Genomic DNA, 111,463 nt, shown 5'->3' with positions numbered 1-111,463 from the left:
CTTTCGCCGTCGCGCAATTCAACGGTGGTTGCGGCTTCGCGACGTGTGAAGGCCGCGATGTTAAGGCCGCCAGCCACGATGCCGTTTGCTGTATCCAGAGCAGAGACAGCTGTTGCCAGTTCCAGATTGATCAGATCGCCGTCGACCACACGTGGTATAAAGTTCAACTCGATGCCAAACGGCTTGAATTCGACGCTGACTTCGCCGTCTTCACCGGGGCTGGGAACGGGATATTCGCCGCCCGCAAGGAAGCTGGCCTCTTGTCCTGAGAGTGCTGACAGGTTGGGCTCTGCCAACATGCGTGTCAGACCTTTGCGCTCCAGGGCCTGAATCAATACGCCCACTTCGAATGCACCGATGTCCAGATTAAATAGGCCAGCGCCGGTGGAGCCAGTCGAAACTTGGACGCCTCCTCCTTCTGCAGGAGGCAACAGGAATTGACCGGTTTCGATAATGTCACCTGAGCCGGAGATCTGAAGGCTGGTGCCCAAAGCCTTGGACACACTGCGCTGCATCTCGGCAAACCGCACTTTCAGCAAGACCTGCTGTACGCCACCAACAACCAAAAGGTTTGAAACACGCTCTGGCGCATAACGCTCTGCCAGATCCAGGGCACGCTGAAGGCGTTGCGTAGAGCTGACTGTGCCCGACAGGACGATGCCATCATTGGCGGAGCGCACTTCGATTTTCTCATCTGGGAGAATTTGGGTCAGGCGTTCTTTAAATTCGCTAAGGTCAGGGGATACCTGAACCTCGACATTGGTGATCAGCCTGCCGGTTGCATCAAGCAGGGTGAGCGTTGTGATCCCCGGAGATTTGCCGAGCACATAGATCGTGCGGTCCGACAGAGAAGAGATATCTGCAATGGCCGGGTTGGCAATTGAGAGCTCTGCAAAGGGAACGTCGCTTTCCACCACAACGGCGCGGTTCATCGGTACGCCAAGTGAAGAGTTTGTGCCGCTGCGCACCACCCGAAGGCTTTCCGCAGCAGTGGAGGTCGCCATAAGCGGCATAACCCCAACGGCAACGCCCAGAAGAGTCGCGCCAATAAGTCGTCTCATAATCATTGTGACCTGCCTCTCGATCACGCCTCAGTTCGCGGGTCTTTTGCCCACAATTGGCAGCACTCTGCGCCAGTTTGGTAAATATTGCAAGAATCAATGACTTTGGCGGGCTTGTTGATGTGTGGGGCTGTGTGCAGGCAGACACATTCCATCCGTAAGACGTGTGTCGCCTAGGGCCACACAAGAAAAAGGCGCCCGCGATCCGGGGCGCCTTTGAATTGGGCTGGAACCGCTGGCCAGCCTGATTTTTCTGGTTCAGTTCGTGCAGGGGATCGGGATGGTGGACACATTCCCGCCCTTGCGCGTTTTGATGGAGCACACGCGTTCCGGCTCCACCTGAACTACCTCGCGCACTTCCGGTTCGGGTGCATCTTCGATGCCCAGCAGGCGTTTCTGGTCGACTTCGATCACTTCGGCGACCGTGTCATCCCCGGCGCCCACAAGCGAGAGCGACAGACGGCCGGAGCTTTGCGCGAAGTTCAGGGCAGGCACTTGATCGCTGGCAACGGCCACGGTCACGGTGCGGGCGATGCCGCCGCCTTCCATTTCTTCGTTCACGGACTGATCCACGGCGATCAGTTTGACATTAGGCTTGATGAGTTTGGTGAAGTCGCCACGGCGAGAGATGTCGTTTTCGACGCCGCCGGTCCAGTAAACATCCACGCGGTCGCCTGGGCGCAGCAGCCCGGACACGCCGCTGGTGACGTCGACCTTGATGGTGAAGGCGCGCTCGCCCTCTTTCAGACGGGAGCGAATGCCGGCTTCCTGACCCGGTTCGGTCAGCTTGGCCGCGATCAGGACCTCGCCTTTCTCCATGGTGCGCAGGACAACACGTTGTTTGTTGTCGCCGTCAGGGAAGATCTCATCGGCGTTTGTGAACATGCCCTCTGGCATGGCGGCTTTGGGCCATTTGGTGCGGCGCACGTCTTTGAGGGCAAGCTTCTCACCAAACTTCATTTGGCGCGCGACAATAAAGCCATCCACCAGCTCGACGGTTGGCGGCGCGTTTTTGCGGGCCAGCTCGGCCTGCTTGTCGATTTCCTTGATGTAGTTTTGTGCCATGTAGACCGCGAATCCCGCGATCCCCAGACCGAAAAGCAGCACGGCTGCAAAGATACCACGCATGGGTCCCACCTCGTGTTTGTGTCGTTGTGCAAAGAAGGCGCACAGACTGGTTCACGAATGACATTGCTTGGCAAATGTGGCGAATTCAGGGAGCCAAAGGACAGGTTTCGTGACGTCTCTAGATGAAGTGCGCAAGATGCTGACTGGCAAAAACAAACAGGCGACCAAATTGGACGCCTGCTCAGCCATAAAAGCGTGCCAGATGCGCGGTGTTACTGTGTTGGTACTGCCGCGCTGGTCGCGTCTGCGGCATTCAGGGTCACCGCTGCAGCTGTTACCGGCGCGCGCGCCGCAGACTCAATGGCTGCAAAAACAACGATCGCAAGTCCAATAATACCTGCTGTCAGAACGACCCAGTCAACTGTGACCGCGCCCGCTTCATCGTTTTTAAAAGACTTCATAGAACGGATCATTTAATTCCTCGCCGACTGTTGAGATGTCATCAAATTGATAGGCCGGGCGCCCCGCTTATCGCAGTGCGCCCGGCCTATGAGCGCTCTTCAAGAATTAGTTAGAGCTGCTGGTTGTTGCGATGGTGCTGGTTGTTGCGTCAGCAGAGGTAAGTGCCGCGGCTGCTTCGGTGGTCAGGCCGGAAGTGGTGGTTTCGATTGCAGTGAATGCCGCAACTGCGAGGCCAACAACGGCAGCGGTCAGAACAACCCAGTCTACGGTGACAGCGCCAGCTTCGTCTTTGCGGAAGTTTTTGATGAACTTGATCATGGGATTTCTCCAGTAAAGGGGGGCAATAGAGCAGGGCGAGGCCTTTTAGGCTGTCCTGCTCCTATGAGAAGCTCTCAGGTATTAGTTGGAGCTGCTGGTTGTTGCGATGGTGCTGGTTGTTGCGTCAGCAGAGGTCAGTGCCGCGGCTGCTTCAGTGGTCAGGCCGGAAGTTGTGGTTTCGATTGCAGTGAATGCTGCAACTGCGAGGCCAACAACGGCTGCGGTCAGAACAACCCAGTCTACGGTGACTGCGCCAGCTTCGTCTTTGCGGAAGTTTTTGATGAACTTGATCATGGGATTTCTCCAGTAAAGGGGGGGGCAATAGAGCAGGGCGAGGCCTTTTAGACTGTCCTGCTCCTATGAGAAGCTCTCAGGGATTAGTTGGAGCTGCTGGTTGTTGCGATGGCGCTGGTTGTTGCGTCAGCAGAGGTCAGTGCCGCGGCTGCTTCGGTGGTCAGACCGGAAGTGGTGGTTTCGATTGCAGTGAATGCTGCAACTGCGAGGCCAACAACGGCTGCGGTCAGAACAACCCAGTCTACGGTGACTGCGCCAGCTTCGTCTTTGCGGAAGTTCTTGATGAACTTGATCATGGTGTGTCCCTCCAAAGGATCTAAGAATTTGTGCCACCTTGTCGGGGATGGTGGCAGCTCTCTCCTGTGCCGTCCCGACTTGGTATGGATGCAATATCCGCGTCGAATGGGGCGGGAATTGGGCGCAAGTGGCTCGATTTTGGATCATCTGGAAAATGTTGAATTTTCAGAATTAAGTTTATGTTTTCAAACGTTAAAAAAATTAACCAGCAGCTTGGATAAATCTTTGGTTCGCTGGTTGATGGCGCGAATCCGCGTCGGTTTGGGCGGAATCGGCTGTCTAAAACTGGTCCGCAGCTGAGAAATTTGCGAGACTGAAGAAAAATACGCCGAGCAGGATTGATAAATGGTTGATTTTAGGTGGGTAAGGCGCTGCGCGCTGATGTGTTGTGTGGGATTTGCAACCGGTCTGGCGGCGGAGGCCCCCAAGCCCTTTCCTGATTTCTCTGCCAAAAGGGTGAAGCCGCCAGCTCCGGGGCAGAGCAAGCGCATTACCGTTCAAATCACGCCTGCAGAACCGGCGCTTGCGGCTCAGAAGGCTGAGGGAGACGCGCCGATCGCAGCACCGGCGGCACAGACTATGGCGTGGTTTTGGCAGGATATTTCACCGGCTGTGACCGCCAGTGGTCCCGGGCGGTTGGAGCCTGCGTTGCAGCGGCTTTCCAATCCGCCGGAAGGTGGGCGGTTGGCGACGCCGCGGTTGGCGACGCTGCAAGCAATTACGGCAAATCACGGCACCGATATTTTGCTCGCCTCAATCGGCACCACTGTTTCACCCGCATTGGTGTTGGCGGTGATTGCGGTGGAGAGCGCGGGGCAGGCGGATGCGGTCAGCAAGGCCGGGGCGCAAGGATTGATGCAGCTGATGCCGGACACCGCTGCGCGCTTTGAGGTGGCGGACGCCTTTGACGGGGCGGACAATATCGGCGGCGGCATTCGGTATCTGGATTTTCTGATGGAGAAATTCTCAGGCGATCCGATTTTGGTGCTGGCGGGCTATAACGCGGGGGAAAACTCCATCGCGACCCACGGCGGGGTGCCGCCATTTCCCGAGACGCGCGCCTATGTGCCCAAAGTGCTCGCGGCCTTTGAGGTGGCGCGGGCGTTGTGCATCACGCCGCCTGAGTTGATTTCGGATGGGTGTGTTTTTGTAAAACCTTAGCGGCGCCACTCTGAGGCGCCGCCGGTAAGCTGATGTTTAGTCTGTCAACAACGGGCCGTTTGGTGCTGCGTCAGCAGTTTGGCACGTTGACGGCCAGACCACCCAGAGAGGTCTCTTTGTACTTTCTCGTGCATGTCGGCACCGGTCTGGCGCATGGTTTCGATGACGGAATCCAGCGGCACAAAGTGCTTGCCGTCTCCGCGCAGGGCGAGGGAGGCGGCAGATACAGCTTTGATCGCGCCAAGGCCGTTGCGTTCGATGCAGGGCACCTGCACCAGGCCTTTGACCGGGTCGCAGGTCATGCCGAGGTGGTGCTCTAGCGCGATCTCGGCGGCGTTTTCCACCTGTTCCGGCGTGCCGCCCATCACGGCGCACAGTCCCGCGGCGGCCATGGCGGATGCGGAGCCGACTTCGGCCTGACAGCCTGCCTCGGCACCCGAAATGGACGCGTTGAACTTCACCAGCCCACCGATGGCGGCGGCGGTCAGCAGAAATTCGTCGACCCGGCTGGCGCTTGCGCCGGGCACATGGTCGAGCCAGTAGCGGATCACCGCAGGCATGACACCAGCCGCGCCATTGGTGGGGGCGGTCACGACCTGACCGCCAGCGGCGTTTTCTTCGTTCACCGCCATGGCATAGGCGCTCATCCAGTCGTTGATGGTGTGGGGTGCGTTGAGGTTCATGCCGCGTTCGGCCAGCAGCGCGTCATGGATGCCTTTGGCGCGGCGGCGCACGTTGAGCCCGCCGGGCAGGGTGCCATCGGTGGTCAGGCCGCGCTCAATACAGTCGTTCATGACCTGCCAGATCCGGGCGCAGCCCTTGGCGAGGCTTTCGGTGCAGCCGCGTGCGATTTCATTGGAGCGCTTCATCTCGGCAATGGATTTGCCGGAGTGTTCGGCCATCTCCAGCATTTCGGCTGCGGATTTGAACGGGTAGGGGATTGGTGCGCCTTCGTCGGTGGCTTTGCCGCTTTCGGCCAGTTCCGCCTCTGTCAGCACAAAGCCGCCGCCAATGGAGTAGTAGGTTTCCTGCAGGATCACGTCGCCCTGCGCATCGGTGGCCATGAGGATCATGCCGTTGGCGTGGCCCGGCAGATTGGGGCCGAAGTCAAATTTGAGGTCTTCGCGCGGCTCAAAGGCGAGCGGGTGCAGGCCTTCGGGATGGACCTGGCCGGTGGTGCGGATCTGTTCCAGCGTGGCTTCTGCTTTTTCGTGGTCATAGCTGTCTGGCAGAAAGCCTGCGAGGCCCAGAATGGTGGCGCGGTCGGTGGCGTGGCCGACGCCGGTGAAGGCCAGAGAGCCGTGCAGGCTTGCACGCAGGCCGTGGGCGTCAAAGGGGGAGGCGCGCAGCACATCAAGAAAGCGCGCGGCCGCAACCATGGGGCCCATGGTGTGGGAGGAGGAGGGGCCAACGCCCACTTTGAACATATCAAAGACAGAGAGAAACATTAGGTGGCAGATCCTTCTGGCGGTGCAGCTAGAGCGGGGTTGGTAAAGGGTGTCGGGCCCAGACCTTCGGCGATCTGAGCGGCATGGGTGCTGGCCCGCGCTTCGGCGCGGCTGCAAATACGCAGGAGCGTGGGGTAGCGGTTGATGTCAAACCAGCGGTGGTCGGGCAGATTCGGCGTAAAGTTTGGTCCAGCGCAGCAAGCAGGGCACATAGATATCGAGCAATAGTGGGCGTCTCTGTGCCTGCCAGATCGGGAGTCTGGGCGAGGCCGTTTTCCAGAATCTGCCAGATCCTGCTCAGATTTGCGCTGGCGAAAAATTCTACGCAGCTGCGCCTGATGATCAGGATCGTCGCCGATGAATTTCTCAGGATAGAAGAAATGCCGCAGATCAATCTGGAAGGTGTTGGAGCACCAGAACATCCATTTGAGAAACGGCGCGCGCAACGGGGTGCCGGGTGGTGGTGCCAAGGCTTTCCGGTGCTCTCCGATAGCCACATCAGATATGGCTGCGGTTTCAAAGAGAACGCCGTCAGGGGTTTCCAGAACCGGAATGGTGCCATTGGGGTTCAAGGCCAGATAATCGGGAGAGAATTGCGCCTTGTTGCGCCGGTCCACAAGCAGGGTCTCATACGACAGCACCAAGCTCCTCCAGCGCCAGCCGAATGATCAGCGAGGCGTTGTCTGGGGCATAGTGAAGGCGCAAGGTCTCTGTCATATCTCTGTTTTATCCGTGCGGACGGGGGATGGTGCGGCGCAAAAGCGACGTTTCCGATGGGAAACACGCAGCAGGCGCCAAGGTCAATGTGGCTGGCAGCTGTGACATGCTGAGCGGATTTTGGGCGCTGAAATCGCCAAAAGCACCGTATTGCACGGAATTTAGAGCAATCGGCTCTCGCCCCCGGCGGTCATCTTTTCTATAAAGCTGCAAAGTATGCAGGGAGTTGCCGCAATGACCGGAGAATTGTCGCCCATCGACAAGGCCAAATTTGTCGCCGCCAAACGCGCCACGGACTATGTCGAAGATGGCATGCGCGTGGGGCTGGGCACCGGATCAACCGCGGCGTGGCTGGTGCGCTGCCTGGGCGAAATGGTGCGCGATCAGGGTTTGCGGATCAAAGGCGTGCCGACCTCCACCCGCACTGCCGAGCTGGCGCGGGAAGTGGGCATCGAGGTGATCAGCCTTGATGAAGCCAAGTGGCTGGATGTGACCATTGACGGCGCGGATGAGTTTGATGCGGATCTCAATCTGATCAAAGGTGGCGGCGGCGCGCTGTTGCAGGAAAAGATCGTAGCCACCGCCTCCGATCAAATGGTTGTGATTGCTGATGTGGGCAAAGAGGTCGAAACGCTCGGTACGTTCCCGTTGCCGCTGGAGGTCGTGCCCTTTGGTTGGCAGACCACACAGGCGTTGATTGAAGAGACCCTCGTGAGCATGGATGTGCTTGGCCGGACAAGCACATTGCGGATGAATGGCGCTGCGCCTTTTGTGACCGATGAGGGCAATCACATCCTCGATTTGCACCTCAACCGGATCGGCGATGCACGCCAGCTTGCTCTGGCAATCAACCAGATGCCGGGCGTGGTTGAAAACGGACTCTTCATCGATATCTGTGATGCTGTTGTGGTCGGCTATGGCGACGGTCGCGTGGAAGTGCGTGACATCAATGCCGGCACAATCGAAGAAGCGATGCTGGATTTCGCAGAAACAGACAACCTGTTCACGGATCTTGTGGACTAACAAAAAGGCCAATCATGTCATTTGATTACGATCTCTTTGTCATCGGCGGTGGCTCCGGTGGTGTACGGGCTGCGCGTGTGGCGGCAGCCGAAGGTGTGAAGGTCGCCCTGGCCGAAGAGGACCGCTACGGGGGCACCTGTGTGATCCGGGGCTGTGTGCCCAAAAAGCTCATGGTGTTTGCCTCCGAGTATTCCGGAATGGTGGGGGATGCGCAGGCCTATGGCTGGGACATCCAGCCCGGTGATTTCAGCTGGGATGCGTTCAAGGTGAAGCTGCATGCGGAGCTGGACCGTCTGGAAGGCATCTACCGCAATCTGCTGAAAAACAGCGGCGTGGAAAGCTTTGACCAGCGCGCAAAGATGGTGGATGCCCACACTGTTGAGCTGGCCGATGGCACCCGCAAAACTGCAAAACATGTGCTGCTCGCCATGGGTGGCCGTCCGGTGTGGCCGGACCTGCCGGGGGCGGAGCTGGGCATCAGCTCCAACGAGATTTTCCATCTGGAGAAGCTGCCCGAAAGCATCCTGATTGTGGGCGGCGGTTATATCGCTTCCGAATTTGCCGGGATCATGAACGGTCTTGGTGTGAAAACCACCCAGTTCTATCGCGGCCCGCAGATCCTGCGTGGGTTTGATGATGAAGCGCGCACCATGGTCTCTGAGGAGATGGTGCAGCGTGGCATTGACGTGCAGCTCAACACCAATGTGGCTGAGATGCGCAAAGAAGGTGAACAGATCGCTGTCATCGACACCCACGGCAAGACCCATCTGTTTGATCAGGTGATGTTTGCCACCGGACGTGCGCCCAACACCGAGAACATGGGGCTGGAAGAGATCGGCGTGAAGCTTGGCCGCAAAGGCGAAGTGGAAGTGGACAGCTACAGCCAGACCGGTGTGCCGTCGGTCTATGCGGTGGGCGATGTGACCGACCGCGTGAACCTGACCCCTGTGGCGATCCGCGAAGGTATGGCCTTTGTGGAAACCGTGTTCAAAGGCAACCCCACCGAGGTGGATCACGAGCTGATCCCGACCGCCATCTTCACACAGCCGGAAATGGGCACCGTGGGGCTGAGCGAGGAAGAAGCGGCAGCGCAGGAGCCGATTGAGGTCTATACTGCGAGCTTCAAGCCGATGCAGCAGGCCTTTGCCGGGCGCGCGGAGCGAGTGCTGATGAAGCTGATTGTCAGTAAGGCCAACCGCAAGGTGCTTGGCTGTCACATCGTGGCGCCGGGGGCAGGTGAGATGATCCAGCTTGCCGGCATCGCCGTAAAAATGGGCGCAACCAAAGAGGACTTTGACCGGACGGTGGCTGTGCACCCGACCATGTCAGAGGAACTTGTGACGATGAAGGTGCCCAGCCGCAGCACCTAAGCGGCGGATGGGTTGATTTTTTCGGCGCAGCCCTCAGGTTTAGAGGGTGCGCCAATGACGATACGTAGAGAGGGAAGATCCCGTATGGCAGGTAACAATGGCGGCCCCTGGGGAGGGGGCGGCAATAACCAAGGCGGCGGCGGAAATCGCGGCAACAACAATGGAAACGGCCAACGTCCGCCGCAGGGTGACGGGCCGCAGATCCCGGACATCGATGACCTGATGAAAAAGGGTCAGGATCAGCTGCGCGTTCTGATGGGCGGCCGTGGCGGTGGCGGAGGCCAACGCAATGGCGGTGGTGCCGGTGGCCAAGGCGGCCCCGGTCTGACCAAAGGCACCGTTGCGATTGGTGCGCTGGTCGCTGCCGGTCTCTGGGCGATGGCGAGCTTTTACACCGTAAAGCCCGAAGAAAAGTCCGTTGAACTGTTTCTTGGTGAGTATTCCGCAACCGGAAATCCGGGTCTAAACTTTGCCCCCTGGCCGCTGGTCACTGCCGAGGTTCTGCCGGTCACCAACGAACAGACCGAAGACATCCCGACCCGTGGCAGCCGCACGGATGGGCTGATGCTGACCGGGGACGAGAACATCGTCGACATTGATTTCCAGGTGGTCTGGAACATCTCTGATCCGGCGCAGTATCTGTTCAACCTGCGTGACCCGCAGGAAACCATCCGCGCCGTGTCTGAATCTGCGATGCGTGAAATCATAGCGCAGTCTGAGCTGGCGCCGGTGCTGAACCGTGACCGTGGTATCATCACGGACCGTCTGCTGGAGAGCATTCAAACCACGCTGGACACCTATAACTCCGGTGTGAACATCGTGCGGGTGAACTTTGACGGTGCCGATCCGCCCGAAGAAGTGAAAGACGCCTTCCGCGAAGTGCAATCCGCCAGTCAGGAGCGCGACCGTCTGGAGAAACAGGCAGACGCTTACTCCAACCGTGTGACCGCCGGGGCGCGTGGTGAAGCCGCGCAGATTCTGGAAGAGGCCGAAGCCTACCGTGCGCAGGTTGTGAACCAGGCACAGGGTGAGGCGAGCCGCTTCTCCGCTGTTCTGGAAGAATACGCCAAAGCGCCTGATGTGACCCGCAAGCGTCTTTATCTGGAGACCATGGAAGAGGTTCTAGGTGGCATCGATAAAGTGATCATCGATGAAAACACCGGGGATCAGGGCGTGGTGCCTTACCTGCCGCTGAACGAACTGCGCAAGGGGAACAACTGATATGAAAAAGACAACATATCTTCTGCCTGTTCTGGTGATCATCATTGCCGGCATTCTGTCCTCCCTGTTCATCGTGGATGAACGTCAAAAGGCGCTGGTGCTGCAGTTTGGCCGTGTGGTCTCTGTGAAAGAGGATCCGGGTCTGGCGTTTAAAATCCCTCTGATTCAAGAGGTTGTGCGCTATGATGACCGTATCCTGAGTCGTGAAGTTGGCCCGCTGGAAGTCACCCCGCTGGATGATCGTCGTCTGATCGTGGATGCGTTTGCGCGTTTCCGGATCGCGGATGTCACTCAGTTCCGTCTCGCCGTTGGTGCCGGTGGTGAAGCGCTGGCGGAGCAGCGTCTGGACAACATCCTGCGGGCGCAGACCCGTGAGGTGCTTGGTTCCGTGCGGTCTGATCAGGTGCTGTCCACCGAGCGTGAAAGCCTGATGAACCGCATTCGCGACAATGCGATCTCTGAGGCGCGTTCGCTGGGGCTGGAAGTGATTGACGTGCGCCTGAAGCGCACCGACCTGCCGCCAGCCAACCTTGAAGCGACCTTTGCACGGATGCGTGCAGAACGTGAACGGGAAGCGGCGGACGAGATCGCCCGCGGTGAAGAGGCTGCACAGCGTAAGCGCGCGCAGGCGGATCGTACTGTGGTGGAGCTCGTGTCTGATGCGCAGCGTCAGTCTGAGATCACACGCGGTGAAGCGGATGCGGAGCGGAACGCGATCTTCGCACAGTCCTTTGGTGAAGATCCGGAATTCTTTGAATTCTACCGCTCGCTCAATGCCTACCGTGCGGCGCTGCAGTCCAACAACTCCACCATGGTGTTGTCGCCTGAGAGTGAATTCTTCAACTACTTCAAGGACGCGCAAGGCCGCTGATGCTGGGCGTTGCGCTTCTGGCCTTCGGGCTTGTGTTGATTGTGGAGGGGCTGGTGTACGCACTGGCCCCTTCGATTGTCGAAGACCTGCTTGCGATGCTGCGCGCGATCCCCGAGACGCAGCGCCGCTATATGGGGCTTGCGGCGATGGCCCTTGGGCTGTTGCTGGTCTGGCTGGCCAAAGCGCTGGGCGCTTGAGCCGGTAAAGTGAAACGCAAAAGGCCGCGAGAATGTCTCGCGGCCTTTGTGATTTCTGGAGAGATGTCTCAGGGGCGTTCGATGGCGATTGCCGTGCCTTCGCCGCCGCCGATGCAGATCGCCGCGACACCGCGCTTCAGGCCGCGTTTTTCCATGGCATTCAAGAGCGTCACCATAATGCGCGCACCGCTGGCCCCGATCGGGTGACCAAGCGCACAGGCCCCGCCGTTTACATTCACGATATCGCGGCTCAGCCCCATCTCCTGCATGAAGGCCATCGGCACCACGGCAAAGGCTTCGTTGACCTCCCAGAGCTCAACGTCTTCTTTCTGCCAGCCGATTTTCTTCAAAAGCTTCTGTGCTGCAGGCACAGGGGCTGTAGTGAACAGGCCGGGTGCCTGAGCATGGCTGGCGTGCCCCACGATATGCGCGCGCACCTTGAGGCCCTGCGCTTCTGCGGCTTCCTCTGAGGCAATCACAAGTGCGGCGGCGCCATCGGAAATCGAAGAGCTGTTGGCGGGCGTGACCGTGCCGTCTTTGCGGAAGGCCGGTTTTAGCTGCGGGATTTTGTCGGGACGCGCGTTGCCGGGTTGTTCATCTTCGCTGATTTCCACGGTGCCTTTGCGCGTGCTCAGGGTGACCGGGGCGATCTCGCCGTCAAAAGCGCCTGACTTTTGCGCCTCCAATGCGTTTGAAAGCGATTGCAGCGCGTATTCATCCTGCGCTTCGCGGGTGAACTGAAAGCTTTCGGCGCAATCTTCGGCAAAGGTGCCCATCAGGCGGCCCTTGTCATAGGCATCCTCAAGACCGTCGAGGAACATGTGATCCACCACCTGCTGGTGGCCAATGCGTGCGCCACCCCGCATTTTGGGCAGCACATAAGGCGCGTTGGTCATGCTCTCCATACCGCCGGCGATCATGATGTCGCGATCTCCCAGTGCAACGGTGTCAAACGCCATCATCGCGGCTTTCATGCCCGAGCCGCACATCTTGTTCAGCGTTGTGGCGGGCACCTCTTCGCCCAGCCCGGCCTTAAAGCCCGCCTGACGCGCTGGAGCCTGGCCTTGGCCTGCAGGCAAAACGCAGCCCATGAGCACCTCTTCGGCGGTCTCTGTCCCGGCGTCTTTCAGGGCCGCTTTGATCGCGGTGCCGCCCAGTTCGGCTGCCTCCACACCGTCAAAAGTCCCTTGAAACCCTCCCATTGGCGTGCGCGCGGCGCCTGCAATCACTACTCTCCGCATCCCTTCGCTCCTCCTCCGCGATGTCTTTCACTATGTGCTTGGCTTTGACGGGTAATCTTTGCAAGGATGTTTCAGGATGATGAGTCAGAAAAGGCACGTCGATAAACAATTTGGACCGGCGCCCGCTCATAACTTGGTAACGAATTCCGAATAGTGTTTCCTGAGGACGAATGTTGAAGGAGACGTCTTATGAATCTGTCGAGTAAGGCAGAGGGCGGAGCACTTGTGGTGTCAGTTCACGAAGCGCGCATTGATGCGTCCGTAGCGATTCAGTTCAAGGATCGTATGCGGGAAGAAACCGAGAATGCTGAAGGGCGCGTGGTGCTAAATTTGTCCGAAGTAGACTTCATCGATTCGAGCGGTCTGGGCGCGATTGTCGCGGCCATGAAACAATTGGGCGGTGAAAACCCGCTGGAGCTCGCCGGGCTCAATGAGAATGTTGATAAGGTATTTCGTCTGACCCGCATGGATACGGTGTTCCGGATCCACGCGACGCTGGAAGAAGCCATCACCGAATAAGAAATCTTTGCAAAGTAGGGCACTCACACGCGTGACCAATTCGCAATCAGACATCCACATCGAGCTCGCAGGCACCCCGCAAGAGGTGCGCAATGCGCTCGAGACGCTGCGGCAGAAGCTGACAGCTGAGGAGTTTGCAGCCTGCAATGCGGGCGTGTTGGAATTGGTGCTGGCTGAAGTGCTGAACAATGTGGTCGAACATGCGCTGGCCGGGCGCGAAGATGGCCAGATCGTGATCACTTGCAACTATGTCGAACAGTGCTGGAACGTCGAAGTGCGCGACAATGGCGCGGCGATGCCGGATGGGCAGCTGCCAGCGGGCGTGATGCCCGATGTGGACGGTGCCATGGAAGAGCTGCCGGAAGGTGGCTTTGGCTGGGGGCTGGTGCGCACGCTCGCCGAAGACATTGATTACAAACGCCGGGCGTCCGGGCACAACGCTTTGCGCTTCCGCGTGCCTGACTAAGCGCGCAGCTTTCACGCACATCCCTATCTTTGATCAAAATCGCACGCCACTTTTTGGTGAGGCGGTTGCAAAGCGCGTCACGCTCCCTAACATCCGTTAACAAGTGAGGGAGAGTTCATGAGAGATTTTCATTTTCCGGGTCGTTCTGCTGTCATGGCGACCAACGGCATGTGTGCCACGTCCACGCCTCTGGCGGCAGAGGTGGCGGTCGACATCCTGCGCAAAGGCGGCAACGCGATGGATGCGGCCATCGCCGGGTCTGTGCTGCTGGGGATTTGTGAGCCTGCGTCAACGGGGATTGGAGGCGATTGTTTTGCGCTGGTCTCACCGGCGGGCAGCAACGAGGTTTTGGCCTTTAACGGATCTGGTCGTGCGCCTGCCGGGGCCAATGCCGCCGATCTGCGTGCGCGGGGGATTGAGGCGGTGCCGCTCTTTGGGGTGGAGGCTGTGACCATCCCCGGCGCGATTGACGGGTTTTGCACCTTGTCTGAGCGCTACGGCAAACTTGGAATTGCAGACAGCCTCGCGCCAGTGATCCACTACGCCGAAGAGGGCATTCCGGTGGGGCCACGGTCGGCCTCTGACTGGCAGCAAACCCAGAGCAATCTGCAAGGGCACGGGCGGCGGCATTACCTGAAAGATGGCAAGCCGCTGGTGAAAGGCGAAATCTTCCGCGCCCCGGGGCAGGCAGAGGTGCTGCGCCGCGTGGCCGCACAGGGGCGGGATGCATTTTACACCGGGGAAATCGCCGAGGATATGGTGGCCACCCTGCAGGCGATGGGCGGTACTCACACGCTTGAGGATTTTGCGGCCACCGCCGGAAATGACACAACCCCGATTGGCGGCACCTACGAGGGGGCTGAGCTGCTGGAGCATCCGCCAAACGGGCAGGGCGCAACGGCGATCTTGATGCTCAATATCCTCAATCATTTTGATATCGCGTCGATGGATCCCTTTGGCGTGGAGCGCACGCACATTGAGGCTGAGGCGGCCAAACTGGCTTATGATGCGCGCGACCGTCTGATTGCCGATCCGGACACCACCGCGCGCACCGAGCATATGCTGTCGCTGAAGACCGCAGAAAAGCTGGCCGCGTTGATTGACCCCAAACGGGCGATGGCCGCTGCTGCGCCGCTGACAGAGGCGGTGCATAAGGACACGGTGTATCTGACGGTTGTGGATAAAGACGGCATGGCGGTGTCGATGATCTATTCGATTTTCCACGCCTTTGGGTCGGGCATTGCCTCTGACAAATTCGGGATCCTGATGCAGAACAGGGGCGGGGGCTTTACCCTGAAAGAAGGTCACCCGAACGAAATGCTGGGCGGCAAACGTCCGATGCATACGATCATTCCGGGCATGGTGCGGCGTGACGGCCGTGTGGAAATGCCCTTTGGCGTGATGGGTGGCCATTATCAGCCCAACGGGCATGCGCGCGTGCTGTCTAACATCGAAGACTTCGGCATGGACCCGCAGGCCGCGCTGGATGCGCCACGGTCCTTCATTGAAGATGGCGAGCTGAAACTGGAGCGCGGCTACAGTGATGCGGTGAAGCAGGGGCTCGCGGATCTGGGGCACAATGTGGTGGTGCCGACGATGCCAATTGGGGGCGCGCAGGCCATTCGCATTCATGCCTCAGGCGTTCTGGAAGGGGCGTCTGATCCGCGCAAAGACGGCGCAGCAATCGGGTATTAATCATGGCCATCACACCAATCAAAACACTTGTGGAGAACGCGAAAGCGGACATTCGGACGCTGTCGCAGGAAGAGGCCGCCGAAATGGTGGCCGCAGGCGAGGCGCTGTTTGTCGACATCAGAGATCCGCGTGAGCTGGCGCGCGATGGGCGCATTGAAGGCGCCTTTCATGCGCCGCGCGGCATGCTGGAATTCTGGATTGCGCCAGACAGCCCTTACCACAAAGAGGAGCTGGCAACCGACAAGACGCTGATCCTCTATTGCGCCAGCGCCTGGCGCTCTGCGCTTTCGGTGAAGGCGCTGCAGGACATGGGTGTCGAGAACATCGCAGAAATGGAAGGCGGCTATGGCGCATGGAAAAAACGCGGCGCGCCGATTGTCACCGAGTAAACAATAACGCCGGGTCAGGTGGCCCGGCGTTGCTTCATGTGTGTTTGGCAGATCTCAGTTCAGTGCGAAATGCAGCGGGTAGGAGCCGTCTTCAAACGGGCCGAACATCTCATCCAGATCTGGATGGGTCACAGGCTCGCCGGAGTAGTCCGCAATCAGGTTCTGCTCTGACACATAGGCCACATAGTAGCTTTGTTCGTTTTCAGCCAGCAGGTGATAGAAAGGTTGCTCTTTCGCAGGGCGGCTGTCCTCGGGAATGGCTTCGTACCACTCTTCGGTGTTGGCAAATTCGGGATCAACATCAAACACCACACCCCGGAAAGGATGCTTGCGGTGACGGACCACTTGGCCAAGGTAATATTTCGCGCGTGTTTTTAACATGTGTTGCAGGCCCTACTCCTCAAAGTTAGACCCTGCAAGGGGGCTTTGTCCAACTTTAGCCGAATTTTAGCGGGAAACAGTCTGTGAACCTAATCTTAACAGTGTTGGAAATTGTCGCGCCGGTGTTCCTGGTTGCGGGGGTTGGATTTGCCTGGGTCAAGGCGGGTTTTGAGTATCGAATTCAATTCGTTACGCGCCTTGGCGTGAATTTGGCGGTGCCCTGTCTGATCTTTACGGCGCTGATGAAAACGGAGGCGGATCTTGGCGATTTGGCGCGGCTGACGGCCGCTGGATTTGCTGGATATTTTGCGACCGGCGCGCTCGGTTGGCTGCTCCTGAAGCTGGCCGGTTTGGACCTGCGCACCTATCTTGCGCCGTTCATTTTTGGCAATACCGGCAACCTTGGCGTGCCGCTTGCGCTGTTTGCGTTCGGGCAGGCCGGGCTTGAAGCCTCAGTTGTGCTTTTGGCGGTCACAGCGCTCTTGTCCTTCACCTGGGGCATCTGGATCGTGGCGGGCGAGGGGGCATTGGGCAAAATGGTGCAGGAGCCGATGATCTGGGCCACTTTGCTGGGCGCGCTGTTTCTCTACATGGGCTGGGAGACGCCCGACTTTATGACCAACACGCTTGATTTGATCGGGCAGATGGCCATCCCGCTTATGTTGCTGACGCTTGGGGTTGCCGTGGCGCGGCTGACACCCGGGCGGGTGATGATTGCGGTCTGCCTGTCGGTTGTGAAGTTTCTGGCCTGTGCTGCGATCGGTTGGGGAATCGCCTCGTTGTTTGGGCTGTCAGGTCTTTTGCTGGGCGTTCTGGTGCTGCAGATGGCGATGCCTGTGGGGGTCAGCAGCTATCTTCTGGCGGAGAAATATGAGGCGGATGCGGATGCGGTTGCGGGCTTTGTGGTGGTGTCCACTGTGGCGTCGGTTATTGGGCTGCCGCTCCTGTTAACCTTGTTGTTATAACGTCCAATTGTGATTTACCGCCGCAGCAAAAATCCGGTAGACTGCCAAAAAAGACAATACGATATAGCGAGAGGCAGATGAGCAGACTTCTCTTCGCGCTGGTGCTTTTGGGCTTTGTGGCTGCGTGTAGCAGCACCGATACCCGCGCGCCCAGCAATTTGGAAAACGCTTGTGCGATTCTGAAAGAACGGCCGCACTTCAAGCGCGCGTTCAGCGCCACCCAGCGTAAGTGGGGGGTTCCGGTGCATGTGCAGATGGCTGTGCTGTATCAGGAGAGCAAATTCATTGGCAACGCGCGGACACCGCATAAATATGCCTTGGGTGTGCTGCCGATGGGCCGTCAGAGCAGCGCTTATGGCTATGCGCAGGCGCTGGATGGCACGTGGGATGAATATAAGCGCGAGACCCGCAGCCGGGGTGCGCGGCGCGATGACATTCGCGATGCTACTGATTTTATGGGCTGGTACATGAATGAATCGCGTGACCGCAACGGTGTGTCCCTGCATGACGCGCGTGCGCAGTACCTGAACTATCACGAAGGTCATACCGGCTACGCGCGCGGCAACTATCGCAATAAGCCTTGGCTGACGCGGATTGCCGATGATGTGGCCAGCCGCTCGGCGCGCTACCAGCAGCAGCTGAAGAGCTGTTCGCGGATCTGGTAAGCGCAGCGCCAGACTTTCAAGCAAGACACACGTTTCACAGCGCCTTTCGGGGCGCTGTTTTGCTTGGTCGGCAGAGTTTGATTTTGAAGCGTTGACAATTCCGACTAAAATAGTCAGAAAGGAGTCAGCCACCCGATGGGAAGCCGAACACCGCAATTGATGGAGCGTCCCATGACCATGCAAACTCAGACCACCGACTACACAAATGCGATGCCAGTGCACGATGCGCGTATCCTGACCGGGGAAAACGGTCTGGCGCACATTCGCCTGAATGACCAGCTGTATACGCTGCGCATCACCCGCGCAGGAAAATTGATTCTGACCAAATGAGCGGCGCGATGACACGCGGAGCGCAGCGCGTCGGATTGCTCGAGGATCTCAATGATGTAGAGCGATTGGCCGTGCGGTGGTTGCGCCATTGGGAGCGTGATCCCGAGGGGCAGGCCGCTTTGCAGAACAGTTTGGGTATGGCTCTGGGGCCGGAGCGCGCCCGCAATGTGAGCGGTGTGTTTGCCGATTTGATGCAGGTTGGTTACCAGTTTGGCCGCCGCCCTTTGTGCCGTCACGGGCTCTATTGCAACTGTCTGGGGGCCGATGAGGCTGTGTTTGCGCATCTGATCGAGGCGGCGTCAAACGGAGAAAACGAAGATGCCGCGCTGCTTGCGTCGTTGATCGTGCGCCCGGATATGGCCCTTTGTTTTTCGGGACTTGCCGCAGAATTTGGCATTGCGCTGGCGGCGTTCACACGGGCCGTGCCCAAGCCAAAGCGACGCCCTGTGCCCAAACGGCCTTCGCTGAAGGCAGAGACGCAAGCCGCTGCCTCTCTCACTTTGCACTGATGTCGAAGGGCTCAGCCCTTCGCCCTTCCTAAAATATCACGCCGGTTCACGGGCAATTGTGCCAACGCGGCGGTCAGGTGGTTGAATCCTGCCCCCGAAGAGCACATGCTTTGTACAGACGACAGGCTTGGCCTGTCTGGTTATGAAACACCAAAGGAGAACCGACCGTGTTTTCTGACACACTCACGGACACACGTCCGACTCACGCCTTTTGGCGTATGACTTGGTTGATGCTTCTGGCGGCCGCGCTCTATGTGGCGCAATCTCTCACCGCGCTGGCCCAGAACGACCGTCCCGTCAGCTTTGCAGAGCTTGCCGAACAGATCAGCCCTTCTGTGGTGAACATCACCACCTCCACTGTGGTGGCTGGGCGCACAGGCCCGCAGGGCATCGTGCCTGAGGGCTCCCCGTTTGAAGACTTCTTCCGCGAGTTTCAGGATCGCCAGCAGGGGCAGGGCGACCGTCCGCGCCGCAGCTCTGCATTGGGCTCGGGGTTTGTGATCTCTGAAGACGGCTTTGTGGTGACAAACAACCACGTGATCGAAGGCGCAGATGAAATCCTTGTTGAGTTCTACTCCGGCGAGGAGCTGCCAGCCAAAGTGATCGGTACCGACCGCAATACCGATATCGCGCTGCTGAAGGTCGACTCTGACGAGCCGCTGGAATTTGTGGAATTTGGCAACAGTGACGCGGCCCGCATTGGCGATTGGGTTATGGCCATGGGCAACCCGCTGGGGCAGGGCTTCTCTGTGTCGGCTGGCATCGTATCGCAGCGTGGCCGTGCATTGTCCGGCGCTTATGACGACTACATTCAGACCGACGCAGCAATTAACCGCGGCAACTCCGGTGGTCCGCTGTTCAACATGGACGGCGAAGTGATCGGCGTGAATACCGCGATTTTGTCCCCCAATGGCGGCTCGATCGGTATCGGCTTTTCCATGGCGTCCAACGTTGTGACCCGTGTGGTGGATCAGCTGCAGGAATTCGGCGAAACCCGCCGCGGCTGGCTTGGCGTACGCATTCAGGATGTGACCGAAGACATGGTTGACGCGGTTGAAGGCCTAAAAAACGCAGCCGGTGCGATGGTCACCGATGTGCCGGAAGGTCCCGCTCTGGAAGCCGGTATGCAGTCCGGCGACGTGATCCTGAGCTTTGATGGCGATGAGGTGGCCGATGTGCGCGGTCTGGTGCGCAGCGTTGGCAACACCAGTGTTGGCAAAACCGTAGACGTAGTGGTGCTGCGCGATGGCTCTGAGGTGACGCTTGCGGTCACTCTGGGGCGTCGTGAAGAAGCCGAAGGCGCGGTGCCAGCGAGCCAGCCAGCCCCGTCTGAGGAGCCGAAGGAAAAAGAAATCCTTGGCCTCACCGTGACCACGCTGACCGATGAGATGCGCACCGAGATGGAGCTGTCTGACAGCACCGAGGGCTTGGTTGTGACCAATGTGGATGAGACCTCCAAGGCCTTTGAAAAGGGGCTGCGGTCTGGCGATGTGCTGACCGAGGCTGGCCAGCAGAAGCTGCGCTCCATTGATGATCTGGAAGATCGCATCCAAGAGGCAAAAGACGCCGGGCGCAAATCTCTGCTGCTGTTGGTGCGTCGCGCTGGTGAGCCACGTTTCGTTGCGCTCAACATTCAGGACTGACGCAACTCACAAAGATCTTAAGGGCGCCCGCTGTGGCGCCCTTTTTTTGTTGCTATGAAGCTTCAAGCGTCTCGCGCGGTACCGCGATCAGGCCAAGCCGCCGTGCGCTCTCAATGGAGAGGATGGCGCTGTCCAGACCCCCGGCCTTTTGGTAGCGCTGGATTGCGGCGCGGGTGCGCCCGTCAGGGATCCCGCTGATGCCGCCAAAATAGAGCCCGCGCACTTTCAGTGCCCGCTGAACAGAGGCGGTGAACTCTTCGGTCCAGACCTCGGGGCAGGGCGTTTCAAACCAAAGCTCGCGTCGTTCGCGCACGATACGCTGCTGGGTTTCGGTGCGGAAAATACCGGGGGCCAAGACGGTGCCATCGGCAAGCACCTCGGGCGGTTGCACCATGATCTGATTGCTGACCGTTTCCACGACCGCCGGGGTGACATCACGCCCCCAGCAACTTCCGGCCCGTGCGCTGGGCGGTGTGCCGCTTTCTCCGGCGCGAATGATCTCCGGCGCGCTGCGGGCTGCGAGGTAAGGCGAATCCACAGCACTCGGATCGCAGCCGCCGTGAAACATCAGCGCGCTGAGGGCTGTCGCCAGGGCGACAGGTCTGAGAGTTGTGAAAACGGGCATGCTCGGGCCTCTTTGTTTGACCCCTTTGTAACCTGTTTTGCGGCTTAGCGAAACTCTGTCCTGCGGCGCATAGGCGCGGACCTGTGGCATTTCGCGCGCAAACAGATGGGCAAAATGCATGATATGCCTCAAAGGCACGCATTTTATGGCGCGAAAGGGGCTGGAAGCAGCGCCCGCCGTTGACTAACTAGGGATGCGAACAGTTTTTGAGAGGAGCCGCCAGACATGGCAAAAATTACCTATGTCGAGCATAATGGAACCGAACACGTGGTTGAGGTCGCCAATGGCCTTACCGTGATGGAAGGCGCACGCGACAACAATATCCCGGGCATTGAGGCAGACTGTGGTGGTGCCTGTGCCTGTTCGACCTGCCATGTCTATATTGACGACGCCTGGGTTGAGAAGCTCCCCGCGAAAGACGATATGGAGGAAGACATGCTGGATTTCGCCTTTGAGCCAAACCCAACCACCTCCCGTCTGACCTGCCAGATCAAAGTGACTGACGCGCTGGATGGCCTTGTGGTCAAAATGCCGGAAAAACAGATCTGATGACTGCTGTGATGTCTGTTGTGGCGCAGAGGGGGCAAAGGCCCTCTTGGCGCGCGCTGTGCGGCTCTCTGAGCTTGGTGGCAACACTGATCGGCGCGGGCAGCGCCACGGCGGACATCACCTCGGCACGCTACACAGATGAGACCACGCGCTATGCGCATGGTGTTCTGGGGGACGCCATTGAATATGGCGCTCTTGAGATGGTCACGGATGCGCAGAAAACCCTGCGCATCACATTGCCTGAACATCTCGTTTTTGAAGACATTGCACCGCGATTGGTGGATGTGGACGGCGACGGCAGCCGCGATGTCATCGTGGTGGAAAGCAGCCAGACCAAAGGCGCGCGGCTGGCGATCTATGACGCGGCGGGGCTCCGTGCCGCCACCCCGCATATTGGCACTCGCAACCGCTGGCTGGCCCCGATTGGCGCTGCCGATCTTGATGGGGACGGGCATGTGGAAATCGCCTATATCGATCGCCCGCATCTGGCCAAAACGCTGCGCGTGTGGCGGTTTGAAGACAATCAATTGACCGAAGTTGCCACGCTGACCGAGCTGACCAACCACCGCATCGGAGAGGACTTTATCTCCGGTGGTGTCAGGGACTGCGGCGAAGGAGTTGAGTTAATCACCGCCGACGCCACCTGGGGCAATGTTATGGCGACACGGCTCAGCGACGCGCGCCTTCAGACCCGCGCCATCGGTGCTTTCAAAGGCCCTAAGTCCTTTGAGGCGGCACTCGCCTGCGCACCTCTCTGAGCCACTTGCAGCAGGCAGGAGGCCTTAGCGTGCGCCAAGACCCATCTGCATAAGCGTCTTACGGACCGGCCCCATCGCATAGAGCGCGTTCAGGCCCATGGCGCGGGCATTGCGCAGAGGCTGAGCTTCGGCCATGGAGGCGCGGTTCAAAAGGTCGATGCCCTGCACCCGCAGCTTGATCTCCGTGTGCCGCTTGCGGTGATAGCTTGCCAGCATCGCGGCGCTGCCGAGGTTCGCAGGATCGGATTTGGCCAGATCAAGCAAGACACGCATGTCCCCAAGGCTCATGTTCAGCCCCTGAGCGCCGATGGGCGGCACCACATGTGCGGCCTCTGCCACAAGTGCGAGACGTTCGCCGTCCAGACGTTCTGCGGATTGGGAGATGATCGGCCAGAGGGTGCGGTTTGACGCCAGCGTAAGCGGGCCAAAGAGGCCACAGCTGCGCTCGGTCATCTCCGCCTCAAAGGCCTCTTTCTCCATGGTCAGCAGAGCGTCCGCGCGCGGGCCGCGTTCCATCCATACAAGGGCGGAGGAGGGCATGCCGTTGTAGTCCGGCAGCGGCACCAGGGTGAACGGTCCGCCGGAGCGGTGGATTTCCGTTGAGACATTTGCGTGCGGGATCGGATGTGTCACCGCCAGAGCCAGCGCTTTCTGGCCGTAGCGGATGGTTTTCACATCAATGCCCGCGGCCTTGCGCATGGGCGAATTGCGCCCGTCTGCAGCGATCACCAGTTTGGCACGGGTCTGGCTGCCATCGGTCAGGCCGACGCGCGCTTCATTGGTGCGGGTGAAGAGGCTCTGGGTGCCACAGCCAAGACGCAGATCGACATTTTCGAGGTCTTGCAGGCGGGCAAGCATTTCGCGGCGCAGCAGCCAGTTTGGCAGGTTCCAGCCAAAGGGCAGATCAGACAGGTCTGAAGCGTCAAAATCTTTGACGATGCGAGGCTCGGCAAACTCGCCGCCTGCATCCACGATTCGCATGACCTGAAGCGGGGCGGCGTGGTCTTCCAGCCGCGCCCAAAGGCCGGCTTCATCCAGAAGGCTGCGCGCCGGTTGCAAAAAGGCGGTGCTGCGCATGTCGGCACCAGCCGCGTCCCGTTCTGTGATCGGGGGCGTCGGGTCCACACATTGCACGGAGAACCCGGCGCTGCCAAAGGCGGCGGCTGCGGTCAGCCCGGCGATGCCGCCACCGGAAATAAGAATGTCCACTTGGGTGTTGTTGGTCATGGCTGCGCCTCCTGGCGCGCAACATACGCCCGCGCGGAGCGGGTTCCAAGTGGGCGGGTTGTCACCCTCTGGAGATCAGAACCAGCGCCAGAAAAATCACTGGAACCGCACCCACGGCCGGGATGAAGAGGCCCGGAATGCCGAACAGGGCGATGGAGGTGCCCCAAAGCACAACCAGCAGCGCAACAATGGCATAGACCCAGCCCGCACCGGTGATTTCAGCACCGTGGTCATCGGCATGGGAGTGGGTGGTCAGATCGGAGGCATCTGCAAGGCTCATGGAAGTGTCCTGTTCACGACTGCCGCAGGCGGCAGATAAATTGGAGGAGGTGCGCCGCAAAAACGGCCGCGATTGCTGCGCAACAGCAGGCATCTTTCCAGAGTTTGGAAATCTATCCGGGAATCTGTCCTGTCGCGCCGTCTGACATAGGCATCCCGGGATCGGGCGAAAGCGGTCAGAGTGTCGCAGGTAAAGCGCTCAGAGCAGCTTTGCAAGGAAGGCGGTGAGGTCGTCCGTGTGGAAGTGAATATGAGATTCTTCCAAAGAATCAGGGGCTACGTGCACGGTGCGCATGCCCATGTCATGAGGCGCCCGCAGGTTTCGCGGGTCGTCTTCAAACATCGCAGCGTCATGTGTTGTGAGGCCATCTTTGCTGAAAATTGTCTCAAACGCCGCGCGTTCGGGCTTGGGCAGAAAGTCGGCGTGCTCCACCCCGTAGATGGCGTCAAAGAGCCCCTCAAGGCCACGGGCGGCAAGCACGCGCTCGGCATAAGGCGCGGTGCCATTGGTGTAGACGATGCAACGGCCCGGCAGTGCCTTGATATGGGAGGCAAGCGCCGCGTCCGGCTCCAGATGGTCCAGAGAGATGTCGTGAACATCCACAAGATAAGGCGCAGGGTCCACGTCATGTTCGCGCATCAGGCCTGTGAGCGTTGTGCCATAGCGCGCCCAATACTCTTTGCGCATCCGGTCAGCGGTGTCGCGATCCACCCCAAGCGTCGTCATGACATAGTCGGTCATGCGCACTTCGATCTGATCAAACAAGCGGGCCTGAGGCGGATAGAGGGTGTTGTCGAGATCAAACACCCAGGTGGTGACATGGGAAAAAGCATCTTTAGGCATAGAGGCGTGATACGCGCGGGGCGTCCTCTGCGCAATGGGGGAGCGTTTGTCGCCTTTGGCGGGGTTGCATCACCTTGGGGGCTGCGCGATGCTGGCCCGCACAACGAAGCAAAGGAAGCTGCCCGATATGTCCCAAAGCGCTCGCCCGAATAAGGACGCCTACACGCTTATTCTGGAGGCCATTGATGTGGGGGTCTACAAACCGGGGGACCGGCTGGTGGAAAGCGATCTGGCCGAGAAGTTTGGCATGTCGCGCACCCCGATCCGTGAGGCGTTGCAACGGCTGGAAACTCAGTCGCTATTGGCGCGAGACGGGCGCAGCCTGATTGTGAACTCACTGGACCACAACCAGATGGCGGAGCTCTATGTGGTGCGCAGCGAGCTTGAGGGGCTGGCGGCCCGTCTGGCAGCGCGTCACGCCACCCAAGAAGAGGTGCGCGTGCTGCGTGACATGGTGGAGGCCGATCAGGCGCGGGTGGACGACCCCTCTGCCTTGGCGCGGTCAAACCGGCGGTTTCATAAGCAGATCCATCTGGCCAGCCACAACCGGTATCTGGTGCAGCAGCTCGACCTCGTGCATCGCTCCATGGCTTTGATGGCGACCACCTCCATTGCTGTGGAAGGGCGGGGTGAGGACACGATTGTGGAGCATCAGGCCATTGTGGATGCGATCACAGCCGGTGACGGAGATGCGGCCGATGAAGCGCTGCGTGCCCATATCTCAACGGCCTTTGTCACGCGCCTGAAACAGGAAAACGAGAGCTGATTTAGATCTCCGCTGTGTCTGTGCTCTGGACCGGAGTCTCGACACCGTGGGAGATGCCTTCCGCGGTGCGGCCATGGCGGGTTTTGTCCCAATAGAACGGCGCCACGGCGATTTCGATCATGCCTTTGAACGCCGCCAGCGTGGCGAGCGGGAAATAGATCAGCATCGCGAATATCCATTTGTAGAGCCGTGGCCGTTTGGTTTTGGCAACAGCAGCAATCCAGATGGCACCATTGGTTGCGGCGGCGGTCAGCAAAAGCGCCGTGATGGCAGTTTGCATGTTGGGGGTCAGATGGCCGATCAGCGGCGCGGGCAGGCCAAAGGCCGCCCCCCAGAGCAGCCAGAGCAGGGGGGCCAGCAAGAATTGGCTGAGGCTGCAAAGGAAGATCAGCTGGAACCCCATAAATCCTCGCAGCCCCAAGGATTGCAAAAGCTGCCGGGGCTGGCGCATGTGGACAATGTAGGTGGCCGCATAGCCTTTGAGCCAGCGGGACCGCTGGCGAATCCAGGCGATGGGCGCGCAATTGGCTTCTTCCTGGGTGACGCTGTCCAGCAGCTCGGTGCGGTAGCCGTGACGGGCAAGGCGGATGCCGAGGTCTGCGTCTTCGGTCACGTTGTGGCTGTCCCAGCCACCGAGGTCATCCAGAATGGCGCGGCGGAAAAACAGCGTGGTGCCGCCCAGAGGGATCGCAAACCCCAACTTTGAAAGGCCGGGCAACACCAGCCGGAACCACGCAGCATATTCGATGGTGAAGCAGCGTGAGAGCCAGTTGGTGTAGGGGTTGTAGTAGTCCAGCGTGCCTTGCAGGCAGGCCACATCCGGTGCCGCGCGCGCGAAGTGGGCCGCCACTTTTTCCAGTTGATCACTGGCCGGGGCGTCCTCGGCGTCCCAGACACCAATGATGTCGCCGCGACAAAACGGGAGCGCGTAGTTCAGCGCGCGGGGTTTGGTGGTGATGCCGGAACCTGCCGGGACTTCGACAACGCGCATCCAACGAGGCAATCGCGTTTTGGCAATGGCCGCGCGGGTTTGGGTGTCTTTCTCCTCCAGTACCAGCACGATTTCCAGCAGCGCGCGCGGGTAGGTGAGATGGGTGAGCCTCTGGATCAAGGCGGATGCGATTTCCGGCTCGTCAAACAGCGGCACCAGAACGGAAATGCGGGGGAGAGGTAGCGGGATCGCGGTTGGCGGGGCAGTTTCGGGGAGCGTATTTGCGGCGGTCGGGTCGCGCGCAGAAACGGCCGCTTGATAGAGGGCTGCAAAGCGTAAAAAAATTGCGCCCATCAGGGTGAGCAATGTCCAAAAGAGCAGCGTGTCGCGCAGGAGTGTCGGGAAAGCCGCCGCGAGACCGGCAATCAATGTCAGGATCGCCAGCAAGATCGCTGTTTTGCCTTTGCGTGCATGCCCGAGCGTGCGGCAGCTGTCTGCCTCCGCCACACTTGTTTCTGCGCGGTGAGTCAGGGATTTGCGATGAAAGAGCGCGATGTGATGCTCGATGTCTTGGCGGCTCGCAACAGCAAAGAGCGCGGATTTCAGAGGATCGGGCAGGGCGGCGCGCAGTGTTTCCAGCGCTTGCGGACGGCCTGTCAGAAGGATCACCGTTTCGCCAAGCCGCGCCCAAGGCAACACGCTGTGCTGCAGACAAAATTCCGGGGGCAGGAGCGTGGCCAGCTCCGCAGCGGGCGGCGTTCGGCTGAGATCGACCTGCCGCAGATCATGGCGTTCGGCCAACAGGGCGCGCATGTCCGGCTCTGAAATCCAGCCGCGCGCGGTTAATATCTCGGGGAGGGAAGCGTCCCACTGGGCTTCGTGTTGCAGCGCGTAAAACACCTGCCACGGTGTCACTGTATTGCGCTCGATCAGAGCACGCGCCAGGGGAAGGCGCGCGCTCTGTCGCGTGAGCGGTGGTGCCGAAAGTTTTTGCAGTCGTGCGGCTGCCATGTCGCCCACCTGCTTTGTTTCGCAGTTTCAGGCTGCGCCTTTATGGTTAACAGGTGGTTAACGAGATCGTCTTGGGCGGGCAAAAAGTTAAAAAACCCGACCTGCGGTGCAGATCGGGTTTGAGTGTTTTTAGTGCTTTGCGGCGAGGTTAGGCGCGGGCCGCCATGGCTGCTGCAAAGTTCTCAAACAGGTAGAAGCTGTCCTGCGGGCCGGGGCTGGCTTCTGGGTGGTGCTGCACCGAGAAGACCGGACGGTCGGCCATGCGGATGCCACAGTTTGAGCCGTCAAACAGGGACACGTGGGACTCCACCACACCTTCGGGCAGGGTTTGGCCGTCGACGGCAAAGCCGTGGTTCATGGAGGTGATTTCCACTTTGCCGGTGTCATGATCCTTCACCGGGTGGTTCGCGCCGTGGTGGCCGTGGTTCATTTTCACGGTCTTGGCGCCAAGCGCGAGGGCGAGCATCTGGTGGCCGAGGCAAATGCCAAAGACCGGGATGTCCGCTTTCAGAACGTCCTGGATCATCGGAACTGCATATTCCCCTGTGGCGGCCGGGTCACCCGGACCGTTGGACAGGAACACACCGTCCGGGCCATGGGCGAGCACTTCTTCGGCGGTCGCGGTGGCGGGCAGGACGGTGACGTCACAGCCCACAGAGGCGAGGCAGCGCAGGATGTTGCGTTTGGCGCCAAAGTCCACGGCAACCACTTTGTGCTTGGGCGCGGTTTGGGTCGGGTAGCCGTCTGGCCATGCCCACCGCATTTCGTCCCAGCGGTAGCTTTGTGCGCAGGTCACTTCTTTGGCGAGGTCGAGCCCTTCAAGGCCGGAGAAGGCGCGTGCCTTGGCGATCAGCGCTTCGGTGTCAAAGTTGCCATCCGGGTCGTGGGCGAGTGCCACGTGTGGCGCGCCTTGTTGGCGGATTGCGCGGGTCAGGCGGCGGGTGTCGATCCCGCCAATGGCGATGCGGCCGCGTGCGGCGAGCCAGTCGGAGAGCGTTTCAACAGAGCGCCAGTTGGAAGGCGCGGTCGGGTCCCATTTCACCACCATGCCTTCGGCCACCGGATCCCCGGTTTCATCATCTTCCGGGTTCACACCGGTGTTGCCGATGTGGGGGAAGGTGAAGGTGACAACCTGGCCTGCATAAGACGGGTCGGTCATGATTTCCTGATAGCCGGTCATCGCGGTGTTAAAGCAGAGCTCCGCGACAGTTTCGCCGGTGGCCCCAAAGCCACGTCCGTAAAACAGAGTGCCATCAGCAAGCGCGAGGCAGGCGGTCGGGTGATCGGGGGTCGATGCGGTCATGGGCGAGTCTCCGGCTGGCAAATTGGCCGATGCATATGTCGCCGCACGGCGGGCGTCAAGCAATTCTATGGCGAAGCGAAGCCCTTGTTTTAAGGGGTTTGGACAAAAAATTCCCGCTGTTGCGAGTCAGTTTACGTTTCTGTAAGGTCGCAGGCTTGTGTTTGACAGCAATTGGCAAGATGAATGGCACTCAGAGACGACATCAATAGCGCATTGAAACAAGCGATGCGTGACCGAGCCGCTGACCGGCTTTCGACATTGCGCCTGATCATGGCTGCGATCAAAGATCGTGACATTGCAGCGCGGGGCGAGGGTGACGACAGCGCCGGTGTGGGCGATGGGGAAATCCTGTCGATCCTGGCCAAAATGGTCAAACAGCGTCAGGAAAGCGCGCGCACCTATGAGGAAGGCGGGCGTCTGGATCTGGCAGAGCGGGAACTGGGCGAAATCCCGGTGATCGAAGAGTTCCTTCCCAAACAGCTCAGCGATGACGAGATCACTGCGGCGATCACGGCGGCAATGTCCGAAGTGGGCGCTGAGTCGATCCGTGACATGGGCAAGGTCATGGGCGCGCTGAAGGCCAAATACACCGGCCAGATGGATTTTGGCAAAGTGGGCCCAAGAGTGAAGGACCAGCTGAGCAACAGCTGATCCCTGTAAACTGTTTCGCTAAGTCAGGTTGGCTTAGCTGCGAGGCCAGAGCATCGGGAACCAGTCTTCCCGAAGTTTCTGGCCTTCTTGCATTTCATGGCCCGGGAACGGCGGTGAGGTGCGGCCCGGACGCTCGACATAGCGCGCATCATCCCCCAGCAGACGGAGCGAAAAGGCGCGGCGGCGGGAGGTGGCGGTGTTGCCACGCGCGCCATGCAGGATGTGGTAGTTGAACGCCACCGCATCGCCCGGCTCCATTTCCCATTCCAGCACGCGCATGCCTTCGGCATCCGGATCGGGGATCGGCATGTAGTCGTCTTCATTGGGGAAGAAGCTTTCCTCGGAGACCCAGCGGGTGGGCAGGACCGGCTTTTCCCATTTGTGGCTGCCTGCCACCATGCGCAGGGTGGCGTCTTTCACCGGATCCAGCGGCGACCAGAAGCTGATGGTCTGGCTGCCCTCGACAAAGTAGTAAGGCCCGTCGGTGTGCCATGGGGTTGCCATGGAGGTGCCGGGTTCTTTCACAAGCACGTGGTCGTGAAACATCTGCACGCTCTGTGATTGCATCAACTGTGCGGCGATCTCGGAGGCTTGGGAGGTTTCGATGACCTCCTGAAATTCCGGAATGCGCTGCCAGTTGCAATAGTCATCAAAGAAACGACCGGTTTCTCCGGCTTTCTCATTGTTGGAAGCAAAGGGGCCGGGCGCGTCCATATTGCGGGCCACGCCTGCGCGCAATGCCTCTACATGATCGGCAAACAGCCCTCTGATCAGCACGACACCGTCGGTCTGAAAAGTGTCGATGTCGGATTGGGTGATCTGCGCCATGTTGGCCTCCTGGTAGTCTTGCGCCCGCACGGTGGTGCAGGCGCTCAGAAGGGTCAAGCGGATTTCAGATCTGTGTGGCGTGCAAGCGCAGGGACTGCGCAATTTCCATCAGACGCGGGGCCAGATCTTTCTCCATCCGCTCTCGTGTCAGGAAGGGCGCGGGGCCACCCAAGTTGAGGGCCAGATCCGGAGAGGCATCGCTTTGCACCGGGAAGGGCACGGCAATGGAATGCACGCCCTCGTGCCAGTCGCCATAGTTTCCGTAAAACCCTTTCTCGGCAATCTGGCGTTCCGCGTCTTTGATGCCCTCAAGGATCGATGGCCAGCGTTCGGGGCCATGGTGGATGGCCAGTGTTTCCAGGATTTCGGCGCGTTCTTCAGGCTGGCATCCCGCAATATAGGCGCGGCCCATGGCGGAGCGGGCGAGAGAGATGCGCGAGCCGACACCGAGTTGCAGGGACATCATCCCTTTTTCCGCGCGCGCGCAGGCCAGATAAGTCACCGTGTGCTCGTCGCGCGCACCCAGTGCTACCTGCACCCCGTCCCCAGCGTAGTCGGCGAGCCGCTGCATATGTTCCTTGGCGGCATCGCGGATGGGCATGCTGCCAAGGCAGGCAAATCCAAGGCTGAGCGCAGGCACCCCGATGCGGTAGCGCCCGGTCTGCTCATCATAGAGCAGATAGCCGGTTTGCAGCAGCGTGTAGGTCAGGCGGGAGACGGTGGAGTTGGGCAGGCCGGTGCGCTCGGCCAGCTCTCGGTTGGACAGCCCCATGCGGTCGCGTGGACGGAAGCAGCGCAGCACCTCCAACCCTCTGGAGAGGGCGGTGACAAACTGGCGGTCGGCCTCGGGCGCTTGGCTGGTGTCGCTGGTCGCTAAGGAACGTTTTCTCATGCAAAGGGGCCTATTTCCGCATTGTGGAATTTTCTATGCGTCATGTCAGGTCTTTCCACAAGACCTTGCCTGCGCCTGATTTGGGCAAAGCGTCCACAAACTCCACGATTGAGGGGCATTTGTAGGCGCTCATCTGGGTTTTGCACCATGCGATCACGCTTTCCTCGGTCAGCGTGCCGCGTGCTTCTGGCTGGGTGACCACCACGGCTTTCACGCATTCGCCACGCCGCTCGTCTTTGGCACCGATCACGCAGGCCTCGGCGATATCCGGGTGGTGCAGCATCAGCATTTCAATCTCGGCGGGCCAGACTTTGAAACCGGCGGCATTGACCATGCGTTTGACCCGGTCGACCATAAAGAAATAGCCATCGGCGTCGCGGTATCCAATGTCGCCTGAGCGGAAGAAAGGCACGCCGTCAATCTCGACAAAGGCCTCTTCGGTTTCATCGGGGCGTTGCCAATAGCCGATGAAGTTTTGCGGGGCATGCATGACAATCTCGCCAACCTCGCCATGGGGCAGTTCAGTGTCGCCGCCAATCTCAAGCACGCGGCTGTCCACCTCAAAAATCGGCTGGCCCAGACATTGGCGTTTGGGGGCGTCAATCGGGTTCACATGGGTGGCGGCCATGGTTTCAGACAGGCCATACCCTTCGACATAATCCAGCCCGGTCATGTCATAGAGCTTTTTGGCGATGGCTTCGGGCATGGCCGCGCCCCCGCCGCCAATCATCTCAAGGCTTGAAAGGTCATAGCTGTCAAATTTCGGGTCGTTCACCAGATCAATGGCCATGGTGGAGATCGAGCGCCAGCGGGTGATGCGATAGCGCTCAATCAGCCCCGCAGCCAGGGCGGAGGACCAGCGTGGCAGGATGACATTGCGCCCGCCTGTGAGGATCGGCCCGTGCATGCCGTTCATCATGCCAGTGACATGAAAGAAGGGCAGGGCGCCCAGATGGACGGTGTTTTCATGGATCGGGTTCCAGATCACCCCGGCGACCAGTGAGGCCATGACTGTGCGATGGGTGTGCACACAGCCCTTGGGCTGGCCGGTGGTGCCGGAGCTGTAGGGGATGACAGCGAGGTCATCGCTTGTGGTGTCGCGCGGACGCGGGGTGTGCGCTTGGTCCAGCGCCTTTTGAAAACCGACAATCCCCAGCGCTTCGGCCTCGGTCTCTGACATGGCAGCAGCGAGGTTTTGCGGCACTAGGTCGAAGCCCTCTTGCCCCATATCAGTCATTCGAGCGCCGATCAGCGTGGTCAGCACGCCCCGTTTGAGGGCGGGCAGAATGTGATCTGACAGCTCAAGGGCGCAAACGGCGATTTTGGCGCCGGTATCACTGACGAGGTAGTCGATCTCGGCCTGTTTGTTCATCGGGTTCACAGGCACCACCGCGCCGCCCGCGCGCAGGATGCCGTAAAAGGCAATGATGTATTGCGGGCAGTTCTGCGTATAAAGCAGCACCCTGTCGCCCTTTTGCAGACCTGCTTCATGTTGCAGATACCCTGCGAAAGCTGTCACACGCGCCGCGATGTCAGCATAGGTGTAGTCTGCGCCATTGTAGGTCACCGCAATACGGTTCCCCCATTTCTCTACGCTGGCCTCAAGGTTTGCATCCAGAGGGTGGTCCGGGCGGTCAAACGTCCAGCGTTTTCCGGCTGGCCAAAAGTCAGGAATGCGGGCGTTGGGATGTGGCATTGGCGTGTCCGGTCAGCTCGTGTTGGGCGTTATTGGTGCGGGTTAGCCTAGCGGCAACTTGGTCTGCGTCATGAGGATTTTGCCCAAAGTCACGTCGCGTCGCAAATCACGCGCTTTGAGCGAAACCGATTTTCAGGAGCGGTTGCGCGGCCCTAGACTGTTGCCAATGAGGAGGAGGCCGCGATGTTTGATTTGACGGGGAAAGTGGCGCTGATCACCGGCTCTAGCCGGGGCATCGGCCGCGCGATTGCCGAGATGTTTGCCAAAGCCGGCGCGCGTGTTGTGGTCTCAAGCCGCACGGCGGAAGCTTGCGAAGAGGTGGCTGAAGCGATCCGCGCGCAGGGCGGCGAAGCTCTTGTTGTGCCGTGCAACGTCAGCCACCGCGAAGAGGTTGAGGCGCTGGTGGCCAAGACCAACGAGGTCTGGGGGCAGATTGATGTCTTGGTGGCCAATGCGGCCATCAATCCGGTTTATGGGCCGATGTCGGCGTTGGATGATGCGGCGTTTCATAAAATCATGGCGGCAAATGTGCTGTCGCCCCTGCAGCTTTGCAATCTGGTATTGCCGGATATGGCCAAGCGCGGCGGCGGCAATGTGATCATCCTGAGCTCGATTGCGGGCATTCGCGGCAACCCTGTGATTGGCGCCTATGGCGTCTCCAAGGCGGCAGACGCAGCACTTGCGCGCAATCTGGCGGTTGAGTGGGGGCCGAAAGGAATCCGTGTGAACGCCATCGCGCCGGGGCTTGTGAAAACCGATTTTGCTCGCGCGCTTTGGGAAAACCCGGAGGTGCTTGCCAAGGTCGAAGGACAAAACCCGCTGCGCCGGATTGGCCAGCCGGAAGACATTGCCGGTACGGCGCTGTTTCTGGCGACAGACGCCAGCGCATACATCACCGGACAGACGATTGTGGCCGATGGCGGTGAAACCATTTGCTGAGAGGTGCCGCCCCGTGCGGGCGGCGTTGAGGATTGAGGGAGGCTCCTGATGAGCGATAAAAAAGTCAGCGTAGAATTTGTGGATGATGTGGCCTTGATTTGCATCGACAACCCGCCGGTGAATGCCAGCGGGGTTGCGGTGCGCCAAGGTCTTGTGGATGCGCTGGAAGAGATCCGCGCGGCGGGAAGTGCCAAGGCGATTGGGCTTTATTGCGCCGGGCGCACCTTTGTTGCGGGGGCCGACATCACCGAGTTTGGCAAGCCGCCGATGGCACCGGGCCTGCCTGAGGTCTGCGATATTCTGGAAGCCAATGAGACGCCAATAGTGGCCGCCATCCACGGCACCGCGCTGGGCGGCGGGCTTGAGAGCGCGATGGGCTGTCACGCACGGGTGGCCGTGCCAAGCGCGAAAGTGGGCCTGCCGGAGGTGCTGCTTGGCCTTCTGCCCGGCGCGGGCGGCACGCAGCGCGCGCCCCGTCTGGCGGGCATCCCCAATGCGCTCGATCTGATCCTCTCTGGCCGTCATGTGCCCGCGGCGGAAGCTCACAAGATGGGGTTGATTGACCGCATTGATGACGGTGAGCCGCGTGATGTGGCATTGGCGGCAGCGCGTGATGTGGTGAGCGGTGCCTTGGCGACGCGGCGGACTTGTGATCTGTCCACAACGCCGGATGAGGCCGCAATTGAGACCACTGCGGCGATGGTTGCAAAGAAACATCCGCATCTGATGTCCCCGCAGAAATGCGTGGAAGCTGTTGCTGCCTCTATGGGTGATTTCAAGGAAGGTCTGGCGCTCGAGCGCGCGGCCTTCATGACCTGTTTGGCCTCGCCGCAATCCAAAGGGCTGATCCACGCCTTCTTTGGTGAGCGCGCAGTTGCGAATATCCCCGAGAAAAAAGCGCAGGCCCGCGATGTGGCCTCACTCGGCGTGATTGGTGGCGGCACGATGGGCTCGGGCATTTCCACCTCTGCGCTGATGGCAGGGCTGCCCGTGACCTTGGTCGAGGTCACGCAGGAGGCCCTCGACAAAGGCGTGGCAACCATCACAGGTAATCTCGATGGCGCGGTGAAACGCGGCAAGATGAGTGCCGAGAAACGTGATGCGGCGCTGGCGATGCTGACCGCCTCAACCGCGCTTGAGAGCCTTGGTGAGGTGGATCTGGTGATCGAGGCCGTGTTTGAAAACACGGACGTCAAGAAAGAGATCTTTGGCAAGCTCGATGGTATCTGCAAAGAAGGGGCGATCCTCGCCTCCAACACCTCTTATCTGGATATCAATGAGATTGCGGCGCAGACCAGCCGACCAAGTGACGTGCTGGGGCTGCATTTCTTCTCGCCTGCGCACATCATGAAGCTGCTTGAGGTGGTGGTTGGCGAGAAAACCGCGCCTGAGGTGGTCGCGACAGGGTTCGCGCTGGCCAAGAAGATGCGCAAAGTGGGCGTGCGCGCGGGCGTTTGTGACGGTTTTATCGGCAACCGGATTTTGGGGCATTACCTGAAAGCGGCGAGCTATCTGGTCTTGGATGGCGCGCATCCCGATCAGGTGGACAAGGCACTGGAAGGCTTTGGCTTTGCCATGGGACCGCACCGCGTTGGCGATCTGGCGGGGCTGGACATCGGTTATATGACCCGCAAGCGGCTGGCGGCGACGCGGCCTGCAGAGGAGCGCTACGGCGGGGCCATTGCGGACCGGCTGAGCGAAAATGGCTGGAACGGGCGCAAGACCGGCAAGGGCTATTTTGTCTATGAGGGCCGCGAGACGCTGGAAAATCCGGATCTCAACGGCATCATCGAGGAAGAACGCGCCAAGGCCGGAATAACGCCGCGCAGCTTTGGCGATGAGGAGATCGTGGAGCGCTATATGACCGCGATGATCTCCGAAGCGGTGCGGGTGATCGAAGACGGGATCGCGCTGCGACCGGTGGATGTCGATGTTGTGTTCCTGATGGGCTACGGCTTCCCGCGGTTCCGCGGCGGGCCGCTGCATTATGCGGACACCATCGGTGCGGCAGAGCTGGTGAAACGCATTGAAACCTATGCCGCCGAGGATGCGTATTACTGGCAGGTGCCAGCGCTGCTGAAGAAGATGGCAGATGACGGCTCCACATTTGCTGATCTGAACAAAGGGAAGTGACGCCATGGATCTGAGTTATTCCAAAGACGACCTCGCGTTTCGCGATGAGGTGCGCAGCTTTCTGGCCGACAACCTGCCGAAAGAGATTTCGGATGCGGTGCGCGCAGGCGGTGAGCTGACCAAAGCGATGATGGAGGAATGGCATGCCATTCTGAACACGCGCGGCTGGCTGGCGACGATCTGGCCCAAGGAGTTTGGTGGCCCCGGTTGGAGCCCGGTGCAGAAACATATCTTTGATGAGGAATGCTGTCGCGCCTATGCGCCGCGCATTGTGCCCTTCGGGCTGAATATGCTGGGGCCGGTGCTGCAGAAGTTTGGCTCCAAAGAACAGCAGGACCACTATCTGCCGCGCATTCTGGATGGCACCGATTGGTGGTGTCAGGGCTACTCGGAACCGGGCGCGGGCTCTGACCTTGCGAGCCTCAAGACCCGCGCGGAGCGGGACGGGGACGAGTGGGTCATCAACGGGCAGAAAACCTGGACCACTCTGGGCCAGCACGCCGACTGGATCTTCTGCCTGTGCCGGACCGATCCGGATGCCAAACAGCAGCAAGGCATCAGCTTTATTCTTGTGGATATGGCCACGCCGGGCATCGAGGTACGCCCGATCAAGCTGATCGAAGGTGGCTATGAGGTGAATGAGGTGTTCTTCACCGACGTGCGGGTGCCGATTGGCAACCTTGTGGGCGAAGAAAACAAAGGCTGGACCATTGCGAAATTCCTGCTGACCCACGAGCGCACGGGGATTGCCGGGGTTGGTTCCTCGATGCAGGCGCTGGAAGAGGTGAAATCCATCGCGCGCAAGACCATGCGCGGGGGGCGTCCGTTGATCGAAGATCCGCTGTTTGCGGCCCGGATTGCGCAGGCGGAGATTGATCTTGAGGCGATGAAAATCACCAATCTGCGGATGTTGTTCAAAGCTCAGGAACAAGGGGCGCCGGGGCCGGAAACCTCTTTGCTCAAAATCAAAGGCACGGTGATCAATCAGGAGCTCAAAGACCTCGCGCGCCGCGCGCTTGGCCCCGCGGCCGCGCCATTCCCCGGTCATGTGACCGAAGGCAACCTGATGTTTGGCCCTGCAGATACCGAACACAATGCGGCGCGGTATTTTAACAACCGCAAAACCTCGATCTTTGGCGGATCCAATGAGATCCAGCGCAATATCGTCACCAAAACCATGCTGGAGCTCTGAGAGATGGACTTTAATCTGACCGAAGATCGCCAGATGCTGGCCGATACGCTGGGCCGTTTTCTGGCGGATCAATACCCTGTCGAGCACCGCATCAAGGTGGCTTATGAAGCGCCTTATCATGATCCCGCCCTTTGGGAGCAGATGGTGGCGCTGGGCGCGCTCTATGCGCTGGCACCTGAAAGCGCTGGAGGCATGGGCGGCACTGGCTTTGACATCTCCGTCGTGTTTGAGGCGCTGGGCAAAGCGCTCTGCCCGGAGCCGCTGCTCGGGGCTTTGATGGCGTCTCGTCTGTTGGCCGCAGCAGGTGCGGATCAGGAGGCTTTGCTGACTGGTGCCACCACATATGCGGTGGGCATCACGGAAATCGACGCGCCTTATGAGCTTGATCAAATTGCCACTCAGGCCAAAGAGGCAGAGGCTGGGTTTACGCTCTCAGGCCGCAAATCAACGGTTTACGGCGGGCAGGTGGCGGATGTAATCTTGGTGGCTGCGCGCCACGGTGCAGGTCTGGGCGTGTTTGCTGTGCAGGCTGAGGACGCCAACGTCACCGGCTATGGCATGATGGACGGCGGCGGCGCTGCCGAGGTGCTGTTGGATGACACGCCTGCGACACTGATATTGGCGGATGCCGAAGCGGCGCTGAAAGACGCGATCAACGCGGGCATTGTGGCGCTTTGTGCTGAAGCCGTGGGGGCGATGGATGTGGCCCATGCCACCACCGTGGATTACTTCAAACAGCGCAAGCAGTTTGGTGTGCCGATCGGTAAGTTTCAGGTGCTGCAGCACCGCGCGGTGGACATGCTGACGGAAATCGAACAGGCCCGTTCGATCACCATCAAGGCAGCGGCAGAACTGGGCGGCGATGAGGCCTCAAAATATGCCTCTATGGCCAAAAATATGATTGGCCGTGCGGCGCGTCTGGTGGCGGAAGAGAGCATCCAGATGCATGGCGGCATCGCGATGACCTGGGAATATGCCGTGAGCCACTATGCCAAGCGCTTGACCATGCTGGATGCCCAGCTTGGGGATACGGATTACCACCTGAGCCAAGTGATGAAAGGCTATGCCGCCTAAAACGGTTTCAGATTGGGGAGAGGGCGCATCTTACCGCAGATGCGCCCTTTTGCTTTTGGCTTAGCCGAGAATGCCGGGCCAGTTGGCCAAACCAGCCTTGATGTTGCCCGGAATGTCCTGACGCCAGAGCTCCATCGCGCGCATGTTGGCGTTGAGGTAAAGCCTGTCCTCATAGATGGTCCAGGCCTCCGGAATGGTCGGGGCGAGGTATCCTTTGGATGCGGCAAACGCGCAGTAGCCGCCAAAGATCGGGGCATAGGCCTCCGGGTTGGCCTCGAATTTGGCCGCGTTCTGAGCGGTGGAAAAATGCCAGGTCGCGCCATTCCAATCAACGCGGTTTGCGGCGTCCCCTTTCACCGGCTTTTGCTTGGTGAAATAGGCAACCGGATCAATGCCGTTGATCGCGAGCGGGTTCTGGAACACCAAGGGCTTGGCGGCCAGGGCGGCATTGGGAGCAAGTGCAAGAGCCAGAGGTGTGGCGGCGAAAAGGCCAAGAGCGGCGCGGCGTGTCAGCATGATATGTCTCCTTTGATGATTTCTAGATATCCGGAGAAATCGGCAGCAGAAGACCTCGTCACTGCACTGTTATTGGATGAAACAAATCGGGCGCTGCTTTCGCGTCGGTTGAAGGGGCGGATTTGAGCGCAATTTATCCAACAATGCTTGGATATTTTGCGGATTTTGCCCTGCAAACTCTGCCGCTTGAGAACCTTTCGTTTACATGTCTGATGCAGCGTCGCGAGGTGACCACTTGAGACCTTACCTTGGAGATTACTGCAATGTTGAACCGAGTTCTGTGCGCCGCCGCTTTTGCCTGCGCCTCCCTCGCCACTGCCACTTCCGCTGAAACCATTCGCCTTGTTCAGGACGAAGCCTATGCGCCTTACATGGGCGTTGAAAATGGCGCGCCAACCGGGATCTGGGTGGACGTCATCACCGAAGCGCTGAGCCGCATTGAAGGCCAGTATGATGTTGAGATCGACGCTGTGCCATGGTCTCGCGCCGTGAACCTGGTGGAAAGCGGCCAAGCGCACGGTCTGATCGGGACATATGTGCGCCGTGAATCCCGCCCTTGGATCGGCACCTATTCCACCGCGCCTATCACCGAGAAAGTGTCCGTCTATTGCCGCAACGGCGTGGCCGACGCTGGCTGGAATTACCCGGAAGACTTCTCGGGCCTGACCTTCGGAAACAATGCGGGGTTTGGCACACCTGGCGACGCGTTCTTTGACATGGTGGCGGGCGGCTTGATCTCGCTGCAAGAGGCGCAGACCACCGAGCAGAACCTGATGAAGCTCGACCGTGGCCGGATCGATTGCTACGTGCAGGAGCAGCTCGCGGCAGAGATGGTGATCAACGACAAAGGTCTGAAGAACGTTGAGCGCGTGCTGGACACCTCCGCTGAGACCGCACACGTCGGCTTCCGTGGCGACTGGCAGGGGGCTGAGGCCACTGCATTCATGGACGCCTTTGATGCTGCGGTGCAATCCATGCTGGACGATGGCACGATCGACGCGATGGTCGCAGAGACAGTTGGCAGCTGATTGCTCATCTGAGTTTTAAGACGCGGCGCTTTGTGATGAAGCGCCGCGTTTTTCTTTGGTGATGGCTGCTTACAGCACCTCAAACAGGCCTGCAGCGCCCATGCCGCCGCCCACACACATGGTGCATACCACATATTTTGCACCGCGACGTTTGCCTTCGATCAACGCATGACCCACCATACGCGCCCCTGACATGCCGTAGGGGTGACCGATGGAAATGGCACCACCGTTCACGTTCAGAATGTCGTTGGGGATGCCGAGTTCGCGCGCAGAATGCAGGACCTGACAGGCGAAGGCTTCGTTGAGTTCCCAAAGCCCGATGTCATCCATGGTCAGGCCATGCGCTTTCAACAGTTTTGGCACCGCGTAGATCGGGCCAATGCCCATTTCATCTGGCTCAAGCCCCGCAGCCATCACCCCCACATAGCGCCCGAGCGGCTCAAGCCCCTGCTTTTCCGCCAGTTTCGCTTCCATGATGACAGAGGCCGATGCGCCATCTGACAGCTGAGAGGCATTGCCCGCGGTGATGAATCGGCCTTCTGCCACTTGCTGACCGTCTTTGAACACCGGGTTCAGGCCCTGCAGGTTTTCAAGCGTCGTGCCCGGGCGGTTGCCTTCATCCTTCTCAAGGGTCACTTCGCGGAAAGAGATCTCCTTGGTCTCTTTGTCCATGACATCCATTGTGGAGGTCAGAGGCACAATTTCATCGTCAAACTTTCCGGCGTCCTGCGCTGCGGCGGTGCGCTGCTGGGATTGCAGCGCATAAGCGTCTTGATCTTCGCGTGTGACGCCATAGCGGTCAGCGACAATCTCAGCGGTTTCCAACATGCTCATATACAGCGCCGGTTTGTGCTCCTTGATCCAGGGATCAGCCAGGCGGTCGCGGCGCATTTTTTCGTTTTGCACCAGCGAAATGCTTTCCACCCCGCCCCCAATGGCCACCTCCATACCGTCATGGATGACCTGTTTGGCCGCCGTGGCGATGGCCATCATGCCAGAGGCGCATTGCCGATCCAGCGACATGCCGGCGACGTTCACGGGCAAGCCGGCACGCACCACGGCCTGACGGCCGATGTTGGAGCCGGTTGAGCCCTGCTGCAGGGCAGCGCCGATGATGCAATCCTCGACTTCATGGCCTTCGAGCCCCGCGCGGGAGACCGCATGAGAGACCGCGTGGCCGATCAGCTCCTGAGCCTGCGTGTTGTTGAAAGCGCCGCGGTAGGCTTTGCCGATTGGCGTGCGGGCGGTGGAGACAATGAGTGCGTCGCGCATGAAAAAGTTCCTGAAGCTGTGGGGCGAATGTGCGTCGATTGCGCAGCTGTTTCGCGTTTTTTGTACGTCGGGGCGGTGCCGTTCTTACCCGGCTTTCTTGAAGCTGGAGGCGTCTTTTTCAAAGCGCAGGTTTTTCCATTGTGCCACAAGTGCGGGTTTGTCCTCGCCCTTGATTTCGACGGTCACATTCCACTGGGTTTCAATCACGCCGGGCTGTGGTTCAGCATATTTTGCCAGCGTGAAGCGGCCCCGAATGTCTGCCCCTGCTTTGACCGGCGCCACAAAGCGCACGCGGTCAAAGCCGTAATTGATGCCGGTGCTTTCTGCTTCGGTGCGTGGCACCGCATCCGCGATCATTTGAGACAGCAGGGACAGGGTCAGGAACCCATGCGCCACGGTGCCGCCGTAAGGCGTGTCCCGCGCGGCATCAGGATCGGTGTGAATATATTGCTCATCCCCTGTGGCTTTGGCGAAGGCATCAATCATCGCCTGATCGATGTGGATCCATTTGGACAGCCCATATTCGCAGCCGACGCCATCTTCGAGTTTTAGAATGCGAGAAATCATGTGACGGGCCTCCGAGCCAAAAGTTCTGTGTTGGCGCTTAAATTTTGCAATGCAGAATTTTATTTTGCTTGTGAACAGAAAACGGGATTCGCTGCTGCCTGTCAATATGCAGAAAGAAATTCCACAATGCGGAATAATAGCGTTATGCGGTGGTCAGAGGCATGTCGGATTTGAGCCGCATTTACGACCTTCGTGCGCTTGCGGCGCGGAGAGCCTGAGCCTAGGTTGGCCGAAAGTTGGGCCAGATGGCCGAGGCAAAGGGGAGCGCTGCCATGCATATGAGTGACCAGAGAGAGATTGCCGCACCGGTGGCCGAAGTATGGGCTGCGCTTTTGAGTGCGGACACGCTTCTGGCCTGTGTGCCGGGCGCCAAAGAAGTGACCGGAAACGCGGAAGAGGGGTTTGAGGCCACCGTGGTGCAGAAGGTCGGTCCGGTGAAAGCGACTTTCAAGGGCAAGGTGGAACTGTCCAATCTGGTGGAGGGGCAGAGCTTGACCTTGACCGGCGAGGGCAAAGGTGGGGCTGCGGGCTTCGCCAAAGGCGGCGCGGATGTGACACTGGCGGAAAGTGAGACTGGCACGCTCCTGACCTATGAGGTGGAGGCGAAGGTTGGCGGGAAGCTTGCACAGCTTGGCAGCCGTCTCATTGACGGGTTCGCGAAGAAGATGGCCGACCAGTTTTTCACAAACTTCCAGAGCGCGTTGGAAGGTCCGGCAGAGGCAGAAGAAGACAGCGCTGATGCTGCTGAGGAGGCCGGTGAAAAGAAGGGTCTGTTCAAGCGGCTGACCGGCGGCTAAGCGCGCGTCTCATTGATTTCAACCGCATCGGTGCAGAAAGTCTGTGCGCCGATGCACATCACAGTCTCGTGAAATTGCACTTGGCCTGACGGCACCGCCTGTTAGGTTGTGGCCTTCAATGAAGAGGGGGCCGCGATTGTGATTGTAGAGATTGAAGACCTGCGCAAAACCTATGCTGGCGGTTTTGAGGCCCTCAAGGGCATCACCCTCAGCATTGAGCGGGGAGAGATCCTTGCGCTTCTGGGACCAAACGGGGCGGGCAAGACCACTCTGATTTCCACGATTTGCGGGATCACCATGCCCGGGGCTGGGCACGTCCGAGTTGGCGGGCATGATGTTGTGACCAACTACCGTCAGGCGCGCGCGATGATTGGTCTGGTGCCCCAGGAGATCAATCTGGAACCCTTCAACAAAGTGATCGATACGGTGACTTATACACGCGGCCTGTTTGGCAAGCCGCGTGACCCTGCCAAGATCCAGGCGATCCTGAAGCAGCTGTCACTGTGGGACAAGCGCAACTCCCGTGTGATGGAGCTCTCCGGCGGCATGAAGCGGCGGGTGCTGATTGCAAAAGCGCTGAGCCATGAGCCGGATGTGCTGTTTCTGGATGAACCAACGGCGGGCGTTGATGTGGAGCTGCGCAAAGATATGTGGGACATCGTGGCTGGCCTGAAGGCGCAGGGTGTCACCATCATTCTGACGACGCATTACATCGAAGAGGCCGAGGCGATTGCTGACCGTGTGGGGGTGATCAACGGCGGCGAACTGTTGTTGGTTGAAGAGAAAGACGCGCTGATGGCGCGGTTGGGGCAGAAAACCTTGCAGATCGAGTTGCAGGAGGCCGTTGCCGCGGTGCCGGAGGCGCTGGCGAGCTATCAGCTGGAGCTGGTCGAAGGTGGCGCAGCGTTGCGCTACACCTATGACACGCGCGGGGAGAGCACGGGGATCACCCGGCTTTTGAGCGATTTGTCCGCTGCCGGGTTGTCCTTACGGGATCTGCAGACCCAGCAGTCCAGCCTTGAGGATATTTTTGTGGGTCTGGTTTCGGAGGGCGCAGCATGAATTGGGCAGCAGTCTGGGCGATGTACTACGCTGAAATGACACGGTTTTTCCGCACGATTGCGCAAAGTTTCATTTCGCCGGTGATTTCCACATCGCTCTATTTTGTGGTGTTTGGCGCTGCCATTGGCAGCCGGATTGATCAGGTGGAAGGCGTGAGCTACGGCGCATTTATTGTACCGGGGCTGATCATGCTGTCGGTGATGACGCAATCTCTCTCCAACGCCTCCTTTGGCATCTATTTCCCGAAATTCATCGGCACCATCTACGAGTTGCTGAGCGCGCCGGTGAATTTTCTGGAGATCGTTCTTGGCTATGTCGGCGCGGCGGCAACCAAAGCGCTCTTCATCGGTGTGGTGATCCTCGCCACAGCCATGCTGTTTGTCGATGTGCCGATCCAGCATCCCGGCGCGATGATCCTGTTCTTGGTTCTGACGTGCCTGAGCTTCTCGCTGTTTGGCTTTATCATCGGCATCTGGGCCGGAAACTTTGAGCAGTTGCAATTGATCCCGCTGCTGGTGGTGACGCCTTTGGTTTTCCTTGGCGGATCTTTCTACTCGATTTCAATGTTGCCCCCGATCTGGCAGAAGATCACGCTGTTCAATCCGGTGGTCTATCTTATCTCGGGCTTTCGCTGGTCATTCTTTGGCACCGCAGATGTGCCGATCGGCCTGAGCCTGTTGGCGATTGGCGGGTTCACGGCGGTCTGTCTGGCCGCGATCTGGTGGATCTTCAAAACCGGCTGGCGCATTCGCAACTGACGCCACGGCGCTGTGCAGGCCGGTAAGTTTTTTGGCATCAAACAGCGCTTTCCTTGGGGGCTTGCCTTGTGAAAGGCACATGCGCGTTCTACATCCGATCAGATGAAACGCTTGAACCCTTTTGCCAAAAAACCGCCTGTGGTCGCCGTGATCCGTCTGCAAGGCGCCATCGCTGCGGGCACACGCGGGCAGCTGAATGATGCCACGCTGGCGCCAGTGATCGAGAAAGCCTTCAGCAAAGGCAAGCCAGCAGCTGTGGCGCTTGAGATCAACTCGCCCGGTGGCAGCCCGGTGCAAAGCGCATTGATCGGCAGCCGCATTCGTCGTCTGGCGGAGGAAAAGGGCATCCCCGTGATCGCCTTTGTCGAGGATGTTGCCGCCTCCGGTGGCTATTGGCTCGCGGCCGCAGCGGATGAAATCTACGCCGATGACAGCTCCGTGGTGGGCTCTATCGGGGTGATCTCCGCAGGGTTTGGCGCGAATGTGTTCCTGTCCCGTCAGGGCTTTGAGCGCCGTGTGCATACGGCGGGCAAAAGCAAGTCGATGATGGATCCGTTTCGCCCTGAAAAGCCCGAAGATGTGGCGCGGCTGAAGCAAATGCTCGAGCAGATCCACGAGAACTTCATTGAGCACGTGAAAACGCGGCGTGGCAGCAAGCTGGCGGATGAGCCGGATCTCTACACCGGAGAAATCTGGATTGGCCGCAAAGCCAAAGAGGTTGGCCTGATTGATGAGATCGGTCATCTGGTGCCGGTGCTGAAGACGCGTTTTGGCGAGAAGGTCAAATTCCGCCGCTACGGCGTGAAGCGTTCGGTTTTGCAGCGCTTTGGCGCGACGCTGGCGCAGGATGCGCTGGCTGGGATCGAAGAACGCGCAGAATTCGCGCGCTTCGGATTATAGAATGCTGGTAAAGATCGTTTCCTTTTTCCTGATCGGCATGGCGGTTCTGGCCATGTTTGGCAAGCTGCGCTTGCCGGGGCAGAAGCTCTTGGGAAAGACGCGGTTGCAGTCAAAAAAATGCCCCAAGTGCGGGCGCTTCCAAATTGGCAAAGGGCCGTGCCCCTGCCGAAAGAACATGGGGTAACACATGGAATGGCTGCTGGTTGGGCTTGGGCTCGTGATCCTGCTTTTGGCAGGCGATGCGCTGGTACGTGGCGCGGTGAACGTGTCCTTGCGGATCGGGATTCCGGCGCTGATCGTGTCGCTGACGATTGTGGCGTTTGGCACCTCTGCTCCTGAGCTTCTGATCTCTATTGAGGCGGCGTTGAAAAACGCACCGGGCATCGCATTGGGCAATGTGGTTGGCTCCAATATCGCCAACGTGCTGCTGGTGCTGGGCATTCCGGCGCTGCTCGCACCGATCCAGACCAGCCATTGCAACTCGCGGCGCAACTATGTGCTGATGATTGCCGCCACGGTCCTGTTTATCGGCGTGGCGAGCGCGGGCTTCTTTACATTCACCAGCGGTTTGATCCTGCTCGCAGGCCTGACAATCGCTTTGGGCAGTGCGTTTTATCAGGCGCGCTGTCATCGGAAGGCCGAGGCGGCCTGCGCAATGGAAGACGAGGAAGAGGTCGAGGGCGCAGACCCCGATATGCCATGGTGGCGCATCTTCGTGTTCCTGATCCTTGGCCTGATTGGCTTGCCACTTGGCGCGGATCTGATGGTGGACAACGCCGAAGTCATCGCCCGCCGCTATGGCGTGAGTGACACTGTGATCGGCCTCACCTTGATTGCGCTTGGCACCTCTTTGCCGGAGCTTGCAACCACGGTCATGGCCGCGCTGCGCCGTCAGGCGGATGTGGCTTTGGGCAATGTGATTGGCTCAAACCTCTTCAACCTACTCGCCATCATCGGTGTGACCTCGCTCATCCATCCGATCCGCGTGGATCCGGACTTCTTTGAGTTTGATTTCTGGGTGATGCTGGGGTCTTCGCTGCTCTTGATACCATTTGTGTTCCTACGACAGGATCTCACACGTATTTGGGGTGTTGTCTTTACCGCGCTCTATCTGATCTACATCGCGGTGACGTTGACTTAAGGCAGGAGAGCACAGTGCGGGCATTGGTGACAGGCGCTGGGGCGCGGCTGGGACAAGCCATGGCAGTCTATCTGGCGGAGCGCGGCTACGATGTGGCTGTGCATTATGCCAGCTCTCGTATCGGCGCGCTGGAGACCGTTGAAGCCATTGTGAAAGCTGGGGGGCGCGGTGTCACGCTGCAGGCCGACCTGCTGGACGAGACCCAGACGCAAGCCCTCTTGCCGCAGGCCTCTGAGGCGCTGGGTGGGCCGATCACATGTCTGATCAACAACGCCTCGATTTTTGAACAGGACAGCCTGCAGGACGCCACGCGCGAAAGCTGGGACCGCCACATCGAAAGCAACCTGAGGGCGCCATTTGTGCTGTCACAGGCTATGGTGGCTCAAGGCCTCACAGCGACCGCTGATGAGGCCGGAGAGCCGGTCGCGGCTGGTCTGATTGTGAACATGCTCGACCAGCGCGTGCGCAAGCTCACGCCGGAGTTTGCGTCCTACACCATCGCCAAGATGGGGCTGTGGGCGCTGACCCAGACAGCGGCGCAAAGCGCTGCGCCTCATGTGCGGGTGAATGCCATTGGTCCGGGCCCTACACTGCAGGGCAGCCGGCAATCTGAGGCGGACTTTGCCGCGCAACGCGCGAGCACTGTTCTTCAACGCGGGGCTGATGCGTCTGACATATGCGCCGCGCTGGGGTACCTGTTGGATGCAAAAGCCGTGACCGGGCAGTTGATCTGTGTGGATGGTGGCCAGCATCTGGCCTGGCAGACGCCGGATGTTTTTGCCAGCGAATGACGCTTTGGCGCGCAGAGCTGATCATACTTTAGGAAAGCACCTTTGAAGACATTCGTAGCTTAGAATGGTTCTGAGCCGCGCGAGTTGTGCACTGTTCACAGAGCTGTCATGTTTTCGTTACTTTTTGTTAATGATTTCAATAATTTGTGCATCGCAAAAAATAAAAACAAGTAAAATCAATTACTTGCATATGTGCTTAAAAAATAGGCACGGTAACAAGTTACGTTAAAAATAAGGGATTTCTTTACGGCTGAGAAAGATATCTCCAGAGTTATCCACAGTTTCCGTGGATGTAATTCTTCTTGCCCCGCGGGGCTTAAGATTGCAGGCCGACCAAAAGAATCATATTTGTCGGTCATGACGTCTGACATCGAAATTCCCTCTGCCGGCCCGACCGGTCACGCTTGTATTCAGAGCTATCTCAAAACCTTGGATGGTTCCCCGGGTGTGTACCGGATGCTCGATGCGCAGGCGCGGGTGCTCTATGTTGGAAAGGCGCGGAATTTGCGGGCGCGGGTGTCCAACTATGCGCGGCCCAGTGGGCATTCGGGGCGGATCGCGCGGATGATTTCCGAGACCGCGTCGATGATGTTTCTGACCACGAAGACAGAGACCGAGGCGCTGCTGCTGGAGCAGAACCTGATCAAGCAGCTCAAACCCAAATACAATGTGCTGCTGCGTGATGACAAAAGCTTTCCCAATATTCTGGTCAGCCGCGCCCATGGGTTTCCCCAGATCAAAAAGCACCGGGGTGCCAAGAAAGAGAAGGGCAGTTACTACGGCCCGTTTGCCAGCGCGGGGGCAGTCAATCGGACGTTGAGTCAGCTGCAGAAGGTCTTTCTGTTGCGCAACTGCTCGGATGCGATGTTTGAAAGTCGCTCGCGGCCCTGCTTGCTGTATCAGATCAAGCGCTGCTCTGGGCCGTGTGTGGGGCGGATCAGCGAGGCGGATTATGCGGAGAGCGTGCGGGATGCGGAGCGGTTCCTGTCTGGGCGCTCCACCCAGATCCAAGAGGCGCTGGCAGCGCAGATGCAGGAAGCCTCCGATGCGATGGAGTTTGAAAAAGCCGCGGCGCTGAGGGATCGGATCCGGGCTCTGACGACCGTTCAATCGGCGCAAGGGATCAACCCGCGCGGGGTGACCGAGGCGGATGTGATTGCGCTGCACCTTGAGAACGGGCAGGCCTGTGTGCAGGTGTTTTTCATTCGTGCACATCAGAACTGGGGCAACCGCGATTTCTATCCGCGGGTGGGCAATGAGATTGATGCGGCCGAAGTGCTGGAAGCCTTTATCGGGCAGTTCTATGACGGCAAGGAACCTCCGCGCCAGTTGATCCTGTCTCATCCCATTGAAAATGAAGAGCTTATGGCAGAGGCCTTGGCCACGAAAGCGGGGCGCAAGGTGGAGATCCTTGTGCCGCAGCGGGGCGAGAAGGCTGAGCTTGTGGCCGGAGCGGCGCGCAATGCGCGCGAGAGCCTTGCGCGCAAGATGAGCGAGACCGCAACGCAGGCCAAGCTGCTGTCGGGTATGGCAGAGGCCTTTGATCTGGACGGACCGCCGCAGCGCATCGAGGTCTACGATAACAGTCACATCCAAGGCACCAATGCCGTGGGCGGCATGATCGTGGCGGGGCCGGAAGGCTTCATGAAAAACAGCTATCGCAAGTTCAACATCAAAGGGGATGACCTGACGCCGGGTGATGACTTTGGCATGATGAAAGAGGTGCTCACCCGGCGGTTTAAGCGGCTGCTGAAGGAAGACCCAGATCGCGATCAGGGCATGTGGCCTGACTTGCTGTTGATTGACGGCGGTGCAGGGCAGGTGAGTGCGGTGCATGAGATCATGGAAGAATATGGCGTGGAGGACATCCCGATGGTGGGCGTGGCCAAGGGTGTAGACCGGGACCACGGCAAGGAAGAATTCTACCGGATCGGCAAACGCCCGATGGCGCTCAGACGCAATGATCCGGTGCTCTATTTTGTTCAGCGCCTACGCGATGAGGCGCATAGGTTTGCGATCGGAACCCACCGCGCGAAGCGTGCCAAAGCCGTGGGTGCGACCCCTCTGGACGACGTACCAGGTGTGGGCGCGACGCGAAAACGGGCGTTGTTGGCGCATTTTGGCAGCGCAAAGGCGGTCTCCCGCGCCAATCTGGCGGATTTGAAAGCCGTTGATGGCGTCTCCGACAAGCTGGCTGAGACAATTTACGATTTTTTTCACGAACGCGGATGAACCGGCCGCACGGTGTGTGTTGCGCCGCAAGGCGTGCTCTTGCTGCCGCAGGTGCAAGGTGAGGGCTTTTGATTGCGGAGAAAAGTGCTTAGGAAGTGGCTATGACTTGGAACATTCCCAATATTCTCTCCGTTCTCCGCCTGATCGCCGCGCCCATGATTGCGGTGATGTTTCTGTATTTTGAACGGCCCTATGCGGATTGGTTTGCGCTGATGCTGTTTCTGGTGGCTTCGGTCACCGATTGGTTTGACGGCTATCTGGCGCGGCTCTGGAAGCAGGAGACGCGGCTGGGCGCGATGATCGACCCGATTGCGGACAAAGCCATGGTGGTGATCGCGCTGATGGTGATCGTGGGGTATTCCTCCATGTCGCCCTGGCTGGTGCTGCCTGCCACCGTGATCCTGTTCCGCGAAGTCTTTGTGTCCGGCCTGCGTGAGTTCCTTGGCGATGTGGCCGGGACGCTGAAGGTGACCAAGCTGGCGAAGTGGAAAACCGCGACGCAAATGGTTGCGATTGCTTTCCTTTTTGGCCAGGGCGTGTTTGAGCATTACCTCGGCATGTCGGCCTGGGGCATGGATCAGGCGATGGTCGATCAGATCATGCTGGGCGAGATCGAAGACCTGCAGGGACTGCGCTGGAAACATGCGGGCATGGTCTGGTCCGGCTGGATGGGACTTTGGTTGCTCTGGATTGCGGCGGCGCTGACCGCTATCACTGGGATTGACTACTTCAACAAGGCCAAGCCGCATCTAAAGGATTGATCGCTATGGATGTTCTCTATTTCGCATGGGTGCGTGAACGGATCGGGATCCCCAAGGAAAAGGTGGAGACCGCAGCCAAGACCGTGGCGGAGCTGGTTGAAGAACTCAAGGCGCGCGAAGAGCGCTATGCGGTGGCCTTCTCTGATCTGAGCGCCCTGCGGGTGGCTGTGGATCAGGAGCTGACAGACTTTGATGCCTCTATCGAGGGCGTGCGTGAAGTGGCATTTTTCCCACCAATGACAGGCGGTTAAGAGGAGCGGGCCATGCGGGTTGTTGTGCAGGAAGCGCCGTTTGACTTTGGCAAGGAAGCGCAGGATTTTGCCAGCGGCCACAGCAATATGGGCGCCATTGTCACCTTCACCGGTGTGGTGCGCGATGCCGACAAGGGCGGCATGGATCGCATGGTGATTGAGCACTATCCCGGCATGACCCAGAAGGCGCTGGAGACCATCGCGGAAGAGGCGGTAAGCCGTTGGAATCTCGGCGATGCTTTGGTCATCCACCGCCATGGCGAGCTGCGCCAAGGGGATATGATCATGATGGTTGCCACGGCGGCCCGCCATCGTGTCGATGCCTTTGAGGCGGCGGAATTCCTGATGGACTACCTGAAGTCCCGCGCGCCGTTCTGGAAGAAAGAATACACCGCTGACGGGGCCGAATGGGTGGCCGCGAAAGATGCGGATGAGGACGCGCTGAGCCGCTGGTGACCGTCACTGAGCACAGCGGATTGTCGGGTCGTTAACCAAAAAATTCTGCCAAAACCGCACGTCGGTATCGCGTCGGTATCCCTACGGTATTGCGTCGGTGCAAAATTCCGTGTCGGCCAAATGGGCAAGTGTGACCCGGCCGCGCTGCGCAACGGGACGCGGGGCAACAGTATTGCGCGCCACAAGCCGAGTGTTTTCCAAATCGAGAACGAGGCGCACGTTGCTTTCTGGGATTGGGCTCATGATCGTTGGCGGGGCACTGGTTGATTGCACGCGGTTCAATGGCTGACACACCGCGTTCGTTCTCTTGGGAGTTGGAGGGGGAGCTTTGACTGATAGGTTTATTCTGCTGACGGGGTGCTCGGGCGCGGGCAAATCGACCCTGCTGAGCGCTTTGGCCGCGCGCGGATGTGCGACCGTCCCAGAGCCGGGCCGACGCATCATCGCTGAGCAAGTGGCTGGCGGAGGCAAAGCGTTGCCTTGGGTCGATATGGAAGCTTTCGCACGTCGGGCCATGGAGGTGGCTCGGTCTGACCTTGCGGCCGCCCAGACGCTTGAGGGGCCTGTCTTCTTTGATCGCGGTCTGATCGACGCAGCCGTGGCCTTGGAGCACTGTGGTGGGGGCAAGGTGCGCGACACATTTGGCGAGGTGCTGCCCTATGCAAAGCGTGTCTTCGTTGCACCGCCTTGGCGGGAGCTGTTTGTCAACGACGCGGAACGCCAGCACAGCTTTGAGGCAGCGGTCCAAGAGTACACGCGCATCGCGCGGTCTTTGGATGCGCTCGGCTATGAACAATATGTGCTGCCCAAGATGTCGGTGACGGCGCGGGCCGACATCATATTAGAGCAATGCGGGTTTTAAGGGGCGAACTGCCTTGGGAGACCGCCTTTGCGACCGACACCCGAAATTTGGCCTGATGCCTCGGACTTACCGTCCCAGCTGGCCGCGGAGCTCTTCGGCTTCCTGGCGGGCGTCGCGCAGGCCGTCCATGGCGGCGGAGAGTTCGGCTTCGGTCTGGGTGAGCTGGTTGGTCAGCTCCGCCTCGCGCTGCTGCAGATAGGTGATCGCCTGATCGCGGGTTTCCTCGGCCTCGTGCAGCTCCTGGCTCATGCGTTCCAGCTGGTCCACATCCGACTGGGCCACGCGGGTGAAACGGTGCACCAGCCAATTGGCAAACCACCCCATGCAAAAGGCCACAAACAGGATCACGGCTGTGGTCAGGATGAACTCAATACGCGTCATTGCTCTTCTGTCTCCTCGCCGTCGTTCTGCGCGGCGTTTTCGGTGGATGGGGCCTCTGCTGCTGCCTCTGGCTGGCCCTCAACTTCGGATTCTTCGGGTGTCTGTTCGGTGGTTTCTTCGGTGCTCGCTTCCGGCGCGGCCTCGGTGGCTGCTTCGGTGGTTGCCTCAGAAGTGGCCTCGGACGGGGTTGCCTCTGCGCCCTCAGCGTCGCTGGCTTCACCCTCGACGTCAGTAGTCTCAGCAGCCTCGGCAGTTTCCGCGCCTTCGGGCAGGATGCGGACAAATTCGATGCGGCGGTTGGCTTCGCGGCCAGCCTCTGTGCTGTTGTCGGCGATGGGTTGGCTTTCGCCATGGCCCACGGCGACAAAGCCGGAGGTGAGCACGCGGCGGTCCTGCAGCGCGGTCAGAACGGCCTGGGCGCGGGTCTGGCTGAGCGCCTGGTTCATGGACTCGCGGCCCTGACTGTCGGTGTGGCCCTGAATTTCGATGCGCAGGTCGGGGCAGGCTTCAAGCTGTTTGGCCAGCTCGTCGATGATTGCATCGGCGCTGGCGTCGAGCGTGCCTTTGCCCGGTTCAAAGGCGATCTTGGTCTCGTTTTGAAGCGCTTGGATGTTGGCCATGCATTCCTCGGCGGTGGGGATGCCAGCAAGCGGATCAAGCGCCTCTACATAGGTCACGTTGATCGCGAAGTGGTCTGTCTGGCTGAGCTTGTCCGCCAGAAGCTGTGCGATGCGGGCGTTGGCCTCGGTGCTGCCGGTGTTGCCGGAGACAGAGACAGCCTCAGGGGTGATCTGCAGCACGCCGTTGTGCAGCAGCGAGAGCGCGTCAAGGCCAGCCATCACACGGAAGGGCCAGGTGCGCGGCAGGGTTTCGTCCAGACGGGTGGCCATATGCACGGTGTCGCTGCTGAAGCGGGCGCGGGCATAGCTTTCTGTTGTGTCACGCGCGATCTCATTGGGCAGGCGGCCGCGCAGTTGCAACAGGCCTTCCGGGCTGAGCGTTGCGGTGAACTCCTGCGCGCGGGAGGCATCGTCGTCCTGCTGCGGAGCAGGCGGCAGGATGGCAAGCAGGGCGAAGGCTTCGGGCAGGGCGGCTTCGGTTTCAGCGGCGACTTTGTCAAACAGGGACTGGCCGGTGCCCTGCAGCGCGGTGAGGGTCACATCCGCATCAGAGATGGTCAGCGTGCCGCCGCCAAGTTCGGCAAGGCCCGCGAGGGAAGCCTCAACCGCTTCCGCCCAGCGGGTGGAGGGCACGCCGAGGCCGATCACACATTCGCTCTCGGTCTGCATGCCTGCGGCGCGGGCGGCTTTGAGGATGCGGGCCTGGGCGGCTTCGGTGTCTGCAGAGCAGGCGTCAAAGCGGGCGCCGTCTTCATTGAGCACAAAGCGCAGGGTGAAGGGGGTGATCACCGGACGGGGCGCGGAGATGGCGAGGTTCACCTCTACGGTTTTGGGGGCGCGGCGCATCAGGTCGTGTTCCAAGGCGGCGCGGGCCTCGGCGCTGTCGGCCATGGCGGTCACATCCACGCGGCCTGCCTCAACAGAGATCTTGGCGCGGGGCAGTTCTTCCAGCGCGCCGAGAGCGAAGCGCACCGCAGGGCGCCAGCCAGCGGGGGTGGCATAGTCGGCGGTTTCCAGAAAATCGGCCACGTCCTGCGCGCCGGAGGCCTCTTTCAGATCGTTGATGATCTGGGTGCGGTTGGCGTTTTTGGGGATCAGGCCAATGAGGGAGATGCCCGCATCATTGCGCAGGATTTCCACGGAAAAGCGCGGCGGGGCGATGGCGGCGGTGGCCGGGACCTGCATGTTGTCGATAACGCGGGAGGCGTCGACAATGCGGCTGGCGGCAGACACGGCGCGGAAGCGGTCGGCCTCGGTGGGGGCCACACCGGCGAGGAAGATCTGCAAGCCTTCGGCATAGACCTCGGCCCAGTCCATATTGTTCTCGGCCAGCTCACGCTCCACGGCGGTGCTTGAGGTCTCTTCTATGAGATCGGCGGAGAGGCTGGCGGCGACGAGGCTGAGAAGGGCCGCAGTTGCGAAGGTGACAAAGAGGATCAGTAAGGAAGAAAGTCGCATTCAGAGGTGCAGTCCGGCCGTTGGTTGCCAAGGTGATACGACGCTGCGCGCGCGCTTGCAATCACAGGAAAATTGCGGTGGCGAAAAACAGCAGAGGGATCAGCCCCGCGTCGCGGTTGGAGCGGAACAGCATGACCAGCCGCTCGGCGTCATCGGTCTTCAGCATCCGCAATTGCCACTGCATGTGCCAGCCCATGGCCACCGGTCCCATCAGGGCCACCGCCAGTGCCAGCGGGGAGTGCGGCAGCGCTGCCATCAGCGCGGCCAGCCCCATCAGAGCCACGGTCGCGATCAGGAAACCCTGCAGCCATTGCGGGCTGTTCTCGCCAAAGAGTCGCGCGGTGGATTTGATGCCGATCAGCGCGTCATCCTCGGTGTCTTGATGGGCATAGATCGTGTCATAAAACAACGTCCAGGTGATGCCCGCCAGATAGAGCACCACGGCAGGGGCATTGAGCGTGCCGGTGTGGGCGGTCCAAGCCAGCAGCGCGCCCCAGTTGAAGGCCAGCCCCAAGAAAACCTGCGGCCACCATGTGAAGCGTTTGGCAAAGGGGTAGATGGCGACGGGAATCAGTGAGGCGATGCCCAGCAGAATGGCGGTGAGGTTGAAGCTGAACAGAATGAGCGCGGCGATCCCGGCCTGCGCCACCATCCAGACAGCGGCCTGTTTGGCGCTGACCTGACCGGAGGGGATCGGGCGGGAGCGGGTGCGCGCCACCTGCGCGTCAAACTCACGGTCGGTGATGTCATTCCAGGTGCAGCCCGCGCCGCGCATCAGAAAGGCGCCAAGCGCGCAGCCAAGGGCGATCCAGAGATCGTGCCAGGAGGCCTGCCCGTCCCACAGCATTGCGAGCAGCAGGGACATCCAGCAGGGCAGCAACAGAAGCCACGTGCCAATCGGGCGGTCGGCGCGGGACAGGCGCAGGTAGGGGCGGGACCACGCGGGCGCAAGATGGTCGACCCAATTGCCGCGCACGGCGTCAGAGACCTGACCTTTTGGTTCTTCCTTCGCGGGCGTGTCGGCCATATGTAGGTTCCTATGAAACAGGCAAAAGTCAGACTGTATGTAGAGCAGGGGCTGGGGGAAGGGCAAACCATTCCTCTGACCAAAGAGCAGGCGCATTATCTTTTCGGGGTGATGCGGATGACAGTGGATGATCCGGTGCTGCTGTTTAACGGGCGGGACGGCGAGTGGCGCTGTGTTGTGACCGTGGCCAACAAGCGCAACGGCCAGCTGATGTGTGAGGCGCAGACCAAGCCTTTGCAGATGCCCCCTGATTTGTGGCTGTGTTTTGCCCCGATCAAAAAGGCGCGCACGGATTTCATCGTGGAGAAAGCCGCCGAAATGGGCGCGGCACGGATTGTGCCGGTGAACACGGATTTCACCAACAGCGAACGCATCCGTCAGGATCGCCTGCAGGCCCATGCCGTAGAGGCCGCAGAGCAATGTGGCGGCACCTATGTGCCGGAGGTTGCGGAACTGACCAAGCTTGAGCGGCTGTTGGCCGATTGGCCTGACGGGCGGCAGTTGATGTTTTGTGATGAAGCTGAGGTGGGCAGCGCAAAGCGCCTTGCGGCCTCAGAAGGCGGACCCTGGGCCATTCTGATCGGGCCGGAAGGCGGGTTTAGCGAGGCGGAGCGGGAGAAGCTCAAGGCGTTGCCCTTTGCCCATGTGGTGAGCCTTGGGCCCCGGATCTTGCGCGCGGATACAGCGGCGGTGGCGGCAATGACGCTCTGGCAGCAATCCTTGGGAGACTGGGGATGAGCTGGCGGGAGATTGACCAGAGTGATCTTGCGTGGGTGGAGGCTTTCCTGAGAGAGCACATCCAGAGTTCGATGTTTTTTCTGGGCAATCTGGATCGCTTTGGATTGAATTCAGAGACCCCGCGCGGTCTGCGTGTCTGGGCGCTTGAGGGCGACCGACCGGGACTGTTTGGCATGGGCAACAATGGCTTCATCATGTTGCAGGCCCCGGAGGCCACGGAGGCGGACTGGCAGGCGACCAACGCATTTTGGCAAGAGCGCCCCATCGTTGGGCTGTGCGGTGACGAGCCGCAGGCGACGGCCTTTATGGAGATGTCTGGGCTGAACGCGCGCGCAGCCTCCATTCGAGAGCCTGAACCGGGATACCGCCTGTCTCTGGATGCGATGGAGATGCCGGATTGCGCGGGTTTTTCACTCATCCCGATTGCGCCTGACATGCAGGCTTTGGCGCAAGATTGGCGCGCCGATTACAATGAGGCGGTGATGGGGCTGGGTAAGCTTACGGCCGTGCAGGCGGCTAAGGAAGAGATCCAAAGCTACATGGAGCGCGACAGCCACCGCATTTTGCTGCGTGATGGTGCGCCGGTGGCGATGACGGGCTTCAATGCGACCTTGTCAGATGTGGTGCAGATCGGGGGTGTGTATACACCGCCAAGCTTGCGCGGGCAGGGGCTGGCCCGACGGGCGGTGGCTTTGCATTTGTTAGAAGCACAGAAGGCAGGGGTGACGCAGGCGATCCTGTTTGCGGCAAGCACGGCGGCGGCGCGCGCTTATGAGGCGATTGGCTTTCAGCGCAACGGCAGCTTTACCTTGGCTTTGTTTGCCGATGTGGAGGCGCATGCGGGATGAGGTTGCAAGTGCTGACATTTGAGTGGATAGGGCCGCGCCTGACCCTGGGTGGGTGCGAATGCGCCCTCCCATGGGGAGGGTCAGGCGCGGCCCGGCGGTTCCGCCGGGCGAAGGCTATGAGGAGAACACGATGAGTTTCTTTCGACCGGAGGCGCGGGCGGCGTTGGTGCAGTGGCGCGAGACCTTGGTAGGCGCGGCGGTTTTGCTGCTTGGGCTGTGGTGGGCCAGCGGCTTTGGCCTTCTGAAATGGCTGGGCATCGGGCTTGTGGCTGTGGGGGCTGTGCTGATCGTCAGCGGCATTCAGCGGGCGCGGTTTCGGATTGGCCAGGGTGGCCCCGGTGTGGTGCAGGTGGATGAGGGCGAGGTCGCCTATTTCGGCCCGCTCAACGGCGGCAGCGTGGCGATGCGCAGCCTCAGCCGTGTGGTGCTTGATGGCCGCAGCCAGCCGCCGGTCTGGGCGCTTTACCAACCCGGGCAGGCCCCGCTGCACATCCCGGTGAATGCGGCGGGGAGCGATGCGCTGTTTGACGCCTTTGCCAGTCTGGACGGCATCAAGACCGAACATATGCTGGCGCAGCTGAAGGCCGCGCCTGATCACCCGGTTGTGATCTGGGCAAAAGAGGATCGCAGGCTGCATTGACACGGCCTGCAAAAAACCCCACCACAGACGCCTGAAACCAGTCTCAGGAGCAGAGCAAACGCCATGTCCATTCCCCAGTCCGGCGGCGGCCCGATCGAGCATCATGACCAGTTGGCTGAATACCTCAGCTCCGGCTGTAAGCCGCGCGAAGACTGGCGGATCGGCACCGAGCATGAGAAATTCGGCTACTGCAAGGACAGCCTGAAACCCCTGCCATATGAGGGCGAACGCTCTATTCTGGCGGTGCTGGAAGGGCTGCGCGACGGCCATGGCTGGGCCCCTCTGGAAGAGGGCGGCAAGCTGATCGGTCTGGAGAAAGACGGCGCCAATGTGAGCCTTGAGCCCGGTGGGCAGCTGGAGCTGTCTGGCGCGCCTTTGGAGAACATCCACCAGACCTGTGATGAGGTGAATCAGCACCTCAAGGATGTGAAAGACATCGCCGACAAGATCGGCGTAGGCTTCATCGGGCTGGGCTCGGCCCCGATCTGGAGCCATGAAGAGATGCCGGTGATGCCCAAAGGGCGTTACAAGCTGATGACCGATTACATGGACCGCGTGGGCACCATGGGCAAGGTCATGATGTATCGCACCTGCACCGTGCAGGTGAACCTCGACTTCTCAAGCGAAGCGGACATGGTGCAGAAGCTGCGCGTGGCGCTGGCGCTGCAGCCGGTGGCCAATGCGCTGTTTGCCAATTCGCCGTTTCTAGATGGCAAGCCCAATGGGGTGAAATCCACCCGGGGTCTGGTATGGCGGCATCTGGATGATGCGCGCACGGGCATGCTGCCGTTTGTGTTTGAAGAGGGCTTCGGCTTTGAGCGCTGGGTGCAATATGCGCTCGATGTGCCGATGTATTTTGTCTACCGCGACGGCAAATACATTGACGCGCTGGGCATGAGCTTCCGCGATTTCCTCAAAGGCGAGCTGCCTGCGCTGCCCGGTGAGACGCCAACCCTGAGCGATTGGGCAGACCACCTGACCACCGCTTTCCCGGAAGCACGGATCAAGAAATTCATGGAGATGCGCGGGGCGGATGGTGGCCCGTGGCGGCGTCTCTGTGCGCTGCCGGCCTTCTGGGTGGGGCTGATGTATGATCAGTCGGCGCTGGATGCGGCCTGGGATCTGGTCAAAGGCTGGGATGCGGAGACCCGCGAGGCGCTGCGTGTGGCCGCGAGCGAACAGGCGCTGCAGGCGCAGGTGGGCAAGATCAACATGCATGAGCTGGCACGCGAAGTGCTGAAGATCTCTGAAGCGGGCCTGAAGGCGCGTGGTCAGGCCGGAGCTGGCGGGCTGGTGCCGGATGAGACACACTTCCTCAGCGCGTTGCAGGAAAGCGTAGAAAGCGGTCAGGTGCCTGCTGATGAGCTGTTGGCGCAGTATCACGGGGATTGGGGCGGCGATCTGACCAAGATCTACGGCGAACACAGCTACTGATTTTTAGGCTGATTTGAAGGGCTGCCCTCTCAGGTGAGGGCGGTCGCCGGAGGCGCATCTACAGCAGATGCGCTTCTTGCCGGCAGGGCTCGGGGAATTGGGCGATCTCTTCGTCAGAGAGATCGAGGATAGCAAAGACCTCAGGATAGCCCTGCACAATCATGACATCGTTGTCGTATTGCATGGCCTGCGCGAGGTCGATGAACATATCGGCAAAGCCGGTTGAGGCCTTGTCCGGCGCAATCAGGCAGACGGTGATCTTGTGGCCGTATCTGGCATGGATCTCTTGTGAGGTCTTGGCAAAGGCGAGCAGCTCGTCAAAGCCGATGTCAAAATCGGTCACCGCGCTGAAATCCACAACCTCATTCATGCCGCGTTTGTAATCCTCAGAGAAGTAAACCTCGCGCCAAGGGTCTCGGAGGCCGTCAAGTGTTACACGGCCGGAATACATAACATGCACCACGGAGAGGTCTTTGAGGATGTTGGCTTTGGAGGACATGTTGTCGGTTCCGAAAATGTCTTGTCTCCGCTCAGGGCGGAGGTCGTGAATAATCTTAGCGGCTGGTGTGCCCAGTTCTAGAAGTCTGATCTGCACAGGTGCAGTTAAACCTTTACTAAAACTATAGCTACTTCTCGGATCTCAAAGAAAAAAGAGTAAATTGAATGCAAATTTCTTTGCCGCAAGCGCTGCGTCGCGTTCCGGGCGGTCAGGGAAGTTTGGCACGCATACAGCCTTGGGGCGAATGTGATTGAGCGCGATCTTGATTTGAGCCGGTGATCCACGGCCCTGATGTGGCGCATAAGCGTCGGACGCAAGGCAAGGTGATACCGATCCGGCCATTTTTTGTCTGACAGGCCAAACCTTTGCGGATTTTAGGCATTTGCCTGTGTGAAAAGGGCGCGTGTGGCCACTGATCCAGCTGCGCACATCTGGGGGATGTGCGGTGCTGGTGCCGGGACCGTTTCAGCATGAGAGATCTGGTGAGTTTGGCAGTCGTTTCGGCCGCGTGTCTCAGGCGTCGCGCTGGACTTGAGCGCTGTCGCGTTAGTGTCTCGTAAATCAATCTGTGGGCATCTGGGAGAGACCAGAATAGAGCGCTGCCCGTGAGGTCAAAGGACGTCAAAGGCGCGCGTCATGCGGTCGCTTGGGCCGCTTGGACTAGCAGAGAGAGAACAAGAACAATGGGCGAAGCCGTAATGAACCTTGTAAGTCACTCCGTGCCGACACTGCAGTTGTCGGATGCGGCGCTTGATATTTATGAGGGTGTGCAGGCGCTGCCAATTGTCTCGCCGCATGGGCATTGTTTGCCGGAGTGGTTTGCCGAGAACCGCCCGTTCTCAGACCCGGCTGAAGTCTTCATTGATCCGGATGTCTCCGTGATCCGCATGTTGCTGAGCCAGGGTGTCTGGCTGGAAGACATCGGCATCGGTGTGCCCAGAGAGGCACGTAACCCGCGTGCGGCGTTCCAGCTGTTTGCCAACCACTGGCACAAGTTCCGCGGCACGCCGAGTCATCTGTGGATTTCCCATGCGCTTGTGCATGTATTTGGTGTGGCGATGCCGCTGAACGCGGAGACCGCAGACAGCATTTATGATCGCGTGGATGCGGAGCTGAAATCCTCGCGCATGCGGCCTCAGGCGCTGTTGCAGAGCTTCAATATTGATGCGCTGGCCACAACCGACAGCGCGCTTGATGATTTAACCAGCCACAAGGCGGCGCGTCTGCAGAAACTGCGCGGCAAGATCATTCCCACATTCCGCCCGGACTCTGTGCTCGACCCAACCCATCCGGATTTCCGCGCCGACGTTGCAACGTTGGGGGAAATCACGGGCGAAAACACCGCGAGCTTTGCCGGATATCTTGAGGCGCTGCGTGAACGGCGGGCCTATTTCATGGCCAATGGCGGCACAGCGACCGACCACGAAGTGGGCGAGCTGGCGACATGCCACATGACGGAAAAGCGTGCGGCGACATTGTTTGCCAAGGCGCTGGCGGGCAAGATCACTCCGAAAGAGGCGCAGGGCTTTTACGGGCATATGCTGACCGAAATGGCGCAGATGTCATTTGAAGACGGGCTGGTGATGCAGATCCGTGCCGGGAGCATGCGCAACACCAACAAGGTGCTGCACGGAAAATACGGCCCGCAAGTAGGGGCCGATATGCCGGTTGGCGCCAATTGGGTGCATGGCTTGGATGCGCTTCTGGCACGTGTGGGCAATGTGCGGCAAATGAGCATTGTGCTCTTTACCCTGGATGAAAGCGCCTTTTCCCGCGAGCTTGCGCCGATGGTCAGCCATTGGCCAGCGCTGCGCCTTGGCGCGCCATGGCGGTATTCGGCCAGTTCCAACGGCATCGCCCGCTATCTGGATCAGGTGGTGGAGACCGCCGGATATTGGAACCTCGCCGGGTTCACGGATGACACGCGGGCGTTTATGTCCATTCCGGCGCGCCACGATATGTGGCGGCGCGGGGTGAGCCAGCATCTGGCGCAGCAGCGTGCGCGCGGTGTGCTGACCCGCGCTGATGCCAATGAGATCGCCCGGCTGCTGTGTCGAGATCTGGCGATCGACGCCTATAAGCTTGGCAGTGTTGTGTGATCTGTAAGCCGCCCTTTGGGCGGCTTTCTTTTTGCGCGCTTTCTACCTGAGCGGGTGTCTGATTCTTTCCAAGTGATGCGTGTGGCCTGTGCCGGAGGCAGATTTTGCCTTGCGGCCTGTGTTTTGGGGCAGGTTTGAAAGCGGTATTTGCCTCAAATGCGCGGGGTTTGAGTCAGCTTTTGTTAAGGGATTGGCGGCTGGATCAGGGGGGATTTCGGGGTTTTCGGAGCGTTGGAGCGCGTTCTCTAACGTGGCGTGAAACCTGCAATGTGCTTAAAAATAAAGGAAAACTGCGAATCTCTTCCCTGGGTTGTGGAGCGGGTGCGGCGCGATGGAGCAGCATGCCTCGGCCTGAGTGTCGAAGAGGAACTGCGGTACTGCCGCCTGCCGCAGGGGCAAGAAGGCGCGCGTTGCGCGGACTGTGCCCCGAATTCTGCACAAGTGTTATCAGATCAGTAACCACTTTCGCCAAAAATGGAGTCACGGAGACAAGAAATGGCTTCGTGATCGCCGCCGTACAGAAGTGCATTTGGCGACAATGGAAAAAGTCCATTTGTACCATTGGGTTACGCCCGTTGGGCGCGAAACAGAAAGTTGACGACCAAAATGGATACAGACGTAAGAACCGCTGGTCTCAGGCATCATTCCGAAGAGCTTTCGGGATGTGCACTGGGCGGTGCGGCTGGGGGCGCTAACCTGATCGGGCAGGGTGCCCCTGAGGGTGCAATTCGCAGGTTAGCCCCCAAGTCTGGCCCTGACGGCGCCTGCCAGCCGATGTTTCGCTCGCAACGGGGGGCGCAAACCAGCGCATAAAGGCGACGCCTGATGAATTTACACCCACTGACACGTCCGCTTTGCACCCCTCAGGTCTCTTTTCTGCTGCTGTCTGGCGGCGTGGGCGCACGGGCGGAACATCATGAACCCAAACAGTTTTACAAACTCGCCGGCCACCCGATGGTGGCGCATTCGCTGATTGCGGCGGTGCGCTCGCCGCATGTGGGCGAGGTCCTGATCAACGCGCCAGAAGGGTTTGAAGAGCGCACGCAACAGCTTATGGAAGCCTATTGCGGCAGCCTGCCGTTTCAGGTGGTGCCCGCCGGAGCAACCCGTCAGGAAAGCTGCGCGGCGCTGGTGGCGGCGGCGTCTCACGATGTTGTTGTGCTGCATGAGGCGGCGCGGCCGTTCATCAACCCCGAGATGCTGAGCGATCTGATCACCTGTGAGGCCGAAAACGCGGGCTATTGCCATGCGATCGCCTTTTCCATGTGTCGGATTGATACCGAAACCCGTCAGGTGCGGCGCGGCGTGTCGCGCGACCGGGTGTTTGACATTCAGCTGCCGCAGAAATTTGACCGCGACACGCTGCAAAAGGCGCATGTTGCGGCGCGCAACACCGGTGCGGTTTATAATGAGGACAGCGTCATGGTCGTGGAAATGACCGGACAGCCGGTGCAGGCGCTGGAAGGGTTCAGCCGCAACCGGAAAGTGACGACGCCCGAGGATTTTGTGATCGCGCAAGAGATGATGAAGGGGTTTCACAGCAACAGAAAGGCCGCCGCCCATGACTAAGACTGTTTTGATCAGCGGCGCCTCCAGAGGCATCGGGCTGGCCACGGCGCGGCGCTTTGCCCGCGGCATGGATGATGTGGCCTGCATCGTGATGGTGGCGCGCCGCTCAAGGCATTTTGACGATGCGGTGGCAGAGGTGCGCGCGATTGCTGGCAACCGTCAGATTGTGGCGGTTGAGGCGGATCTCTCTGATCCGCAGGCGGTGTCGGATGTGTTTGACCGGCTCGCAGCGGAAAATATCGCCATCACTGCCATTGTGAACAACGCGGGTTTCACCAAGCCTGCCTCAATCAATGAAACCGACATGGCGGATTTTCAGCGCACGATGCAGATCAATCTCTATGCGCCGTTCCGCTTTGTGCAAGAGGCGCTGCTGCGCAGTCATCCCCTTGAAAAGGTGATCAATATTGCTTCCACAGCGGGTGTGAACGGGCGCTCTGGCTGGATGAGTTATTCCACCTCCAAGGCGGCGGTGATCAATATGTCAGAGGTCATGCGCGAGGAGCTTGCGCCTTACGGTATTGATGTGGTCTGCCTGAGCCCCGGGCGCTGCGCCACCGATCTGCGCAAGACATTGGCCCCGGATGAAGACCCCAGCACGATCATGCAGCCGGAGCATGTGGCGGATGTGATCGCGATGATGTCCTCCCCTGCGGGCAAGATGCTGATGAGCGAAAATCTGGTGGTGCGCTTGTGATCTGATGCTTCTGGCGCGCACTCCCAATCCGGATATTTCCCCCAAAAAACCGGCTGCCGCGCCGGAACTTCAGGATATGGAGACGGGGCAAGTGCGCTTGTCCTCGGCTCTCGATGGGCTGCCGGATCAGGCGGTCTATCTGGACAGTCCGGTGCTCTCTGCAGTGACACAGATCCGGCCGTTTTTTGAAAGCGGGGCTTTTGGCGTCACTGACACGCCACTGTTTTTGCGTCAGAAATCTCTGCTGCGCCTGCAGCGCGCCTTGGGGCGGTTGCCTCAGGAACTGGATGTCAGATGGATCAAGGGACGGGCCGCGCGCCTGCCGGTGGCGGCGGGCGGGGTGGTGTTTTATCCGTTTAATGCGCGCTCCAATCTGCAGACGGTCACGCGGCGGGATATTCGTCATGTGCTGACCCTGCATGGGGAGAGCAACAAAGGCGCGTCGATGCGCCCGGCCGCACGGATTTATGATTATGTCTCCATCGCCGGGCCACTGGCGCGGGACCGCTATCTGAAGGCGGGGATTTTCACCGCTGATGACATGGACAGAGGGCGGCTGGTGATGATGGGCGACACCTTTGTGCAGCCCATGCCGGAGATCCGCGCCGCGCGCAGCTCTGATGCGGATCCGGCCCTGTTTTACGCGCCAACCTGGGAAGGCTTTGGCGGGCATGCGGACAATTACAGCTCACTCTCGGGCCTGCGCGGCTTTGCGGCGGTTTTGGCAGCGGCCGATGCGATGGGCCTGCGCCGTGTCGTGATCAAACCGCACCCCTATCTTGGCCTGCTGCGCCCCGCGATCACCCGCAGCTTTGTGGCCGGGGTGCGCCAGCTGCAGCAGGCGGGGCTGCGGGTCTCGGTGATGATGGAAGACGCCAGCGTGCCGCTGCGCCTTGCGTGTCTGCGCGCGTTGCGCAGGGCGCAGCATTTTGTGCCGGATCGCGCCGCGCCGCTGCCGGTTGCGCTGGGGCTGTGCGATGTCTCCGGAATGGAGGCGATCTTTCTCAAGCAGCGCATCGCCCATCTGGTTCTGAGCCGCGAAGACGCGGTACCGCGCGAAATGGCCCCGCTCTATCTGCGCAAGGCGCTGTTGCCGGAGAGTGATGTGAGGCGGGTGATGACGCGCTATCTGGCGGAGGCTGCGGAGATCGACGCCGCCCACCGCGCGCAGGTGTTTGGCTGGACAGAGCCGTCGTTGGCAGACCGGTCAACCTTCGCCGCGCGCGGCTGGCTTCTGGAGTATGTGAAACGTGATCCGTTCTGGCGTGTGGCGGGCGGGTGAGGCGGCAGGAGTGCGGCAGGATTTGTTGGTGCATGTGGAGATGCTGACATTTCGTAAACCCTTCGGGCGTAAACTGGGCAGTAACCAATGGGGCCGCGGGCCTCACATTCCGCCAGAAGGGGCCAGAAAGGGACGGCATGGCTGAAATCAAAGTGCTCAAACCGGTGCCCGCGTTTGATGGCCCTCTTGGCGTTGTGCAGGCGGGGCCGAAAGACGCGCCGCACCGGCGCAGACGCTGGGGGTTGCTGGCCTCATTTGTGGCGCTGTTTCTGCTGCCGCTGGCCATGGCGGCGAGCTATTTCGGCTTTGTTGCGACAGACCGTTACGCGGCCAGCGCGAGCTTTGTGATCCGCTCTCTTGATGGTGGCGGCACGCCGGATCTGATGGCTTCGGTCACCGGATTTCCCGCCAGCAGCAGCCACACCTCTGACAGCTATGTGGTGCGCAACTATCTGGAAAGCCCGGACCTTCTGCGTGAGATCGATGACGAGCTCAATCTGCGGGGTCATTTCTCCCAAGACCATATTGACCCGATCGCCCGTCTGAGCCCGGAGAGCAGCTTTGAGGATATGGTGGAGTATTGGCAGTGGCGCATCAGCACGAGCTATGACAGCACCACCGGCATTGTGAGCTTTGAGGTGCAGGCCTTTGATCCCGGCACGGCGGTGCGGGTGGCGCGCAGCGCGCTGGCGGCCGCGGACCGGCTGGTCAACGACCTTTCTGAGACCGCGCGGCGGGACTCGGTGCAATTTGCCGCTGATGAGGTGGCCCGTGCCGAGGCGCGGGTGCGTGATGTGAGCCTTGATCTGGTGGCCTTTCGTGCAGAAAGCGGTGCGGTGGATCCGATGGTCAATGCGCAACTGGATGCTGAACTGGTCTCGTCGCTGGAGGCCAAGCTGGTGAAAGTGCAGTCCCAGATTGATGAGGTGGCGGGCTCTGTCGGGGAGAATTCGCCCATCCTGAAACAGCTCAACCGTCAGGCCAAAGCCTATCGCCAGCAGATTGCAGAGCGCAAAAGCCTGATCGGCGCGGCCGGGCAGGCGGCAAGCGCCAAAACCGCGGAAACGCTGGCGGGCTATGAAGCGCTGGTGATCGAGAAGCAATTTGCCGAACAGACCTATGCCTCCGCCATGGCCTCGCTGGAAGCTGCGCGGCTGGATGCGGATCGGCAGCAGCGCTATCTCGGCGTGTTTGCCCGCCCTTTTGTGCCCAGTGAGCCGGCTTACCCGCTGCGGCTTCGGGATTTTCTGCTGATTGCCGCCGCCGCTTTTGCCGTCTGGGCGATTGCCGCCCTTGTGGGCTATGCGGTGCGCGATCATATGCGGTGAGGGCAGGGAATGCTGCACGCGATCTGGTTGCAAATGCGGGTGGTGGCCGCGCTCACTCTGCGCGAAACGCGCATGACTTTTGGCACTTCGCATGTGGGCTATCTGTGGGCGATTGCCCAGCCGGTGATTTCCGTGGGCTTTATGGTTGGGCTGTTTTACCTGATCGGACGACAAGCGCCCTTTGGCGCATCGCTGGCGCTGTTTTTTGCCACCGCCGTGCTGACGCTGGATCTTTATAACAAGCTCTCCGTGTCGCTGATGCGGGCCTTCACCACCAACAAATCCCTGCTGAGCTACCCGATGATCAAAGAGCCCGACACGCTGTTTGCGCGGCTCACGCTGATCGCGCTGACCTTTCTGGTGATCAATGCGCTGGTTTACGGCGGGCTGATGGTGGTGGGTTGGGCGGAGCTGCCGGCCCATCCGGAACGACTGCTCTATGCCTTTGGCACCACGTGCTTTTTGGGCTTTGGCGTGGGGGCGATCAACGCCATGCTCTATCAGCGCACCCAAGCCTGGCAGCATGTGGAAAAGCTGGTGGCGCGGCCGCTGTTTTTCCTCTCTGGCGTATTTTACATCCCCTCCGCTTTGCCGCCTGAGGCGGTGGCCGTGCTCAAATGGAACCCGCTGCTGCATATCGTGGAATGGACCCGCGAAGGGTTTTACGCCAACTACCGCAGCGATGTGCTCAACATTGCCTATCCGCTGTCGCTGGCCGCCGTTTTGGTGATCATCGCGCTGTTTGCAGAGCGGATCACCCGCAAACAGAGGGCGTGAGCCGTGATCGCCTTTGAGCATGTGACCAAGGATTATCACGTCAAAGGGGTGCACAAACGCATTCTGGAGGACGCCAGCTATCAGTTTGCCGAGGGCAAAAACATCGCGCTGATGGGCCACAACGGTGTGGGCAAATCCACCATGATGCGGATGATTGCCGGGATCGAGCCGCCCACATCCGGTGCTGTGAAATGCACGGAAAAGGTCAGCTGGCCCATGGGGTTTTCCAAAGGGTTCAATGGCTTGATGACCGGCGTGGAGAATGTGCGCTTTGTCGCGCGGGTCTATGGTTGCGACACGGAACAGGTGCTGGCGCAGGTGCAGGAGTTCGCCGAACTCGGGCCTTCGCTGGATTTGCCGATTGAGACCTATTCCAGCGGTATGAAAGCGCGGCTCGCATTCGGGCTTTCGCTGGCAATCCGGTTTGAATGCTATCTGGTGGATGAAATCACCGCCGTGGGCGATCAGCGATTTCGCAAGAAAAGCGAGCATGCCCTGCGTGAGCGGATTGAGGCGTCTCGCGTGGTGATGATCTCACATTCGGAGCGCACCATCCGCGAATTTTGCGATGAGGGCGTGCTGGCCTACGGCGGGAAGCTCTATCATTATGATGATCTCAACGCCCTGATCGCGGACTACAAGCGGTTCTGCTAAACGAAAGACTAAGCACGGCCTGCGCCGTCAAAAGCGCGTTTTGAACCTGTTTTTGGTTTCGCTTTGCCTTGTAAAACGCGCCTGACTTGCGCAGATTCGCGAAACTCTCTTGGTATTTCTTTCGGTTTGATCTAGAAATCGAAAGAAACGGAGGGGAGATGATGAGGGCACGTGCCAAGACACGCGCGCGTCAGGAGGAGATCCTGAAGCTGCTCAAGCAGGCCGGGCGCGCCATGGTTGAGGAGCTGGCGGAGCGGCTGGACACCACGCCGCAAACCATCCGAAAAGACCTGACCATGTTGGCCGAGGACAACCAGATCATCCGCTTTCACGGCGGGGCGACGCTGGCGGCGGGCACGGAATATGCGGGCTTTGATGTGCGCAAGGAAATCATGCGCGATGAGAAGGATGCGATCGGGGCCACCATCGCCGCTCAAATCCCAAACCATGCCAGTGTGATCCTCAACGGCGGCACCACCACCATGGCCGTGGCCCGCCATCTGAGCCATCATGTCGGGCTGAGCGTGGTTGTGGATTCTGTGCATATTGCCAATATTTTAAGAGAGTTTCCCGGCGTTCAGGTGATGATCCCGGCTGGTGTCGTGCGGGGTGCGGATGGGGCTATTCTCGGGGCCACGGCGGTCGATTTTATCCGCAAGTTTCGCGCCGATATCGCCGTTGTCGGGGCTGCGGCCATGGGGCGTGACGGGGATCTTGTGGACTATGATCTGGAGGAAAGCGCGGTCAGCGCGGCGATCATTTCCAGTGCGCGCAACGTGATTCTGGCGCTGGACAGCTCCAAGTTCGGAAGTTTTGCGCCGGTGTCCTTTGGCACGCTGGCAGACGTGAACTCGCTGGTGACCGACGCGCAGTTCGATCCTGAGATGAAGGCCCTCGCCACGGCCCATGATGTGGGCTTTGTGGTGGCGGGGTGAGTCAAATGGGTTGACGTGTAGCTTCGTTTTGTGACCTAATCGAAAAAAACGAAATTACTTTCGATAGAAATGTGGTTTCGGCGCGATATTTTTGGGAGGATATATCGCAATGATGTTGGTCTTACGGCCTTTGGCGTGGGTGAACACCCACATTTTGCGCCTGTGCAGACGTCTGGGGGCTTTGGCGCTGGCGCTGATGGTCATCGTGATTCTGACACAGGTTTTCTGTCGCTATGTGTTGAACAATGCCTTGGCCTGGCCGGATGAAGCCGCGCGGTTTCTGATGTTGTGGCTGGTTGGTCTGATGGCGCCATCGGCGATGCGCTGGGGCGGGTTTGTCGCGATTGATACGCTGCCCAACATGCTGTCACGGGTGCCGGGGCTGGTGCTCAATCTGGTGCTGCTGTGCTTCTCATTTGCGGTGCTGATGATCGCGGTGCAGCACGGTCAGGCGCACACTTTCGGGTTTGGCGGCAACTTTGATAGCTCTTCGCTGCGCGTGCCGCTGGAGTGGATTGGCGGCGAGGGCTTCAAGATCAAGCTGCGCTATATGTACGGCTCACTGCTGTTTTGCGCGGTGATGCTGAGCGTCGTCACCGTTGAGCTGATCCTGCGCACGATTATGGCGCTGATCAGCCCCGATACCGAGCTTCCTGACACCGATGAATTTGCAATGGCCATGGGGGCGGCGGACTGATGCTGGCGTTTTTTCTACCGCTTTTCCTGATCTTCCTGATGATCGGCCTGCCGGTGTTTTTTGCGCTGCTGCTGTCGCCCGGTCTGCTGCTCTGGCTCAACGGGCAGGAGCGGGACATCGCGCTGCTGTATCGCAATGTTTACAACGGCATGGACAGCTTCCCGCTGATGGCCCTGCCGTTCTTTGTGCTTGCGGGTGAGTTGATGAACCGCGGCGGGATCACCACGCGCCTCGTGGAGTTTTCGCAAGCCCTGATGGGGCATCTGCGCGGCGGGTTGGCGCATGTGAACATACTCTCGTCGATCCTGTTCGCTGGCCTTTCGGGATCAGCTGTGGCGGACACCTCGGCGCTTGGCTCGACGCTCATTCCGGCGATGGAAAAGAACGGCTATTCGCGCAAATTTGCGGCGGCGATCACGGCGGCGAGCTCGGTGATCGGGCCGATCATCCCGCCTTCGGGTATCATGATCATCTACGCCTATGTCATGGGCGAGAGCGTGGCCGCGCTGTTCCTTGCGGGGATCGTGCCGGGCGTGCTGGTGGGCGTCGGCCTTATGGTGATGGTGCGCCTGATGGCGGATAAATATGACCTGCCCAAGGCGGAGCGGATCGTGACCGCCGGGCAGACCATCAGCAAGACCGAGGCCGGTTTCAGCTTTGTGCTGCTGCGGATCAATTTTGCCGGTGTGCTCTTTGGGATCTATGCGGCGATCAGCGCCATTCTGGCCTCCTCGGGGATGACCATTGCCGTAAATGGCTGGCTCGTGTTCCTTGTGTTCCTGCCGATTGCCCATGTGATCCTGCTGCGCATTCGCAGGACGGTGAGCGCGGATTTCCGCATCATCTGCAAAAAGGCGGTGGTGCCGCTGCAGACGCCGATCATCATTCTGGGCGGTATTCTGGTGGGGGTGTTCACCCCAACCGAGGCCTCCGCTGTCGCCGTGGGCTATGCGTTGGTTGTCGGGCTGTTCATTCTGCGCCTGCTGAAGGTGCGCGACCTGCCGGGCATTCTGATGCGCGCCGGGCTGGCAAGCGCGACCGTGCTGCTTTTGGTGGGGGCGGCGGTGGCCTTTAAAACCGTGGTGTCGCTCAGCCATGCGCCAGAGACCATGGCGGGCTTTATTTTGGGCCTGTCGGAAAACCCGCTGGTGCTGCTGTTCCTGATCAACGTGCTGCTGTTTGCGGTGGGCATGTTCCTGGACGCGGGGCCGGCGATCATCATTCTGGGGCCAATTCTGGGGCCAATCTTTGTCGATCTGGGTGTGCATCCGGTGCATTTCGCCATCATCATGAGCGTCAACCTGACCGTGGGTCTGGCGACGCCGCCGATGGGGCTTGTGCTGTTTGTGGCCAGTTCGGTTTCCGGGGAACGGGTGGAGACCATCGCCAAGGCGATCCTGCCGTTCCTCGCTGTGGAGGTCTTTGTGATCTTCCTCATCACCTATGTGCCTGCCATTTCCATGACAATTCCAAGACTAACAGGATTTGTGCAGTAACATCAAACGCTTGAACCGTATCAGGGAGGATAGACATGTTCAGCAAAACCTTTAAGGCGGTGGCGACAGCCGCGCTGGTCGCCAGCAGCGCAATCGCCGCGCAGGCGGCGGATTACACGATCCGCGCGACCGCCAACTCCAATGAAAACGACGAGGATTATGACGGCCTCGTGGTGTTCAAGAACTTCGTGGAAAGCGCGTCCAACGGGGCCATCGAGGTTGAGCTGTTCATCGGCACGCAGCTCTGCTCCAAGGGTGCAGAATGTCTGCAGGGTGTGGCTGACGGCACGATTGATGTCTACATCTCCACATCCGGCGGCGCGTCGGGCATCTTCCCCTATGTGCAGGTGCTGGACCTGCCCTATCTGATGGCCAATGACCGCATTGCAGAGACCGTGCTGGCAGGCGATTTCACCCGCAAAATGCGCGAGATGGCGCTGGCAGATTCCGGTGACAGCATTCGTCTGATGACCATCGGCAACACCGGCGGCTGGCGCAACTTTGCCAACACCAAACGCCGCGTGGCATCGCCTTCTGACATGGAAGGTCTGAAAATCCGCACCGTGGTGGCCGACCTGCCGCAGGAGCTGGTGCGTGCGTTGGGCGCGTCCCCAACCCCGATCCCATGGCCTGAGCTCTTCACCTCGTTCCAGACCGGTGTGGTGGAAGGCTCCAAAAACGGCATCACCGACATCATGGGCATGAAGTTCCCGGATGCGGGTCTGCAATATGTGACGCTCGATGGGCACGCCTACATGGGTGCGCTGTGGTGGATGAACAACCAGAAATTCCTCAGCATGCCGGAAGACATGCGCCGCGTGGTTGTGGATGGGTTCTCTGCCTTGCAGCAGGCGACTTTTGCCTCACCAAAGCGCAAGTCGATCAAAGCCTATGAAGATTTTGTCGCCGGTGGCGGGGATCTCTATGTGCCAACACCTGCGGAAAAGGCTGCGTTCAAAGAGGCTGCCGCGCCGGTTTATGACTGGTTCAAAGGCAACATCAAAGGTGGCGACGAGATCTTTGACGCGCTGACAGCTGCGGTGGCCGAAGCTGAAGCGGATATCGAAGCCGGTATGGCGTCTGATCTGAACTAAGGCGTTGATCTAAAAAAGGATTGGTGTCGGGCCGACGCAGGATTGCCGCGGCCCGACACCCCAAAATCACCGGAATGGATAGAGCCATGTCCGGTAGTCATCCACCAGAATATGGGCTTTTTGAATTTGCTCGTCCGTCATCTTTTTCACCACTTCCTCAAGGGAAATGGCCGCATCAGGATCGCCTCCGATCGCGGAAAGTGTGTACCACATGTAGGCGCGCACGAGATCGGGCGCGGGCATGCCCCGGCCGACCTCGTAGTACCAGCCGATGCCGCTCTGAGCGCCCGCGTGGCCCTTGAGCGAGGCGCGCAGGTACCACTCAAAAGCACGGACGTCATCACGCTCCACACCCAGCCCAAGCGCGTACATCACGCCAATCAATTCCTCGGCTTCCGCATTGCCGCTGTTGGCGGCTGGCAGAAGCTCCTGCATCGCTTTGGTGTACTCTTTGGCATCCATGTAATCCCGGCCGGTTTCGATCTCGGCCAAAACGGGTGTCGTGCTGGCAAAAAGTGCAGCAAAAACAAAGCGTTTCATTCTCTCTCCCTCATCGCAGTTCTTGGCGCTCTCACGTGTGCGCCCGCGTATGGGAGCCCGCTTCCGCAGCCGTTGCAAGAGGATGATTTCATCCAGTTTGATCCGCGTCAGGCCAAGATCGGCCAGCTCTTGTTTTTTGATCCGATCCTGTCAGGTAACCGCAACATTGCCTGCGCCACCTGCCACCATCCGGAGCTGGGGTCCGGCGACGGGCTGAGCCTTGGGATTGGCGAGGGCGGTGACGGGCTGGGGCGGGAGCGGACGCCGGGCACAGGGGACAGCCGGATTGTGAAGCGCATCCCGCGCAATGCGCCTGCGCTGTGGAATCTGGCCGCAAAAGAGATCGACATCCTGTTTCACGACGGCCGCCTGTCGGTGAGCGATATTTACGAGACCGGCTTTGACAGCCCGGCGCAGGAATGGCTGCCGGATGGGTTGAACTCGATCCTCGCAGCCCAAGCGCTGTTTCCGATGACCGCTGAGTTTGAGATGGCGGGCAACCCAAAGGAAAACCAGATCGCTGGGGCGGTTTATGACCGGATCGACAATGTCTGGCCGATTGTGGCCAAGCGGGTGCGGATCATCCCGGAATATGCGGAGATGTTTATTGCCGCTTACGACGATGTGGATCAAGCGCTCGACATCAATATCACCCATATTGTCAATGCTTTGGCAGCTTTTGAGGGTACAGAATTCAAGAGCTACGACAGCCCGTTTGACGCCTATCTGAACGGCGACGAAACGGCGCTGAATGCCGAACAGAAGGCCGGTATGGATCTGTTTTACGGCAAGGCGATGTGCAGTAGTTGCCATGCGGGGCCGCTTATGACGGATCAGAAGTTTCACGCGCTGATGCTGCCGCATTTTGGGCCGGGCAAGACGCGGCAATGGGATCCAATTGTGCGCGACGTGGGGCGCATGGGGGCGTCGGATCGGTTGGAGGATGCCTACCGCTTTCGCACGCCCGCGCTGCGCAATGTGGCGTTGACGGCGCCTTATGGCCACAACGGGGCTTACGCGAGCCTTGAGGGCATGGTGCGCCATCACATGGACCCGCGCGGTGCCTTTGCGGCTTGGGAAAAGGGCAATGCGGTGCTGCCGGAGGTGCCTTGGCTGGCGAAGGTGGATTTTCTGGCGTTCTCTGACACGCGGGAGCGGGCGCGTTTGGCGTCGCGCACCGATATCGAGCGGATTGAGCTGGATGACACCGAGGTGGCGCAGATCGTGGCGTTTTTGCATGCGCTGACCGGGACGGAGAGCATCAAGGGGCGGCTGGGCGTGCCGGAGAGCGTGCCAAGCGGGCTGGAGGTGCCTCAATGAGCAGGATCCTGTGCGTCGGCGCGGCAGTGGTGGATTTTGTCTTTCACCTGCCGACCTTGCCCAATCGGGCGGAGAAATACGGCACCGAAGAAGCGGATATCGTGGGCGGGGGCTGTGCCGCCAATGCCGCTGTGGCGATTGCGCGGATGGGCGGCGAGGCCGTGTTGGGCGCGCGGCTGGGGGAGGACAGCATCGGCGATATGATCGTGGCCGATCTGGCGCGCGAAGGCGTGGACGTCTCCCATGTGACGCGCACGGCGGGGGCGCAGAGTTCCTATTCTTCGGTGCTGATTGACGCGCAGGGCGAACGCCAGATTGTGAATTTCCGCGGGGCGGGGCTTGTGCTGAAAACCGACTGGTTTGACGGCCTCACCGATCTGGGCGCGGTGTTGACGGACACGCGGCGGGTGGATGCGGCGCTGGCGGCCTTGGAGCTGGCCGGTGCGCGCGGCATTCCCGGCATTCTGGACGGAGAAGCGCCGATTGATCCGGCGCTGATGGGGGCTGCAAGCCATGTGGCGCTGTCGATGCAGGGGCTGCGCTCGCTTTATCCGGAGGCGGATATCGAAGACGCGCTTTTACAGATCGCACAAGAACACGACTGCTGGGCCTGCGTGACCGACGGCGCGGATGGCGTTTGGTTCACCGAAGGCGATGCGGTGCGCCATGTGACGGCCTTCCCGATCACCCCGATTGATACGCTGGGCGCAGGCGACGTCTGGCACGGCATTTTTGCGCTGATGCTTGCAGAGGGCATGGGCGCTGAAGAGGCAATCCGCCACGCAAACGGCGCGGCGGCCCTGAAATGTTTGACAAAAGGCGGGCGGGCCGGGGCTCCGAGCCGCGCTCAGCTCAACGACTTCCTTAAGGAGACGAAGGTATGATTTCCCTGACACCCGGCAAGCTGAGCGGGATGCGCCGCATGGCCGATGAGAACGGCATTTACAAGATGACCGCCGTGGATCAGCGCCCGCCGATCAAGGGCCCGATTGCGAAACATCACGGGGTGGAAACCGCGCCGTGGGAGGAGGTCGCAAAGTTCAAAGGCATGTTGGTGGAGACGCTTCAGGCACATTCCACCGCGATGCTGCTCGACCCGCATTATGCCATTCCCTACAGCTTTGATGCTCTGTTGCCGCACAAGGGGCTGGTGGTCACGTTGGAGGACAGCCTGTTCAAAGAGACCCCCGGTGGGCGGCTCTCTGACAGCATCGACAACTGGTCGGTGGGCAAGATCAAGCGCATGGGTGGGGACGCGGTGAAGGTGCTGGCCTGGTATCGGCCCGATGCCTCAGACGAGGTCAATCAAGCGCAGAAGGATTACGTGAAACAGGTGGGCGAAGCCTGTGCAAAATATGACATTCCTTTCCTGTTTGAGCTGCTGGTCTATCCGCTTGCCGCAGACGCCCATCAGACCAAGGAATACGTGGAGATGAAGGGCAAGAAGGCCGATGACGTTCTGAAATCGGTCGAGGAATTTGCCAAGCCGGACTACGGCGTGGATGTGTTCAAGCTGGAAAGTCCGGTGAATGCGGCGGATGCGGATGGCTCTGCCGAGGTGCAGGCGGTGTTTGACGAAATGGGGCGTCTTGCCGGGCGGCCATGGGTGATGCTGTCTGCAGGTGCGGGCAAGGCGGAGTTCCGCAATGTGCTGGAGCATGCGTTCAAAGCGGGCGCGAGCGGCTTTCTGGCCGGGCGGGCGATCTGGCTCGATGCCTTCAACGCTTATCCGGATTGGGACGCGGTGCGCGCCGGGCTTGAGGGCGACGCGGTGGATTACATGAAAGACATCTCTGCTCTGGCGGATGCACAGGCGGCCAATTGGGCGCAGCACAGCTGTTATGGCGCAGGCGGCGCGCGTCTGGCGGCAGAAGGTGCCAGCTTCCGCAACAGTTACGCAGACATCTGAGGGCTTAAGCGCATGAAACTCGGCATTCTTCCATTGGGGCGTCCCACCTTTGACGTGCCCTTTGCAGAGGAAAACCTAACCGCGATGCTGGCGGCACTCGACGCGACGGGCCATGAGATTGTTGGCCCGCGTGAGCTGCTGTTTGATGAGGCGGCGACCAAGGCAGGTATCGCGGCGCTGAAGGCCGCAGGGGTGGATCAGGTGATGATCCTGCAGGTGACCTTCACTGATGCGTCGATGACCGTGGCGATTGGCGCGGCGTTTGAACAGCCACTGTCGATCTGGTCGATCCCAGAGCCACGTTTGGGCGGGCGGCTGCGGCTGAACTCTTTCTGTGGTCTCAATCTGGCGAGCCATGCCTTGGGTCTGAATAACCGCGCCTTTGGCTGGCTTTATGCGGACCCGACAGGCGATGTAGCGGCGGATCTGACGGCGATGCTCGCGGGCGCGCGGCCTTCGGGCAAGCTGGCGCTGGGCGCGGTGCCGGAGGCCACAGAGGCCGGACGGGCGATTGCCACAGCGGTCAACGGGCAGCGGATTGCGCGGATTGGCGAACATCCGGCGGGGTTTGACACCTGTGCCTATGACAAGGCGGATATGAAGGCTTTGTCCGGCGTTGAGGTGGATGAGCTGGCGCTGGAGGATCTGTTTGATCTGGCCCGCGCTGTGCCTGCGGAGGCCGCTGCCGAGGTGCGCAAGCAGGCGGATGCGGAGCTGTCGGGGCTTGATGAGGTGGACCCGGAAGAGCTTGACCGCTCGCTGCGCCTGAAAGTGGGGCTGGATACGCTCAAGGAAAAAGGCGGCTACGGGGCCTTTGCCATTCGCTGTTGGCCGGAAACCTTCACCGAATATGGCGGCGCGGTCTGTGGCCCGGCGTCGATGATGGGGGAGGCGCGGGTGCCTTGCGCCTGTGAGGCAGATGTATACGGCGCGCTCACCCAGATGGTTCTGGCGGCGGCGGCGGATGCGCCGGTGTTTCTGACCGATTTGGTGGATATGGACGCGGGTGATGACACCGGCGTGGTCTGGCACTGCGGACAGGCGCCGATCTCGATGATTGCGCCGGAGGAGCAGGCCGAGGCGACCATTCACACCAACCGCAAGCAGCCGCTGCTCTATCAGTTTCCGCTGAAGGCCGGTGAGGTCACGCTGATGCGGATCAGTCAGGCGCATGGGCGGCCACATATGGTTTTGGGCCATGCCACGATGCTCACGCGGCCGATGGCCTTTACCGGCACCTCCGGGGTCTTGCGTTTTGGGCGCGGGGCGGGTGATGTGCTGACCGATATCATCGCGAGCGGGCTCGAGCATCATATGGCGCTGGCCTATGGCGATCATCGGGACGCCCTGCGAGGCGCTGCGGGGGCCATGGGGCTGCCGCTTTTGGAGATTTAAGATGACGATACGATATGGCCTGATCGGGTCAGGCATGATGGGGCAGGAGCATATCCGCAACCTCACCCTGCTGCAGGGCTGTGAGGTGACAGCGGTGAGCGACCCGGATGCGGGCATGCGCCAGCTGTCGGTGGACAGCTCGGGTGGAACGGCCAAGGCCTTTGGCGACTATAAAGAGATGCTGGGGTCCGGTCTGGTGGATGCGCTGTTGATTGCCGCGCCCAATGACACGCATCATGAGATCCTGCTGGATGTATTGCAGACGCCGCACCCGATTTTGGTGGAAAAGCCGTTGTGTACCACATCGGCGCATTGCGCGGAGGTTTTGGCAAAAGCAGAGGGGCGGGCGGCGCCGGTTTGGGTGGCGATGGAGTATCGCTATATGCCCCCGGTTCAGCGTCTGCTGAAGGAATTGAGCGACGGCACCGTGGGCACACCGCGCATGATGGCGATCCGCGAGCACCGCTTTCCGTTTCTGGAAAAGGTTGGCGACTGGAACCGGTTCAATGCGCGCACTGGCGGCACTTTGGTGGAGAAATGCTGCCACTTCTGGGATTTGATGCGGCTGACGCTGCAAAGCGATCCAGTGCGGGTTTATGCCAGTGCGGGCGTGGATGTGAACCATCTGGATGAGGCTTATGACGGCCGCACGCCGGATATTCTGGACAATGCCTTTGTGACGGTCGAATTCGCCAATGGCGCGCGTGGGATGCTGGATTTGTGCATGTTCGCGGAAGGGTCCTACTGGCAGGAGACCATTGCCGTGACCGGCGAAAAGGCGCGGGTGGAGGCCAAGGTGCCGGGGCCTGCGCGGTTCACCCATGACGGCAAAGAGCGCCACAGCGAGGTGGAGATCAGCTTTCGCGCGACCAAAGAGGTGGTGCGCGAGGAGATCGATGTAGATGAGACTGTGCTGCAAGCGGGCGACCACCATGGCTCGACCTACTTTCAGCACGAACGCTTCCGCGATCTGGTGCAGAGCGGGAAGGGTGACCCCGAAGTGAGTCTCGAGGATGGGCTGTGGTCGGTGCGTGTGGGCGAAGCAGCCGAAGAAAGCGCGCGCAGCGGGCAGGCGGTGACCCTGTGAGTGACGTCTGGGGCCATATGCCGGATGGCAGTGCCGTGCATCGGATCATACTTAAAGGCGGCGGGCTGACCGCCCATCTGCTGACCTATGGGGCGGTGTTGCAGGATTTGCGGCTGGCGGGGCATGACGCGCCTTTGGTGCTGGGGTTCGCGGAATTCGCGCCCTATCTGACCCATTCGCCTTATTTCGGGGCCACGGCGGGGCGGTTTGCCAATCGCATTCGGGACGGGCATCTGGAACTCGACGGGCAGAGCTACCAATTGGATCGCAACTTCATCGGCAAGCACACGCTGCACGGTGGGGCGGACAGCATGGGCAAGCGGCTTTGGGAGATCGCGGCGGAGGCAGAAGACAGCGCGACGCTGCAGATCACGCTGCCCGACGGTCATATGGGCTTTCCCGGCAGCCTGACCGCGCGGGTGAGTTTTGCGCTGCTTGAGGGGGGCGTGCTGGACATTCGCATGCGTGCCGAGACGGATAGAACCACGCTTTGCAGTCTGGCGCATCACAGCTATTTCAAGCTCGACAGTGCAGACACGATCTCAGAGCACAGTCTTCAGATTGCTGCGCAGACCTATCTGCCGGTGGATGCGGAGCTGATCCCGACCGGCGCACAGGCACCTGTTGCGGGCACCGGATTTGACTTTCGCCAAAGCGCGCCGGTGCGGCAGGCCCATCCGGTGGACCATAATTTCTGTCTCTCCGCCGCGCGGGAGGCTTTGCGCCCGGTGGCGACGCTTAAATCTGCGGCATCCGGGGTCACGATGCGTTGTCTGACCACCGAGCCGGGCTTGCAGGTTTACGATGGGGAAAATATCAACATCGCACTGCCCGGATTGGACGGGCAGCCGATGGGGGCCTATGCCGGGATTGCGATGGAGCCGCAGGTCTGGCCCGACGCCCATCACCATGACGATTTTCCACAGGCCGTGCTGCGGCCTGGCGAGACCTATCAACAACATACGCAGTTCGTCTTTTCGAAAGGTCAGACATGAGCAATTTCAACGGATTGATGCAGCAAGCCAACCTGATTGGCGGCCAGTGGGTGGGCGCTGATGATGGCGACACCACAGAGATCACCAACCCCGCCACCGGCGCTGTTCTGGGCACGGTGCCCAACGCTGGTCACGATGAAACCGAGCGCGCCATTGCCGCCGCGTCCCAAGCGTTCAAAAGCTGGTCCAAGACCTCGCTGGCGGAGCGTGTGGGCCTGCTGCACAAGCTGCATGACGCGCTGATGGACAACCAAGAAGACCTCGCGCAGCTGCTGACTGCCGAGCAGGGCAAGCCGCTGTTTGAGGCGCGCGGTGAGATCGCGATTGGCGCGGCCTATGTGCGCTGGTTTGCCGAGGAAATCCGTCGCACCAAAGGCGAGATCATTCCGGCCCCCAGCAATGACAAACGCCTGCTGGTGACCCACCATCCGGTGGGCGTGGTTGGCATGATCACACCATGGAACTTCCCAAGCTCCATGCTGGCGCGCAAGATTGCACCGGCGCTGGCAGCGGGCTGTACCGTGGTGGCGAAACCCGCGCCGCAGACGCCTTATAGCGGTCTGGCCTGGGGCAAGCTGTGTCAGGATGTGGGCTTCCCGGATGGTGTTGTGAACATCGTCACCGGCGATGCGCCCGCGATTGGCGGTGCGATCATGAGCAACAAAGAGGTGCGCAAAGTGACCTTCACCGGCTCCACCAATGTGGGCAAGCTGTTGATCCGTCAGTCTGCGGATCAGGTGAAGAAGGTCTCCATGGAGCTGGGCGGCAATGCGCCTTTCATCGTGTTTGACGACGCGGATCTCGATGCCGCGGTCGAAGGCGCAATGATCGCGAAGTTCCGCAACATGGGGCAGACCTGTGTCTGTACCAACCGCTTCTATGTGCAGGCGGGCATTCATGATGCCTTTGTCGCCAAGCTGAAAGACGCGATTGCGGCGATGAAGATTGGCGATGGCACCGAGGATGGCGTGGTGCAGGGGCCGCTGATCGATGAGAATGCGGTCAAGAAGGTGGAAGGCATGATTGCCGACGCCAAGGCCAAAGGCGGCGAGGTTGTGCTGGGTGGCGGACGCCACGCGCTGGGCCAGACCTTCTTTGAGCCGACCCTGATCACCGGCGCGACATCGGAGATGCAGTTCACCACCGATGAGATCTTTGGCCCGCTGGCGGCGATCTACAAGTTTGAGGACGAAGACGATGCTGTGGCGGCGGCCAATGCCACCGACTACGGCCTCGCGGCCTATGCCTACACCAAAGATCTCGCCCGTGCTTTCCGCATGAACGAGGGGCTGGAATACGGCATGGTGGGCATCAACTCCGGTCTCATCACCACCGTCGAAGCGCCTTTTGGTGGGGTGAAGGAAAGCGGCATGGGCAAAGAGGGCGGCAGCCAGGGTTTGGAGGACTACCAGATCACCAAATACACCTGCGTGGCCGGGCTCTAAGCCAAACTGGGAAGGAGGCCTCTGATGATTTTGATCACGGAGTTCATGGATGACACGGCGGTGGGGCGGCTCAAAGCGGCCCACAGCACCACCTATGCGCCAGAGCTGGCCGATGCGCAGGGCGATATTCCTGCGCAGATGGCCGGGGTGCAGGCGCTGATTGTGCGCAACCGCACGCAGGTCACCGCAGCGCTCTTGGAGGCCTCCCCCGATCTGAAATGTGTGGGCCGTCTGGGTGTCGGGCTCGACAATATCGACGTGGCGGCCTGTGAGGCGCGCGGCGTGGAGGTCATGCCCGCGCTGGGGGCCAATACGCTGTCGGTGGCGGAATATGTTGTGACCAATGCGCTGGTCCTGCTGCGCGATGCCTATCACGCCAAACATGCGATGCTGGCAGGCGATTGGCCGCGCGCGCAATGTTCCGGCCGTGAGGCGGGCGGGCGTGTGCTTGGCCTGCTGGGCTTTGGCGCCAATGCGCAGGAAACCGGCCGTTTGGCGCGCGCCATGGGGATGACGCTGGTTGCCTATGATCCGTTTTTGCCCACCGACCATCCGGCGTGGCAGCACGCGGAGCGGGGCGAGATCGCCGATGTGCTGGCCAATGCGGATGTGGTGAGCTTGCATGTGCCGCTGACCGAGCAGACCCGCCATATGATGAACGCGGAAGCCTTTGCGCAGATGAAACCGGGCGCGGTGGTGATCAATGCGGCGCGTGGGGGCGTATTAGACGAGGCAGCCTTGGTGGCGGCGATGCAGTCTGGCCACATCGCAGGCGCGGCGCTGGATGTATTTGAGACGGAACCTCTGACCCAAGATGCGGCAGAGATTTTCAAAGGGGTCAGCAATCTGATCCTGACCCCGCATATCGCGGGGGTCACGCAGGACAGCAATGTGCGCGTGAGTGCGATGATTGCCGATCTGGTGCTTGACCGGTTGGCGTAGAGCTTGAGTTTAGGGAGGAACAATGGCCACACAAATGGATCAGCAGATCGTCAATGATCTGAAGGCGGCGGGGATCGACTATGTCACCTCGGTGCCGTGTAAACAGCTGGCGGGCGTGATTGAGGTGCTCGATGAGACCTCAGAGATCATGCACATGCCCTCCAACAAGGAAGACGAAGGCATGGGGCTCTGTGCCGGTGCCTATATGGGCGGCATGAAGCCCTGCATCGTGATGCAGAACACCGCGCTGGGCGTGGTGGTGAACACGCTGGCAACGCTCATCCAGTTCTATCAGATCCCGCTGCCGATGCTGATTTCCTATCGCGGGGAAGTGGGCGAGCCGGTGGCCTGTCAGGTGGAGATGGCGCTGCACACCAAAGCGATCCTGAACCAGCTGCACATCCCGACCTATCACTTCCACAAGCCTGAGGATGCCGCCGAGCTGCCGGGCATTCTGGAATATTGCCAGATGTCCTCCAAACCGGTCGCCATTCTTTGTGATGCATCTTTCTGGAGGGCTTCCGCATGATCCGTAATGACGTATTTCAGACGCTGAAACCGATCATCAGCGAGCATCTTGTGGTCTGCAACATTGGCGCGCCCAGCCAGGAGCTGCATGCGATGGACGATCAGCCGTCCAATTTCTACATGCTGGGCACCATGGGGCTGGCGTCGTCTATTGGTCTGGGGCTGGCAGCAGCACAGGACAAGCCGGTGATCGCGATTGACGGGGATGGCTCTGTGCTCACAAACCTCGGCACGCTGGCGACCATTGGTAACAACGCGCAGGGCAACTTCACGCTGTTGATCATCGACAATGGCTCTTATGGCTCCACCGGGGATCAGCCGACCTATGCGGGCATGAACACCGATCTGGCGGCCGTGGCCCGTGCCTGTGGCGCGCAGAACGTACAGACGGTCTCTGCCGAGGACACTGCCGAAGCGGTGAAGGCGGCAATTGCCAGCGACGAGATGACCATCATCGTCTCCAAATGTGAGAGCGGCAATGTGAAGGTGCCGGTGATCAAGACCAATCCGATCGTGATCCGCGAGCGCTTCATGGAAGAGGTGCGGCGCTGAGCGCTTGGTTGGCTGATTTACTGGCTGAATAGAAATTCACCGAAACCCGGAGAGGCGCCGATTTTGGCGCCTTTTTTCATTGGGTCGGGCCGATTTAGGTCCAGAATTGCTGAAATATGAGGCGGTTGTGGCTTGATAATTCCCGCGTGGACGTGGATCATCGCGCCACCAACTTTATCAGGGGAGTGAAATTGATGAAGTTCAAAACAATGATGCTGGCGACCGCTGCGATGGTGGCGATGCCAATGCTGGCACAAGCTGAAACCCTGCGCTGGGCGCGTGCGGGTGATGCGCTGACACTTGACCCACACGCACAGAACGAAGGCCCAACCTCTGCGCTTGCACACCAGATCATGGAAACGCTGGTTATGCGCGACCATGCGGGTGCGATGGTGCCATCGCTGGCCACCGAATGGGGTCCGTCCACGGACAACCCGAACATCTGGGTGTTCAAACTGCGCGAAGGTGTGACCTTCCATGATGGTGCGACCTTTGACAGCGAAGATGTAAAATTCTCGCTTGACCGCGCGATGACCGAAGACTCTGACTACAAAGAGCTGCTGGCCTCCGTAAAAGAAGTGCGCGCCACCGATGCCTATACGATTGAGATTGAGACCAACGGTCCCAACCCGATCATGGCCAACAACCTGACCAACATGTTCATCATGGACAAAGACTGGGCAGAGGCCAACAACGCCACCAAGGTGCAGGACTATGAAGGCGGCGAAGACACCTTTGCAGCCAAGAACGCCAACGGCACCGGCCCTTACAAGCTGGTCAGCCGCGAGCCGGACGTGAAGACCGTTCTGACGATCAACGAGAACTACTGGGGCAAGGATGAATTCCCGCTCCAGGTGACCGAGATCATCTACACCCCGATCCAGAACGCAGCGACCCGTGTGGCGGCGCTTCTGTCCGGTGAGGTGGACTTCATTCAGGACGTGCCTGTGCAGGATCTGGGCCGCGTGGACAGCACCGCTGGTCTGGACGTGCGCACAGCCCCACAGAACCGCGTGATCTTCTTTGGTATGAACCAGGCGGCAGAAGACATCGTGAATGACGATGTGGACGGCATGAACCCGATGTCTGACGTGCGCGTGCGAAAGGCGATGTCTATGGCGATTGACCGCAATGCGATCATGAAGGTTGTGATGCGTGGCCAGTCTGCGCCTGCGGGCATGATTGCGCCGCCGTTTGTGAACGGCTGGAACGAAGCGATGGACAGCTCCTCCACCACCGACATCGAAGGCGCGAAGGCGCTGATGGCGGAAGCGGGTTATGCGGATGGCTTTGGCATCACGCTGAACTGCCCGAATGACCGCTATGTCAACGACGAGAAGATCTGTCAGGCGGCTGTGGGCATGCTCGCGAAAATTGGCGTGAAGGTGAACCTGGACGCCAAGCCAAAGGCACAGCACTTCCCGCTGCTGAGCAATCTGGAAACAGATTTCTACATGCTGGGCTGGGGTGTTCCGACCTATGACTCCGAGTATATCTTCAACTTCCTCGCCCACTCCAAAGGTGAGAAGTATGGCTCTTGGAACGCGACCCGCTTTGCGGATGCGGATCTGGATGCGAAGATCGAAGCGCTGGCTGGCGAAACCGATCTGGAGAAGCGCAACGGCATGATCAACGAGATCTGGCAGGTTGTGCAGGATCAGCAGCTTTACATCCCGATCCACCATCAGGTGCTGAACTGGGGCATGAAAGAGAACGTCGGCACCATCGTGGAGCCAGAAGATTCTCCGAAGTTCAAGTATTTTGAAATGAACTAAGCCCGCGGGTTTAGGACAATAAGAAACCCCCGCAGTTTGCGCTGCGGGGGTTTTTCTTTTGTGGGCTGTGATTGGTGCTCAGGATTTGGCCCAGAGCGCGCGGGCGGCCTCGGCAATGCTCTCGCGTGACGGCATGGTGGCGGCATAGGCCGGGCCGGTGGCGATAAAGCTGTCATGGGCGGCGATGCGGGCGTGGGGCAGGGTGGTCTGCTCATGCAGCAGCGCCATCAGCGCCTCAGACTGGCTGCCGGTGGTGCGGCATTCATCCACCACCAGAACCTTCTCGGCCCCTTCAAGCGCGGCAAGGATGCCCTCGGCAGGCAGCGGCGCGAGCCAGCGCATGTCGATCACACGGGTCTGGATACCCTCTTTGGCAAGGTCGGCGGCGGCCTGTGTGGAAAGATACCGCCCGTTGCCATAGGTCAGAATGGCCAGCGGGCCTTCGCCTTCGACGCCGACTTCGCCCAGAGCGATGGATTGATCCGGTGCCGGGTAGGTGGCCATCCAGCCGTTGTCTTTGTCCTCCAGCAGGTCGCGCATCGGGTAGAGCGCGATCGGCTCCACCATCACCACGACGCGGTTTTCCGCATGGGCCAGCCGCACACATTCGCGCATCATCTTGGCCGCGTCATCGCCGCGTGAGGGGCAGGCGATGATGATGCCGGGGATGTCGCGCAGCACCGCCAGCGAGTTGTCATTGTGGAAATGCCCTCCAAAGCCTTTCTGATAACCCAGCCCGGCGATGCGCAGCACCATCGGGTTGGTGAATTGACCGTTGGAGAAGAACGGCAGCGTCGCCGCTTCGCCGCGCAGCTGGTCTTCGGCGTTGTGCAGATAGGCGAGGAACTGGATTTCCGGGATCGGGACAAAGCCGTTGTGCGCCATGCCGATGGCCAGTCCCAGAATGCTCTGTTCATCCAGCAGCGTGTCAATCATACGATCCGCGCCAAAGCGGTCCTTGAGCTTTTGCGTGACGCCGTAGACCCCGCCCTTGGTGCCGATGTCCTCACCCATCATCACGATCTCGCCGTGCTCCAGCATCAGGTCGGTGAGCGCCCAGTTGAGCAGGCGCGACATGGGCTGGGGTTTGTCCATCTGCTTGAGATCCGCGCCAAAGGCCTTTTCACGGGCCGCTGGTGTGGGGCCGTTGCTGGCGGCGACCTCTCGGGCCGGTGGCACCAGCGATGCCATGACCTCGGCAGCGTTTGAGAGGCGCGGGGTTTTCACGGCCTTTTCCGCCAGCGCGGCGCAGCGGTCCTCAGCCGCCTGATAGACCGCCAGAGAGGCCTCAGGCGTTTGCGCGCCGGCCTCAGACAGCAGGCGCACGGAATGCAGCAGCGGATCATCCGCTTCCCAGGCCTCAAAGGTGGCTTTGGGCAGGTAGGCCTGCTGCATGTCAGAGCCGGCATGGCCATAAAGGCGCACAAGCGTCAGATGCAGGAAGGCAGGTTTGCGGTGTTTGCGCACATATTCGGACGCCTCTTGGGCGGCGCGGAAGGTGTCATAGATATCAAGCCCGTTGGCGGTGAAATACTTCAGGCCGGGTTTGTGGGCAAAGTTGGCGTTGATCCAGCCGCCGGGTGTGCGGGTCGAGATGCCGATGCCATTGTCCTCGCAGACAAACAGCAGCGGCATGGGGGCGGATTGATAGGCCGTCCAGCAGGCGGTGTTGATCGCGCCCTGCGCGGTGGAGTGGTTGGCGGAGGCATCGCCAAAGGAGCAGATGACGATGCTGTCATCGGCCAGTTGTTTGTGCTCGGGCGCGCGGCGCTTGGCGAGGCCGATAGAATAGGCGGCCCCCACGGCCTTGGGCAGGTGGGAGGCAATGGTGGAGGTCTGCGGCGGAATGTTGAGTGCCTTGGAGCCAAGCACCTTGTGACGCCCGCCCGAGATCGGATCCTCCATCGAGGTGCAGAAGCTCAGAAGCATGTCCCAAGCCGCATCTACACCTTCGACCTGCGTTGAGCGCATGGTCTGAAACGCGCCGTCGCGGTAATGCAGAAACGCCATGTCATCGGGGCGCAGGGCCGCAGCCACAGCCGCCATGCCCTCATGCCCCGAGGAGCCGATGGTGTAATACCCATTGCCCTCAGACTGCATTTTGCGCGAGCGGCGGTCCAGATTGCGGCTCAGGCACTGCGCGGCAAAAATCTCGCGGGCGCGCGCGTCCTCCAGCGGCCCTGATGCGGCGGCCCCCTGCGGCAGGGCACCCTTGGTCAGGCGCTCTCTGAAGGCCTGATCGACAATATCGGCACGGTCCATTTGCTCTCCCCGTAGTTGTTGGAGAATGCGTAGCACCGGGACTGTGCAAAGGCCAAGGGCCTCTGTTTGGGCAGGACGTACAGTCTTTTGCGCTCTCGCCGCGTGGGTTGCATCCAGAGCGGCAGTGGGGTGGCCAGAATTTCGTCTCAAAAGAACCCGATTTTGCCCCAATCGGCGTCCTCATCGAGACATCTTTACATTTCATTAATGATTGACGAGACGCCCAGCAGAAGTTGGGACGCCGCAGTTTCTTGGGGGCGGCAGTACGAGGTGAAATAGACCTATGAGACATGGGTTTCGTTTGGGAGATTTTGATCCGGAGCAGCCGCAGGATGCGGTTTTCGGAGGCAAGGACAGCTTGGATGGACCGCCAAGCGATGACCGTCGTTTGATGCGTGAAGCCAAGCGCCGCATGGGGCGATTGTCCCTGCGCAAGAGCAGAACGCCAGAGCTCTCAAATGTAGACCGTGCCATGCTGCGCAATGCCCCTGACCTTGTGTCGGCAGAAAAACGTGCCTTGGCGGAGCCGGATATGGCTGACTGGCGCAAGCGCTGGCCGCGGCCGCGTCTTTTGGCGCTGATTGTGGTGATCACACTGGCAGCGGTGGTGCCCTCGGTGGCCATGCGCCTGATGATCTGGTTGGTGATCATGCTGCTGCTGACCGCCGTGCTTCTGGGGCCGGAACGTGCCCGGGATGCGGTGCAGGCGGTGGCGATTCACTTTGCCCATGTCTGGGGGCGGGAGATCGGCGTGCTGCGCAAGCTTCTGGCACGCAGCGACTCCTGACCTTAAATCCTAGCGGGAACGTTACGCGGCGTTTGCACCTTTTGGGTGGTGTGACACCGGAGTTGCCACATTTTTTCCCAAGTTTGACCGCATCAATGTCGTGATGGCCTTTGATTTTAGAGGGCTACCGCACCCTCTGTTTGGTGCACTGGTGATCTAGTAAAGCAGGGTAGAGAGATGAGTGAAGATCTGACACTTGCACGGCCCAAGAAACCGAATCAATTCGGCGAAGATATCATTCAGCCGGGCGAGCCCTACACAGACGCGACCTTGGACACCATTCGCGCCTTGTTGGCGGAATCAAATCCGGTGCCGGAAGCCAAGCCCCTTTCACCAAGCAACCCTTTTGCGGCCCGACCGCAATACACCGGTGCAGGCTATGAGCCGCCTATGCGCGCCGCGCCGCAGCCGTCCACGGAACGTGTGGCGCAGGCTGCATCAGAGCCGCAATCAAGCGCGTCGCAAGAGCCTGAGTCCATCTATCCGGACCCTTACATCGACAACCTTCAGCCCGTGAAGCGCAGCTGGCGCAAGATCGAGGTGGTGGAGGGCCGCACCGGGCGCAGCCTGCGCCGCGTGGTCACCTCTCCGCGCATGATTTCCTTCATGTTTCTGTGCAGCGTGGTGATCTGGCAGCCTTGGTTCATTCCAATGCTGATCCTCAGTGTGATCTCTGCGGTGCTGCTGATTGGCGCGCTGATTGGTCAGGACCGTATGGCGCGGATCGTGCTCTATATGCTGAAACGCTATGTCTGGGCCGATCAGTCCCGCGCGCGTTTCCTGCAACGGATTTTGCCGCGCCGCTGGCATGGCATTCTCAACCGCCCTGTGACCGAGGCCGATGCATGGGACGGGTTGGTGGATCCGAGCTTTGAAGCACGGCTTGCGCGGATCAGAGGCTAAGCCCCAGCCAATTGCCTGCGCATTGCCCCCGCTTGGGCCTTGAAATTGCCGCAAGCCCCAAGTATGTCAGCCTTTGATCAAGGCAAAGAAGAAGCGTCATGGCGAAAACCAATCCGATCACCTTTATTCAGCAAGTCCGCGCGGAAGTTTCCAAAGTGGTCTGGCCGACCCGTCGCGAAGTGCTGTTGACCACTGTGATGGTCTTCATCATGGCAGCGCTGACTGCGGCCTTCTTCTCGCTGGTGGACATTCTGATCCGCTCCGGCTTGCAAGGCATTCTGGCGCTTTTCGGCTAATCCCCACAGGCCTTCGCTCGCCGGTTGTCCCTTGAATTGAGCGGGCAAGGGCGGTAGGGACTGCTTCTACAAGATGCATGGCGTGTGGCGATTCGAGTTGCACGCCGATTTTTTGTTCCTGATAGTCTGATTTGAGACTGCGAACATAAACGACACTCCGGCCAGACGCCGGCAAGGACGGGAAGAACAACAGATGGCGAAACGGTGGTATTCGGTTAGCGTGCTTTCGAACTTCGAAAAGAAGGTCGCCGAAACAATTCGCACGTCGGTCGAAGAGCAGGGGCTTGAGGACCAGATTGACGAAGTGCTGGTGCCGACCGAAGAAGTGATCGAAGTGCGTCGCGGCAAGAAAGTGACCACCGAGCGCCGCTTTATGCCGGGCTACGTGCTGGTTCACATGGAAATGAGCGATCAGGGCTATCACCTGATCAACTCCATCAACCGCGTCACCGGCTTCCTCGGCCCACAAGGCCGCCCAATGCCAATGCGCGACGCGGAAGTTCAGGGCATCCTGGGCCGCGTTGAGGAAGGCGAAGCCGCGCCGAAGCTGATGATCAGCTTTGAAGTGGGCGAGAAGGTCAAGGTCAACGACGGTCCGTTTGAAGACTTCGACGGCATGGTTGAGGAAGTGGATGAAGAGAACCAGCGCCTGAAGGTGACGGTCTCCATCTTCGGCCGTGAGACCCCGGTTGAGCTGGAATACACGCAGGTGACCAAGCAGATGTAAGCTGCGGCACTTTGCAGAGACAAAAAAGCCCCGCATCAGGTGATGCGGGGCTTTTTCTTTGTCTGGTGGTTGCCTGTGGCGATCAGGCTTCGATCATGTCCACGCGGGTGGCGTGGCGGCCGCCTTCAAACTCGGTGGAGAGGAAGGCATCCACGATCTCAAGCGCGAGACCTTCGCCCACCACGCGTGCGCCGAGCGACAGCATGTTGGCGTTGTTGTGCGCGCGGATCATCGCGGCGGAAAACGTGTCAGAGCAGACACCGCAGCGGATGCCTTTGACCTTATTGGCGGCCATCATGATGCCTTGGCCGGTGCCGCAAAGGATGATGCCAAGATCCGCTTCGCCAGCGACAACGCGCTCGGCGGCGGCCTGGCCGTGTTTGGGGTAGTGGGTGCTTTCGGTGGTGGTCGGGCCGATGTCGAGCACCTCATAGCCTTGGGCAGAGATGTGGTCGGCCACCGCGCGGCGCAGATCGATGGCGGCGTGGTCGCTGGAAAGCACGATGCGTTTGTTGGATGTCATGAGGGAGCCTCAGAAGGTTGCGGAGGAGATAGAGTGCGGCGCGCTTGAAGCAGGTGACGCGGGGTTTGTCAAATTATGCGGGCCAGATGTACGGCGCGTGCTGGTGCGCGCCAGCGGCAAAACGCGCGTTTGCGGGAACGTGATTGGGCGAGGTTGAGTGCTCTCTGGTACGGCACGCAATTATACCCATTGGAGAATATTACATGAAACGGACCTTTGCATTTGCCTGTGCGTTTGCCGCTTTCGCAGGTCAGTCGGCTTTGGCCGAGGAAAAGGCGCTGTCTACGGCGCAGATTGAAGAGCTGCTGGTCGGGAACACCGTGGAAGGCATTCATTTTGGCGCACACACCCGCCAGTATTTTTCGGAGTCGGGGCTGACGCTGTGGATCAAGAGCGGCGACGCGGCCCCCTCGGAGGCGCGTTACAAGATTGAGGACAACGCCTATTGTTCCAGCTGGACGGGCCTGTGGAACGAGCCTGACTGGGGCTGTTTTGCCATCCACCATGACGAGGCGCAGGGGCTTTATTACTATATCGCGGAGAATTTCCGGGCGCCGTTTGTTGTTGGCAATGCCTTCTCGCTTGACGCGGATTGATCCTGTGGCCATTGGCATGGCTGTCATGCGCGGGCAGGGCATGTGCCAAAGGTTGCTCCGCCCCCTTGCCAACGCCCTAAAACAGGCGTAAACGCCGCCTCTATCGTCTTCGGGCGAGATTCTCTCGTGGGAGGTCTTGGGCATCGCGATGCACAGATCGGACCACGCAACACAAACCGGGCAGATCGCGTTCTGCCTATGTTGAAAGGAAAACCAAATGGCTAAGAAGCTTGCTGGTACAATGAAGCTGCAGGTTCCTGCAGGTCAAGCCAACCCGTCCCCGCCCGTAGGTCCGGCGCTGGGTCAGCGCGGCATCAACATCATGGAATTCTGTAAGGCGTTCAACGCTAAGACACAGGACATGGAGCCAGGTGCGCCTTGCCCAACCGTGATCACCTACTATCAGGACAAGTCCTTCACCATGGACATCAAGACGCCTCCTGCGTCTTACTACCTGAAGAAGGCTGCCAAGCTGAAATCCGGTGCAAACCTGCCAGGTCGTGAGACCGTGGGTTCCGTGACCGCTGCCCAGGTGAAAGAAATCGCCGAAGCGAAAATGAAAGACCTGAACGCCAACGACATCGATGCTGCAATGCAGATCATCCTTGGTTCCGCGCGTTCCATGGGCATCGAGGTGAAGTAATGGCGAAACTTGGTAAGCGTACTGCCGCCGCGCGTGAAGCGTTCGCAGGCAAAGAGAACCTGAGCGTCGAAGAAGCTGTTGCACTGGTCAAAGGTGCGGCGACTGCAAAATTCGACGAGACCGTAGAAATCGCTGTTCAGCTGGGTGTTGACCCACGTCACGCAGACCAGATGGTCCGCGGCGTTGTTGGTCTGCCGAACGGCACCGGCAAAGACGTGCGCGTTGCAGTATTCGCACGCGGCGCAAAAGCTGAAGAAGCACAAGCAGCAGGTGCCGACATCGTTGGCGCAGAAGACCTGATGGAAACCGTTCAAGGCGGCACCATCGACTTCGATCGCTGCATCGCGACCCCTGACATGATGCCTGTTGTTGGCCGTCTGGGTAAAGTGCTGGGCCCACGTAACCTGATGCCAAACCCAAAAGTTGGCACCGTGACCATGGACGTTGCTGACGCTGTCAAAAACGCCAAGGGCGGCGAAGTTCAGTTCAAAGTGGAAAAAGCCGGCGTTGTACACGCAGGCGTTGGCAAAGTGTCTTTTGACGAAGGCAAGCTGGTTGAGAACGTGAAAGCCTTCATGGGCGCAGTTCTGAAAGCCAAGCCTGCTGGCGCAAAAGGTGCCTACGTGAAGAAAGTTGCTCTGTCCTCCACCATGGGCCCAGGCGTGACCATCTCCGTGGACGCCGCTGCTTCTGAGTAAGCGCAACACTTTGCAGAAGAATTTGAGGGCGTCCCGGTTGGGGCGCCCTTTTTCGTGGACAGGCGGCGCCCTGCAGGATGTATTGCGCAGCGAAGGTGGCGCCTCACCGAATGGTAACCCAAGCGGTGCATGATGAGGTCACATAAAGGGAACGACAGCCTGAAGGTCGATGTGACAGAGAGCAACGCCGAAAGACTTCTGATTTATGCGCCCGTGCCGCTTTATCGGGCGCAGGGGCAGCTGTTTCTGGAGGATCAGGCGCGGGTTGGCTTGCGGCTCTGGGCGGATAATTTTGCCACTGTGGCCGCGATGATGCCGGTGATTGACGCACCACCACCCGTGGGCTGGAGCGCCTATCAGCCTGACGACCTTGATCGGGTGGCGTTGCATCCGCTGCCTGCGGCCTATTCCTTCGCTGGTTTTGCAAAGCATTACCCCGCCACGCGCTACAAGATCCTCTCGCTGATCGGTGAGGCGGATGTCCTGTCCTTTGCCATTGGCGGGCTTTTGGGAGACTGGGGCGCGGTGGCATGTTTCACTGCCAAAAGCGCCGGGCGTCGCTTTGCGGTCTGGACCGATCGGGTGGAAAGCGAAGTGACCCGCCTGACCGCCACGCAAGGCCCGTTGCGGACGCGGCTGCGCAAGCGGCTGACCGCGGGGCCGATGTGGGCGCTTGAGAAAGCGGTGATCCGGCGCGCGGATCTGGGGTTGTTTCACGGGCGGGAGACCTTTGACACCTACGCGCCTTTTAATCGCAATCCGCATGTGGTGCATGACATTCTGCTGGATCGCAGTTTTCAGATCGACACGCCGTGTTTTCACGCTAAGCAGCAGGCCCTGCAGCAGGGGCCGCTGCAGATCGTCTATGCCGGGCGCGCAGATGCGATGAAGGGGCCGCTGGAATGGCTCAGCGTTTTGCAGGGGCTCCGCGATGCGGGTGTGGCGTTTCATGCCAGCTGGCTGGGTGATGGCCCCATGCTCGAAGAGATGCGGCGTGCGGTGGCCAAGGCGGGGCTTGAGGCGCAGGTCTCCCTGCCGGGCTTTGTGCAGGACCGCGAGGGGGTGATGGCCGCCCTACGGCGTGCACACATCTTCCTGTTTTGCCACAAAACCCCGGAAAGCCCGCGCTGTCTCATTGAGGCGCTGATGTCGGGCACCCCGATTGTCGGCTATGACGGCGCCTATCCGCGCGAGCTGGTGGCAGCCCACGGCGGCGGACGCTTTGTGCCGCGCGGCGATGTGATTGGCCTTTCGGAAACGGTGAAGACGCTGGCCCAGCAGTCCGAGGCGCTTTTGTCCCTGCAGGGGAGTGCCCGCCAGGATGGGCAGGCCTTTGATCAGGACAGCGTATTCCGCCACCGCAGCGCGATTTTGAAACAAACCTTGGGCGGGGTGTGACCCTGCAAGCACCGCTTTCTTCTGGACATGTGCGTTTTCTCGCGATGTAGTTGAAACCATTAGAACAACCGGCGAGCAGCGCTGGTGGAAGTGACTTTTGGGGGAGCGGGATATTGAAACGCATTTTGACCGTGGCAGCCCTGTGGCTGGCCAGCGCGGAAGTGGCGGCCGCAGATTGCGCTGAGGCGCGCAGCATCTGGGGTGATGTGAAAGACAGCGGCTCGGCGCAGGTTTTTGAGGAATACCTCTCGGTTTTTGGGGATTGCGCGATCTATTCGGGATTGGCGCGCGAAAAGCTGGCGGTTTTGGGAAACGTCCAGCCCTCAGCGCCGGTTTCAGCGCCAGAACATGACCCTGAGCCCGCGGTGGCCGACAATGACGCAGGGCAGCTCTCGGACTGGGAGGTGTTTGAAATCGAAAACGCCTGTATGCGTGCCGCCATCGCCCCGCTGCATGTCGAGGATTACATGGGCAGGGCCTGGGATGACATCGTCACCGAAGAAGCGCTTGCCGCCTGCGCTCCGGTGATGGATTTGGACGATCCGGACCCCGAGGCCATGGCGGCCTATGGCCGGGCGCTGATGAAAGCTGAGGATTATAAGGAGGCGGCAGATGTGAGCCTGGCCGCAGCCATGTTGGGCAGCGGGCTTGGGGCCAACAATCTGGGCGTGCTCTATGAAGACGGAAACGGCGTGCCGCAGGACTATCGAGACGCGCTTCTATATTACACCATCGCCGCAGATTACGGCTCTCCTTTCGGGCACATAAACGTCGGGGACCTCTATCGGGATGGTAAGGGCGTTTCTGTGGATGCCGCGCGGGCCATAGCCGCCTATGAGGCTGCAGCCGACTTGGAGTATGGGCCTGCCTATGAGCGCCTCGGCGACCTCTATAGGGACGGGGACATTGTGCCACAAAGCAGCTCGAAGGCGATCTATGCCTACAGCTCTGCCCATGAGCTGGGGGAATACGCCTGCGGTAATGAGATTGCCTATATCTATGAAACGGGTCAGGGAGATCAGCCGCAAAATGAAAGTGAAGCCTTCAGTTGGTATCTTGATGTGCTGTTGAAAGGTGTCACCGAGGAATGGGCGACCTATCGCGCGGGGCGCATGATGCTGGATGGGCGCGGCGTTGAGGCGGATGAGGAAAAGGCGCGAAACTGGTTTGCCCTTGGCGCGCATGGCGGCCATGCGCCGAGCCAGCGGGAGCTTGGCCGTCTGTTGCACCGTTGGGGTGAAATTGATGAGGCGGAGACCTGGCTGCGTCAGGCGGCGGATCAGAACGATGAGGACGCGCAGGCCTTGCTGGCGATCTGGTTCTGAGGCGTTCAACGCAACGCGCGCCTGCGGCACAGCGGCTCTGAGCGGACCGCTTGTCTCTGCACAAATTTCAAATGGCCAAGCGCGGGTTTGAACGCCATGCGCCGGTCATCGCGCGCCATATAATCCAGGATCCGGTAGATGTTGATCGGCTGCTGTTTGATCAACGTCAGGAGGCGCTCCTGTGCCTCTTCCGACGGATAGCTGTCGATCAGCACGCAGGCGCTTTGTGTGGGCGTCAGGATGTAGAAATCCTGCGGCCTGCGTTTGGTGAAATGGGTCGCGTTGAACGGGGATTCGCCAAGCGCGCGGAACTTGGGCATGACCATCTGCATGTCCGCCGTGGTGTGCGCGATGACATGGCCGGTGATCTGCTCAAACCCCAGCGGTTTCAGTTTCTGCATCACATGGCTGCGCATGGGGCCGGCCAAGGCATCAACGTCGGCGCGGTCATATCTGAGATCGTCAAACACCGAGATGATCTGCAGATCCCAGTCGACCACATAGAGATAGGGATCCTGATCGAGCACCTGCAGGCTGTCTTTGAGCTCAGCAAGACTTGGCGCCGCAGTTGGGATTTCCGCGCCAGTTGCGGGCGGGGCGGCGGGCGCTGATGCAAATGTGGAGGTGATCCGTCTGATAAAGCTGCTGGTAAAGCTGCGCGGGGTCATGGGCCTCTTTCTCCTGCTCAGAGGGTAGCACAGATCTCATACGGTGCGGGGCAGGGGGCGGCTCACTTTACCGGCTGGGGGCGCGGTTTTGCGTCATCCCTTGATCGCGCCGTTTCGTATGCGCATCTAAGAGATGAGAGAATTGCCTCAGGAGGGCCAGCCATGTTGCAGGAAAAGCGGAAAGATCTGGATGCGGAGAAGCTCAAGAAGCTGCTGCAGCGGCTGGTGTCTGAGCTGAGCGGGCTTTATCCGGATCTTTATTATCAGCCCACCAGCGAAGTCGCCGCCCTGATCCTGCGCCATGTGACGGGGGAAGCGAAGCTCAACGCCGATGAGCACGCTTTACTCAAGCCGCTCAGCCAGCGTGACGTTGAGGTGCTGCTGAGTTTGCATTGAGGGCGGTGACGCCCGAGCACTGGGGCACTGAGGTGAATGGCGGCGCGCTCTGCACCGCCCACAAGGTCTCAATCCAGCACATCCGCGATGGCGCCGATCAGGTTCAGCACCTCATGCGTGTCCTCATCGATCTCATAGACGTAGTCTCCGGCCTTCACATAGTGGCCCGTGCGGCGCAGGCCGTAGCGTTCAGGCGAACCGATGCGGATAAACCCGCCGTTGATATGGTCCCCGACTCGGTAGCGTTTGACTTGGCCCGGCGGAACGCAAGGCACGGCTTTCTTGGCGAGACCCGGAGGGCAATGCCCAGCCTTGGATTTTGCCAGAACGGGCTGTGTTTGAAGAAAGGTCTGGCTTGCCTGATCCGCAGTCAGGCGCTGCAGCCCGCCTTTGGCCAATGCCGCATGTGGGAGTTGGAGGATGCCGATGACGGCAAGAATGCCCGCTGCTGATTTCATGCCTGATGCCTTTCTGCGTAATGCGCTTTGAATATTGCGAAGCAGGCGGTGAGGCAAACGGCTCGGCAGTCCCCCGCTTGCGCTGGGGCGCTGATGGCGGGGGGGCTGCTGAAGTGTAATCACATAAAGTGCTGTGGCGTTTTGACGGGAGGCGTGCAAGCAGACCTCCCGTCGTTTTCGTTTATTGAGACATGCCGCCTTCGGTGGCGATTTGCTCTTCGACGTGCTCCTGATTGGTCACGGCGACACCGCGTGGCGGGAAGTCCTCAAAGGTGGTCAGGTGCTTCTGGACCAGTTTTGCCGCAGGGCCGAAGGCCCACATTTTGTTGCCCATCCAGCGGGTGTACATGCCGGATTCATCTGCCGCTTTCTCGTAGGGATCGCGCCGCAGGTTGAAGAGCAGAGGCGCGTTGAGCTCCTCTTTGGGACCGGCCCAGCCTTGCGTCTGAACGGTGAAATGCGCTTTCCAGTCACGGTAGCGCACCGCCTGAAGGTCTGGCCCCTCATAGTAGATGATCTCATCGCGGTTGCTGTCGCCTTGTCCGGTGATCAGGGACATCTGGTTGTAGCCGTCCAGATGCACCTGATAGCCTTCGTGGCCTTCCAGCAGACGCTCTGGCAAGTTGTCTGGGCCACCGGCTGCGGCAACAAGGGTGGGCATCCAGTCTAGGCCGTCAAAGATGCCGTTGCTCACCGTGCCAGCAGGCACTTTGCCGGGCCAGCGGATGATCGCAGGCACGCGGAAGCCGCCTTCCCATGTGGTGCCTTTCTCGCCGTGAAACGGCGTTGTGCCGCCATCAGGCCAGGTCATGGTTTCAGGGCCATTGTCGGATGTGAAAACAACGATGGTGTTGTCGGCAATGTTGAGCGTGTCCAGATGCGCGAGGACTTTGCCGACATTGTCGTCGAGCTCTTTCATCACCACATCCTGCAGGCCGCGCCCGTCGCCGAGCATGGCTTCATATTCCGGGCTGAGATGGGTCCAGACGTGAGCACGCGCAGGGGCCATCCAGACAAAGAACGGCGTTTCGCTGTCCACGGCGCGGTTGATGAAATCCAGCGTGTGGGCTGTGACCTCGTCATCAAGCGTTTTCTGGCGCTCCGGCGGGGCCGGGCCGTCATCCACGATGCGCTGTTTGCCCACCGGGCCCCAGCGCGGATCGACGGTTTCATCCGCGGTCTCTGTGGCATAGGCGTGGATGATGTTGCGCGGACCAAAAGTGTCGTTGAAGGTCTGATCCTTGGGCCAATCCGGGTCAGACGTATATTCCATCGCGTTCAGGTGATAGAGCCAGCCCCAGTACTCATCAAAGCCTTTCACCGTTGGCAGGAACTTGTTCATGTCGCCAAGGTGGTTTTTGCCAAACTGCCCGGTGGTGTATCCCAGCGCCTTGAGCATATTCGCCAGGGTCGGGTCATTCTCGTCCAGGCCTTTTTCCGGATCGCCCGGCAGCCCCACCGTGTGCATACCCGTGCGCACCGGCAGCTGACCGGTAATGAAGGCTGAGCGCCCGGCGGTGCAGCTGGGCTGGGCGTAGTAGTCCGTCAGGCGCAGGCCGTCAGCAGCAAGTTGATCCAGATTGGGGGTCTGGATGCTTTTGACACCTTGATGGTAACTGCCAAGGCTGGCCCAGCCCACGTCATCGGCCATGATCACCAGAATGTTGGGTGGGGGCGTTTCTGCCCAGATCGGGCTGGCGTAGAGCGTGGCCGCAGCCACGGCGCTGGCCGCCGCGAGAGACTTCAGTTGGTGCATTTTAGACCTCACACTGGTTAGACATCACGTAAAGCGTGTATCGTCGATGGTGTTTCTGCATAGCGATCAAGCATTTGATGCCGCAACGGGGCTTTACCCAGATTTCAGATTGTGAAACCTATAGGTTGAAAACTGAAAGCAGGTGCGCCCGTATGATCCCCGAAAACGCATTGACCGCTTTTCTCGCTTTGGCTGAAAAGGGCAGTTTTCAGGGCGCAGCGCGCGCGATGGGCGTGTCAAACGCCTCTTTGTCTCGCTACATCAATCAGGCCGAGCAGCACGTCGGGACACCGTTGTTTCACCGCAGCCGCAACAGCAGCACGCTGACACGTGCGGGGCAGGAGTTTCTGCCGATTGCTGAAGGTCTGCGGCAGGATCTCAATCGCTATGCCACCCATGTGGCGAAACTGCGCGACAGAGGGCCGGGGGTGTTGCACATCGGCTGTGGCCCGCTGACCACCAGAACCTTGATACAGCCCGCGATCCGCGCGGTGCGCGCCGTCCTGCCTGATTTGCGGTTCAGGGTGTTGGTGAGCGCTTACGGTCGCCCGCTGGATTTATTGCAGGCCGGGCAGTTTGACATTTTCCTCGGAGATCTGACCTACACGCCGGAAGCGGACAATGTCGAGATCATGGTGATGCAGAAACGGTTGATCCAGTTCGTTGCAAACCGCGATCACGCCATTCACGACGGTGGTCCGCGCACTCTGGCCGAGGTGTTTGCTTATCCGTTTGCCTCACCTTACTTGCACAAGCACTGGCGCAGCACGCTGACAAAAGCTCTGGGCGGCGATGTGCAGGCGGAGGCCACCGTGTCCGCGCTGCCGCAGATTGAAAGTGACGACTATCATCTGCTGACCGGGCTGCTCAGTGAGCCTGAGTATATTGTTGGCGGGGTGGCTGAGAGCTTTGCCGAGATCATGCCAACCGGTCAGGCAAAACCTGTGTCGATGGCGCAGGAGATCTCATGGAACATCTGCGCGGCACGGAAGGTGGAGAACACCTCCTTGGGGCTGGAGGCTTTCTGGGAGGCTTTGGCCGCACACAAGATCTAAGCGCTATGGCGTGGAGGCCAGCGGCATAAGCTTTCAGATGAGGCTGCTACGTGGCTGCTGAGTTTGCCTTAAAGGAGCGTATTCACCGCTATGGAAAGCAAAAGCGATGAATACTCTGGTGTATCAGCCCTTGGCACCAAATGGCTCAAGCGTGTTTGAAGCCCTTAGCACTTGTAGCGCTCTCTGTCGAAATCAAACTGGCTCGGCGCTTTGCAGCGCTCCAGCCTGTGAGGTACGCGACCGGAGGAGAGGTTGTAGGGATCACCTGCCAGTCTCGCGATCTGGCTTTTCTGGGCTACGGCCAACGGTTCGCAGGCATATTGGCCGCCGGTTTGTCCGGTTACGGGGTTGTAGGAGTTAGACGGGTGTCGCCAACAAACCGCGTTTTGCCCGCTGATGACGCCTGTTTTCCATTGCTCATAGAGTGCTTTCGAGTTTCCGGGATACCACAGCCATGCTTCGCCACCGGATTTGAGGTAATTCACCTGAAATCCATGTGCTTTGGAAAAACTGAGGTAGGTGAAGCCGCTGCTGGGATACTCTGCAAAGAGGATGTCCCGGCTGAGCACTTCCTCCACAGGGCTTGGTGCATCAGAGGTGCAGGCCGCCACACCCAAAGAGAGAGCGACGACTGCGGACACTTTACGAATTGCGTGCTTCATTTAGCAGCTGAGCTCAACGCGGTGCGCGCGAACACCCCCTGTTGTCACTTTAACATCCTCAAAGTTCAGATTGGATTTTGTGCCGCCTAGGCTGGTCAGAATCCCCAACTCGAAATTTGTCTGGCACTTTGTGTAGGCCTGCACCGCCTGTTCCAGATCCGCGGGACCGAAGGCAAAAGACCCCGATGGCGCAATTAGCGCGTATGTGTTCTCTGGGTTGGTGGCAATATTGTAGGCATTGTCGTTGTGCACAAAACGCGTGCGGGTTTTCCAGATTTCTTTTGTTTCTGCTTTGTAGGCTTTCACGCCCTCATCTCTGGAGGCTGTAGCGGAAGGGGTTGCGTTGTTTGCACATCCAGAGAGGACCAGGGCGCAGGCGCATGCGAATTGAATAGAGAGGCGCATTTTATTCTCGTTCTTGGGGTTGGTTTACTGCTGCGATGTTATCATAGGTTGTGGCGGGGTGTGAGCGAAGAGTTCGGGGTGCGACCAGAAATTTCATTTTTCGCTTTGCGCGCAGTTTTGATTGGGTACATGTGCTGCGCGGGCTTCGCTGAAAACCGGGTGAGAAACGTGCAGCAATGGCGCCCCCTAACTTTCCTGTGGACAAACCCGCGCGCCCCTTCTAAAAGCCCGCTTGCCCGCCTTGGGGTGTCGCGTCAGCGATTCTTCTGGGGTGGCCTGTCCAAGACGGAGGGTTCCGGCATACGCCTGAATAATTCCTTCCCGAGATGGGGTAAGAGACAAGAATTCTAAGAAGGCCCTTTCCGGGCGCTTCGGCGATCTTGGTTCCCAACCCTTTGTTTGGACCTAAACGCATGCCGCTTTGCGGTGTGCAAAACTGAGCCGGGGTGCAAGCCCCATATTTGGAGTAAAACTGTGGATAGAGCACAAAAAGAGAAGGTGGTCGAGGAACTCGGCCAGATCTTTGAAAGCTCTGGCGTTGTAGTGGTTGCCCACTACGCGGGTCTCACGGTTGCTGACATGCAAGACCTGCGCGCACGTGCGCGTGACGCGGGTGGTGCAGTACGTGTCGCCAAGAACAGGCTCGCCAAGATCGCCCTGGAAGGCAAACCATGCGAGAGCATGGGTGACCTTCTGTCGGGTATGACCGTTCTGACCTATTCCGAGGACCCTGTGGCAGCCGCCAAAGTGGCCGAGGACTTCGCCAAGACGAACAAGAAGTTCGAAATCCTTGGCGGTGCAATGGGCGAGAACGCTCTGGACCGTGCCGGTGTTGAAGCCGTGTCGAAAATGCCTTCCCGCGACGAGCTTATCGCTCAGATCGCTGGCATGCTCGGCGCACCTGCTTCCAGCATCGCCGGTGCAATTGGCGCACCTGCTTCGAACATCGCATCCATCCTGTCTACCATCGAGGAAAAGGCAGAGGCTGCGTAAGCAACTTTTTGAACCGCGTAGGGTGAATGCCCAACGTTGGAACACATATCTGATAACGGAAAGAGTCTAAAATGGCTGATCTGAAAGCACTCGCAGAAAGCATCGTGGGTCTGACCCTGCTGGAAGCACAAGAACTGAAAACCATCCTCAAAGACGAGTATGGCATCGAACCAGCCGCCGGTGGCGCGGTTGTAATGGCAGCAGCTGGCGGCGACGCCGGTGGCGCAGCTGAAGAAGAGAAGACTGAATTCGACGTGATCCTGAAATCCGCAGGCGCATCGAAAATCAACGTCATCAAAGAAGTTCGCGGCATCACAGGCCTGGGCCTGAAAGAAGCCAAAGAGCTGGTCGAAGCTGGCGGCAAAGCAGTTAAAGAAGGCGTGTCCAAGGACGAAGCCGAAGACATCAAAGGCAAGCTGGAAGCAGCTGGCGCTGAAGTCGAAGTTAAGTAATTCGGTTTTTTCACCGATTTGCTGCAGGCGTCCCATTCGGGGCGCCTGTTTTCGTTTGGGCAACCTGTTGCGGTTGCCATTCATAAGGCGTTAATCCCTTGGCTTTGGCCATCTAGCGGTTGCCATCAGGCGCACAATGGGCAATCACAGAACCGAGAGCGCCTGTCAAAAACAGCGCCAAGCAGCAAACCTGGCCCCCGTTCTGCTTTTGGGGCCACAGATAAGAAGTCGACTATGAAACACTCCATTCCCCTGACGGCACTTCCTGAGAATACAGTTTTTGGCGCGGGCGATGTTTTCGTCCTGTTTGGTGAACTCTTCGGGCGCGGCTATGCGACGGGTCTGATCGAGGCGGCGAAGGCTGCTGGCATGGATGTGATCGGCATCACCGTGGGGCGCCGCGAAGATGACGGCGCGCTGCGGGCGCTGACCGATGAGGAGCACGCAGCGGCGGAGGAGAACCTCGGCGGCAAGATCATCAACATTCCGCTGATGGCGGGCTTTGACATGGACGCTCCTGCCGGTGGCGAGACCCCGACCGACATGCTGGGCGACATGACGCTGGACAACTGGCAGGAGTACAAGCTCGACTGGGCGAAAGTGGACGCCTGCCGCGAGATCGGCACCGCACGTTTCACCGAGGCGCTTGGCCGCGTGATGGCAGAGCTGGAAGGTCTGATCCCTGAGGGCAAGAACGTGTTCTTTGCCCACACCATGGCGGGCGGCATTCCGCGCGCAAAAGCGTTTCTGGCGATTGCCAACCGCATCTACAAAGGCCGTGGCGCACGCCACATGCCGTCTCAGGCGCTGATGGACAGCGATCTGGGCAAGCTGATCCTGCAGAACTTTGACGAGGTGACCGCCAACAGCTTTGGCCACCTGCTTGAGCAAAGTGCCGCGCTGCGCAGCAAGATCGAAGCAGGCGGTGGGCAGGTGCGTTACTCCGCATATGGCTACCACGGCACCCGTGTTCTGATTGATGGTGCCTATCAGTGGCAGACCTACACCAGCTACACGCAGGGCTATGCCAAGATGAACCTGGAAGCGTTTGCGCAGAAGGCTTGGGAGCAGGGCGTGAAGGCGACCGTGTTCAACTGCCCTGAAATCCGCACCAACTCCTCTGACGTGTTTGCCGGAATCGAGCTGTCGCTGGTGCCGCTGCTGGAAGCTTACCGCAAAGAAGGCGGTGGCGACTGGGTGCAGGGTGTCTGGGATGAATGTCAGGCGCTGCTCAAAGAGGGCGAAACACTGGAAGCCATTCTGGAGACAGTTGGGGCCTATCAGCAGAACCCTGTGATGCAGTCCTTCTATAACTTTGAAGCCTGGCCAATGCAGAACAGCCCGGAGCAGGTCGAAATGACCGTGGGCACATCCGCTGACATCGTGGCGCTGCATAAGAACCGCAAAGAGCTGGTGAGTGACGTGCTGAGCGCCCATGTGGTGAGCGCGACCGGCGCTTTGATCTTTGGCGCATCCAGCAATGCGGATGGTCCGGTACTATGGCTCGACCACGATTTGGTGGCACAGCAGCTGATCGCTGCGAACAGCTGATCCTGCGCATTATCGCAAGCTTTTGGCAGGCGTCCTTCGGGGCGCCTGTTTTGCGTTTGGGCGGTGCCGCCTCGCAAACACGATTGTGTCAGTCCCTTGTTTTTTGCCGCCACTTCGCTGACGCTGCTGGGAAATTCCAAAAGAGACGCAAGAAAAGACGGAGAATACAGCCACAAAAAGGAGCGGCGGAATGTGCGATATATGTGTGATCAATGCGGTCAAAGGCAAAATGCTGTCGCGGCGGGAGTTCTTCCGCGCGGGCGCGGCAGCAGGGGCGGTTGCCGCTGTCGGGGCCACCAGCGCAGCCCCGGTGCGGGCGCATAATCACGGGGGCATCACCGATCTGACCTACAGCCTGTCACCGGAGTTTCCCACCTGGGGCGGGGAGCCGGGCTTTGCGGCGGAGCAGGTCTTCAAGTTTGCCAAGGATGGCTTCAACCTGCTCAACCTCACGATCAACGAGCACACCGGCACCCATATCGACGCACCGCTGCATTTTTCCGCGGATGGCAATTCGGTCGATGAAATCCCCGTGGAAAATCTGATCGCACCGATCTGTGTGGTGGATATCGCCGCGCGCGCGGCGGAGGATGCGGATACCACGGTGACGCCGGATGATCTGAAGGCCTGGATTTCTGCGCATGGGGATATCCCGGACGGGGCCTGTGTGGCGATGCATTCGGGTTGGGGCGCACATGTGACCACGGAGAAATTCCGCAATTTTGACGGGCAGGCCCAGCACTATCCGGGCTTTCACGTAGAGGCGGCGCAGATGCTGATGGAGGAGACCGGCGCGGCCTCGCTGGCGGTGGACACCCTGTCGCTGGATCCCGGCAATTCAGCAGATTTTGCCACTCATTATGCTTGGCTGCCGTCAAACCGGTTTGGCATCGAGAACATGGCCAATCTCGACAAGCTGCCAGCCTCGGGCGCTACCGTCTTTATCGGCGCGCCAAAGTTTGCAGGCGGCACCGGCGGCCCGGCCCGCATCATCGCGATGGTGTGACGCGGGATTTGAGGGTAAGCTACGCAGCGATCCCATAGAGTGTCGCGCCCGGTCTCGGGCGCGACACTCAGGTCGGGCGGAGGCCTTTGTCCAAATGTCAAGCCCTGAGGGGTTGCAAAGGCACGGGCGATTCACTATTCGGTAGTCTCTTGCGGTTTCGAGCGATTCGGGGCCGCTTTTGCCCTATGCGGACACGTTGTGGCCGGAGTGGCGCGGACAGAATGGCGAATAAACAGCTAGGGCAGGGCATAGGGGCGGCAAACCCCGCGATCAGATCAGACTGACGGAAGTTACTACACGGACCTTAAAAATCGACGAATAGCCCCGGCTTGGTAAGCCTCTCGGGGTGCGATCTAGGCGCACATGAGAGGTTTTCCAAGGCAGGGTTTGGAACGGGAGGCTCCCTTTGGGACGGGGGCCGGGAATTGTCCAGATCTTGACCGTCTCGTATGGGCGTGGTGCCGGGGACCCGACGGCACTTGCGTTCGGTGAGAAATGAAAGGTGACGATAGTCATGGCTCAAAGCTTTCTTGGCCAGAAACGTTTGCGCAAATATTACGGCAAGATCCGCGAAGTGCTGGAGATGCCGAACCTGATCGAGGTTCAGAAATCCTCATATGATCTTTTCCTGAAATCCGGTGATGCACCGCAGCCAACCGCTGGCGAAGGCATCATGGGCGTGTTTCAGTCGGTATTCCCGATCAAAGATTTCAACGAAACCAGCATTCTGGAATTCGTGAACTACGAGCTGGAAAAGCCGAAGTACGATGTTGAGGAATGTCAGCAGCGTGACATGACCTACAGCGCGCCGCTGAAGGTCACTCTGCGTCTGATCGTGTTTGATATCGACGAAGATACCGGCGCGAAATCCGTCAAAGACATCAAAGAACAAGACGTCTTCATGGGCGACATGCCTCTGATGACCCAGAACGGCACCTTTGTGGTGAACGGCACCGAGCGCGTGATCGTGTCTCAGATGCACCGCTCCCCTGGTGTGTTCTTTGACCACGACAAAGGCAAAACCCACTCCTCGGGCAAACTGCTGTTTGCCTGCCGCATCATTCCCTACCGCGGCAGCTGGCTGGACTTTGAGTTTGACGCCAAAGACATCGTCTACGCCCGTATCGACCGCCGCCGTAAGCTGCCTGTGACCACCCTGCTGTATGCGCTGGGTCTGGACCAGGAAGGCATCATGGATGCCTATTTTGACACGGTGAACTTCAAGCTGGAGAAGAACAAAGGTTGGGTCACCAAGTTCTTCCCTGAGCGTGTGCGTGGCACCCGCCCTGCGATGGATCTGATCGACGCCGCAACCGGCGAAGTGATCTGTGAAGCAGGCAAGAAAGTCACCCCGCGCGCGGTCAAGAAGATCATCGACGAAGGCACCATCACCGAGCTGCTCGTGCCGTTTGACCACATCGTGGGCAAATTTGTTGCTGAGGACATCATCAACGAAGAAACCGGTGCGATCTATGTTGAAGCCGGTGATGAGCTGACGCTGGAATATGACAAAGACGGCGATCTGATCGGCGGGTCTCTGAAAGACCTGATCGACGCGGGCTTCACCGACATTCCGGTGCTCGACATCGACAACGTGAATGTTGGCCCATACATGCGCAACACCATGGCGGCAGACAAGAACATGAGCCGCGACACCGCGCTTATGGACATCTACCGCGTGATGCGCCCGGGTGAGCCACCCACCGTTGAAGCGGCAAGCGCGCTGTTTGACACCCTGTTCTTTGATTCAGAGCGTTATGACCTCTCCGCGGTTGGCCGTGTGAAGATGAACATGCGTCTGGCTCTGGATGCAGAAGACACCCAGCGCACCCTGCGCAAGCAAGACATCATCTCCTGCATCAAGGCGCTGGTTGAGCTGCGTGACGGCAAAGGCGACGTGGACGACATCGACCACCTCGGCAACCGTCGTGTGCGTTCCGTTGGCGAGCTGATGGAAAACCAGTACCGCGTTGGCCTGCTGCGCATGGAACGTGCGATCAAAGAGCGTATGAGCTCTGTTGAGATCGACACTGTGATGCCGCAAGACCTGATCAACGCCAAACCGGCCGCAGCGGCTGTGCGTGAATTCTTCGGCTCCTCGCAGCTGTCGCAGTTCATGGACCAAACCAACCCGCTGTCCGAGGTGACCCACAAGCGTCGTCTCTCCGCGTTGGGCCCAGGCGGTCTGACCCGTGAGCGTGCTGGCTTTGAGGTGCGCGACGTGCACGCGACCCACTACGGTCGTATGTGCCCGATTGAAACGCCGGAAGGTCCAAACATTGGTCTGATCAACTCGCTGGCAACCTTTGCCCGCGTGAACAAATACGGTTTCATCGAAACGCCTTACCGCAAGGTTGAGAACGGTGTGGTCTCCGACGATGTGAGCTACATGTCCGCAACCGAAGAGCAGCGTCACACCGTTGCTCAGGCAAACGCGGCGCTGGATGAGAACGGCAAATTCGTGAACGAATTCGTCAACACCCGTCAGGCCGGCGAATACACGCTGGCAGCTTCGGAAAACGTCGACCTGATCGACGTGAGCCCGAAACAGCTGGTGTCTGTGGCGGCCTCGCTCATTCCGTTCCTTGAAAACGACGACGCCAACCGCGCTCTGATGGGCTCGAACATGCAACGTCAGGCGGTTCCGCTGCTGCGTGCTGAGGCACCGCTGGTGGGTACCGGTATCGAGGAAAAAGTGGCGATCGACTCCGGCGCGGCCATTCAGGCCAAGCGTGCGGGTATCATCGACCAAGTGGATGCACAGCGTATCGTGATCCGTGCCACCTCCGATCTGGAGCTGGGCGACGCGGGCGTGGACATCTACCGTCTGCGCAAGTTCCAGCGCTCCAACCAGAACACCTGCATCAACCAGCGTCCGCTGGTGAAAGTGGGCGACACGGTTGCGAAGGGCGAGGTGATTGCTGACGGTCCGTCCACCGATATCGGTGAACTGGCGCTTGGTAAAAACGTGGTCGTCGCGTTTATGCCTTGGAACGGCTACAACTACGAAGACTCCATCCTGATCTCCGAGCGCATCGCGCGTGACGACGTGTTTACTTCGGTTCACATCGAAGAATTCGAAGTCGCCGCACGTGACACCAAGCTTGGTCCAGAAGAGATCACCCGCGACATTCCAAACGTCGGTGAAGAAGCGCTGCGCAACCTCGATGAGGCCGGCATCGTTTACATCGGTGCGGACGTTGAGCCGGGCGACATTCTCGTTGGTAAGATCACACCTAAGGGCGAAAGCCCGATGACTCCGGAAGAAAAGCTTCTGCGTGCCATCTTCGGTGAGAAAGCTTCCGACGTGCGTGACACCTCGCTGCGCGTGAAGCCGGGTGACTTCGGTACTGTTGTGGAAGTGCGCGTCTTCAACCGCCACGGTGTGGAAAAAGACGAGCGTGCACTGCAGATCGAGCGTGAAGAGATCGAACGTCTGGCGCGTGACCGTGACGACGAACTCGCGATCCTGGATCGTAACATCTATGCCCGTCTGAAAGACATGATCCTCGGCAAAGTGGCTGTGAAAGGCCCACGTGGTGTGAAAGCAAACTCGGAAATCACCGAGGAACTGCTGGCAAGCCTGAGCCGTGGTCAGTGGTGGCAGCTGGCGCTTGAAGATGAGGCCGACGCACAGATCGTTGAGGCTCTGAACGAGCAGTACGAGATCCAGAAGCGTGCGCTTGAGCACCGCTTTGAGGACAAGGTCGAGAAAGTCCGTCGTGGCGACGATCTGCCACCGGGTGTGATGAAGATGGTCAAAGTCTTCATCGCTGTGAAGCGTAAGCTTCAGCCGGGCGATAAGATGGCCGGTCGTCACGGGAACAAAGGTGTTATTTCCAAGGTTGTGCCTATGGAAGACATGCCGTTCCTCGCAGACGGTACGCCGGTTGACTTCTGTCTGAACCCACTGGGTGTGCCTTCGCGTATGAACGTTGGTCAGATCCTTGAAACCCACATGGGTTGGGCCGCACGTGGCCTTGGTCTGAAGATCGACGACGCGGTTCAGGAATACCGCCGCTCCGGCGACCTGACACCGGTTCGCGAAATGATGCGTCTGGCTTATGGCGAAGATGTCTATGAAGAAGGCATCGCTGGCATGGACGAAGGTCAGCTTCTGGAAGCGGCGGGCAATGTGACCCGTGGTGTTCCAATCGCGACCCCGGTCTTTGACGGCGCCAAAGAAGGTGACGTGAATGACGCTCTGGTGCGTGCTGGCTTCTCTGAAAGCGGTCAGTCCATCCTGTTTGACGGCCGTACCGGTGAACAGTTTGCGCGTCCGGTGACCGTAGGCATCAAGTACCTGCTGAAACTGCACCACCTGGTGGACGACAAAATCCACGCGCGTTCCACTGGCCCATACTCCCTCGTCACACAGCAGCCGCTGGGTGGTAAGGCACAGTTTGGTGGTCAGCGCTTCGGGGAAATGGAGGTCTGGGCTCTGGAAGCTTACGGCGCCGCCTACACCCTGCAGGAAATGCTCACCGTTAAGTCGGATGACGTGGCAGGCCGGACCAAGGTCTACGAAAGCATCGTCAAGGGCGAGGACAACTTTGAAGCGGGCGTCCCAGAATCGTTCAACGTTCTGGTCAAGGAAGTCCGTGGCCTCGGCCTGAATATGGAACTCTTGGATACGGAGGTGGATGAGTAACGGTGCGCCCTCAGGGCACACCCTACGTAGGGTGCGCAGTTTCTGCGCACCGTCCCCTCTGCACCCTCTAACCTTTGAGGTACCAAAATGAACCAAGAATTGACGAACAATCCGTTCAACCCGCTGACACCGCAAAAGGCGTTTGACGAGATCAAAGTGTCTCTCGCGTCTCCAGAGCGGATCCTGTCGTGGTCCTACGGTGAGATCAAAAAGCCGGAAACCATCAACTACCGTACGTTCAAGCCAGAGCGTGACGGCCTGTTCTGTGCGCGTATCTTTGGCCCGATCAAAGACTACGAATGTCTTTGCGGCAAATATAAGCGCATGAAGTATCGCGGCGTTGTCTGCGAGAAATGTGGTGTCGAAGTTACCCTTCAGAAAGTGCGCCGTGAGCGTATGGGCCACATCGAGCTGGCCGCGCCAGTGGCACACATCTGGTTCCTGAAATCGCTGCCATCCCGCATCGGCCTGATGCTGGACATGACCCTGCGTGATCTGGAACGTGTGCTGTACTTTGAAAACTACGTTGTCATCGAGCCGGGTCTGACCGATCTGCAATACGGCCAGATGCTGACCGAAGAAGAGTACATGGATGCGCAGGACGCATACGGCATGGACGCTTTCACCGCCAACATCGGTGCTGAAGCGATCCGTGAGATGCTGGCGCAGATCGATCTGGAAGCCGAAGCCGACCAGCTGCGCGCTGATCTGGCCGAAGCCACCGGTGAGCTGAAGCCCAAGAAGATCATCAAGCGTCTGAAAGTGGTTGAGAGCTTCATCGAGTCCGGCAACCGTCCGGAATGGATGATCCTGACCGTGATCCCTGTGATCCCGCCAGAGCTGCGCCCGCTGGTGCCGCTGGACGGTGGCCGCTTTGCGACCTCTGACCTCAACGACCTCTACCGTCGTGTGATCAACCGGAACAACCGTCTGAAGCGTCTGATCGAACTGCGTGCGCCTGACATCATCGTACGTAACGAAAAGCGTATGCTGCAGGAATCCGTGGATGCGCTGTTTGACAACGGCCGCCGTGGCCGCGTGATCACCGGCGCCAACAAGCGTCCGCTGAAATCGCTCTCTGACATGCTGAAAGGTAAGCAGGGTCGTTTCCGTCAGAACCTTTTGGGTAAGCGCGTCGACTTCTCTGGCCGTTCGGTGATTGTGACCGGTCCGGAACTCAAGCTGCATCAGTGTGGTCTTCCCAAGAAGATGGCGCTCGAGCTGTTCAAGCCGTTCATCTACTCCCGTCTGGAAGCCAAAGGTCTGTCCTCCACTGTGAAGCAGGCCAAGAAACTGGTGGAAAAAGAGCGTCCCGAAGTTTGGGATATTCTGGATGAGGTGATCCGCGAACACCCTGTCATGCTGAACCGTGCGCCAACGCTGCACCGTCTTGGCATCCAGGCGTTTGAGCCGGTTCTGATCGAAGGTAAGGCCATCCAGCTGCACCCGCTTGTATGTTCTGCGTTTAACGCGGACTTTGACGGGGACCAGATGGCTGTTCACGTGCCGCTGAGCCTTGAGGCACAGCTGGAAGCGCGTGTTCTGATGATGTCCACGAACAACGTTCTGTCGCCGGCCAACGGTGCACCGATCATCGTGCCTTCTCAGGATATGATCTTGGGCCTCTACTACACCACCATCATGCGTGAAGGCATGAAGGGTGAAGGCATGGTCTTCTCCTCCATCGAGGAAGTGCAATACGCGCTGGATTCCGGTGCGGTTCACCTGCACGCCAAGATCCACGCCCGTATCCCGCAGATCGACGAGAACGGTCTGGAAGTTGTTCAGCGATTTGAAACCACCCCGGGCCGTGTGCGTCTGGGTGCGCTTCTGCCGCAGAACAACAAGGCGCCGTTTGAGCTGGTGAACAAGCTTCTGCGTAAGAAAGACGTGCAGAACGTGATTGACACCGTCTACCGCTACTGCGGTCAGAAAGAGTCCGTCATCTTCTGTGACCAGATCATGACCATGGGCTTCCGTGAAGCGTTCAAGGCGGGCATCTCGTTTGGTAAAGACGACATGGTGATCCCCGACAACAAGTGGACCATCGTGGACGACACCCGTGATCAGGTGAAAGACTTCGAACAGCAGTACATGGACGGCCTGATCACTCAGGGCGAAAAGTACAACAAAGTTGTCGATGCGTGGTCAAAGTGTAACGACAAAGTCACCGACGCGATGATGAACACCATCTCCGCGGCGAAGACCGAAGAGGGCGGTGCCGAAGCGGAACCAAACTCCGTTTACATGATGGCGCACTCCGGTGCGCGTGGCTCGGTCACGCAGATGAAGCAGCTGGGCGGGATGCGCGGCCTGATGGCGAAGCCGAACGGGGACATCATCGAGACCCCGATTATCTCGAACTTTAAAGAAGGCCTGACCGTTCTGGAGTACTTCAACTCCACCCACGGTGCCCGTAAGGGTCTGTCTGATACGGCGCTTAAGACGGCGAACTCGGGTTACCTGACCCGTCGTCTGGTGGACGTTGCGCAGGACTGCATCGTGCGTATGCACGACTGTGGCACTGACACAGCGATCAACGCCGAAGCGGCTGTGAACGACGGTGAGGTTGTGTCTTCGCTGGCAGAGCGTGTTCTGGGCCGTGTTGCGGCAGAGGACATCATGAAGCCGGGCACCGATGAGGTGCTGGTGGCCCATGGTCAGCTGATCGACGAACGCATGGCGGACTCCATCGACGAAGCCGGTGTTCAGAACGCCCGCATCCGTAGCCCGCTGACCTGTGAGGCCGAAGAGGGCGTCTGTGCCATGTGCTATGGCCGTGACCTCGCACGCGGTACCATGGTCAACACCGGTGAGGCCGTCGGCATCATCGCGGCGCAGTCGATTGGTGAACCTGGTACACAGCTGACGATGCGGACCTTCCACATCGGCGGTGTTGCGCAGGGTGGTCAGCAGTCCTTCCTCGAAGCCAGCCAGGAAGGCACGATCGTCTTTGAAAACGCCAACATCCTTGAGAACGCCAAAGGCGAAGCTCTGGTGATGGGCCGCAACATGAAGCTGATCATTCAGGGCGAAGACGGCGACGAGCGCGCAAACCACAAAGTGGGTTACGGCTCCAAGCTGTTCG

Annotated in this window: 112 protein-coding genes and 1 pseudogene (2 of these 113 only partly in view); 80 read left to right on the top strand and 33 right to left on the bottom strand. The window is 59.7% G+C overall.

The window, feature by feature from the left end:
* The 6 genes from ACO07T_RS06535 to ACO07T_RS06510 all read right to left on the bottom strand — a co-directional run.
* Positions 1-1,067 carry the 5' portion of a type II and III secretion system protein family protein gene (locus ACO07T_RS06535; protein ID WP_209064493.1) on the bottom strand. It extends 331 nt beyond the left edge of the window, so 1,067 of the gene's 1,398 nt are visible here — the first part of the coding sequence; it begins with the start codon at positions 1,065-1,067; its stop codon lies beyond the left edge, outside the window.
* Positions 1,068-1,319: 252 nt separating this feature from the next.
* Positions 1,320-2,189: a Flp pilus assembly protein CpaB gene (gene cpaB / locus ACO07T_RS06530; protein ID WP_209064495.1), complete on the bottom strand. Its 870-nt coding sequence runs from the start codon at positions 2,187-2,189 to the stop codon at positions 1,320-1,322.
* 212 nt (positions 2,190-2,401) lie between these two features.
* Positions 2,402-2,602: a hypothetical protein gene (locus tag ACO07T_RS06525; RefSeq protein WP_209064498.1), complete on the bottom strand. Its 201-nt coding sequence runs from the start codon at positions 2,600-2,602 to the stop codon at positions 2,402-2,404.
* A 94-nt stretch (positions 2,603-2,696) separates the two neighbouring features.
* Positions 2,697-2,909, bottom strand: coding sequence for a hypothetical protein (locus ACO07T_RS06520; protein ID WP_209064500.1), 213 nt, complete (start codon positions 2,907-2,909; stop codon positions 2,697-2,699).
* Between the two features lie 81 nt (positions 2,910-2,990).
* Positions 2,991-3,203 carry a hypothetical protein gene (locus ACO07T_RS06515; protein WP_209064500.1) on the bottom strand — a complete coding sequence of 71 codons (213 nt, stop codon included), beginning with the start codon at positions 3,201-3,203 and terminating at the stop codon, positions 2,991-2,993.
* A gap of 83 nt (positions 3,204-3,286) precedes the next feature.
* Positions 3,287-3,499 (bottom strand): hypothetical protein, encoded by a 213-nt coding sequence (locus ACO07T_RS06510; protein WP_209065800.1) that lies wholly within the window; start codon positions 3,497-3,499, stop codon positions 3,287-3,289.
* Between ACO07T_RS06510 and ACO07T_RS06505 the strand changes: the two genes are divergently transcribed.
* Together ACO07T_RS06505 and ACO07T_RS06500 are read left to right on the top strand one after the other, a co-directional pair.
* Positions 3,486-3,800, top strand: coding sequence for a hypothetical protein (locus ACO07T_RS06505; protein ID WP_422048737.1), 315 nt, complete (start codon positions 3,486-3,488; stop codon positions 3,798-3,800). The two genes, ACO07T_RS06510 and ACO07T_RS06505, sit on opposite strands and share 14 nt — an antisense overlap.
* Before the next feature lie 81 nt (positions 3,801-3,881).
* On the top strand, positions 3,882-4,661 hold the full coding sequence (locus ACO07T_RS06500; RefSeq protein ID WP_422048943.1) for a lytic transglycosylase domain-containing protein: 780 nt from the start codon (positions 3,882-3,884) through the stop codon (positions 4,659-4,661).
* Between the two features lie 70 nt (positions 4,662-4,731).
* On the opposite strand, the pseudogene ACO07T_RS06495 reads toward ACO07T_RS06500, so the two are convergent.
* Both ACO07T_RS06495 and ACO07T_RS06490 read right to left on the bottom strand, forming a co-directional pair.
* A pseudogene (locus ACO07T_RS06495) lies at positions 4,732-6,109 on the bottom strand (L-serine ammonia-lyase).
* On the bottom strand, positions 6,109-6,750 hold the full coding sequence (locus ACO07T_RS06490; RefSeq protein WP_422048736.1) for a glutathione S-transferase family protein: 642 nt from the start codon (positions 6,748-6,750) through the stop codon (positions 6,109-6,111). Before ACO07T_RS06490 ends, ACO07T_RS06495 begins: the two are co-directional and overlap by 1 nt.
* Before the next feature lie 310 nt (positions 6,751-7,060).
* On the opposite strand from ACO07T_RS06490, the gene rpiA reads away from it, so the two are divergent.
* The 5 genes from rpiA to ACO07T_RS06465 all read left to right on the top strand — a co-directional run bounded on the left by rpiA (position 7,061) and on the right by ACO07T_RS06465 (position 11,508).
* Positions 7,061-7,849 (top strand): ribose-5-phosphate isomerase RpiA, encoded by a 789-nt coding sequence (gene rpiA, locus ACO07T_RS06485; RefSeq protein ID WP_209065804.1) that lies wholly within the window; start codon positions 7,061-7,063, stop codon positions 7,847-7,849.
* A gap of 14 nt (positions 7,850-7,863) precedes the next feature.
* Positions 7,864-9,219: a glutathione-disulfide reductase gene (gene gor, locus ACO07T_RS06480; protein WP_422048735.1), complete on the top strand. Its 1,356-nt coding sequence runs from the start codon at positions 7,864-7,866 to the stop codon at positions 9,217-9,219.
* A gap of 84 nt (positions 9,220-9,303) precedes the next feature.
* Positions 9,304-10,440 carry an FtsH protease activity modulator HflK gene (gene hflK / locus ACO07T_RS06475; RefSeq protein ID WP_422048734.1) on the top strand — a complete coding sequence of 379 codons (1,137 nt, stop codon included), beginning with the start codon at positions 9,304-9,306 and terminating at the stop codon, positions 10,438-10,440.
* 1 nt (position 10,441) lies between these two features.
* Entirely contained in the window at positions 10,442-11,311 is an 870-nt protein-coding gene (gene hflC / locus ACO07T_RS06470) for a protease modulator HflC (protein WP_209080534.1), read from the top strand.
* Positions 11,311-11,508, top strand: coding sequence for a DUF2065 family protein (locus tag ACO07T_RS06465; protein ID WP_209065808.1), 198 nt, complete (start codon positions 11,311-11,313; stop codon positions 11,506-11,508). The genes hflC and ACO07T_RS06465 overlap by 1 nt, the downstream gene beginning before the upstream one ends.
* A gap of 68 nt (positions 11,509-11,576) precedes the next feature.
* Here the strand turns inward: ACO07T_RS06465 and ACO07T_RS06460 are convergent, their stop codons facing one another.
* Entirely contained in the window at positions 11,577-12,749 is a 1,173-nt protein-coding gene (locus ACO07T_RS06460) for a thiolase family protein (protein ID WP_422048733.1), read from the bottom strand.
* 189 nt (positions 12,750-12,938) lie between these two features.
* Between ACO07T_RS06460 and ACO07T_RS06455 the strand changes: the two genes are divergently transcribed.
* The 4 genes from ACO07T_RS06455 to ACO07T_RS06440 all read left to right on the top strand — a co-directional run bounded on the left by ACO07T_RS06455 (position 12,939) and on the right by ACO07T_RS06440 (position 15,818).
* On the top strand, positions 12,939-13,268 hold the full coding sequence (locus ACO07T_RS06455; RefSeq protein WP_209065810.1) for an STAS domain-containing protein: 330 nt from the start codon (positions 12,939-12,941) through the stop codon (positions 13,266-13,268).
* Positions 13,269-13,299: 31 nt separating this feature from the next.
* Positions 13,300-13,734: an ATP-binding protein gene (locus ACO07T_RS06450; protein WP_209065811.1), complete on the top strand. Its 435-nt coding sequence runs from the start codon at positions 13,300-13,302 to the stop codon at positions 13,732-13,734.
* A gap of 117 nt (positions 13,735-13,851) precedes the next feature.
* On the top strand, positions 13,852-15,429 hold the full coding sequence (locus ACO07T_RS06445) for a gamma-glutamyltransferase family protein (RefSeq protein ID WP_422048732.1): 1,578 nt from the start codon (positions 13,852-13,854) through the stop codon (positions 15,427-15,429).
* 2 nt (positions 15,430-15,431) lie between these two features.
* Positions 15,432-15,818 carry a rhodanese-like domain-containing protein gene (locus ACO07T_RS06440; protein WP_422048731.1) on the top strand — a complete coding sequence of 129 codons (387 nt, stop codon included), beginning with the start codon at positions 15,432-15,434 and terminating at the stop codon, positions 15,816-15,818.
* Positions 15,819-15,872: 54 nt separating this feature from the next.
* Here the strand turns inward: ACO07T_RS06440 and hspQ are convergent, their stop codons facing one another.
* Positions 15,873-16,199, bottom strand: coding sequence for a heat shock protein HspQ (gene hspQ / locus ACO07T_RS06435; protein WP_209065814.1), 327 nt, complete (start codon positions 16,197-16,199; stop codon positions 15,873-15,875).
* A gap of 83 nt (positions 16,200-16,282) precedes the next feature.
* Here hspQ and ACO07T_RS06430 point away from each other — a divergent pair, with 83 nt between their 5' ends.
* The 5 genes from ACO07T_RS06430 (at position 16,283) to ACO07T_RS06410 (ending at position 20,311) form a co-directional block, all read left to right on the top strand.
* Positions 16,283-17,164: an AEC family transporter gene (locus ACO07T_RS06430; protein WP_422048730.1), complete on the top strand. Its 882-nt coding sequence runs from the start codon at positions 16,283-16,285 to the stop codon at positions 17,162-17,164.
* Between the two features lie 77 nt (positions 17,165-17,241).
* The gene (locus ACO07T_RS06425; RefSeq protein WP_422048729.1) at positions 17,242-17,829 is read left to right on the top strand and encodes a lytic transglycosylase; all 588 of its coding nucleotides are present in this window, start codon (positions 17,242-17,244) and stop codon (positions 17,827-17,829) included.
* A gap of 171 nt (positions 17,830-18,000) precedes the next feature.
* Entirely contained in the window at positions 18,001-18,159 is a 159-nt protein-coding gene (gene hemP / locus ACO07T_RS06420) for a hemin uptake protein HemP (RefSeq protein WP_209065817.1), read from the top strand.
* Positions 18,160-18,167: 8 nt separating this feature from the next.
* Positions 18,168-18,668, top strand: coding sequence for a hypothetical protein (locus ACO07T_RS06415; RefSeq protein ID WP_422048728.1), 501 nt, complete (start codon positions 18,168-18,170; stop codon positions 18,666-18,668).
* 218 nt (positions 18,669-18,886) lie between these two features.
* Entirely contained in the window at positions 18,887-20,311 is a 1,425-nt protein-coding gene (locus ACO07T_RS06410) for a Do family serine endopeptidase (RefSeq protein ID WP_422048942.1), read from the top strand.
* Between the two features lie 52 nt (positions 20,312-20,363).
* On the opposite strand, the gene ACO07T_RS06405 is transcribed toward ACO07T_RS06410, so the two are convergent.
* Positions 20,364-20,936, bottom strand: coding sequence for a peptidoglycan-binding domain-containing protein (locus ACO07T_RS06405; RefSeq protein ID WP_422048727.1), 573 nt, complete (start codon positions 20,934-20,936; stop codon positions 20,364-20,366).
* A gap of 225 nt (positions 20,937-21,161) precedes the next feature.
* Here ACO07T_RS06405 and ACO07T_RS06400 point away from each other — a divergent pair, with 225 nt between their 5' ends.
* Complete coding sequence (locus tag ACO07T_RS06400) at positions 21,162-21,485, top strand: 2Fe-2S iron-sulfur cluster-binding protein (RefSeq protein WP_209065819.1); 324 nt, start codon at positions 21,162-21,164, stop codon at positions 21,483-21,485.
* Positions 21,485-22,243 carry an FG-GAP repeat domain-containing protein gene (locus tag ACO07T_RS06395; protein WP_422048726.1) on the top strand — a complete coding sequence of 253 codons (759 nt, stop codon included), beginning with the start codon at positions 21,485-21,487 and terminating at the stop codon, positions 22,241-22,243. The genes ACO07T_RS06400 and ACO07T_RS06395 overlap by 1 nt, the downstream gene beginning before the upstream one ends.
* Before the next feature lie 24 nt (positions 22,244-22,267).
* On the opposite strand, the gene ACO07T_RS06390 is transcribed toward ACO07T_RS06395, so the two are convergent.
* The 3 genes from ACO07T_RS06390 to ACO07T_RS06380 all read right to left on the bottom strand — a co-directional run bounded on the left by ACO07T_RS06390 (position 22,268) and on the right by ACO07T_RS06380 (position 24,593).
* Positions 22,268-23,470: a UbiH/UbiF family hydroxylase gene (locus tag ACO07T_RS06390; RefSeq protein WP_422048725.1), complete on the bottom strand. Its 1,203-nt coding sequence runs from the start codon at positions 23,468-23,470 to the stop codon at positions 22,268-22,270.
* A 61-nt stretch (positions 23,471-23,531) separates the two neighbouring features.
* Positions 23,532-23,750, bottom strand: coding sequence for a hypothetical protein (locus ACO07T_RS06385; RefSeq protein ID WP_422048724.1), 219 nt, complete (start codon positions 23,748-23,750; stop codon positions 23,532-23,534).
* A 198-nt stretch (positions 23,751-23,948) separates the two neighbouring features.
* On the bottom strand, positions 23,949-24,593 hold the full coding sequence (locus ACO07T_RS06380; RefSeq protein WP_422048723.1) for a pyrimidine 5'-nucleotidase: 645 nt from the start codon (positions 24,591-24,593) through the stop codon (positions 23,949-23,951).
* 127 nt (positions 24,594-24,720) lie between these two features.
* On the opposite strand from ACO07T_RS06380, the gene ACO07T_RS06375 reads away from it, so the two are divergent.
* Positions 24,721-25,359, top strand: coding sequence for a GntR family transcriptional regulator (locus ACO07T_RS06375; RefSeq protein WP_209065823.1), 639 nt, complete (start codon positions 24,721-24,723; stop codon positions 25,357-25,359).
* A gap of 1 nt (position 25,360) precedes the next feature.
* Here the strand turns inward: ACO07T_RS06375 and ACO07T_RS06370 are convergent, their stop codons facing one another.
* Together ACO07T_RS06370 and carA are read right to left on the bottom strand one after the other, a co-directional pair.
* Positions 25,361-27,301 carry a glycosyltransferase family 2 protein gene (locus ACO07T_RS06370; RefSeq protein WP_422048722.1) on the bottom strand — a complete coding sequence of 647 codons (1,941 nt, stop codon included), beginning with the start codon at positions 27,299-27,301 and terminating at the stop codon, positions 25,361-25,363.
* 148 nt (positions 27,302-27,449) lie between these two features.
* A complete protein-coding gene (gene carA, locus ACO07T_RS06365; protein ID WP_422048721.1) occupies positions 27,450-28,604 on the bottom strand; it encodes a glutamine-hydrolyzing carbamoyl-phosphate synthase small subunit in 1,155 nt (384 codons plus the stop codon).
* 183 nt (positions 28,605-28,787) lie between these two features.
* Here carA and ACO07T_RS06360 point away from each other — a divergent pair, with 183 nt between their 5' ends.
* A complete protein-coding gene (locus tag ACO07T_RS06360) occupies positions 28,788-29,255 on the top strand; it encodes a GatB/YqeY domain-containing protein (protein WP_209080568.1) in 468 nt (155 codons plus the stop codon).
* 33 nt (positions 29,256-29,288) lie between these two features.
* On the opposite strand, the gene ACO07T_RS06355 is transcribed toward ACO07T_RS06360, so the two are convergent.
* The 3 genes from ACO07T_RS06355 to ACO07T_RS06345 all read right to left on the bottom strand — a co-directional run bounded on the left by ACO07T_RS06355 (position 29,289) and on the right by ACO07T_RS06345 (position 32,671).
* Positions 29,289-30,083: a phytanoyl-CoA dioxygenase family protein gene (locus ACO07T_RS06355; protein WP_422048941.1), complete on the bottom strand. Its 795-nt coding sequence runs from the start codon at positions 30,081-30,083 to the stop codon at positions 29,289-29,291.
* A gap of 64 nt (positions 30,084-30,147) precedes the next feature.
* Positions 30,148-30,975 (bottom strand): IclR family transcriptional regulator, encoded by an 828-nt coding sequence (locus tag ACO07T_RS06350; RefSeq protein ID WP_209065828.1) that lies wholly within the window; start codon positions 30,973-30,975, stop codon positions 30,148-30,150.
* Positions 30,976-31,015: 40 nt separating this feature from the next.
* Positions 31,016-32,671, bottom strand: coding sequence for a long-chain-fatty-acid--CoA ligase (locus tag ACO07T_RS06345; RefSeq protein ID WP_422048720.1), 1,656 nt, complete (start codon positions 32,669-32,671; stop codon positions 31,016-31,018).
* Positions 32,672-32,854: 183 nt separating this feature from the next.
* On the opposite strand from ACO07T_RS06345, the gene ACO07T_RS06340 reads away from it, so the two are divergent.
* The 4 genes from ACO07T_RS06340 to ACO07T_RS06325 are packed head-to-tail and all read left to right on the top strand — an operon-like array spanning position 32,855 to position 38,009.
* Positions 32,855-33,610 (top strand): SDR family NAD(P)-dependent oxidoreductase, encoded by a 756-nt coding sequence (locus ACO07T_RS06340; protein ID WP_422048719.1) that lies wholly within the window; start codon positions 32,855-32,857, stop codon positions 33,608-33,610.
* A gap of 48 nt (positions 33,611-33,658) precedes the next feature.
* Positions 33,659-35,743, top strand: a complete 2,085-nt coding sequence (locus ACO07T_RS06335; protein WP_422048718.1) for a 3-hydroxyacyl-CoA dehydrogenase NAD-binding domain-containing protein — start codon at positions 33,659-33,661, stop codon at positions 35,741-35,743.
* Between the two features lie 4 nt (positions 35,744-35,747).
* Positions 35,748-36,935: an acyl-CoA dehydrogenase family protein gene (locus tag ACO07T_RS06330; protein WP_422048717.1), complete on the top strand. Its 1,188-nt coding sequence runs from the start codon at positions 35,748-35,750 to the stop codon at positions 36,933-36,935.
* Positions 36,936-36,938: 3 nt separating this feature from the next.
* Positions 36,939-38,009 carry an acyl-CoA dehydrogenase family protein gene (locus ACO07T_RS06325; protein ID WP_422048716.1) on the top strand — a complete coding sequence of 357 codons (1,071 nt, stop codon included), beginning with the start codon at positions 36,939-36,941 and terminating at the stop codon, positions 38,007-38,009.
* Positions 38,010-38,069: 60 nt separating this feature from the next.
* Here ACO07T_RS06325 and ACO07T_RS06320 read toward each other — a convergent pair whose 3' ends face one another.
* Positions 38,070-38,525 carry a YHS domain-containing (seleno)protein gene (locus tag ACO07T_RS06320; protein WP_422048715.1) on the bottom strand — a complete coding sequence of 152 codons (456 nt, stop codon included), beginning with the start codon at positions 38,523-38,525 and terminating at the stop codon, positions 38,070-38,072.
* A gap of 263 nt (positions 38,526-38,788) precedes the next feature.
* On the opposite strand from ACO07T_RS06320, the gene ACO07T_RS06315 reads away from it, so the two are divergent.
* Entirely contained in the window at positions 38,789-39,553 is a 765-nt protein-coding gene (locus ACO07T_RS06315; RefSeq protein ID WP_209080598.1) for a substrate-binding periplasmic protein, read from the top strand.
* A gap of 69 nt (positions 39,554-39,622) precedes the next feature.
* Here the strand turns inward: ACO07T_RS06315 and ACO07T_RS06310 are convergent, their stop codons facing one another.
* Together ACO07T_RS06310 and ACO07T_RS06305 are read right to left on the bottom strand one after the other, a co-directional pair.
* Entirely contained in the window at positions 39,623-40,825 is a 1,203-nt protein-coding gene (locus ACO07T_RS06310) for an acetyl-CoA C-acyltransferase (RefSeq protein ID WP_422048714.1), read from the bottom strand.
* Positions 40,826-40,909: 84 nt separating this feature from the next.
* The gene (locus ACO07T_RS06305) at positions 40,910-41,392 is read right to left on the bottom strand and encodes a MaoC family dehydratase (protein ID WP_209080603.1); all 483 of its coding nucleotides are present in this window, start codon (positions 41,390-41,392) and stop codon (positions 40,910-40,912) included.
* A 272-nt stretch (positions 41,393-41,664) separates the two neighbouring features.
* On the opposite strand from ACO07T_RS06305, the gene ACO07T_RS06300 reads away from it, so the two are divergent.
* The 12 genes from ACO07T_RS06300 (at position 41,665) to ACO07T_RS06245 (ending at position 51,403) form a co-directional block, all read left to right on the top strand.
* A complete protein-coding gene (locus tag ACO07T_RS06300; protein ID WP_422048713.1) occupies positions 41,665-42,189 on the top strand; it encodes an SRPBCC family protein in 525 nt (174 codons plus the stop codon).
* A 138-nt stretch (positions 42,190-42,327) separates the two neighbouring features.
* Positions 42,328-43,251, top strand: a complete 924-nt coding sequence (locus ACO07T_RS06295) for an ABC transporter ATP-binding protein (RefSeq protein WP_422048712.1) — start codon at positions 42,328-42,330, stop codon at positions 43,249-43,251.
* The gene (locus tag ACO07T_RS06290) at positions 43,248-44,009 is read left to right on the top strand and encodes an ABC transporter permease (protein WP_209065839.1); all 762 of its coding nucleotides are present in this window, start codon (positions 43,248-43,250) and stop codon (positions 44,007-44,009) included. Before ACO07T_RS06295 ends, ACO07T_RS06290 begins: the two co-directional genes overlap by 4 nt.
* A gap of 102 nt (positions 44,010-44,111) precedes the next feature.
* Positions 44,112-44,909: a S49 family peptidase gene (locus ACO07T_RS06285; RefSeq protein WP_422048711.1), complete on the top strand. Its 798-nt coding sequence runs from the start codon at positions 44,112-44,114 to the stop codon at positions 44,907-44,909.
* Between the two features lies 1 nt (position 44,910).
* Positions 44,911-45,093, top strand: coding sequence for a hypothetical protein (locus ACO07T_RS06280; protein ID WP_422048710.1), 183 nt, complete (start codon positions 44,911-44,913; stop codon positions 45,091-45,093).
* Positions 45,094-45,096: 3 nt separating this feature from the next.
* Complete coding sequence (locus ACO07T_RS06275) at positions 45,097-46,050, top strand: calcium/sodium antiporter (RefSeq protein ID WP_209087433.1); 954 nt, start codon at positions 45,097-45,099, stop codon at positions 46,048-46,050.
* 14 nt (positions 46,051-46,064) lie between these two features.
* The gene (locus ACO07T_RS06270; RefSeq protein ID WP_422048709.1) at positions 46,065-46,841 is read left to right on the top strand and encodes an SDR family oxidoreductase; all 777 of its coding nucleotides are present in this window, start codon (positions 46,065-46,067) and stop codon (positions 46,839-46,841) included.
* Between the two features lie 357 nt (positions 46,842-47,198).
* Positions 47,199-49,073 carry an excinuclease ABC subunit UvrC gene (gene uvrC / locus ACO07T_RS06265; protein WP_209065843.1) on the top strand — a complete coding sequence of 625 codons (1,875 nt, stop codon included), beginning with the start codon at positions 47,199-47,201 and terminating at the stop codon, positions 49,071-49,073.
* Between the two features lie 101 nt (positions 49,074-49,174).
* Positions 49,175-49,834, top strand: a complete 660-nt coding sequence (gene pgsA, locus ACO07T_RS06260; protein ID WP_209065844.1) for a CDP-diacylglycerol--glycerol-3-phosphate 3-phosphatidyltransferase — start codon at positions 49,175-49,177, stop codon at positions 49,832-49,834.
* Positions 49,835-49,839: 5 nt separating this feature from the next.
* Positions 49,840-50,085: a molybdopterin converting factor subunit 1 gene (gene moaD, locus ACO07T_RS06255; protein ID WP_422048708.1), complete on the top strand. Its 246-nt coding sequence runs from the start codon at positions 49,840-49,842 to the stop codon at positions 50,083-50,085.
* Between the two features lie 12 nt (positions 50,086-50,097).
* Positions 50,098-50,541, top strand: a complete 444-nt coding sequence (locus ACO07T_RS06250; protein ID WP_209065846.1) for a molybdenum cofactor biosynthesis protein MoaE — start codon at positions 50,098-50,100, stop codon at positions 50,539-50,541.
* A gap of 328 nt (positions 50,542-50,869) precedes the next feature.
* Positions 50,870-51,403: an AAA family ATPase gene (locus ACO07T_RS06245; protein WP_422048707.1), complete on the top strand. Its 534-nt coding sequence runs from the start codon at positions 50,870-50,872 to the stop codon at positions 51,401-51,403.
* Between the two features lie 66 nt (positions 51,404-51,469).
* Here ACO07T_RS06245 and ACO07T_RS06240 read toward each other — a convergent pair whose 3' ends face one another.
* The 3 genes from ACO07T_RS06240 to ubiA all read right to left on the bottom strand — a co-directional run bounded on the left by ACO07T_RS06240 (position 51,470) and on the right by ubiA (position 54,889).
* The gene (locus tag ACO07T_RS06240) at positions 51,470-51,784 is read right to left on the bottom strand and encodes a hypothetical protein (RefSeq protein WP_209065848.1); all 315 of its coding nucleotides are present in this window, start codon (positions 51,782-51,784) and stop codon (positions 51,470-51,472) included.
* Entirely contained in the window at positions 51,781-53,862 is a 2,082-nt protein-coding gene (locus ACO07T_RS06235) for an OmpA family protein (RefSeq protein WP_422048706.1), read from the bottom strand. The genes ACO07T_RS06240 and ACO07T_RS06235 overlap by 4 nt, the downstream gene beginning before the upstream one ends.
* 61 nt (positions 53,863-53,923) lie before the next feature.
* Positions 53,924-54,889 carry a 4-hydroxybenzoate octaprenyltransferase gene (ubiA, locus tag ACO07T_RS06230; RefSeq protein WP_422048705.1) on the bottom strand — a complete coding sequence of 322 codons (966 nt, stop codon included), beginning with the start codon at positions 54,887-54,889 and terminating at the stop codon, positions 53,924-53,926.
* 12 nt (positions 54,890-54,901) lie between these two features.
* Between ubiA and ACO07T_RS06225 the strand changes: the two genes are divergently transcribed.
* From ACO07T_RS06225 to ACO07T_RS06210, 4 genes are all read left to right on the top strand, one after another.
* Positions 54,902-55,627 carry a 16S rRNA (uracil(1498)-N(3))-methyltransferase gene (locus tag ACO07T_RS06225; RefSeq protein ID WP_422048704.1) on the top strand — a complete coding sequence of 242 codons (726 nt, stop codon included), beginning with the start codon at positions 54,902-54,904 and terminating at the stop codon, positions 55,625-55,627.
* Positions 55,624-56,475: a GNAT family N-acetyltransferase gene (locus ACO07T_RS06220; protein WP_422048702.1), complete on the top strand. Its 852-nt coding sequence runs from the start codon at positions 55,624-55,626 to the stop codon at positions 56,473-56,475. Before ACO07T_RS06225 ends, ACO07T_RS06220 begins: the two co-directional genes overlap by 4 nt.
* A 130-nt stretch (positions 56,476-56,605) precedes the next feature.
* The gene (locus ACO07T_RS06215; protein ID WP_209065853.1) at positions 56,606-57,115 is read left to right on the top strand and encodes a hypothetical protein; all 510 of its coding nucleotides are present in this window, start codon (positions 56,606-56,608) and stop codon (positions 57,113-57,115) included.
* Positions 57,116-57,178: 63 nt separating this feature from the next.
* Positions 57,179-58,549, top strand: coding sequence for a glutamate--cysteine ligase (locus ACO07T_RS06210; protein ID WP_422048701.1), 1,371 nt, complete (start codon positions 57,179-57,181; stop codon positions 58,547-58,549).
* A 58-nt stretch (positions 58,550-58,607) separates the two neighbouring features.
* Here ACO07T_RS06210 and ACO07T_RS06205 read toward each other — a convergent pair whose 3' ends face one another.
* Positions 58,608-59,048 (bottom strand): hypothetical protein, encoded by a 441-nt coding sequence (locus tag ACO07T_RS06205; protein WP_422048700.1) that lies wholly within the window; start codon positions 59,046-59,048, stop codon positions 58,608-58,610.
* A gap of 683 nt (positions 59,049-59,731) precedes the next feature.
* Here ACO07T_RS06205 and uxaC point away from each other — a divergent pair.
* The 11 genes from uxaC (at position 59,732) to dctP (ending at position 71,676) form a co-directional block, all read left to right on the top strand.
* Positions 59,732-61,147 carry a glucuronate isomerase gene (gene uxaC / locus ACO07T_RS06200; protein WP_422048699.1) on the top strand — a complete coding sequence of 472 codons (1,416 nt, stop codon included), beginning with the start codon at positions 59,732-59,734 and terminating at the stop codon, positions 61,145-61,147.
* 825 nt (positions 61,148-61,972) lie between these two features.
* Positions 61,973-62,716, top strand: coding sequence for an IspD/TarI family cytidylyltransferase (locus tag ACO07T_RS06195; protein WP_422048698.1), 744 nt, complete (start codon positions 61,973-61,975; stop codon positions 62,714-62,716).
* Positions 62,709-63,413, top strand: coding sequence for an SDR family NAD(P)-dependent oxidoreductase (locus ACO07T_RS06190; protein WP_422048697.1), 705 nt, complete (start codon positions 62,709-62,711; stop codon positions 63,411-63,413). Before ACO07T_RS06195 ends, ACO07T_RS06190 begins: the two co-directional genes overlap by 8 nt.
* A 4-nt stretch (positions 63,414-63,417) precedes the next feature.
* A complete protein-coding gene (locus ACO07T_RS06185) occupies positions 63,418-64,695 on the top strand; it encodes a hypothetical protein (protein WP_422048696.1) in 1,278 nt (425 codons plus the stop codon).
* 137 nt (positions 64,696-64,832) lie between these two features.
* Positions 64,833-66,023, top strand: coding sequence for a hypothetical protein (locus tag ACO07T_RS06180; RefSeq protein WP_422048695.1), 1,191 nt, complete (start codon positions 64,833-64,835; stop codon positions 66,021-66,023).
* 9 nt (positions 66,024-66,032) lie between these two features.
* The gene (locus ACO07T_RS06175) at positions 66,033-66,800 is read left to right on the top strand and encodes an ABC transporter permease (RefSeq protein WP_209080672.1); all 768 of its coding nucleotides are present in this window, start codon (positions 66,033-66,035) and stop codon (positions 66,798-66,800) included.
* A 3-nt stretch (positions 66,801-66,803) separates the two neighbouring features.
* Positions 66,804-67,454: an ABC transporter ATP-binding protein gene (locus ACO07T_RS06170; protein WP_209065862.1), complete on the top strand. Its 651-nt coding sequence runs from the start codon at positions 66,804-66,806 to the stop codon at positions 67,452-67,454.
* Positions 67,455-67,612: 158 nt separating this feature from the next.
* Entirely contained in the window at positions 67,613-68,389 is a 777-nt protein-coding gene (locus tag ACO07T_RS06165) for a DeoR/GlpR family DNA-binding transcription regulator (protein ID WP_422048694.1), read from the top strand.
* A gap of 109 nt (positions 68,390-68,498) precedes the next feature.
* Positions 68,499-69,086, top strand: coding sequence for a TRAP transporter small permease (locus ACO07T_RS06160; protein WP_422048692.1), 588 nt, complete (start codon positions 68,499-68,501; stop codon positions 69,084-69,086).
* Positions 69,086-70,582 (top strand): TRAP transporter large permease, encoded by a 1,497-nt coding sequence (locus ACO07T_RS06155; protein ID WP_422048691.1) that lies wholly within the window; start codon positions 69,086-69,088, stop codon positions 70,580-70,582. Before ACO07T_RS06160 ends, ACO07T_RS06155 begins: the two co-directional genes overlap by 1 nt.
* A 35-nt stretch (positions 70,583-70,617) precedes the next feature.
* Positions 70,618-71,676: a TRAP transporter substrate-binding protein DctP gene (dctP, locus tag ACO07T_RS06150; RefSeq protein WP_422048690.1), complete on the top strand. Its 1,059-nt coding sequence runs from the start codon at positions 70,618-70,620 to the stop codon at positions 71,674-71,676.
* Between the two features lie 66 nt (positions 71,677-71,742).
* Here the strand turns inward: dctP and ACO07T_RS06145 are convergent, their stop codons facing one another.
* Positions 71,743-72,216 carry a tetratricopeptide repeat protein gene (locus tag ACO07T_RS06145; protein WP_422048688.1) on the bottom strand — a complete coding sequence of 158 codons (474 nt, stop codon included), beginning with the start codon at positions 72,214-72,216 and terminating at the stop codon, positions 71,743-71,745.
* A 72-nt stretch (positions 72,217-72,288) separates the two neighbouring features.
* Between ACO07T_RS06145 and ACO07T_RS06140 the strand changes: the two genes are divergently transcribed.
* The 11 genes from ACO07T_RS06140 (at position 72,289) to ACO07T_RS06090 (ending at position 84,164) form a co-directional block, all read left to right on the top strand.
* Complete coding sequence (locus ACO07T_RS06140; protein WP_422048687.1) at positions 72,289-73,536, top strand: cytochrome-c peroxidase; 1,248 nt, start codon at positions 72,289-72,291, stop codon at positions 73,534-73,536.
* Entirely contained in the window at positions 73,533-74,420 is an 888-nt protein-coding gene (locus ACO07T_RS06135) for a PfkB family carbohydrate kinase (protein ID WP_422048686.1), read from the top strand. The genes ACO07T_RS06140 and ACO07T_RS06135 overlap by 4 nt, the downstream gene beginning before the upstream one ends.
* Positions 74,417-75,445: a tagatose 1,6-diphosphate aldolase gene (locus ACO07T_RS06130; RefSeq protein WP_422048685.1), complete on the top strand. Its 1,029-nt coding sequence runs from the start codon at positions 74,417-74,419 to the stop codon at positions 75,443-75,445. Before ACO07T_RS06135 ends, ACO07T_RS06130 begins: the two co-directional genes overlap by 4 nt.
* A 12-nt stretch (positions 75,446-75,457) precedes the next feature.
* The gene (locus ACO07T_RS06125) at positions 75,458-76,840 is read left to right on the top strand and encodes an L-fucose/L-arabinose isomerase family protein (RefSeq protein WP_422048684.1); all 1,383 of its coding nucleotides are present in this window, start codon (positions 75,458-75,460) and stop codon (positions 76,838-76,840) included.
* 1 nt (position 76,841) lies between these two features.
* The gene (locus tag ACO07T_RS06120) at positions 76,842-77,927 is read left to right on the top strand and encodes a Gfo/Idh/MocA family protein (protein WP_422048683.1); all 1,086 of its coding nucleotides are present in this window, start codon (positions 76,842-76,844) and stop codon (positions 77,925-77,927) included.
* The gene (locus ACO07T_RS06115; RefSeq protein WP_422048682.1) at positions 77,924-78,922 is read left to right on the top strand and encodes an aldose epimerase family protein; all 999 of its coding nucleotides are present in this window, start codon (positions 77,924-77,926) and stop codon (positions 78,920-78,922) included. Before ACO07T_RS06120 ends, ACO07T_RS06115 begins: the two co-directional genes overlap by 4 nt.
* On the top strand, positions 78,919-80,367 hold the full coding sequence (locus ACO07T_RS06110; protein ID WP_422048681.1) for an NAD-dependent succinate-semialdehyde dehydrogenase: 1,449 nt from the start codon (positions 78,919-78,921) through the stop codon (positions 80,365-80,367). Before ACO07T_RS06115 ends, ACO07T_RS06110 begins: the two co-directional genes overlap by 4 nt.
* 24 nt (positions 80,368-80,391) lie before the next feature.
* Positions 80,392-81,309 (top strand): hydroxyacid dehydrogenase, encoded by a 918-nt coding sequence (locus ACO07T_RS06105; protein WP_422048680.1) that lies wholly within the window; start codon positions 80,392-80,394, stop codon positions 81,307-81,309.
* 22 nt (positions 81,310-81,331) lie between these two features.
* Positions 81,332-81,838 (top strand): sulfopyruvate decarboxylase subunit alpha, encoded by a 507-nt coding sequence (gene comD, locus ACO07T_RS06100; RefSeq protein WP_247738941.1) that lies wholly within the window; start codon positions 81,332-81,334, stop codon positions 81,836-81,838.
* The gene (comE, locus tag ACO07T_RS06095; protein WP_422048679.1) at positions 81,835-82,389 is read left to right on the top strand and encodes a sulfopyruvate decarboxylase subunit beta; all 555 of its coding nucleotides are present in this window, start codon (positions 81,835-81,837) and stop codon (positions 82,387-82,389) included. The genes comD and comE overlap by 4 nt, the downstream gene beginning before the upstream one ends.
* Positions 82,390-82,583: 194 nt before the next feature.
* Positions 82,584-84,164: an ABC transporter substrate-binding protein gene (locus ACO07T_RS06090; RefSeq protein ID WP_422048678.1), complete on the top strand. Its 1,581-nt coding sequence runs from the start codon at positions 82,584-82,586 to the stop codon at positions 84,162-84,164.
* 78 nt (positions 84,165-84,242) lie between these two features.
* Here ACO07T_RS06090 and ACO07T_RS06085 read toward each other — a convergent pair whose 3' ends face one another.
* Positions 84,243-86,426, bottom strand: a complete 2,184-nt coding sequence (locus ACO07T_RS06085) for a thiamine pyrophosphate-dependent enzyme (protein ID WP_422048677.1) — start codon at positions 86,424-86,426, stop codon at positions 84,243-84,245.
* A gap of 283 nt (positions 86,427-86,709) precedes the next feature.
* Between ACO07T_RS06085 and ACO07T_RS06080 the strand changes: the two genes are divergently transcribed.
* From ACO07T_RS06080 to nusG, 4 genes are all read left to right on the top strand, one after another.
* Positions 86,710-87,213 (top strand): hypothetical protein, encoded by a 504-nt coding sequence (locus ACO07T_RS06080; RefSeq protein ID WP_422048676.1) that lies wholly within the window; start codon positions 86,710-86,712, stop codon positions 87,211-87,213.
* A 177-nt stretch (positions 87,214-87,390) separates the two neighbouring features.
* Positions 87,391-88,116, top strand: a complete 726-nt coding sequence (locus tag ACO07T_RS06075; RefSeq protein WP_422048675.1) for a hypothetical protein — start codon at positions 87,391-87,393, stop codon at positions 88,114-88,116.
* Positions 88,117-88,214: 98 nt separating this feature from the next.
* A complete protein-coding gene (gene secE, locus ACO07T_RS06070) occupies positions 88,215-88,412 on the top strand; it encodes a preprotein translocase subunit SecE (RefSeq protein ID WP_209065879.1) in 198 nt (65 codons plus the stop codon).
* A gap of 193 nt (positions 88,413-88,605) precedes the next feature.
* Positions 88,606-89,139, top strand: a complete 534-nt coding sequence (nusG, locus tag ACO07T_RS06065) for a transcription termination/antitermination protein NusG (protein WP_209065880.1) — start codon at positions 88,606-88,608, stop codon at positions 89,137-89,139.
* Positions 89,140-89,221: 82 nt separating this feature from the next.
* On the opposite strand, the gene rpiB is transcribed toward nusG, so the two are convergent.
* Positions 89,222-89,662 carry a ribose 5-phosphate isomerase B gene (gene rpiB, locus ACO07T_RS06060; protein WP_209080740.1) on the bottom strand — a complete coding sequence of 147 codons (441 nt, stop codon included), beginning with the start codon at positions 89,660-89,662 and terminating at the stop codon, positions 89,222-89,224.
* A gap of 203 nt (positions 89,663-89,865) precedes the next feature.
* Between rpiB and ACO07T_RS06055 the strand changes: the two genes are divergently transcribed.
* From ACO07T_RS06055 to ACO07T_RS06035, 5 genes are all read left to right on the top strand, one after another.
* Positions 89,866-90,258, top strand: a complete 393-nt coding sequence (locus ACO07T_RS06055; protein WP_422048674.1) for a hypothetical protein — start codon at positions 89,866-89,868, stop codon at positions 90,256-90,258.
* Positions 90,259-90,475: 217 nt separating this feature from the next.
* Positions 90,476-90,901, top strand: a complete 426-nt coding sequence (gene rplK / locus ACO07T_RS06050; protein ID WP_058239823.1) for a 50S ribosomal protein L11 — start codon at positions 90,476-90,478, stop codon at positions 90,899-90,901.
* A complete protein-coding gene (gene rplA / locus ACO07T_RS06045; RefSeq protein ID WP_209065883.1) occupies positions 90,901-91,599 on the top strand; it encodes a 50S ribosomal protein L1 in 699 nt (232 codons plus the stop codon). The genes rplK and rplA overlap by 1 nt, the downstream gene beginning before the upstream one ends.
* A gap of 132 nt (positions 91,600-91,731) precedes the next feature.
* Positions 91,732-92,997 carry a glycosyltransferase gene (locus tag ACO07T_RS06040; RefSeq protein ID WP_422048673.1) on the top strand — a complete coding sequence of 422 codons (1,266 nt, stop codon included), beginning with the start codon at positions 91,732-91,734 and terminating at the stop codon, positions 92,995-92,997.
* A 113-nt stretch (positions 92,998-93,110) separates the two neighbouring features.
* On the top strand, positions 93,111-94,322 hold the full coding sequence (locus ACO07T_RS06035) for a tetratricopeptide repeat protein (RefSeq protein WP_422048672.1): 1,212 nt from the start codon (positions 93,111-93,113) through the stop codon (positions 94,320-94,322).
* A gap of 5 nt (positions 94,323-94,327) precedes the next feature.
* Here ACO07T_RS06035 and ACO07T_RS06030 read toward each other — a convergent pair whose 3' ends face one another.
* Positions 94,328-94,990, bottom strand: coding sequence for a hypothetical protein (locus tag ACO07T_RS06030; protein WP_422048671.1), 663 nt, complete (start codon positions 94,988-94,990; stop codon positions 94,328-94,330).
* A gap of 162 nt (positions 94,991-95,152) precedes the next feature.
* On the opposite strand from ACO07T_RS06030, the gene ACO07T_RS06025 reads away from it, so the two are divergent.
* Positions 95,153-95,386, top strand: coding sequence for a hypothetical protein (locus tag ACO07T_RS06025; RefSeq protein ID WP_422048670.1), 234 nt, complete (start codon positions 95,153-95,155; stop codon positions 95,384-95,386).
* 68 nt (positions 95,387-95,454) lie between these two features.
* Here ACO07T_RS06025 and ACO07T_RS06020 read toward each other — a convergent pair whose 3' ends face one another.
* Both ACO07T_RS06020 and ACO07T_RS06015 read right to left on the bottom strand, forming a co-directional pair.
* The gene (locus tag ACO07T_RS06020) at positions 95,455-95,844 is read right to left on the bottom strand and encodes a hypothetical protein (protein WP_422048669.1); all 390 of its coding nucleotides are present in this window, start codon (positions 95,842-95,844) and stop codon (positions 95,455-95,457) included.
* A 181-nt stretch (positions 95,845-96,025) separates the two neighbouring features.
* Positions 96,026-97,600 carry an arylsulfatase gene (locus tag ACO07T_RS06015; protein WP_422048668.1) on the bottom strand — a complete coding sequence of 525 codons (1,575 nt, stop codon included), beginning with the start codon at positions 97,598-97,600 and terminating at the stop codon, positions 96,026-96,028.
* A gap of 152 nt (positions 97,601-97,752) precedes the next feature.
* Between ACO07T_RS06015 and ACO07T_RS06010 the strand changes: the two genes are divergently transcribed.
* Entirely contained in the window at positions 97,753-98,655 is a 903-nt protein-coding gene (locus ACO07T_RS06010) for a LysR family transcriptional regulator (RefSeq protein ID WP_422048667.1), read from the top strand.
* Positions 98,656-98,819: 164 nt separating this feature from the next.
* Here ACO07T_RS06010 and ACO07T_RS06005 read toward each other — a convergent pair whose 3' ends face one another.
* Positions 98,820-99,317 (bottom strand): hypothetical protein, encoded by a 498-nt coding sequence (locus ACO07T_RS06005; protein WP_422048666.1) that lies wholly within the window; start codon positions 99,315-99,317, stop codon positions 98,820-98,822.
* 879 nt (positions 99,318-100,196) lie between these two features.
* Between ACO07T_RS06005 and rplJ the strand changes: the two genes are divergently transcribed.
* From rplJ to rpoC, 6 genes are all read left to right on the top strand, one after another.
* A complete protein-coding gene (rplJ, locus tag ACO07T_RS06000) occupies positions 100,197-100,715 on the top strand; it encodes a 50S ribosomal protein L10 (RefSeq protein ID WP_058239829.1) in 519 nt (172 codons plus the stop codon).
* A gap of 71 nt (positions 100,716-100,786) precedes the next feature.
* Positions 100,787-101,167: a 50S ribosomal protein L7/L12 gene (rplL, locus tag ACO07T_RS05995; RefSeq protein ID WP_209065891.1), complete on the top strand. Its 381-nt coding sequence runs from the start codon at positions 100,787-100,789 to the stop codon at positions 101,165-101,167.
* Positions 101,168-101,401: 234 nt separating this feature from the next.
* On the top strand, positions 101,402-102,718 hold the full coding sequence (locus ACO07T_RS05990) for an enoyl ACP reductase FabMG family protein (RefSeq protein WP_422048665.1): 1,317 nt from the start codon (positions 101,402-101,404) through the stop codon (positions 102,716-102,718).
* Between the two features lie 190 nt (positions 102,719-102,908).
* Positions 102,909-103,724: a cyclase family protein gene (locus tag ACO07T_RS05985; protein ID WP_422048664.1), complete on the top strand. Its 816-nt coding sequence runs from the start codon at positions 102,909-102,911 to the stop codon at positions 103,722-103,724.
* A 514-nt stretch (positions 103,725-104,238) separates the two neighbouring features.
* Positions 104,239-108,375 (top strand): DNA-directed RNA polymerase subunit beta, encoded by a 4,137-nt coding sequence (gene rpoB / locus ACO07T_RS05980; protein WP_422048663.1) that lies wholly within the window; start codon positions 104,239-104,241, stop codon positions 108,373-108,375.
* 87 nt (positions 108,376-108,462) lie between these two features.
* Positions 108,463-111,463, top strand: the 5' portion of a protein-coding gene (gene rpoC / locus ACO07T_RS05975) for a DNA-directed RNA polymerase subunit beta' (RefSeq protein ID WP_422048662.1). 1,247 nt of this gene lie beyond the right edge of the window; only the first 3,001 of its 4,248 coding nucleotides appear in the window; the start codon lies at positions 108,463-108,465; the stop codon falls past the right edge of the window.

Origin of the sequence: Shimia sp., assembly GCF_965227725.1 — a bacterium.
In the GTDB taxonomy this organism is placed as follows: domain Bacteria; phylum Pseudomonadota; class Alphaproteobacteria; order Rhodobacterales; family Rhodobacteraceae; genus Shimia.
This window is presented reverse-complemented; position numbering and strand designations above follow the sequence as displayed.

Coding starts and splice junctions, on each gene's coding strand:
- ACO07T_RS06235 (WP_422048706.1), bottom strand. CDS start 53,862: ATGCGACTTTCTTCCTTACTGATCCTCTTTGTCACCTTCGCAACTGCG.
- ACO07T_RS06440 (WP_422048731.1), top strand. CDS start 15,432: ATGGCCATCACACCAATCAAAACACTTGTGGAGAACGCGAAAGCGGAC.
- ACO07T_RS05985 (WP_422048664.1), top strand. CDS start 102,909: ATGTGCGATATATGTGTGATCAATGCGGTCAAAGGCAAAATGCTGTCG.
- ACO07T_RS06250 (WP_209065846.1), top strand. CDS start 50,098: ATGCGGGTTGTTGTGCAGGAAGCGCCGTTTGACTTTGGCAAGGAAGCG.
- rplA (WP_209065883.1), top strand. CDS start 90,901: ATGGCGAAACTTGGTAAGCGTACTGCCGCCGCGCGTGAAGCGTTCGCA.
- nusG (WP_209065880.1), top strand. CDS start 88,606: ATGGCGAAACGGTGGTATTCGGTTAGCGTGCTTTCGAACTTCGAAAAG.
- hflC (WP_209080534.1), top strand. CDS start 10,442: ATGAAAAAGACAACATATCTTCTGCCTGTTCTGGTGATCATCATTGCC.
- ACO07T_RS06195 (WP_422048698.1), top strand. CDS start 61,973: ATGAATTTACACCCACTGACACGTCCGCTTTGCACCCCTCAGGTCTCT.
- ACO07T_RS06305 (WP_209080603.1), bottom strand. CDS start 41,392: ATGATTTCTCGCATTCTAAAACTCGAAGATGGCGTCGGCTGCGAATAT.
- comE (WP_422048679.1), top strand. CDS start 81,835: ATGATCCGTAATGACGTATTTCAGACGCTGAAACCGATCATCAGCGAG.
- ACO07T_RS06465 (WP_209065808.1), top strand. CDS start 11,311: ATGCTGGGCGTTGCGCTTCTGGCCTTCGGGCTTGTGTTGATTGTGGAG.
- uxaC (WP_422048699.1), top strand. CDS start 59,732: ATGGGCGAAGCCGTAATGAACCTTGTAAGTCACTCCGTGCCGACACTG.
- ACO07T_RS06055 (WP_422048674.1), top strand. CDS start 89,866: ATGAAACGGACCTTTGCATTTGCCTGTGCGTTTGCCGCTTTCGCAGGT.
- ACO07T_RS06425 (WP_422048729.1), top strand. CDS start 17,242: ATGAGCAGACTTCTCTTCGCGCTGGTGCTTTTGGGCTTTGTGGCTGCG.
- ACO07T_RS06525 (WP_209064498.1), bottom strand. CDS start 2,602: ATGATCCGTTCTATGAAGTCTTTTAAAAACGATGAAGCGGGCGCGGTC.
- ACO07T_RS06515 (WP_209064500.1), bottom strand. CDS start 3,203: ATGATCAAGTTCATCAAAAACTTCCGCAAAGACGAAGCTGGCGCAGTC.
- ACO07T_RS06085 (WP_422048677.1), bottom strand. CDS start 86,426: ATGGACCGTGCCGATATTGTCGATCAGGCCTTCAGAGAGCGCCTGACC.
- hspQ (WP_209065814.1), bottom strand. CDS start 16,199: ATGTTAAAAACACGCGCGAAATATTACCTTGGCCAAGTGGTCCGTCAC.
- moaD (WP_422048708.1), top strand. CDS start 49,840: ATGGATGTTCTCTATTTCGCATGGGTGCGTGAACGGATCGGGATCCCC.
- rpiB (WP_209080740.1), bottom strand. CDS start 89,662: ATGACATCCAACAAACGCATCGTGCTTTCCAGCGACCACGCCGCCATC.
- ACO07T_RS06135 (WP_422048686.1), top strand. CDS start 73,533: ATGAGCAGGATCCTGTGCGTCGGCGCGGCAGTGGTGGATTTTGTCTTT.
- ACO07T_RS06510 (WP_209065800.1), bottom strand. CDS start 3,499: ATGATCAAGTTCATCAAGAACTTCCGCAAAGACGAAGCTGGCGCAGTC.
- ACO07T_RS06180 (WP_422048695.1), top strand. CDS start 64,833: ATGGCTGAAATCAAAGTGCTCAAACCGGTGCCCGCGTTTGATGGCCCT.
- ACO07T_RS06165 (WP_422048694.1), top strand. CDS start 67,613: ATGATGAGGGCACGTGCCAAGACACGCGCGCGTCAGGAGGAGATCCTG.
- comD (WP_247738941.1), top strand. CDS start 81,332: ATGGCCACACAAATGGATCAGCAGATCGTCAATGATCTGAAGGCGGCG.
- ACO07T_RS06445 (WP_422048732.1), top strand. CDS start 13,852: ATGAGAGATTTTCATTTTCCGGGTCGTTCTGCTGTCATGGCGACCAAC.
- ACO07T_RS06185 (WP_422048696.1), top strand. CDS start 63,418: ATGCTTCTGGCGCGCACTCCCAATCCGGATATTTCCCCCAAAAAACCG.
- ACO07T_RS06460 (WP_422048733.1), bottom strand. CDS start 12,749: ATGCGGAGAGTAGTGATTGCAGGCGCCGCGCGCACGCCAATGGGAGGG.
- ACO07T_RS06130 (WP_422048685.1), top strand. CDS start 74,417: ATGATTTCCCTGACACCCGGCAAGCTGAGCGGGATGCGCCGCATGGCC.
- ACO07T_RS06210 (WP_422048701.1), top strand. CDS start 57,179: ATGTCCATTCCCCAGTCCGGCGGCGGCCCGATCGAGCATCATGACCAG.
- rplK (WP_058239823.1), top strand. CDS start 90,476: ATGGCTAAGAAGCTTGCTGGTACAATGAAGCTGCAGGTTCCTGCAGGT.
- ubiA (WP_422048705.1), bottom strand. CDS start 54,889: ATGGCCGACACGCCCGCGAAGGAAGAACCAAAAGGTCAGGTCTCTGAC.
- ACO07T_RS06080 (WP_422048676.1), top strand. CDS start 86,710: ATGAGACATGGGTTTCGTTTGGGAGATTTTGATCCGGAGCAGCCGCAG.
- secE (WP_209065879.1), top strand. CDS start 88,215: ATGGCGAAAACCAATCCGATCACCTTTATTCAGCAAGTCCGCGCGGAA.
- ACO07T_RS06030 (WP_422048671.1), bottom strand. CDS start 94,990: ATGACCCCGCGCAGCTTTACCAGCAGCTTTATCAGACGGATCACCTCC.
- ACO07T_RS06315 (WP_209080598.1), top strand. CDS start 38,789: ATGTTGAACCGAGTTCTGTGCGCCGCCGCTTTTGCCTGCGCCTCCCTC.
- ACO07T_RS06325 (WP_422048716.1), top strand. CDS start 36,939: ATGGACTTTAATCTGACCGAAGATCGCCAGATGCTGGCCGATACGCTG.
- uvrC (WP_209065843.1), top strand. CDS start 47,199: ATGACGTCTGACATCGAAATTCCCTCTGCCGGCCCGACCGGTCACGCT.
- ACO07T_RS05990 (WP_422048665.1), top strand. CDS start 101,402: ATGAAACACTCCATTCCCCTGACGGCACTTCCTGAGAATACAGTTTTT.
- ACO07T_RS06020 (WP_422048669.1), bottom strand. CDS start 95,844: ATGAAATCAGCAGCGGGCATTCTTGCCGTCATCGGCATCCTCCAACTC.
- ACO07T_RS06400 (WP_209065819.1), top strand. CDS start 21,162: ATGGCAAAAATTACCTATGTCGAGCATAATGGAACCGAACACGTGGTT.
- ACO07T_RS06090 (WP_422048678.1), top strand. CDS start 82,584: ATGAAGTTCAAAACAATGATGCTGGCGACCGCTGCGATGGTGGCGATG.
- rpiA (WP_209065804.1), top strand. CDS start 7,061: ATGACCGGAGAATTGTCGCCCATCGACAAGGCCAAATTTGTCGCCGCC.
- ACO07T_RS06360 (WP_209080568.1), top strand. CDS start 28,788: ATGGCACTCAGAGACGACATCAATAGCGCATTGAAACAAGCGATGCGT.
- rpoB (WP_422048663.1), top strand. CDS start 104,239: ATGGCTCAAAGCTTTCTTGGCCAGAAACGTTTGCGCAAATATTACGGC.
- ACO07T_RS06205 (WP_422048700.1), bottom strand. CDS start 59,048: ATGTCCTCCAAAGCCAACATCCTCAAAGACCTCTCCGTGGTGCATGTT.
- ACO07T_RS06370 (WP_422048722.1), bottom strand. CDS start 27,301: ATGGCAGCCGCACGACTGCAAAAACTTTCGGCACCACCGCTCACGCGA.
- ACO07T_RS06405 (WP_422048727.1), bottom strand. CDS start 20,936: ATGCCCGTTTTCACAACTCTCAGACCTGTCGCCCTGGCGACAGCCCTC.
- ACO07T_RS06330 (WP_422048717.1), top strand. CDS start 35,748: ATGGATCTGAGTTATTCCAAAGACGACCTCGCGTTTCGCGATGAGGTG.
- ACO07T_RS06375 (WP_209065823.1), top strand. CDS start 24,721: ATGTCCCAAAGCGCTCGCCCGAATAAGGACGCCTACACGCTTATTCTG.
- ACO07T_RS06415 (WP_422048728.1), top strand. CDS start 18,168: ATGACACGCGGAGCGCAGCGCGTCGGATTGCTCGAGGATCTCAATGAT.
- ACO07T_RS06310 (WP_422048714.1), bottom strand. CDS start 40,825: ATGCGCGACGCACTCATTGTCTCCACCGCCCGCACGCCAATCGGCAAA.
- ACO07T_RS06215 (WP_209065853.1), top strand. CDS start 56,606: ATGAGTTTCTTTCGACCGGAGGCGCGGGCGGCGTTGGTGCAGTGGCGC.
- gor (WP_422048735.1), top strand. CDS start 7,864: ATGTCATTTGATTACGATCTCTTTGTCATCGGCGGTGGCTCCGGTGGT.
- ACO07T_RS06380 (WP_422048723.1), bottom strand. CDS start 24,593: ATGCCTAAAGATGCTTTTTCCCATGTCACCACCTGGGTGTTTGATCTC.
- ACO07T_RS06520 (WP_209064500.1), bottom strand. CDS start 2,909: ATGATCAAGTTCATCAAAAACTTCCGCAAAGACGAAGCTGGCGCTGTC.
- ACO07T_RS06505 (WP_422048737.1), top strand. CDS start 3,486: ATGAACTTGATCATGGTGTGTCCCTCCAAAGGATCTAAGAATTTGTGC.
- ACO07T_RS06385 (WP_422048724.1), bottom strand. CDS start 23,750: ATGAGCCTTGCAGATGCCTCCGATCTGACCACCCACTCCCATGCCGAT.
- ACO07T_RS06015 (WP_422048668.1), bottom strand. CDS start 97,600: ATGCACCAACTGAAGTCTCTCGCGGCGGCCAGCGCCGTGGCTGCGGCC.
- ACO07T_RS06345 (WP_422048720.1), bottom strand. CDS start 32,671: ATGCCACATCCCAACGCCCGCATTCCTGACTTTTGGCCAGCCGGAAAA.
- ACO07T_RS06280 (WP_422048710.1), top strand. CDS start 44,911: ATGCTGGTAAAGATCGTTTCCTTTTTCCTGATCGGCATGGCGGTTCTG.
- rplL (WP_209065891.1), top strand. CDS start 100,787: ATGGCTGATCTGAAAGCACTCGCAGAAAGCATCGTGGGTCTGACCCTG.
- ACO07T_RS06240 (WP_209065848.1), bottom strand. CDS start 51,784: ATGACGCGTATTGAGTTCATCCTGACCACAGCCGTGATCCTGTTTGTG.
- ACO07T_RS06010 (WP_422048667.1), top strand. CDS start 97,753: ATGATCCCCGAAAACGCATTGACCGCTTTTCTCGCTTTGGCTGAAAAG.
- ACO07T_RS06500 (WP_422048943.1), top strand. CDS start 3,882: ATGTGTTGTGTGGGATTTGCAACCGGTCTGGCGGCGGAGGCCCCCAAG.
- ACO07T_RS06340 (WP_422048719.1), top strand. CDS start 32,855: ATGTTTGATTTGACGGGGAAAGTGGCGCTGATCACCGGCTCTAGCCGG.
- ACO07T_RS06335 (WP_422048718.1), top strand. CDS start 33,659: ATGAGCGATAAAAAAGTCAGCGTAGAATTTGTGGATGATGTGGCCTTG.
- ACO07T_RS06455 (WP_209065810.1), top strand. CDS start 12,939: ATGAATCTGTCGAGTAAGGCAGAGGGCGGAGCACTTGTGGTGTCAGTT.
- ACO07T_RS06120 (WP_422048683.1), top strand. CDS start 76,842: ATGACGATACGATATGGCCTGATCGGGTCAGGCATGATGGGGCAGGAG.
- ACO07T_RS06105 (WP_422048680.1), top strand. CDS start 80,392: ATGATTTTGATCACGGAGTTCATGGATGACACGGCGGTGGGGCGGCTC.
- carA (WP_422048721.1), bottom strand. CDS start 28,604: ATGACCGCATCGACCCCCGATCACCCGACCGCCTGCCTCGCGCTTGCT.
- hemP (WP_209065817.1), top strand. CDS start 18,001: ATGACCATGCAAACTCAGACCACCGACTACACAAATGCGATGCCAGTG.
- ACO07T_RS06350 (WP_209065828.1), bottom strand. CDS start 30,975: ATGAGAAAACGTTCCTTAGCGACCAGCGACACCAGCCAAGCGCCCGAG.
- ACO07T_RS06285 (WP_422048711.1), top strand. CDS start 44,112: ATGAAACGCTTGAACCCTTTTGCCAAAAAACCGCCTGTGGTCGCCGTG.
- ACO07T_RS06355 (WP_422048941.1), bottom strand. CDS start 30,083: ATGGCGCAGATCACCCAATCCGACATCGACACTTTTCAGACCGACGGT.
- ACO07T_RS06005 (WP_422048666.1), bottom strand. CDS start 99,317: ATGAAGCACGCAATTCGTAAAGTGTCCGCAGTCGTCGCTCTCTCTTTG.
- hflK (WP_422048734.1), top strand. CDS start 9,304: ATGGCAGGTAACAATGGCGGCCCCTGGGGAGGGGGCGGCAATAACCAA.
- ACO07T_RS06290 (WP_209065839.1), top strand. CDS start 43,248: ATGAATTGGGCAGCAGTCTGGGCGATGTACTACGCTGAAATGACACGG.
- ACO07T_RS06175 (WP_209080672.1), top strand. CDS start 66,033: ATGCTGCACGCGATCTGGTTGCAAATGCGGGTGGTGGCCGCGCTCACT.
- pgsA (WP_209065844.1), top strand. CDS start 49,175: ATGACTTGGAACATTCCCAATATTCTCTCCGTTCTCCGCCTGATCGCC.
- dctP (WP_422048690.1), top strand. CDS start 70,618: ATGTTCAGCAAAACCTTTAAGGCGGTGGCGACAGCCGCGCTGGTCGCC.
- ACO07T_RS06160 (WP_422048692.1), top strand. CDS start 68,499: ATGATGTTGGTCTTACGGCCTTTGGCGTGGGTGAACACCCACATTTTG.
- ACO07T_RS06300 (WP_422048713.1), top strand. CDS start 41,665: ATGCATATGAGTGACCAGAGAGAGATTGCCGCACCGGTGGCCGAAGTA.
- ACO07T_RS06410 (WP_422048942.1), top strand. CDS start 18,887: ATGACTTGGTTGATGCTTCTGGCGGCCGCGCTCTATGTGGCGCAATCT.
- ACO07T_RS06220 (WP_422048702.1), top strand. CDS start 55,624: ATGAGCTGGCGGGAGATTGACCAGAGTGATCTTGCGTGGGTGGAGGCT.
- ACO07T_RS06075 (WP_422048675.1), top strand. CDS start 87,391: ATGAGTGAAGATCTGACACTTGCACGGCCCAAGAAACCGAATCAATTC.
- cpaB (WP_209064495.1), bottom strand. CDS start 2,189: ATGCGTGGTATCTTTGCAGCCGTGCTGCTTTTCGGTCTGGGGATCGCG.
- ACO07T_RS06225 (WP_422048704.1), top strand. CDS start 54,902: ATGAAACAGGCAAAAGTCAGACTGTATGTAGAGCAGGGGCTGGGGGAA.
- ACO07T_RS06125 (WP_422048684.1), top strand. CDS start 75,458: ATGAAACTCGGCATTCTTCCATTGGGGCGTCCCACCTTTGACGTGCCC.
- ACO07T_RS06320 (WP_422048715.1), bottom strand. CDS start 38,525: ATGCTGACACGCCGCGCCGCTCTTGGCCTTTTCGCCGCCACACCTCTG.
- ACO07T_RS06395 (WP_422048726.1), top strand. CDS start 21,485: ATGACTGCTGTGATGTCTGTTGTGGCGCAGAGGGGGCAAAGGCCCTCT.
- ACO07T_RS06145 (WP_422048688.1), bottom strand. CDS start 72,216: ATGAAACGCTTTGTTTTTGCTGCACTTTTTGCCAGCACGACACCCGTT.
- ACO07T_RS06390 (WP_422048725.1), bottom strand. CDS start 23,470: ATGACCAACAACACCCAAGTGGACATTCTTATTTCCGGTGGCGGCATC.
- ACO07T_RS06040 (WP_422048673.1), top strand. CDS start 91,732: ATGAGGTCACATAAAGGGAACGACAGCCTGAAGGTCGATGTGACAGAG.
- ACO07T_RS06155 (WP_422048691.1), top strand. CDS start 69,086: ATGCTGGCGTTTTTTCTACCGCTTTTCCTGATCTTCCTGATGATCGGC.
- ACO07T_RS06190 (WP_422048697.1), top strand. CDS start 62,709: ATGACTAAGACTGTTTTGATCAGCGGCGCCTCCAGAGGCATCGGGCTG.
- ACO07T_RS06025 (WP_422048670.1), top strand. CDS start 95,153: ATGTTGCAGGAAAAGCGGAAAGATCTGGATGCGGAGAAGCTCAAGAAG.
- ACO07T_RS06110 (WP_422048681.1), top strand. CDS start 78,919: ATGAGCAATTTCAACGGATTGATGCAGCAAGCCAACCTGATTGGCGGC.
- ACO07T_RS06275 (WP_209087433.1), top strand. CDS start 45,097: ATGGAATGGCTGCTGGTTGGGCTTGGGCTCGTGATCCTGCTTTTGGCA.